General features: G+C 71.2%; 98 protein-coding genes and 1 riboswitch. Of the genes, 75 read left to right on the top strand and 23 right to left on the bottom strand.

The annotated features are described in order from the left end of the window. The 16 genes from VFL28_09285 to VFL28_09210 all read left to right on the top strand — a co-directional run. Positions 1 to 1,149: acetyl-CoA carboxylase biotin carboxylase subunit (locus VFL28_09285; GenBank protein ID HET7264853.1), on the top strand; the 1,149-nt coding region annotated here is incomplete at its 5' end. Further along, complete coding sequence (locus VFL28_09280; protein HET7264852.1) at positions 1,142 to 1,627, top strand: biotin/lipoyl-containing protein; 486 nt, start codon at positions 1,142 to 1,144, stop codon at positions 1,625 to 1,627. The genes VFL28_09285 and VFL28_09280, both read left to right, overlap by 8 nt. Beyond that, positions 1,624 to 2,610, top strand: coding sequence for a hydroxymethylglutaryl-CoA lyase (locus VFL28_09275; protein ID HET7264851.1), 987 nt, complete (start codon positions 1,624 to 1,626; stop codon positions 2,608 to 2,610). Before VFL28_09280 ends, VFL28_09275 begins: the two co-directional genes overlap by 4 nt. 2 nt (positions 2,611 to 2,612) lie before the next feature. Next, on the top strand, positions 2,613 to 3,620 hold the full coding sequence (locus VFL28_09270) for an LLM class flavin-dependent oxidoreductase (GenBank protein ID HET7264850.1): 1,008 nt from the start codon (positions 2,613 to 2,615) through the stop codon (positions 3,618 to 3,620). 7 nt (positions 3,621 to 3,627) lie between these two features. Further along, entirely contained in the window at positions 3,628 to 4,992 is a 1,365-nt protein-coding gene (gene pyrC, locus VFL28_09265; protein HET7264849.1) for a dihydroorotase, read from the top strand. 51 nt (positions 4,993 to 5,043) lie between these two features. After that, positions 5,044 to 5,886 (top strand): DUF6544 family protein, encoded by an 843-nt coding sequence (locus tag VFL28_09260; GenBank protein ID HET7264848.1) that lies wholly within the window; start codon positions 5,044 to 5,046, stop codon positions 5,884 to 5,886. A 166-nt stretch (positions 5,887 to 6,052) separates the two neighbouring features. Continuing rightward, on the top strand, positions 6,053 to 7,432 hold the full coding sequence (locus VFL28_09255) for an aminotransferase class III-fold pyridoxal phosphate-dependent enzyme (protein ID HET7264847.1): 1,380 nt from the start codon (positions 6,053 to 6,055) through the stop codon (positions 7,430 to 7,432). Next, the gene (locus VFL28_09250; GenBank protein HET7264846.1) at positions 7,432 to 8,502 is read left to right on the top strand and encodes a quinone-dependent dihydroorotate dehydrogenase; all 1,071 of its coding nucleotides are present in this window, start codon (positions 7,432 to 7,434) and stop codon (positions 8,500 to 8,502) included. Before VFL28_09255 ends, VFL28_09250 begins: the two co-directional genes overlap by 1 nt. A gap of 31 nt (positions 8,503 to 8,533) precedes the next feature. Next, entirely contained in the window at positions 8,534 to 9,745 is a 1,212-nt protein-coding gene (locus tag VFL28_09245; GenBank protein HET7264845.1) for an ArgE/DapE family deacylase, read from the top strand. Positions 9,746 to 9,764: 19 nt separating this feature from the next. Beyond that, positions 9,765 to 10,703 carry an LLM class F420-dependent oxidoreductase gene (locus VFL28_09240; protein ID HET7264844.1) on the top strand — a complete coding sequence of 313 codons (939 nt, stop codon included), beginning with the start codon at positions 9,765 to 9,767 and terminating at the stop codon, positions 10,701 to 10,703. Between the two features lie 13 nt (positions 10,704 to 10,716). After that, positions 10,717 to 11,247 carry a GNAT family N-acetyltransferase gene (locus tag VFL28_09235; protein HET7264843.1) on the top strand — a complete coding sequence of 177 codons (531 nt, stop codon included), beginning with the start codon at positions 10,717 to 10,719 and terminating at the stop codon, positions 11,245 to 11,247. Positions 11,248 to 11,342: 95 nt separating this feature from the next. After that, positions 11,343 to 12,317 (top strand): TGS domain-containing protein, encoded by a 975-nt coding sequence (locus tag VFL28_09230; protein ID HET7264842.1) that lies wholly within the window; start codon positions 11,343 to 11,345, stop codon positions 12,315 to 12,317. Further along, positions 12,310 to 13,065: an SDR family oxidoreductase gene (locus VFL28_09225; GenBank protein HET7264841.1), complete on the top strand. Its 756-nt coding sequence runs from the start codon at positions 12,310 to 12,312 to the stop codon at positions 13,063 to 13,065. Before VFL28_09230 ends, VFL28_09225 begins: the two co-directional genes overlap by 8 nt. Before the next feature lie 57 nt (positions 13,066 to 13,122). Then, a complete protein-coding gene (locus VFL28_09220; protein HET7264840.1) occupies positions 13,123 to 13,566 on the top strand; it encodes an SRPBCC family protein in 444 nt (147 codons plus the stop codon). A gap of 56 nt (positions 13,567 to 13,622) precedes the next feature. After that, positions 13,623 to 14,741 (top strand): DegT/DnrJ/EryC1/StrS family aminotransferase, encoded by a 1,119-nt coding sequence (locus VFL28_09215; protein ID HET7264839.1) that lies wholly within the window; start codon positions 13,623 to 13,625, stop codon positions 14,739 to 14,741. Positions 14,742 to 14,743: 2 nt separating this feature from the next. Beyond that, entirely contained in the window at positions 14,744 to 15,673 is a 930-nt protein-coding gene (locus VFL28_09210; protein ID HET7264838.1) for a Gfo/Idh/MocA family oxidoreductase, read from the top strand. A 1-nt stretch (position 15,674) separates the two neighbouring features. Here the strand turns inward: VFL28_09210 and VFL28_09205 are convergent, their stop codons facing one another. Continuing rightward, positions 15,675 to 15,911, bottom strand: a complete 237-nt coding sequence (locus VFL28_09205; GenBank protein HET7264837.1) for an Lrp/AsnC ligand binding domain-containing protein — start codon at positions 15,909 to 15,911, stop codon at positions 15,675 to 15,677. A 121-nt stretch (positions 15,912 to 16,032) separates the two neighbouring features. Here VFL28_09205 and VFL28_09200 point away from each other — a divergent pair, with 121 nt between their 5' ends. From VFL28_09200 to hslO, 14 genes are all read left to right on the top strand, one after another. Next, a complete protein-coding gene (locus tag VFL28_09200; GenBank protein HET7264836.1) occupies positions 16,033 to 17,040 on the top strand; it encodes an AIR synthase family protein in 1,008 nt (335 codons plus the stop codon). Continuing rightward, positions 17,037 to 17,351: a hypothetical protein gene (locus VFL28_09195; GenBank protein ID HET7264835.1), complete on the top strand. Its 315-nt coding sequence runs from the start codon at positions 17,037 to 17,039 to the stop codon at positions 17,349 to 17,351. Before VFL28_09200 ends, VFL28_09195 begins: the two co-directional genes overlap by 4 nt. A gap of 8 nt (positions 17,352 to 17,359) precedes the next feature. Beyond that, complete coding sequence (locus VFL28_09190; GenBank protein HET7264834.1) at positions 17,360 to 18,388, top strand: dipeptidase; 1,029 nt, start codon at positions 17,360 to 17,362, stop codon at positions 18,386 to 18,388. A gap of 74 nt (positions 18,389 to 18,462) precedes the next feature. Continuing rightward, a riboswitch (TPP riboswitch) is annotated at positions 18,463 to 18,582 on the top strand. Between the two features lie 54 nt (positions 18,583 to 18,636). Then, the gene (locus VFL28_09185) at positions 18,637 to 19,377 is read left to right on the top strand and encodes an ABC transporter ATP-binding protein (protein ID HET7264833.1); all 741 of its coding nucleotides are present in this window, start codon (positions 18,637 to 18,639) and stop codon (positions 19,375 to 19,377) included. Next, positions 19,374 to 20,231 (top strand): ABC transporter permease, encoded by an 858-nt coding sequence (locus VFL28_09180; protein HET7264832.1) that lies wholly within the window; start codon positions 19,374 to 19,376, stop codon positions 20,229 to 20,231. The genes VFL28_09185 and VFL28_09180 overlap by 4 nt, the downstream gene beginning before the upstream one ends. Next, entirely contained in the window at positions 20,228 to 21,199 is a 972-nt protein-coding gene (locus VFL28_09175) for an ABC transporter substrate-binding protein (GenBank protein ID HET7264831.1), read from the top strand. The genes VFL28_09180 and VFL28_09175 overlap by 4 nt, the downstream gene beginning before the upstream one ends. Beyond that, positions 21,196 to 22,653, top strand: a complete 1,458-nt coding sequence (locus tag VFL28_09170) for an acetylornithine deacetylase (protein HET7264830.1) — start codon at positions 21,196 to 21,198, stop codon at positions 22,651 to 22,653. The genes VFL28_09175 and VFL28_09170 overlap by 4 nt, the downstream gene beginning before the upstream one ends. Then, the gene (tenA, locus tag VFL28_09165) at positions 22,650 to 23,315 is read left to right on the top strand and encodes a thiaminase II (protein ID HET7264829.1); all 666 of its coding nucleotides are present in this window, start codon (positions 22,650 to 22,652) and stop codon (positions 23,313 to 23,315) included. Before VFL28_09170 ends, tenA begins: the two co-directional genes overlap by 4 nt. Continuing rightward, a complete protein-coding gene (gene thiW, locus VFL28_09160) occupies positions 23,312 to 23,818 on the top strand; it encodes an energy coupling factor transporter S component ThiW (GenBank protein ID HET7264828.1) in 507 nt (168 codons plus the stop codon). Before tenA ends, thiW begins: the two co-directional genes overlap by 4 nt. Beyond that, the gene (thiM, locus tag VFL28_09155) at positions 23,802 to 24,671 is read left to right on the top strand and encodes a hydroxyethylthiazole kinase (GenBank protein ID HET7264827.1); all 870 of its coding nucleotides are present in this window, start codon (positions 23,802 to 23,804) and stop codon (positions 24,669 to 24,671) included. Before thiW ends, thiM begins: the two co-directional genes overlap by 17 nt. Positions 24,672 to 24,673: 2 nt before the next feature. Then, positions 24,674 to 25,327, top strand: a complete 654-nt coding sequence (thiE, locus tag VFL28_09150) for a thiamine phosphate synthase (GenBank protein ID HET7264826.1) — start codon at positions 24,674 to 24,676, stop codon at positions 25,325 to 25,327. Next, positions 25,317 to 26,375, top strand: coding sequence for a thiamine-phosphate kinase (gene thiL / locus VFL28_09145; GenBank protein HET7264825.1), 1,059 nt, complete (start codon positions 25,317 to 25,319; stop codon positions 26,373 to 26,375). The genes thiE and thiL overlap by 11 nt, the downstream gene beginning before the upstream one ends. Before the next feature lie 14 nt (positions 26,376 to 26,389). After that, positions 26,390 to 27,181 carry a bifunctional hydroxymethylpyrimidine kinase/phosphomethylpyrimidine kinase gene (thiD, locus tag VFL28_09140; GenBank protein ID HET7264824.1) on the top strand — a complete coding sequence of 264 codons (792 nt, stop codon included), beginning with the start codon at positions 26,390 to 26,392 and terminating at the stop codon, positions 27,179 to 27,181. Between the two features lie 42 nt (positions 27,182 to 27,223). Continuing rightward, on the top strand, positions 27,224 to 28,141 hold the full coding sequence (gene hslO, locus VFL28_09135; GenBank protein HET7264823.1) for an Hsp33 family molecular chaperone HslO: 918 nt from the start codon (positions 27,224 to 27,226) through the stop codon (positions 28,139 to 28,141). 7 nt (positions 28,142 to 28,148) lie between these two features. On the opposite strand, the gene rpmB is transcribed toward hslO, so the two are convergent. After that, entirely contained in the window at positions 28,149 to 28,340 is a 192-nt protein-coding gene (gene rpmB, locus VFL28_09130; GenBank protein ID HET7264822.1) for a 50S ribosomal protein L28, read from the bottom strand. 162 nt (positions 28,341 to 28,502) lie between these two features. On the opposite strand from rpmB, the gene recG reads away from it, so the two are divergent. The 21 genes from recG (at position 28,503) to VFL28_09025 (ending at position 46,595) form a co-directional block, all read left to right on the top strand. After that, on the top strand, positions 28,503 to 30,644 hold the full coding sequence (gene recG / locus VFL28_09125) for an ATP-dependent DNA helicase RecG (protein HET7264821.1): 2,142 nt from the start codon (positions 28,503 to 28,505) through the stop codon (positions 30,642 to 30,644). Then, complete coding sequence (gene rsmD, locus VFL28_09120) at positions 30,641 to 31,243, top strand: 16S rRNA (guanine(966)-N(2))-methyltransferase RsmD (protein ID HET7264820.1); 603 nt, start codon at positions 30,641 to 30,643, stop codon at positions 31,241 to 31,243. Before recG ends, rsmD begins: the two co-directional genes overlap by 4 nt. Beyond that, entirely contained in the window at positions 31,240 to 31,746 is a 507-nt protein-coding gene (coaD, locus tag VFL28_09115; GenBank protein ID HET7264819.1) for a pantetheine-phosphate adenylyltransferase, read from the top strand. The genes rsmD and coaD overlap by 4 nt, the downstream gene beginning before the upstream one ends. 144 nt (positions 31,747 to 31,890) lie before the next feature. Further along, positions 31,891 to 32,421: a DUF177 domain-containing protein gene (locus VFL28_09110; GenBank protein HET7264818.1), complete on the top strand. Its 531-nt coding sequence runs from the start codon at positions 31,891 to 31,893 to the stop codon at positions 32,419 to 32,421. Between the two features lie 14 nt (positions 32,422 to 32,435). After that, positions 32,436 to 32,633, top strand: a complete 198-nt coding sequence (gene rpmF, locus VFL28_09105; protein ID HET7264817.1) for a 50S ribosomal protein L32 — start codon at positions 32,436 to 32,438, stop codon at positions 32,631 to 32,633. A gap of 28 nt (positions 32,634 to 32,661) precedes the next feature. After that, the gene (plsX, locus tag VFL28_09100; GenBank protein ID HET7264816.1) at positions 32,662 to 33,690 is read left to right on the top strand and encodes a phosphate acyltransferase PlsX; all 1,029 of its coding nucleotides are present in this window, start codon (positions 32,662 to 32,664) and stop codon (positions 33,688 to 33,690) included. A gap of 19 nt (positions 33,691 to 33,709) precedes the next feature. Next, positions 33,710 to 34,708, top strand: coding sequence for a beta-ketoacyl-ACP synthase III (locus tag VFL28_09095; protein HET7264815.1), 999 nt, complete (start codon positions 33,710 to 33,712; stop codon positions 34,706 to 34,708). Continuing rightward, positions 34,669 to 35,640: an ACP S-malonyltransferase gene (fabD, locus tag VFL28_09090; protein ID HET7264814.1), complete on the top strand. Its 972-nt coding sequence runs from the start codon at positions 34,669 to 34,671 to the stop codon at positions 35,638 to 35,640. Before VFL28_09095 ends, fabD begins: the two co-directional genes overlap by 40 nt. Then, complete coding sequence (gene fabG, locus VFL28_09085; GenBank protein ID HET7264813.1) at positions 35,637 to 36,383, top strand: 3-oxoacyl-[acyl-carrier-protein] reductase; 747 nt, start codon at positions 35,637 to 35,639, stop codon at positions 36,381 to 36,383. The genes fabD and fabG overlap by 4 nt, the downstream gene beginning before the upstream one ends. A 17-nt stretch (positions 36,384 to 36,400) precedes the next feature. Further along, positions 36,401 to 36,649: an acyl carrier protein gene (acpP, locus tag VFL28_09080; protein ID HET7264812.1), complete on the top strand. Its 249-nt coding sequence runs from the start codon at positions 36,401 to 36,403 to the stop codon at positions 36,647 to 36,649. A 17-nt stretch (positions 36,650 to 36,666) separates the two neighbouring features. Further along, the gene (fabF, locus tag VFL28_09075) at positions 36,667 to 37,908 is read left to right on the top strand and encodes a beta-ketoacyl-ACP synthase II (protein HET7264811.1); all 1,242 of its coding nucleotides are present in this window, start codon (positions 36,667 to 36,669) and stop codon (positions 37,906 to 37,908) included. Position 37,909: 1 nt separating this feature from the next. Continuing rightward, entirely contained in the window at positions 37,910 to 38,644 is a 735-nt protein-coding gene (gene rnc / locus VFL28_09070; GenBank protein HET7264810.1) for a ribonuclease III, read from the top strand. After that, positions 38,641 to 39,144: an HIT domain-containing protein gene (locus VFL28_09065; protein HET7264809.1), complete on the top strand. Its 504-nt coding sequence runs from the start codon at positions 38,641 to 38,643 to the stop codon at positions 39,142 to 39,144. The genes rnc and VFL28_09065 overlap by 4 nt, the downstream gene beginning before the upstream one ends. Before the next feature lie 86 nt (positions 39,145 to 39,230). Next, complete coding sequence (locus VFL28_09060) at positions 39,231 to 40,052, top strand: FtsX-like permease family protein (GenBank protein ID HET7264808.1); 822 nt, start codon at positions 39,231 to 39,233, stop codon at positions 40,050 to 40,052. A 4-nt stretch (positions 40,053 to 40,056) separates the two neighbouring features. Then, positions 40,057 to 41,283, top strand: a complete 1,227-nt coding sequence (locus tag VFL28_09055) for an ABC transporter permease (GenBank protein ID HET7264807.1) — start codon at positions 40,057 to 40,059, stop codon at positions 41,281 to 41,283. Then, on the top strand, positions 41,280 to 41,990 hold the full coding sequence (locus VFL28_09050; GenBank protein ID HET7264806.1) for an ABC transporter ATP-binding protein: 711 nt from the start codon (positions 41,280 to 41,282) through the stop codon (positions 41,988 to 41,990). Before VFL28_09055 ends, VFL28_09050 begins: the two co-directional genes overlap by 4 nt. Then, positions 41,987 to 43,501: a tocopherol cyclase family protein gene (locus VFL28_09045; GenBank protein ID HET7264805.1), complete on the top strand. Its 1,515-nt coding sequence runs from the start codon at positions 41,987 to 41,989 to the stop codon at positions 43,499 to 43,501. The genes VFL28_09050 and VFL28_09045 overlap by 4 nt, the downstream gene beginning before the upstream one ends. Further along, entirely contained in the window at positions 43,498 to 44,214 is a 717-nt protein-coding gene (locus VFL28_09040; protein ID HET7264804.1) for an HAD-IA family hydrolase, read from the top strand. Before VFL28_09045 ends, VFL28_09040 begins: the two co-directional genes overlap by 4 nt. After that, positions 44,211 to 44,858 carry a LysE family transporter gene (locus VFL28_09035; protein ID HET7264803.1) on the top strand — a complete coding sequence of 216 codons (648 nt, stop codon included), beginning with the start codon at positions 44,211 to 44,213 and terminating at the stop codon, positions 44,856 to 44,858. Before VFL28_09040 ends, VFL28_09035 begins: the two co-directional genes overlap by 4 nt. A gap of 38 nt (positions 44,859 to 44,896) precedes the next feature. Next, positions 44,897 to 45,805: an ABC transporter ATP-binding protein gene (locus tag VFL28_09030; protein HET7264802.1), complete on the top strand. Its 909-nt coding sequence runs from the start codon at positions 44,897 to 44,899 to the stop codon at positions 45,803 to 45,805. Continuing rightward, positions 45,795 to 46,595 carry an ABC transporter permease subunit gene (locus tag VFL28_09025; GenBank protein HET7264801.1) on the top strand — a complete coding sequence of 267 codons (801 nt, stop codon included), beginning with the start codon at positions 45,795 to 45,797 and terminating at the stop codon, positions 46,593 to 46,595. Before VFL28_09030 ends, VFL28_09025 begins: the two co-directional genes overlap by 11 nt. 92 nt (positions 46,596 to 46,687) lie before the next feature. Here the strand turns inward: VFL28_09025 and VFL28_09020 are convergent, their stop codons facing one another. The 3 genes from VFL28_09020 to VFL28_09010 are packed head-to-tail and all read right to left on the bottom strand — an operon-like array spanning position 46,688 to position 50,351. Beyond that, positions 46,688 to 47,941 carry a glutamate-5-semialdehyde dehydrogenase gene (locus VFL28_09020; protein HET7264800.1) on the bottom strand — a complete coding sequence of 418 codons (1,254 nt, stop codon included), beginning with the start codon at positions 47,939 to 47,941 and terminating at the stop codon, positions 46,688 to 46,690. After that, complete coding sequence (gene proB / locus VFL28_09015) at positions 47,938 to 49,092, bottom strand: glutamate 5-kinase (GenBank protein ID HET7264799.1); 1,155 nt, start codon at positions 49,090 to 49,092, stop codon at positions 47,938 to 47,940. Before proB ends, VFL28_09020 begins: the two co-directional genes overlap by 4 nt. Beyond that, positions 49,089 to 50,351, bottom strand: coding sequence for a hypothetical protein (locus VFL28_09010; protein ID HET7264798.1), 1,263 nt, complete (start codon positions 50,349 to 50,351; stop codon positions 49,089 to 49,091). The genes proB and VFL28_09010 overlap by 4 nt, the downstream gene beginning before the upstream one ends. A 149-nt stretch (positions 50,352 to 50,500) precedes the next feature. Here VFL28_09010 and VFL28_09005 point away from each other — a divergent pair, with 149 nt between their 5' ends. The 8 genes from VFL28_09005 (at position 50,501) to VFL28_08970 (ending at position 60,093) form a co-directional block, all read left to right on the top strand. Continuing rightward, on the top strand, positions 50,501 to 51,292 hold the full coding sequence (locus VFL28_09005; GenBank protein ID HET7264797.1) for an SDR family oxidoreductase: 792 nt from the start codon (positions 50,501 to 50,503) through the stop codon (positions 51,290 to 51,292). 12 nt (positions 51,293 to 51,304) lie between these two features. Next, positions 51,305 to 52,828, top strand: a complete 1,524-nt coding sequence (locus VFL28_09000; GenBank protein ID HET7264796.1) for an MFS transporter — start codon at positions 51,305 to 51,307, stop codon at positions 52,826 to 52,828. Continuing rightward, a complete protein-coding gene (locus VFL28_08995; protein ID HET7264795.1) occupies positions 52,821 to 53,399 on the top strand; it encodes an NAD(P)H-dependent oxidoreductase in 579 nt (192 codons plus the stop codon). The genes VFL28_09000 and VFL28_08995 overlap by 8 nt, the downstream gene beginning before the upstream one ends. 159 nt (positions 53,400 to 53,558) lie before the next feature. Next, positions 53,559 to 55,880 carry a glyceraldehyde dehydrogenase subunit alpha gene (gene cutA, locus VFL28_08990; protein HET7264794.1) on the top strand — a complete coding sequence of 774 codons (2,322 nt, stop codon included), beginning with the start codon at positions 53,559 to 53,561 and terminating at the stop codon, positions 55,878 to 55,880. Next, positions 55,877 to 56,215 (top strand): DinB family protein, encoded by a 339-nt coding sequence (locus VFL28_08985; protein ID HET7264793.1) that lies wholly within the window; start codon positions 55,877 to 55,879, stop codon positions 56,213 to 56,215. The genes cutA and VFL28_08985 overlap by 4 nt, the downstream gene beginning before the upstream one ends. A gap of 5 nt (positions 56,216 to 56,220) precedes the next feature. Continuing rightward, positions 56,221 to 56,382 (top strand): hypothetical protein, encoded by a 162-nt coding sequence (locus VFL28_08980; GenBank protein ID HET7264792.1) that lies wholly within the window; start codon positions 56,221 to 56,223, stop codon positions 56,380 to 56,382. A 290-nt stretch (positions 56,383 to 56,672) separates the two neighbouring features. Beyond that, positions 56,673 to 58,928 carry a DEAD/DEAH box helicase gene (locus VFL28_08975; protein HET7264791.1) on the top strand — a complete coding sequence of 752 codons (2,256 nt, stop codon included), beginning with the start codon at positions 56,673 to 56,675 and terminating at the stop codon, positions 58,926 to 58,928. Beyond that, a complete protein-coding gene (locus tag VFL28_08970) occupies positions 58,915 to 60,093 on the top strand; it encodes a ribonuclease H-like domain-containing protein (GenBank protein ID HET7264790.1) in 1,179 nt (392 codons plus the stop codon). The genes VFL28_08975 and VFL28_08970 overlap by 14 nt, the downstream gene beginning before the upstream one ends. A 44-nt stretch (positions 60,094 to 60,137) precedes the next feature. On the opposite strand, the gene nagZ is transcribed toward VFL28_08970, so the two are convergent. From nagZ to VFL28_08940, 6 genes are all read right to left on the bottom strand, one after another. After that, positions 60,138 to 61,652 (bottom strand): beta-N-acetylhexosaminidase, encoded by a 1,515-nt coding sequence (nagZ, locus tag VFL28_08965; protein ID HET7264789.1) that lies wholly within the window; start codon positions 61,650 to 61,652, stop codon positions 60,138 to 60,140. Between the two features lie 59 nt (positions 61,653 to 61,711). Further along, entirely contained in the window at positions 61,712 to 62,725 is a 1,014-nt protein-coding gene (locus VFL28_08960) for a GNAT family N-acetyltransferase (GenBank protein HET7264788.1), read from the bottom strand. Then, complete coding sequence (locus VFL28_08955; protein ID HET7264787.1) at positions 62,725 to 64,221, bottom strand: DUF4127 family protein; 1,497 nt, start codon at positions 64,219 to 64,221, stop codon at positions 62,725 to 62,727. Before VFL28_08955 ends, VFL28_08960 begins: the two co-directional genes overlap by 1 nt. Then, a complete protein-coding gene (locus VFL28_08950) occupies positions 64,218 to 65,009 on the bottom strand; it encodes a carbohydrate ABC transporter permease (GenBank protein HET7264786.1) in 792 nt (263 codons plus the stop codon). The genes VFL28_08955 and VFL28_08950 overlap by 4 nt, the downstream gene beginning before the upstream one ends. Before the next feature lie 55 nt (positions 65,010 to 65,064). Beyond that, positions 65,065 to 66,039, bottom strand: coding sequence for a sugar ABC transporter permease (locus VFL28_08945; GenBank protein HET7264785.1), 975 nt, complete (start codon positions 66,037 to 66,039; stop codon positions 65,065 to 65,067). 66 nt (positions 66,040 to 66,105) lie between these two features. After that, complete coding sequence (locus tag VFL28_08940; protein HET7264784.1) at positions 66,106 to 67,374, bottom strand: sugar ABC transporter substrate-binding protein; 1,269 nt, start codon at positions 67,372 to 67,374, stop codon at positions 66,106 to 66,108. 88 nt (positions 67,375 to 67,462) lie between these two features. On the opposite strand from VFL28_08940, the gene kduD reads away from it, so the two are divergent. The 3 genes from kduD to VFL28_08925 are packed head-to-tail and all read left to right on the top strand — an operon-like array spanning position 67,463 to position 70,589. After that, positions 67,463 to 68,224: a 2-dehydro-3-deoxy-D-gluconate 5-dehydrogenase KduD gene (gene kduD, locus VFL28_08935; GenBank protein ID HET7264783.1), complete on the top strand. Its 762-nt coding sequence runs from the start codon at positions 67,463 to 67,465 to the stop codon at positions 68,222 to 68,224. Beyond that, complete coding sequence (locus VFL28_08930; protein HET7264782.1) at positions 68,209 to 70,188, top strand: O-antigen ligase family protein; 1,980 nt, start codon at positions 68,209 to 68,211, stop codon at positions 70,186 to 70,188. The genes kduD and VFL28_08930 overlap by 16 nt, the downstream gene beginning before the upstream one ends. Positions 70,189 to 70,223: 35 nt before the next feature. Beyond that, positions 70,224 to 70,589 carry a VOC family protein gene (locus VFL28_08925; GenBank protein HET7264781.1) on the top strand — a complete coding sequence of 122 codons (366 nt, stop codon included), beginning with the start codon at positions 70,224 to 70,226 and terminating at the stop codon, positions 70,587 to 70,589. A gap of 117 nt (positions 70,590 to 70,706) precedes the next feature. On the opposite strand, the gene VFL28_08920 is transcribed toward VFL28_08925, so the two are convergent. Continuing rightward, positions 70,707 to 73,004 (bottom strand): xanthine dehydrogenase family protein molybdopterin-binding subunit, encoded by a 2,298-nt coding sequence (locus VFL28_08920; protein ID HET7264780.1) that lies wholly within the window; start codon positions 73,002 to 73,004, stop codon positions 70,707 to 70,709. After that, positions 73,004 to 73,537 (bottom strand): (2Fe-2S)-binding protein, encoded by a 534-nt coding sequence (locus VFL28_08915; protein HET7264779.1) that lies wholly within the window; start codon positions 73,535 to 73,537, stop codon positions 73,004 to 73,006. Before VFL28_08915 ends, VFL28_08920 begins: the two co-directional genes overlap by 1 nt. Positions 73,538 to 73,659: 122 nt before the next feature. Between VFL28_08915 and VFL28_08910 the strand changes: the two genes are divergently transcribed. Continuing rightward, on the top strand, positions 73,660 to 74,004 hold the full coding sequence (locus tag VFL28_08910; GenBank protein ID HET7264778.1) for a DUF971 domain-containing protein: 345 nt from the start codon (positions 73,660 to 73,662) through the stop codon (positions 74,002 to 74,004). A gap of 66 nt (positions 74,005 to 74,070) precedes the next feature. Here VFL28_08910 and VFL28_08905 read toward each other — a convergent pair whose 3' ends face one another. Further along, positions 74,071 to 75,207 (bottom strand): mandelate racemase/muconate lactonizing enzyme family protein, encoded by a 1,137-nt coding sequence (locus VFL28_08905; protein ID HET7264777.1) that lies wholly within the window; start codon positions 75,205 to 75,207, stop codon positions 74,071 to 74,073. 128 nt (positions 75,208 to 75,335) lie between these two features. Between VFL28_08905 and VFL28_08900 the strand changes: the two genes are divergently transcribed. Further along, positions 75,336 to 75,896: a thioredoxin family protein gene (locus VFL28_08900; GenBank protein HET7264776.1), complete on the top strand. Its 561-nt coding sequence runs from the start codon at positions 75,336 to 75,338 to the stop codon at positions 75,894 to 75,896. An 8-nt stretch (positions 75,897 to 75,904) separates the two neighbouring features. Here VFL28_08900 and VFL28_08895 read toward each other — a convergent pair whose 3' ends face one another. Further along, the gene (locus VFL28_08895) at positions 75,905 to 77,449 is read right to left on the bottom strand and encodes a hypothetical protein (protein HET7264775.1); all 1,545 of its coding nucleotides are present in this window, start codon (positions 77,447 to 77,449) and stop codon (positions 75,905 to 75,907) included. A 214-nt stretch (positions 77,450 to 77,663) separates the two neighbouring features. Here VFL28_08895 and paaA point away from each other — a divergent pair, with 214 nt between their 5' ends. The 4 genes from paaA to paaD are packed head-to-tail and all read left to right on the top strand — an operon-like array spanning position 77,664 to position 80,297. Further along, on the top strand, positions 77,664 to 78,608 hold the full coding sequence (gene paaA, locus VFL28_08890; GenBank protein HET7264774.1) for a 1,2-phenylacetyl-CoA epoxidase subunit PaaA: 945 nt from the start codon (positions 77,664 to 77,666) through the stop codon (positions 78,606 to 78,608). Then, positions 78,605 to 78,976 (top strand): 1,2-phenylacetyl-CoA epoxidase subunit B, encoded by a 372-nt coding sequence (locus tag VFL28_08885; GenBank protein ID HET7264773.1) that lies wholly within the window; start codon positions 78,605 to 78,607, stop codon positions 78,974 to 78,976. Before paaA ends, VFL28_08885 begins: the two co-directional genes overlap by 4 nt. Before the next feature lie 2 nt (positions 78,977 to 78,978). Continuing rightward, on the top strand, positions 78,979 to 79,818 hold the full coding sequence (paaC, locus tag VFL28_08880) for a 1,2-phenylacetyl-CoA epoxidase subunit PaaC (protein HET7264772.1): 840 nt from the start codon (positions 78,979 to 78,981) through the stop codon (positions 79,816 to 79,818). Then, on the top strand, positions 79,815 to 80,297 hold the full coding sequence (paaD, locus tag VFL28_08875) for a 1,2-phenylacetyl-CoA epoxidase subunit PaaD (GenBank protein ID HET7264771.1): 483 nt from the start codon (positions 79,815 to 79,817) through the stop codon (positions 80,295 to 80,297). The genes paaC and paaD overlap by 4 nt, the downstream gene beginning before the upstream one ends. On the opposite strand, the gene VFL28_08870 is transcribed toward paaD, so the two are convergent. Next, a complete protein-coding gene (locus VFL28_08870) occupies positions 80,294 to 81,400 on the bottom strand; it encodes a M20/M25/M40 family metallo-hydrolase (GenBank protein HET7264770.1) in 1,107 nt (368 codons plus the stop codon). The two genes, paaD and VFL28_08870, sit on opposite strands and share 4 nt — an antisense overlap. A gap of 22 nt (positions 81,401 to 81,422) precedes the next feature. Continuing rightward, positions 81,423 to 82,295, bottom strand: coding sequence for a dihydrofolate reductase family protein (locus VFL28_08865; protein HET7264769.1), 873 nt, complete (start codon positions 82,293 to 82,295; stop codon positions 81,423 to 81,425). A 122-nt stretch (positions 82,296 to 82,417) separates the two neighbouring features. On the opposite strand from VFL28_08865, the gene VFL28_08860 reads away from it, so the two are divergent. Genes VFL28_08860 through VFL28_08845 form a run of 4 tightly spaced genes read left to right on the top strand, consistent with a single transcriptional unit; the run spans position 82,418 to position 84,027 of the window. Beyond that, positions 82,418 to 82,657, top strand: coding sequence for an AbrB/MazE/SpoVT family DNA-binding domain-containing protein (locus VFL28_08860; GenBank protein ID HET7264768.1), 240 nt, complete (start codon positions 82,418 to 82,420; stop codon positions 82,655 to 82,657). After that, entirely contained in the window at positions 82,654 to 83,118 is a 465-nt protein-coding gene (locus VFL28_08855) for a type II toxin-antitoxin system VapC family toxin (GenBank protein ID HET7264767.1), read from the top strand. The genes VFL28_08860 and VFL28_08855 overlap by 4 nt, the downstream gene beginning before the upstream one ends. A 7-nt stretch (positions 83,119 to 83,125) precedes the next feature. Beyond that, the gene (locus tag VFL28_08850) at positions 83,126 to 83,638 is read left to right on the top strand and encodes a hypothetical protein (protein HET7264766.1); all 513 of its coding nucleotides are present in this window, start codon (positions 83,126 to 83,128) and stop codon (positions 83,636 to 83,638) included. A gap of 29 nt (positions 83,639 to 83,667) precedes the next feature. Then, positions 83,668 to 84,027 carry a hypothetical protein gene (locus tag VFL28_08845; protein HET7264765.1) on the top strand — a complete coding sequence of 120 codons (360 nt, stop codon included), beginning with the start codon at positions 83,668 to 83,670 and terminating at the stop codon, positions 84,025 to 84,027. Between the two features lie 74 nt (positions 84,028 to 84,101). Here VFL28_08845 and VFL28_08840 read toward each other — a convergent pair whose 3' ends face one another. From VFL28_08840 to VFL28_08825, 4 genes are all read right to left on the bottom strand, one after another. Continuing rightward, entirely contained in the window at positions 84,102 to 85,391 is a 1,290-nt protein-coding gene (locus VFL28_08840) for a DUF1501 domain-containing protein (protein HET7264764.1), read from the bottom strand. Between the two features lie 28 nt (positions 85,392 to 85,419). Beyond that, positions 85,420 to 86,823 (bottom strand): DUF1800 domain-containing protein, encoded by a 1,404-nt coding sequence (locus VFL28_08835; protein ID HET7264763.1) that lies wholly within the window; start codon positions 86,821 to 86,823, stop codon positions 85,420 to 85,422. A 62-nt stretch (positions 86,824 to 86,885) separates the two neighbouring features. After that, the gene (locus VFL28_08830) at positions 86,886 to 88,085 is read right to left on the bottom strand and encodes a M20 family metallopeptidase (GenBank protein HET7264762.1); all 1,200 of its coding nucleotides are present in this window, start codon (positions 88,083 to 88,085) and stop codon (positions 86,886 to 86,888) included. Positions 88,086 to 88,100: 15 nt separating this feature from the next. After that, complete coding sequence (locus tag VFL28_08825; protein HET7264761.1) at positions 88,101 to 89,090, bottom strand: tyrosine-type recombinase/integrase; 990 nt, start codon at positions 89,088 to 89,090, stop codon at positions 88,101 to 88,103. Between the two features lie 123 nt (positions 89,091 to 89,213). Between VFL28_08825 and VFL28_08820 the strand changes: the two genes are divergently transcribed. Beyond that, positions 89,214 to 89,462 carry a hypothetical protein gene (locus VFL28_08820; protein ID HET7264760.1) on the top strand — a complete coding sequence of 83 codons (249 nt, stop codon included), beginning with the start codon at positions 89,214 to 89,216 and terminating at the stop codon, positions 89,460 to 89,462. An 80-nt stretch (positions 89,463 to 89,542) separates the two neighbouring features. Here VFL28_08820 and VFL28_08815 read toward each other — a convergent pair whose 3' ends face one another. Next, positions 89,543 to 90,892, bottom strand: coding sequence for an aspartate aminotransferase family protein (locus tag VFL28_08815; protein HET7264759.1), 1,350 nt, complete (start codon positions 90,890 to 90,892; stop codon positions 89,543 to 89,545). Positions 90,893 to 91,062: 170 nt separating this feature from the next. After that, positions 91,063 to 92,226 carry a Xaa-Pro peptidase family protein gene (locus tag VFL28_08810; protein ID HET7264758.1) on the bottom strand — a complete coding sequence of 388 codons (1,164 nt, stop codon included), beginning with the start codon at positions 92,224 to 92,226 and terminating at the stop codon, positions 91,063 to 91,065. A gap of 254 nt (positions 92,227 to 92,480) precedes the next feature. Here VFL28_08810 and VFL28_08805 point away from each other — a divergent pair, with 254 nt between their 5' ends. Together VFL28_08805 and VFL28_08800 are read left to right on the top strand one after the other, a co-directional pair. After that, positions 92,481 to 94,157, top strand: coding sequence for a PAS domain-containing protein (locus VFL28_08805; protein HET7264757.1), 1,677 nt, complete (start codon positions 92,481 to 92,483; stop codon positions 94,155 to 94,157). Between the two features lie 104 nt (positions 94,158 to 94,261). Then, the coding region (locus VFL28_08800; protein ID HET7264756.1) for a histidine kinase dimerization/phospho-acceptor domain-containing protein at positions 94,262 to 94,973 on the top strand (712 nt) is incomplete at its 3' end.

Below are 94,973 nucleotides of genomic sequence, written 5' to 3'. Positions count from 1 at the left end.
GCCGAGAGCCACGGGGTGCCGGCCGTCCCCGGGTTCCGGCCCGATTCAGACGCCGTGGATGCGGCGACGTTCGCCGCGGCGGCGGACCGGCTCGGCTACCCGGTGCTGGTCAAGGCCGCGGCCGGCGGCGGCGGGCGCGGGATGCGGATCGTGCCGCGTGCGGAAGACCTGCGCGCGGCGCTCGGCGCCGCCGAGCGGGAGGCGCGCGCCGCCTTCGGCGACGGCCGGCTCTTCCTCGAACGGCGGCTCGCGGACGTGCGCCACGTCGAAGTCCAGATCCTCGCCGACGCGCACGGGCACACGGCGGCGCTCGGCGAGCGGGAGTGCAGCGTGCAGCGGCGGCATCAGAAACTGATCGAGGAATCACCGTCGCCGGGGGCCGATCCCGCCACCAGGGTGAAGCTCGCGGCCGCGGCCGTGGCCGTCGCGCGGGCCGCCGGCTACGTCAACGCGGGCACGGTCGAGTTTCTGCTGGCGCCCGGCGGGCGCTTCTACTTCCTCGAGGTCAACACCCGGCTGCAGGTCGAGCATCCCGTGACGGAGCTGGTCACGGGCGTGGACTTGGTCAAAGCGCAGCTCCGGATCGCCGCCGGCGAGACGCTCGCGCGCGCGGGAATTTCGGACGACGGCGCGGCGCCGCGGGGCCACGCGCTGGAGTGCCGCGTCTGCGCCGAGGATCCCGCGGAGGGGTTCCGGCCGTCGCCGGGGCCGATCCTCGTCCTCGACGAACCGGCCGGCCCCGGCATTCGGGTCGATTCCGGCATCCGGGAAGGATGGGAGGTACCCGCGGCCTACGACTCGCTCCTGGCCAAGGTGATCGTGTGGGAGCGCACGCGGGAGGCCGCCGTGGCGCGGATGGAGCAGGCGCTTCGCGGCTACGTGATTCTCGGCTGCGGCACCAATCTGAACTTCCTGCAAGACGTCCTCCGGCACGCGGCGTTCCGCCGCGGGGAGACGCCGACCGATTTCCTCGAGCGGCACTTCACGGGGTGGCGACCGGCGCCGTCGGAGCTCGCCCTCGGACTCGCCGCGGCCTTCGCCGAGGCCGAGACGCCGGGTCGGCGCGGCGGCGAGAACGGCGGACGGACCCGGGATTGGGATCCGTGGAACGTTGGATCCGGCTGGCGGCTCGGGGGCGGGCGTGACTGAGGACGGCACGACCCGCGTCGGCGGCCGGGCGATCCGGCTCCGCCTCGAGCGGCTGGACTCCACCACATGGTGCGTCACCGGCGAGGACGGCGTGTCGCACCTCGCGCGGGCCACGGCGCGGGCGGGGACTCGATGGATCCACCTCGACGGCCAAACGCTTGCCGTGCGGGCCGGGGACGCCGCGGCAGATGGAGGCACGGGGCGCCGCACCGGACGCCGCGCGGCGCACAAGGACACGCTGGAGGTCCCGATACCGGGCGCCGTGACGCGGGTCGCCGTACGCGAGGGCGACATCGTCGTCGCCGGACAACCCATCGTCGTCGTCGAGGCGATGAAGATGGAGCACGTGATCCGGGCGCCCCACGGCGGCCGCGTTGTCGCGCTGCGGGTGCGCCAGGGCGAGCAGGTAGACGCCGGCGCGGTCGTGGCGGAACTCCGGCCGGTGGAAACGCCGGGGGCGGACGGGGAGCGCGGATGAGCCGGCGCGTCCCACCGCGGGTGCGGGTCTTCGAAGTGGGACCTCGCGACGGCCTCCAGAACGAGACGGCCGTGCTCGCACTCGACGACAAGGTGGAGTTCGTGCGGCGTCTCGCCGCGTGCGGCCTGCCCCAGATCGAAGCGGGCGCGTTCGTTCGGGAGGATCGCGTCCCGCAGATGGCGGGCACGGACGCGCTCGTTCGCCGGCTCACGCGGGGCGACACGGGGCGGCCCGCGATGGCCGCCGGTGACCGGCCCGTGTTGTCCGCGCTGGTGCCGAACCGCCGCGGCATGGAGCGCGCGCTCGCCGCCGGCGTCCGCGAAGTCGCGGTGTTCACCGCGGCGTCCGACGCGTTCGCGCGGCACAACATCAACATGACCGTGGCCGAGTCGCTGGCGCGGTTCCGCGACGTGGTGGCCATGGCGCGCGGCGCCGCGATGCGAGCGCGCGCCTACGTCTCGACGGCGTGGTGGTGTCCGTACAGCGGCCGGGTGCCGCCTGCCGCGGCCCGGCGCGTCGCATCCGCGCTCGCCGAGATGGGCTGCTACGAGATCGCGCTCAGCGACACGATCGGCGCGGCGACGCCGGGCGAAGTCGCCGCGCTCGTCGAGCAGGTGGCGGGGGACATCTCGATCGCGCGCGTCGCCGTCCACCTGCACGACACGCGCGGGACCGCGCTCGCCAACGTGCTCGCGGCGCTCGAGGCCGGCGTCACGACGGTCGACGCGGCCGCGGGCGGGCTCGGCGGCTGCCCCTACGCGCCCGGCGCCTCCGGCAACCTGGCCACGGAGGACCTCCTGTACATGCTGCGCGGCATGGGCGTGGAGACCGGCGTGGATCTCGACGCCGTCGCCGCCGCGTCGCGCTGGCTCGCCGGCCGGATCGGCCGTTCGCTCCCGAGCCGCTACCTCGCCGCCGGACCGGTCGTCCCCGAAGGCGGCCCCGCAGCGGAGGCCGGACGCGCGGCGGACGCGAAGTCGTAGCCGTGCGCGTTGGATTGATGCTCGTCAATCAGCACCCGCCGGCCGACTCGCTCGCCGACCGGTGGGGCGAGGTGCTGACGCAGGTCCGGCTCGCGCGCGGCCTCGGCTTCGACTTGATCGTTTTCGGCCAGCACTTCCTCGTCAACGAGTTCGCGATGCCGCAACCCGCCGTCTCGGTTGCGCGCGCGGCCGCCGAGGCGGGGACGATGCGCCTCGGCGTCTCCATCTACCTGCTGCCGCTCCTCAATCCGGTCCAGGTCGCGGAGGAAACCGCGAGCCTGGACGTCATCACCGGCGGCCGGTTCATCTTCGGCGTTGGGCTCGGCTACCGGGAGGTCGAGGATAACGCCTTCGGCGTCGGCAAGGGCCAGCGCGTCCGGCGCCTGCGGGACAACCTCCGCGTGATCCGGCAGTTGTGGGCGGGCGAGCCGGCCACGCTCGACACCTCGTACTGCCGCCTGGACGGCGTCCGCATCGGCCTGCGGCCGCTGCAGTGTCCCGGCCCGCCGGTGTGGATGGCGGCGAACAACGACCGCGCGGTCGAGCGCGCGGCGGAGCTCGGCGACACCTGGGTCATCAACCCGCACGCGACGCTCGCGACGATCGCGCGGCAGACCGGCATCTACCGGGCGGCGCTGGCGCGCGCCGGCAAACCGTTCCCCGCGGAGCTGCCGATGCGCCGCGAGCTGTTCGTCGCCGAGACCCCCGCGCGCGCGATCGAGTTGGCCCGCCCGTACGTGGAGAAAAAGTACGCGGCGTACGTGGCGTGGGGCCAGCACCGCGCGCTGCCCGAGGACGACGACATGACGCAGGCGTTCGAGGGCCTCGCGCAGGACCGGTTCATCCTCGGGGACCCGCCGCGCTGCGCCGACGAGGTCAACCGATGCGCCGAGCTCACCGGCGCCACCACGATGATCTTCCGCGTGAACTTCCCCGGCATGCCGCACGAGATCGTCACCGGCGCGATGCGCCTGCTCGCCGAGCAGGTGCGGCCGCGCCTGCGTCCGTAAGGGCCGCATGCCGGTAGACCTCATCGTCAAGAACGGCACGATCGTGAGTCCCGCCGCGAGCCGGCGCGGGCATCTGTTGATCCAAGACGGCAAGATCCTCGCGATCAGCGTCCGCGATGATCTGCCGGATGCGAAGCGTACGATCGACGCCTCCGGTCTCCACGTCCTGCCCGGACTGATCGACCCGCACGTGCATTTCCGCGTCCCGGGGCTCGAGTACAAGGAAGATTTCAACACCGGCTCGCAGGCCGCCGCCGCGGGCGGCATCACCACCGTCATCGACATGCCGAATGTGGTCCCGCTCACGTCCTCGGTGGCGGGCTTTCAGGCCAAGGCGGCCGCCGTCCAGGGGACTTCGTACGTCGACTTCGGCGTGTACGCCGTGATCGTCGAAGGCAGTCTCCGGGAGATCCTGCCCCTCGCGGAGGCCGGCGTCGTCGGCTACAAGATCTTCCTCGGCGAGACCGTGGGCAACATCCCGGCGCCGCCGGACGGTGAGATCATCGCGGCCTGGCGCCTCGTCGCGGAGACCGGGCTTCGCTGCGGCGTGCACGCCGAGGACAACGGGATCATTCACTACCTGCGCAAGCAGCTGCAGGACGCGGGCCGGACGGACCCGCTGGCGCACCTCGAGTCGCGGCCGTCCGTCGCCGAAGCCGAGGCCATCTCGCGCGCGATCCTCTTCGCGCGCGAAGCGCGCAGCAAGCTGATGATCTTCCACATGAGCGCGGCCGAGGGCGTCGACCTGCTGCGCCGCGGCAAGGACGGCGGCGTCGACGTGATGGGAGAGACGGGCCCCAACTATCTCCTCATGGAAGGCGAGGACATGGTGCGAATGCGGCTCGGCTCGCTCTTGAAGATCAATCCGCCGGTACGCTCGCGGGAGCACGCCGACGCGCTGTGGCGCGGCCTGCTCGACGGCACGATCGAAGTGCTCGGCACCGATCACTCGCCACACACGCGCGAGGAGAAGATGCTCGACAACCCGATGGGCGACATCTGGAAGGCGGCCGCCGGCTGGCCGGGGGTCGAGACGAACGTGCCGCTGATGCTGACGCAGGTCAACGCCGGACGGCTGACGCTCAACCACTACGTCAGGGTGCAGGCCGAAGGCCCGGCGCGTGCGTGGAACCTGTGGCCGCGCAAGGGCCACCTCGGCCTCGGCGCCGACGCCGACGTCACGATCGTGGACCTGCGCAGGGAAAGCACGATCGATCAGGAGCGGCTCCACAGCAAGAACAAGTTCACGCCGTTCCACGGCTTCCGCGTGACGGGCCTGCCGGTCTACACGATCGTCCGGGGGCGGGTCGTCATGGAGGGCGGCGAGATCGTCGGACGGCCGGAGGGACGGCTGCAGACGCCGATCGTCTAGCCGGCCGCCTCTCGTACTACGGCAGGCTCAACGCCGCTGAGGTTGTGGCGTATGCTTCTAACCGTCGTCGGGCCGGGCATCGTCATCGCCCTGGCGCTGCTCTATGGCGCTTGGCGCCGGCAATCCGCAACCCGAGCATTGGTCCGGCGCCTGGAGGCCGCGCGCGTCGCCGTCCACCCGGCGCGCTACAATTCACAGGAACTGGCCGGGCTGCCCTTGCCCGTGCAGCGGTATTTCCGCGCGGTGCTGAAAGACGGCCAGCCGCTCGTGTCGGCGGTCAACTTGACACAAACGGGCACGTTCAACACGAGCGAGAGCGGGGAACGGTGGAGGTCGTTCAGCTCGGCCCAGCGCGTCGTCACGAAGCGCCCGGGGTTTCTCTGGGATGCGCACGTCGCCGTGATTCCGGGTATCGCGGTGCGCGTACACGACGCCTACGTAGCCGGGCAAGGCGTCCTGCACGCCACCTTGTTCGGGCTGGTGAAGTTGGCCGACATGCGCGGCACGGGGAAAGTTGCCCAGGGAGAACTGATGCGTTTCATCGCGGAGGCGGCGTGGTACCCCACGGCGTTCCTGCCGAGCCAGGGCGTACAGTGGGAAGCGGTCGACGATGCGTCGGCGAAGGCGACGCTGCGGGACGGCGATATCACGGTGACCCTGCTGTTTCGATTCAATCGCGCCGACCTGATCGAGTCGGTGCGTGCCGAAGCCCGTGGCCGCAGCATAAAGAGCAGCGTGGTGCCCACGCCCTGGGAGGGGCGCTGGTGTAACTACGAACTCCGCGAGGGTATGCGAATACCGCTTGAAGGCGAAGTTGCCTGGCTGCTTGCCGAGGGGCCCAGGCCTTATTGGCGGGGCCGTCTCACCCGCGTGACATATGAATTCGCCCGATAAGGCACTTGTCGCCGCCGGCCGTCTCACACGGACGACCGGACAAAATCGAGTAAGATGGATTAGTGTCATGATTGTCGGCTTCAATTTCATCTAGCGGGCCGCGGGGGTCGGCGCGCGGTCCGGCGCCGGACGGTCCGCCGGCGGGAAGAGGAACGGAGGGGGATGAATGGCGGACAGCTTCGTGGACCGGGTGAGGAGCCGCACGCAGAGGTCGCGGGCGGTGTACGAGGAGGCGCGGCTCGTGATGCCGGGCGGGGTGGCCGCAAACACGAAGGCCATCTCACCGTACCCCCTCTACTTCGACAAGGCGCAGGGCGCCTATCTCACCGACATCGACGGGAACACGTACATCGATCTCGTGATGGGCTTGGGCATCCACATCCTGGGCCACGCCCCGGCGTCGGTCATGACGGCGGTCCGCGAACGCCTGTCCTCGGGTACGCTGCCGGGCATGGCGACGGAACTCGAAGTCGAGCTCGCGCGCAAGGTGCGGCGGCACATGCCCTACGCCGAGATGGTCCGCTTCGTCAACTCCGGGACCGAAGCCACGCTGATGGCGCTCCGGGTCGCGCGCGCGTACCGGAAGCGAGACAAGATCGGGAAGTTCGAAGGGAACTACGACGGACAGCACGACCTCGTCCAGGTCAGCACTAATACGGTCGCCGGCCCGGTCGACGCTCCCGAGCCGTCGCTCAACCACATCGGCGTGGCGCGGAGCACGCTGCGGGACCTCGTGATCCTGCCTTACAACGATCCGGATCGGGCTGCGGCGCTCATCACCGCGCACGCCGATGAGCTGGCCGGCGTCATCATGGAGCCCGTGGCCGGGTTCGGGATGGGCTGCGTGCCCGCCACACGCGAGTTTCTGGGCGCGATCCGCGAGGTGACCGCCGAACACGGCATCCCGCTCATTCTCGACGAGGTGGTGACCAACTTCCGGCTCGGCCTCGGCGGGGCGGGCGAGTACTACGGCGTCAAACCCGACCTCGTGACGCTCGGCAAGATCCTCGGCGGCGGCTTCCCGATCGGCGGGTACGGCGGCCGGCGCGACCTGATGGAGCGGTTTGTGACGCTCACCGGCAGGCCGTCCGACCGTTCTGAAAAGATCAGCCAGTCCGGCACCTTCTCCGGCAACGCCGTGTCCATGGCCGCCGGCCTCGCGACGATCACGGTACTCGAGGAGGGCGCGGCGGCATTCTACGCCCGCCTCGACGCGCTGACCGAACGACTGACGGGCGGCTTGAAGAAGCTTGCCGGGGGCCAAGGGATCGCGCTGGCGATCACAGGCGCCAGGTCGATGTTCCAGCTGCATTTCGGCCTGGAGCGCCTGACGAGCCTCCGCGAACGCGGCGGCGAGGACGCGGCCCGCGCGACCGAGTTCTCGCACGGCCTGCTCGCGGGCGGCGTCTTCGCCGTCCCGCGCCCCTGGTTCATGTCCGCGGCTCACACCGAGCGCGACGTCGACAAAATCTTGGAAATCGCGGACGTCGTGCTCGCGGAGATCAAGCGCGCGAAGCCGGCGGGAGTCGCGGGCGGACAAACCTGATCTACGAGCGGATCGTCAAGCCGCTCCTCTTCCGGCTCGACCCCGAGCGGAGCCACGAGCTCACATTGTCCTGCCTCGCCGCCGCGGGCGGGGTCCGGGCGAGGCTCTCCGCCGCGGCGGCGGCCGCGGACCCGAGGCTTGCGGTCGACGTGTGCGGGCTCCGGTTTCCGTCGCCGCTCGGCCTCGCCGCGGGATGCGACAAAGCGGCGCGCGCGCTGTGGGCCTGGCCGTATCTGGGATTCGGCTTCGTCGAGGTCGGGACGGTCACGCCGCGGCCTCAGCCCGGGAACCCGAAACCGCGCGTCTTCCGTCTGCCCGAGGACGGCGCGCTGATCAACCGCCTCGGCTTCAACTCGCCGGGCGCCGGCGTCGTCGCCGAACGCATGGCCGCCGCGCGGCGGACGGGCCGCTACCCGATCCTGCTTGGGGCCAACATCGGCAAGAACAAAGACACGCCGCTCGAGGATGCCGCCTCGGACTACCTCCGCACGCTCGAACGGCTTCATCCGCACGCCGACTTTCTGGTCGTGAACCTGTCCTCGCCCAACACGCCCGGCCTGCGGTCGCTGCAGGCACCCGACGCCGCGGTGCCGCTGCTCGCGGCGCTGGCCGCGCGCAACCGCGCGCTCGGCGAGAAACCGCTCTTGGTCAAGGTGGCGCCGGACATGACGGAGGGCGAACTCGAGGCGGTGGCGGACGCGGCGGCCGGCCGCGCCCACGGTCTCGTGGCGACGAACACGACCGTCCGGCGCGAGGGCCTGCGGAGCCCGCTCGCGCGGGAGGAGGGCGGGCTCAGCGGCGCGCCGCTTCGGGTGCTGGCGACGGACGCGGTGCGCATCCTGTACCGGGCGACGGGCGGCCGCCTCCCGATCATCGGCGTCGGCGGGATCATGAGCGCGGAGGACGCATACGAAAAGATCAAGGCCGGCGCCGCGCTCCTGGAAGTGTACACGGGATTCATCTATGGCGGTCCGGGGATGCCGCGCCGGGTTGCGCGCGGCCTGCGCGGGTTGTTGGACCGCGACGGCTTTCGGCATCTGCGCGACGCGGTCGGCTGCAGCGCCGGCTGATGCACTACCGGCAGAGCGCCGGAGGTAGGGCATGAGTACCGTAGACGGTCCGCGGGACCCATCGTCCTTCGTCGACCGGGAGTTCATCATCCGCCAGCTGGAGGCGCTTGTGCGCATCCCGTCCGTCAACCCGGACCTCGTGCCGGGCGCCGCCGGCGAGACCGCGATCGCGCGGTACCTCGCGAACGCCTGCGAAGAACTCGGGATGCGCGCCAAGATCGAGTTGGCCGCGCCGGGCCGGCCCAACGTCATCGCCGTACTGCCGGGCGCCGGCCCCGCGCGCGGACGCAGCCTGCTGATCAACGGGCACACCGATACGGTCGGCGACGCGGGGATGGAGGCGCCGTTCGAGCCGCGCCGCGAGGGCGACCGGCTCTACGGCCGAGGCAGCAGCGACATGAAAGCCGGGCTGGTCGCGATGCTCGCCGCCGTGGCGGCGGTGCGGGCGGCCGGCCTGCGGCTGCTCGGCGACGTCACCCTGGCGTTCGTCGCGGATGAAGAGTATCTCAGCGTCGGGACCGAAGCCGTCGCCGAAACCTACCGGGCGGACGCCGCGATCATCACCGAGCCGTCCGGCCTCCGGCTTCGCATCGCCCACAAAGGGTTCGTGTGGGCAAAGATTCGCGCCGAGGGACGGGCCGCGCACGGCAGCGACGTTCGCGCCGGGATCGATGCGATCTTCCATATGGGGCGCGTGCTGGCCGCGATCGAGCGCCTCGAGAAAGAGGTGTTCCCGCGGCGGCAGCACCCGCTCCTCGGCCGCCCGTCGGTCCACGCGGCGTTCATCGAAGGCGGCGAAGGGCTGAGCACGTACCCGCCGTCATGCACGCTGCAGATCGAACGGCGCACACTGCCGGGCGAGACCGGCGCGACGGTGCGGGCCGAGATCGAGGAGATCCTGGCACAGCTCTCGCAACAGGACTCGTCGTTCCACGGCACGGTCGAGCTGATCGGCGCGCGGGAGCCGCTGCAGGTCGACCCGAACGCGGAGATCATCCGCGCGATCGACGCGGCCGCCGAGACCGTCCTCGGCGCCCGGCCGGACCACGTGGGCGGGGCGGGCTGGACCGACGCGGCGCTGCTGGCCGCGGCGGGCATCCCGACGGTTATCTACGGACCCGCGGGAGCCGGCGGACACTCCGCCGTGGAGTACGTCGAGATCCCGTCCATCGTCGACTGCACCAGGGTCTTGGCGCGCACGATCGCCGCGTTCTGCGGAACCGCCGAACAGGCGGCGCGGTAGGGGCGAACAGGAGGGCCAAATGCGCGTTGGCTTGAGCGTAGCGAATTTCGCGATACCGGGCGGCCCGGCGAGGTTCGGTCCGGAGCTCGCCGCCATGGCGCGTCGCGCCGAGGCGGCCGGGTTCGAGGCTCTGTGGGTCTGGGATCACTTCTTCTGGGACGAGCAGCCGGTCGCCCCGGGCGTCACGGACCGCCCGATGCTGGAGGCCTATGCGATCCTGGCATTTATTGCCGGCGTGACGAGCCGGATCAAGCTGGGCACGCTGGTGACCTCCGCGACCTACCGCCACCCAGGTCCGCTCGTCAAACAGGTGACGAGCCTCGACGTGCTGTCGGGCGGCCGGGCGATCTTCGGCATCGGCGCCGGGTGGTTCGAGGAAGAGCACCGCGCGCTCGGCATCCCCTTCCCGGAGCGCGCGCAGCGCTTCGAACGGCTCGAGGAGACGGTGCAGATCGCGCTGCAGATGTGGGCCGACGGAGGCGCGTACGACCGCGCGACGCCGTTCCGGGGCCGGCACTATCAGCTCGAGCGGACGCTCAACGTGCCGCAGGCGCTGCAGCGGCCGCATCCCCCGATCATGATCGGCGGGGCGGGCGAGCGGAAGACGCTCCGCATGGTGGCACGGTACGCCGACGCCTGCAACTTCATGGACCGCCTAACCGCGGACGAGCTGGCGCACAAGCTGGCCGTCCTCCGCGAGCACTGCGCGAACGCCCACCGGCCCTACGAGGCCATCGAGAAAACCGTATACGTGCCCCGGCGCGCGACCCCGAACGACCGTGTCTCGATTCCCGAGGCGATCGACTACTGCCGCGGGCTGGCGGGCGCGGGCATCGACACGGCGATCCTCGGATCGGAAACGGCTGAGGTCTACGATCCCGCGGTGCTCGAGCGCTGGGGCGCCGATCTCGTGCCGGTGTTGCGGGCGCTCCCGGTCGCGGGGCGAGGATGCGCGTGAGGATGCCCCGGGCGTGACGTCGCCGCGCGCCTATTTTCTAAAGAGCGCCCGGCTGGGGTTTGGCCATTGGGCGCCCGGCGATCTGCCGCTCGTCCTGGCGTTGTGGGGCGATCCCGACGTGACGCGGCTCATCGGCGGGCCGCTGTCGGCCGAGGCGGCGGAGGCGCGGCTTGAGGCCGAGATCGCGATGATGCGCGACCGCGGCGTCCAATACTGGCCGATCTTTCTGCTCGGAAACGACGCCCACGCCGGATGCGCCGGACTGCGGCCGTACCGTCTGGACGGACGGATCTACGAGATCGGTTTTCATCTCCTGCCCGCCTACTGGGGCCGCGGCCTCGCCACGGAAGCGGCCCGGGCGGTGATCGGCTACGCCTTTGAGACGATCGAGGCGCGAGCACTCTTCGCCGGCCATCACCCGGCCAATGCCGCATCCCGCCGCGTGCTCGAGAAGCTCGGCTTTCGATGGACCCACGAAGAACTGTACCCGCCGACGGGCCTCCGGCATCCGTCATACTTGCTGTCTCCCTCGTGCGGGGACTAGGCTGCGGGATGCGCAGGCGCCGCCCGGGATAGCGTCGCGGTGAACGCGCGGCGGCAGGTCGAATCGGATTCTCTGTTACAATACATTCGGTCGCTATGCCCGCCAATCTGACACCGCAGTATCTTGAAGCCGAACGCCGCTTCCGGCAGGCCACGACGCCTGACGAGCAACTCGAGGCGCTGGAAGCGATGATGGCCACGATCCCCAAGCACAAGGGGACCGAGCACATGCGTGCGGATATCCGCCGCCGCATGGCCAAGGTCCGGACCGAGGCTCAGCGGGCCAAAAAATCCACGGGCAAGGGGCCGACGTGGCATCACGTGCCGCGGGAGGGTGCCGGCCAAGTCGTGCTCGTCGGCGCGCCGAACGCGGGAAAGTCGCAGGTGCTCGCCGCGCTGACGAACGCGAATCCGGTCGTCGCGCCGTATCCCTTCTCCACGCGCGCGCCGCTGCCGGGGATGGTGCCCTACGAGGACATCAACATTCAGCTGGTCGATCTGCCGCCGATCGCGCCGGAGACGGCGGAGCCGTGGCTGTTCGCGCTGATCCGGCAGGCCGACGGCGCGCTGCTCGTCGCGGATCTCGCCGACGATGATCTGCTCGCCTCGATGGATGCCGTGCTGGCGCTCACGACGGAGGGCCGGGTCGAGTTTGCCAGAGAGCGCGGCCGGGAAGGGGCCACGGCGGCGCTCCTGGTCGCGACAAAGCTCGACGCGCCGGATGCCGCCGTCCGTCTTGAACTGCTCCGCGAGGCGTACGGCGCCCGACTGGAGATCCTGCCCGTGTCGGCCGAGGCCGGCACGGGCCTCGAAACATTGAGGCAGGAGCTGTTTCGGATGCTCGGCGTGATCCGCGTGTATACGAAGGCGCCCGGCCGGCGCGCCGACAAGTCGGTGCCCTATGTCTTTCGCCGGGGCATCACGGTCGAAGAAGTCGCCGCGGTGGTGCACAAAGACTTCGCCGAGCGGCTCAAATACGCTCGGGTCTGGGGCAGCCGCACGTACGAGGGCCAGATGGTGCAGCGCGAGCACGTCCTCGACGACGGCGACGTGCTCGAACTCCATGCCTGAGGCCGCGGGCACGGTCGTGGTGACGGGCGGCAGCCGCGGCATCGGCGCAGCGGCGGCGAAGCTTGCGGGCGCGCGCGGCTACGCCGTCGCGGTCAACTACGTCCGGGACGAGGCGGCCGCGCGCGGCGTGGTGCGCGAGATCGAGCGGGCGGACGGGCACGCCGTCGCGATTCAGGGCGACGTCGCGAACGAAGAGGACGCCGTGCGGCTGTTCGATGAGGCGGTGCGGGCCCTCGGCCCGCTGACCGCGCTCGTCAACAACGCCGGCGTGTCGGGGCGTCCCGGACGCCTGGAGGATCTCACCGGGGCCGCCTTGTCGCGGGTGCTCGCCGTGAACGTGGCCGGCACGATTCTCTGCGCGCGGGAGGCGGTGCGGCGGATGTCGCGGCGCCGCGGCGGCTCAGGCGGCGCGATCGTAAACGTCTCATCGGCCGCGGCGCGGCTCGGGGGCCCGAACGAGTGGGTGCACTACGCGGCGTCGAAAGGCGCGGTGGACACGTTCACGGTGGGCCTGGCCAGGGAGGTGGCCGAGGACGGGATCCGCGTAAACGCGGTGCGGCCCGGCCTCGTCGCCACGGACATTCACGTCGCCGCCGGGGACCCGGACCGGCCCGCGCGCCTCGCGCCGACGATTCCCCTGAAACGGGCGGGAACCGCCGGCGAAGTTGCGGAAGCGATTCTCTGGCTGCTGTCGCCGGCCGCGTCCTACACGACCGGCGCCATTCTCGACGTCAGCGGCGGGCGATAGCGCCCGCCCGCGGACCGGGGTGGCGTGCGCGCCGGCGACCGTGATGAGGGGGAGAGCATGCCGCAAGTACGCGCGTCGATCCTGATCCGCGCGCCGCTCGACGCCGTCTACGCGAGCGCGCAGCGCGTGGAAGATTTCCCGAAGTTCATGCCGGACCTCGAACGGGTGACCGTCCTCGAACGGAGTGGGGACGTGCCGGCGCTGTCGGAATGGGTCGGCATCGTCGAAGGCCGCCGCATCCGCTGGGTGGAGGAAGACACGTGGGACGACACCGCCCACCGCTGCCGGTTCCGGCAGCGGGAAGGGGACTTCGACATCTATGAGGGCACCTGGGAATTTGCGGCCGACGGGGACGGCACGCGGACGACCATCACGGTGGATTTCGAGTTCGGGATTCCGCTGATCGGCCGGCTGCTGAGCGGCCTGCTGCGCGTGAAAATGCAGGAGAACATCGACGGCATGTTGGCGGCGCTACAGCGGCAGATCGAGGGCAGGAAATGATCTCGAAGTGCAGAACAACCGTTCGAACGGGAGGTAGCCCGGCCACGTCCTGAATCATGCCGACGACCTCGCGCCACCTCATCCCGATCGCCCAACCTCTGATCTCCGACGAGGATAAGCGCCGCGTCCTCGAAGTCCTCGATTCCGGCCATTTTGTGGCCGGTCCGCGTGTGGCCGACTTCGAGCGCGCCTTCGCGGCCTATCTCGCGGTTCCGCACGCCGTCGCGGCCAGTTCCGGGACGACGGCGCTCATGGCGGCGCTCAAGGCCGCCGGTATCGGGCCCGGAGACCGAGTCATTACGACCACGTTCTCCTACGGAGCGACCGCGGGGACGATCTTGTCGTGCGGCGCTGAGCCGGTTTTCGCGGACATTGATCCGGACACATATAACCTCGACCCGGAGTCCGCGGCGGAAGCGCTGCACCGGACCCCCGGGGCGGGGGCCATTCTCCTCGTGCATCTGTACGGGCTGCCGTGCGCCGTCGACCGGTTCGAGGCGCTCGCGGCATCGCACGGGCTCACCCTGATAGAAGATGCCGCCCAGGCGCACGGGGCGATGTTCCGAGGCCGCCCCGCCGGGGCCCTCGGCCGCGCGGCGGCCTTCAGTTTCTATCCATCGAAGAACATGACCACCGGCGAGGGCGGGATGGTGACGACCACGGACCCGGCGGTCGCCGACCGCGCGCGGCTCTTCGTTCGCGGCGGTGAGCGCCAGCAGTACCTCTATGAAGCCGAGGGTTACAACTATCGGATGACCGAGATGGCGGCGGCGATTGGGATCGGGCAGCTCGCGCGGCTCGACGGCTGGAACGCCCGGCGGCGTCATAACGCGGCGCGGCTCTCTCGAGGCCTCGCGGGCCTCGAGTGGCTCACGTGCCCGGTCGAACCCGAGGGGTGCACGCACGTCTTCCATCAATACACCGTGCGCGCGACGCGCAACCGCGACGGCCTCCGCCGGCACCTCGAGGAAGAGGGGATCGGGACCCGCGTCTACTACCCGTCGCCCATTCACACGACCCCCTACTATCGAGGCCGGTTCGGAGACAGCCGCTGCCCCGAGGCGGCGCGCGCGGCCGAGCAGGTCCTCAGCCTGCCGGTGCATCCCGGGGTCTCCGACGCGGACATCGACCGGATCGTCGACGCCGTGCGCGGGTTCGACCCGGGGGGACCTTGACCGTGGCCGAGCCCATCCGCATCGGAGTCGTGGGGCTGGGACAGTGGGGGCAGCACCACGTCCGCATCTATCACCAGATGCCGGGGACGGCGCTGGCCGGCGTCGTCGATACGGCGTCGCGGGAAGCCGGCAACTTCGCGCGGCGCTACAGCACGACGGGGTTCGGCGACTACCGGCAGCTCTTCGGCCGCGTCGACGCGGTCAGCCTCGTGGTCCCGACCGCGCTGCACTACGAGATCGCGCGCGACTTCCTCGAGCACGGCATTCATGTGCTGGTCGAGAAGCCGATCACGACGAGCGTAGACCAGGCGGCCGAGCTCGTGGACCTGGCGCAGCGGCGCGGATTGGTGCTGCTGGTCGGCCACGTGGAGCGGTTCAAACCGGCCGTGCAGCGCCTGCGCGACCTGGTGCGCGACCCGCTGTTCATTCAGGTCCGCCGCGTGCGGCCCTGGAACCCGCGCCGCATAATGGACGTCGGGGTCGTGCTCGACCTCATGATCCACGACCTCGACATCGTCCTGCACCTGATGCGGGCGCCGGTCGCCAAGGTGAGCGCGGTCGGCGCGGCCATTCACGGCGAGGACGAGGATCTCGCGGTGGCGCACCTGACGCTGCGCAGCGGATGCATGGCGAACTTCGTCGCGAGCCGCGTTTCGCCGGTCAAGGTGGCGGAGCTCGAGATCACGTTGCCGGACGGCTTCGTCCACCTCAACTATCTCGGGCAGCAGCTGACGGTCCGGCGGGACGGCGAGGAACGGCGGCTCACGGTACCGGCGGGCGAGCCGCTGCGCGCCGAGCTGACGCATTTCGTCCAGTGCGTGCGCGGCGAAGCCTCACCGCTCGTGTCGGGCGAAGACGGGCTGCGGGCCCTCGAGGTGGCCCTCGAGATCCTGCAGAAGATGACGGTGATCACGCCGCGCGTGGCGGTGTAGCCTACGTCCGTACCGCGACGCAGGTCACGATCTTTGCCACACCCTCGATGGTCCGAATGTGCTCGTCCACGAGCGTCGAAATCTCCCGTGTGACGTCCGCGTGAATGACGGCCAGCACGTCGTAGTCGCCCATCACGGCGTGCGCCTGCGCCACGCCCGGCAGCGCGCGGACGAGGCGCGCCACTTCCGCCGGGGTGCTGCGGTTGAGGTTGATGAGAACGAACGCGGTCTCAGGCATCGCCCGCGGTGATTCGGCGCGACCGCTGGGGTTCCCCGCACGAGCGGCATAAGCCGCCGGAAATGCCACGGCGCCGCCCCACGGAATCGGGACTAGGCGCCAAGATGCGACGGCGTCGCCGATGACGGGGGATGCCGGACGCCGCGTCCCCGTCGGAAAGGTTCCGCCGCAACTCCTCGACGAGGCAGTGTACCGAAACCTCGGCGTCCGGCGCGCCGACGTGCTCGTGCACTCCGCGTTCGGCGAGGACTGCGCCGTCGTCGATTTCGGCGAGGGCCTCGCCGCGGTGACCACCGACCCGATCACCGGCGCGGGCGAGGACCTCGGGTGGTACGCGCTCCTCATCGGTACCAACGATCTCGCGGCGGCCGGTGCGGAGCCGGTCGCCGTCGTGCTGACGATTCTGCTCGCGCCGGACCGGGCCGCGGAGGACCTCGCGCGCATCATGCGGGACGCCGGGACGGCGGCGGGCTCGCTCGGCGTGGAAATCGCGGGCGGCCACAGCGAGGTAGTCGGCGGGCTCGCGCGCACGATCGTGGTCGTCACCGCGTTTGGGCGCGTGCCGCGCGGCCGCCTGATTCGAAGCGGCGGCGGGCGGCAGGGCGACGCCGTGCTGCTGACCAAGGCTGCCGGCATCGAGGGGACGGCGATCCTGGCCGACGTCCGCGGCGCGGAGTTGGCCGGTGCCATCGGCGAGACCGGCCTCGCACGGGCCCGCGCATTTCGCGAACGTCTCAGCGTGCTCCCGGAAGCGCGCGCCGCGGCGACCGCCGGAGCGCGCGCGATGCACGACGTGACGGAGGGCGGGGTGCTCGGGGCGGTCTACGAGATGGCCGCGGCGTCGGGGCTCGGGGTCCTGCTCGACGCCGACCGGGTGCCGGTGCTTCCGGAGACCCGGGCGATCTGCGACGCCGTCGGCGCGGACCCGCTCGCGCTCATCGGCAGCGGCGCGCTCCTCGTCGTCACCCCCGACCCGGGACAGACCGCGCGCGCAATCCAAGGCGCAGGCGTCGCGGCGACGGTGATCGCGACGCTTGAGGCGGGGGCACGGCGGGTGCGCCGCGCCGGGCGGGAGGCCGCCCTCGAACCGCCCGCCCGCGACGAGTTGTGGCGGGTCCTCGGACGATGAAGAAGCGGCGCGCCAAGCGCGCGCGCGCGCCTCGAAAGGCGCGGGGGGTTCGGAAGCCGGCCGCCGGCGACAAGAAGCCGAAGCGCGCCGTCCCGGCCAAACCCGTCCAGATCGAACGCCCACGGAACGAGGGTTCGGAAGCCGGCCCGCCCGGACCGACGCTGCGGTCGCAGTCGCAACTCGAGATCCCGCGGGGGCACCGCGCACGGCCGCTGACCGCGATCGAGCAGGCGGCCAGGCTCGCGAGCGCGCGCATGGAGCGGCGGATCGGGCGCCTCCTGTCGCGTCGCGTCAAGTTGAAGTTCCGCTAGGAGGGGAGATGGCGACAGCCGCTTCGTACCCGCCGATTTTCGACGGCCACAACGACACGATCCTCAGCCTGACGCGGACCGGTCGTTCGTTCTTCGAACGGTCGAGCGAAGGGCACATCGATCTGCCGCGGGCGGTCGAGGGACGTCTCGGAGGCGGATTCTACGCGATGTACGTGCCGCCGGCGCAGAGCGCGGATCCGCCGCAGGTCCCCCCCGGTCCGGATCTCGGGCCCGCGCAGAACCAGCTGCTGACGATCTTCGGACGTCTGCTCGAGATCGCGCAGGCCTCGAACGAACGGGTGAAGGTGGTGCGCACCGCCGCGGAGATCCAGGGGTGCTTGGACCACGGCACGCACGCGATGCTGCTGCACCTCGAGGGCGCCGAGCCGCTCGATCCCGACGGCCACGCGCTGGAAGTCTACCACGCCGCGGGACTGCGGTCCGTCGGCCTGACGCACGCCCGGCGCAACGCGTTCGCCACGGGCGTGCCGACGCGCACCTTTCCGAGCGCCCCGGACATCGGTCCCGGGCTGACTGATGCCGGCAGGGCGCTCGTCCGGCGGCTCAACGCACGGAAGGTGATGATCGACCTCTCGCACATCAACGAGCGGGGCTTCTGGGATGTCGCGGCGATCACGGACGCGCCGCTCGTGGCGACGCACTCCAACGCGCACGCGCGCTGCCAAAACCCGCGCAACCTGACCGACCGGCAGCTCGACGCGGTGCGCGACAGTCGCGGTGTAGTGGGCCTCAATTTCGCGATCGGGTTCCTGCGCGAGGACGGCGCGCGCAATCCCGACACGCCGATCGCCGTGATGGCCGAGCACATCGGCTACATGGTTGAGCGGATGGGAATCGACTGCGTTGCGTTGGGCTCGGACTTCGACGGCACGACCGTGCCGGCGGAGTTGAAGGACGCGGCCGGGCTGCCGAAGCTCGTCGCGGCGATCCGGGCGCGCGGCCATACGGACGGAGATTTGAAGAAGCTCCTGCACGGCAACTGGATCCGCGTGCTGCGCGAGACTTGGGGGGAGTAGCCGCTTGAACCAAGCACGCCACCCGCCTTCCCGCCCGTTGGTTGCAGTGGTATACTAGCGGTCGTCGACAACCGAATAGCATGTGGGGGAGCTTGGGACAACCAGGCTGAGAGGATGGCTACGACAGACCCTGCCATCGACCCCGGAACCTGATCTGGGTAATGCCAGCGGAGGGAGACGTGGTGGCGCGCCGCCCGGGTTCCGGTCGCGGCGCGCGTTGCTTTTGGGGAGGAATCCGGGCGGACGGCATGGCGGCGTTGGAGATCAGAGGTCTCAGGAAGCGGTTCCGCCACGACGGCGAATGGCTCGACGTGCTGGCCGGCGTGTCGCTCGGCGTCGGGCCGCGGGAGTTCGTGACGCTGCTCGGACCGAGCGGGTGCGGCAAGAGCACGGTGTGCAACGTCGTGGCCGGACTCGTCCGCCCGGACGCCGGGACCGTCACCGTCGCCGGCCCGGTCGCCTACATGCAGCAGAAGGACCTGCTGCTGCCCTGGCGCACCGTCCTCGACAACGCGGTCCTCGGCCTCGAGATTCAAGGAACGCCGCGCCCCGCCGCGCACGAGCAAGCGCACGCGATGCTGCGGCGGTTCGGATTGGAGAGATTCGAACGTGCGTATCCCGCGACGCTCTCCGGCGGGATGCGCCAGCGTGTCGCGCTTGTCCGGACGCTGCTGTGCCGGCGCGATCTGCTGGTGCTCGACGAGCCGTTCGGCGCGCTCGACGCGATGACCCGAACGGCAATGCAGGGCTTCCTGCTCCGCCTGCGCGACGAGTTCGGACGCACGGTGCTGTTCATCACCCACGACGTCGAAGAGGCCGTGCTGCTCTCCGACCGCCTCTACGTCATGACCGCGCGGCCGGGCCGCATCCGGGCGGAGCGGCGGCTCGAGCTGCCGCGCCCGAGACGCGCCACCGATCCGGGCGTGGTCGCCGAAAAGGCGGCCGTTCTCGACCTGCTGCACGCCGACATGGCGGAAGCCTTCTCATGAGCGTACTGAGGGCGGCTGCGGCCGCGGCGTCGCCGCTGGACCAGCCCGCCGGGCCGGCGTCCGCACGGCGCCTGCGCGCCGCCGTCGCGCGCATCCTCCCGCCGCTGGCCCTATTCGCGGTCGTCCTGGCCGGCTGGGAGATCGCGGTGCGGGCATTCGGCATCCCGTTCTATATTCTGCCGGCCCCGAGCCGAATCGCCGGCGTGCTCGTCGCCGACCGCGCGCTGCTGCTTGGAGAGGCGGCGGTGACACTCGGCGAGGTGATGGTCGGCTTCGCGATCGCGTTCATCGTCGGGGTGATGCTCGCGCTCGCGATCTTCTCGTCGCGCACCGTCGAGCGCGCGGTCTACCCGCTCGTGATCGCGAGCCAGACCGTGCCCGTGTTCGCGATCGCGCCGCTGCTCGTCGTCTGGTTCGGATACGGGATGCTGTCCAAGGTCGTCATGGCGGCGCTCATCGTGTTCTTCCCGATCGTCGTCAACACCGTGGACGGCCTGCGGGCCGCCGATCCGGACATCGTCAACCTCCTGAAGGTCCTGGGCGCCCGTCCGGCGCAGATCGTGCGGCGGGTCCGCGTGCCGGCCGCGCTCCCCTTCGTCTTCTCCGGCACGCGCATCGCGATCGCGACGAGCGTGATCGGCGCGATCATCGGTGAATGGGTCGGCTCGACCCGCGGGTTGGGCTATCTCATGATCCACGCCAACGCGCAACTGCACGTTGACCTGGTCTTTGCGGTGATCGTGTATCTGAGCGTCATGGCCACGGCCCTGTTTTGGACGGTCTCGCTCGTCGAGTGGACGGCGCTGCCGTGGCGGCGGGCGGGCCTCGCCCAGGAGCAGTGGGAGGAAGCGTGAGATTCGGGCGCCGGCGGTTCATCGCGGGGGGTGCCGTGGCCCTCGCCCGCGCGTTCGGCGCGGGGAAGGGCGCGGCGGGTGCCGTGCCGGCGCGGGTGACGTTCATGCTGGACTGGTTCCCGAACCCGGACCACGTCCCGCTCTACGCGGCGATGGGCGCGGGGTACTTCAAGGAGGCCGGCCTCGACGTCACCCTCGAGGTCCCCGCCAACGCGGACGACCCCCTGAAGCTCGTCGCGGCGCGGAAGGTCGACGTCGCGGTCAACTACGAATCGGGTGTGATCTTTGCGCGCTCGCAAGGCCTGCCCGTGCGCAGCGTCGGGCTCCTCGTCGCGCAGCCGCTGACGACCGTCATGTTCCTGAAGAGCTCCGGCATCCGCCGGCCGCGCGACCTCGCCGGCCGGCGCGTCGGCTTCGCGGTCTCGGGCCTCGAGGAGGCGCTGATCGACCAGATTCTCAACGCCGACGGAATCACCAAGGCCAACGTCACTCTGGTCAACGTCGGCTTCGACATCGTACCGGCGCTCTTGTCCCGGAGGGTCGACGCGGTGTTCGGCGCGTACCGCAACGTCGAGCGCATCCAGATCGAGATGCAGGGCCAGGCGGTCGGCATGTTCGAGCCGGAGCGCTACGGCGTGCCGCCGTTCTACGAACTCGTCCTGATCGCCAATGACGCGGCGGTCCAATCGCGCCGCGACCCGCTTGCCGGGTTCGTTCGAGCAGTCGGGCGCGGGCTGGCGCTGACGACCGCCCACCCGGACCAGGCGTTCAAGTACTACGTCGGGCTCAACCCGAAGCTCGACGATACCTTCAACCGCCGGTCGTTCGAGGCGACGCTGCCCGCCTACGCCCGCAGCCAGCACCAGGCGCGCGGGCGCTGGGCCGCCTATGCGGGCTGGATGGCCGCGCGCAGGCTAATTCCGTCGGCCGTGCCGGCCGACCAGCTCTACACGAACCTCGCTCCGTGACGGCAGGAGGCCGCGACGGCGACCGGGTGGTCGGCGCAGATGGAGAAACCGCCGTGGAGATGAAGCCGGTGTGGCCTTGGGCGCGCGACGTCGACGCGGCACTCGACCGCCGCCGGGAGGAGCTGTTCGCGCTCACCGAGCGGCTGATCGCGTTTGAGACACCGTGCCCGCCGGGCCGCAACACCACGGCGATCCAGGAGTTTTTGGCGGAGCGGCTCCGCGCGCTCGATGCCGAGGTCGCCATGTACCCTTTGTATCCCGGCGATCCGCAGCTCGTCGCGCGGCTGGCCGGGCGCGGGGGCGCGAATGTCATCGTGGCCGGCGAGTCGGACGCCGGCCGGTCCGCCGGCCGACGGTCACTGTTGATCAACGGGCACGTCGACGTCGCCGCCACGGCGCGGGACGAACCCTGGACGTCGCCGCCGTTCCGCCCTGTCCGGCGGGACGGCCGAATCTACGGGCGCGGCGCGACCGACATGAAGGGCGGCATCGCGGCGGCGATCGTCGCCCTCGAGACGGTCGTGGCGGCGGTCGGACGGCCGCGCGGCGACATCGTTGTCCAGTTCGTGACGGGCGAGGAGATGGGGGAAGCCGGCACGCTCACGGCCCTCGACCACAGTCCGCGGACGGATCTCGCACTCGTCGTGGAGCCGAGCAGCGGTGAGATCTCGCTCGGCCAGGGCGGCGTGGTCACCGGATGGATCACGATCCAGAGCCCGGAGACGTTTCACGACGCACTGCGCCGGCGGATGATCCATGCCGGCGGCGGTGTGCGCGGCGCGAGCGCGATCGAGAAGATGATGGTCGTGCTCGAGGCGCTGCAGACGCTCGAACGGCACTGGGCGGTGGTGAAGTCGCACCCGGGCTTCCCGCCGGGTACGACGACGATCAACCCGGCGGCGATCGAGGGCGGCCGCCACCCCGCGTTCATCGCCGACCGGTGCGCGCTGTGGATTACGGTGCACTTCTATCCCGGCGAGACGATGGCGGGCGTGACGCGCGAAATCGAGGCCGCGGTGCGGGCCGCGGCCGCGGCGGACCCGTGGCTGCGCGACCATCCGCCGGTGTTTCGCTGGGGAGGGCGGTCGATGATCGAAGATCGCGGCGAGGTGTTTCCGGCGTTCGAGACGCCGCCGGACCATCCCGGCGCCGTCCTGCTGGCGGCGGCCCACGCGGATGTCCGCGGCGAGCGGCCGGGCCGCCGGACCTCCGGCGGCGTATGCGACGCGGGCTGGCTCGCGGCGCGCGGCACCCCGGCCGTCGTTTACGGACCGGGCGGGTGGGGACAGGCGCACGCGGTGAACGAATACGTGGCCCTCGACGATCTCGTGCGGTGCGCGCGGGTGTACTCCCGGTTCATCGCGGCATGGTGCGGAATCGACGACACCGCGTGCGTAAACTCGCGGACGGCCGCCGGAGATCCGCGCGCGGGTGGGGTTGCGACCGGCGCATGAGCCTGTTCGCGCGCCTGCAAGAGGACGCCGCGCCGATCCGCGAGCGGATTCTGGCGCACCCGTTCGTCCGCGGCCTCGGGGACGGCACGCTGCCCGGCGACCAGTACCAGTACTATCTGCGGCAAGACTACCTTTTTCTTATCGAGTACTGCCGCGTGCTCGCGCTGGCCGCGGCGCGCGCGGACGAGGTCGCGATCGCGGGGCGCTTCTCCGATCTGCTCAACCAGACGCTCAACGTGGAGATGGATCTGCACCGGGAGACCTGCTGGGCGTGCGGCATTTCGCCCGAGACCCTCGAGGACACGCGGCCGTCGGCGACGACGCTCGGCTACACCAACCACCTCCGCCTGGTCGCGGAGACCAAGGCCCTAGTCTCGATCGTCACCGCGATTCTGCCCTGCGCGCACGGCTATTGGGAGATCGCCTCGGCCCTTCGCGCCCGCGGGCTCCCCCGCGTCCCCGCCTATGAAAATTGGATCAAGGCCTACACCGCAGACGAGTACGCGGCGGCGGCGCACTGGCTGGCCGGCCTGCTCGACCGCCTCGGCGAGGAGATCTCCATCCACGACGAGGCGGCGCTCCGCGAGATCTTCCTGACGAGCGTCCGATACGAGTACCTGTTCTGGGAGACGGCACAGCGAATGGAGGAGTGGCCGGTATGACGAACCAAAGCCTGCATCTCCGGCGTCTTGTCCTCGCGGCGATGTTCGCGGCGATGGCGACGGTGCTCGGGCCGCTGAGCATTCCCGTCGGGCCGACGCGCGTCGCGCCCCTGCAGCACACTGTGAACGTCGTCGCCGCGGTGATGATCGGGCCGTGGTACGCGGCCGGCGCCGCGCTCGTCACGGCGATCTTACGGTACAACTTACACTGGGGCTCGATCTTCGCGTTCCCCGGCAGCCCGTTCGGCGCGCTCGTCGTCGGATACGCCTACCGGTGGTGGCGCAACGATCTCGCGGCACTGACCGAGCCGATCGGCACGGGACCGATCGGGGCGACACTGGCCGCGCTGGCCTTCCAGCCGCTGGTCGGCTCGCATCACACGATCTGGTGGTTCCAGGCCGCCTTCCTCTCGAGCAGCATCCCGGGCGCGGTCCTGGGGTACATCGTGGTGCGCCTGTTGCGTCCGGCGATCGGGATGGCGCGCGTTGACGCCAGGGTCTAACCTCGATCCGGAGGCGGCGGCGGCGCTGCTGGCGCGCGTCCGGGACGTCCGGCCGCTCGTTCACCACATCACCAATACGGTCACGCAGAACGATGTTGCCAATATCACCCTCGCGGTCGGCGCGGCGCCGGTGATGGCGCACGCGCCGGAAGAGGTCGAGGCCATGGTGGCCCAGGCGCGGGCGCTCGTCTTGAACCTGGGCACGTTGAGTCTCGCCGGCGTGGACGCGATGCTGCTGGCCGCCCGGCGCGCCAACCGCAGAGGGATTCCCGTCGTGCTCGACCCGGTCGGCGTCGGGGCGACCCCGTTTCGCACCGCCCAGGCCGAGCGCCTGGTCGCGGAGGTGCGGTTGGCCTGTGTGCGCGGCAACGGCGGTGAGATCGCGGCGCTCGCGGGCAGGCCGGGCGGCGTGCGCGGCGTGGACGCGGTGCCGGAGCCGGACGAGGCCCGAGTCAGCCGCGACGTGCGCGTGGGGGTGGCGGCGGGGCTCGCCCTCCGGTTTGGCTGCGCGGTCGCGGCGACCGGCCAAGCTGACGTGGTGACCGACGGCGCGCGTCTCGTGCGCCTCGCGCACGGCCATCCCTGGTTGGCCCGGATCACCGGCAGCGGCTGCATGGCGACGGCGTGCATCGGCGCGTTCGCCGCGGTGGAGACGGACGCGCTCGCCGCCGCCGTGGCCGGACTCGCCTGCTTCGAGATCGCGGCCGAAGAGGCGGCGCGGGCCGCGGCGGGGCCCGGCTCGTTCCGGGTGGGCCTCTTCGACGCGCTGGCCGCCCTCGAACCAGACTCGGTGGCCCGCGGCCGCTGGACCGTGGAACGCGTCGCCGCCGCCGGCGGCAGGACGCCGTCGTGACCCTGCGGTCGCCCGGCGGCCGCGGCGACTGGCGGGTGTACGTAATTACCGCCGATCCCGCGCAGGCCCGCGGACGCTCGCACATCGAGATTGCGGAGGCCGCGATCCGCGGAGGGGCAACCGCGGTGCAGCTCCGGATGAAGAACGCGCCGGCGCGCACCGTGCTCGAGACCGCCCGGCGCATCGCCGCGCGCTGCCGCGACGCGGGGGTGGCGTTCATCGTCAACGATCGTGTGGACGTCGCGCTCGCCGCGGAAGCCGGCGGCGTGCACGTCGGCCAGGACGACCTGCCGGCGGCGGCGACGCGGGCCCTGCTCGGCGCGGCGCCGTACCTCGGCGTGTCGGCGGCGACGCGGGAGGAGGCGGACGCGGCGTCGCGGGACGGCGCCGATTACCTCGGGGTCGGCGCGGTCTACGCGACGGCCACCAAACCCGACGCGGGGGAGGCGGTGGGGATCGCGCGCGTCCGCGAGGTCGCGGCGTCTTGCGACCTGCCCGTCGTCGGGATCGGCGGCATTACGATTGAGAACGCGGCCCCGGTCATCCGCGCCGGGGCGGCGGGTGTCGCCGTGATCACCGCGGTCACGATGGCGGACGACATGGCCGCCGCCACGCGGCGCCTGCGGGAGGAGGTCGATCGGGCGCGTGCCGGCTGAGATCTCATCGTGGCCGGCGAGTGGCGCCTGGCAGCGGCCGGGCCCGGCGCTCGGCGAGTTCGAGCTGATCGAACGCCTCCGGTCGCTCGTGCCCGGGGTCGGCGCCGGCGTGGTGCGGGGCATCGGTGACGACACGGCGGTCCTCCGGCCGGGTGCCACGGTGCTCGCCACCTGTGACGTGCAGGTGGAGGGCGTCCACTTCACCCGCGAGCTGTGCACGCCGGCGGACGTCGGGTGGCGGGCGCTCGCGGTGAACCTCAGCGACATCGCGGCGATGGGCGGTATCCCGAAGCACGCGCTCGTGTCGCTGCTGCTGCCGGCCTCGGCGGGCTCCGCCGCGGTCGAGGACCTGTACTGCGGCATGGCCGAAATCGCGCGGCTCCACGGCGTCGCCGTCGTCGGCGGGAACGTCTCCTTCACGCCCGGCCCGCTTGTCGTCGACGTGACGCTGCTCGGCGAAGCGGAACACCCGGTGTTGCGGCGCGGCGCGCGGCCCGGCGACGGTGTGTGGATGACGGGCTCGGCGGGGAAGTCCGCGGCCGGACGCTTTCTCTTGGAGCACGGCGACGTCGCCGTAACGGAACGCAGGACGCTGGAGGCGGCGTACAGGCGCCCCGTCCCCCGCGTCGCGGCGGGGCAGGTGCTCGGAGCGCTCGCCCGATCGGGGCTCGTCACGGCGATGATCGACACGAGCGACGGCACGGCGAGCGACCTGCTGCACCTTGCGGAGGCATCGCAGGTCGGGGCGCGCCTGGACGCGGCGTTGGTGCCGGTGCCGCGCGGGCTGGCGGACGCCGCCCGCGCGGCCGGACTGTCCTCGGACGCCTGGACGCTCGGGGGCGGCGAAGACTACGAACTGCTCTTTACCGCGGCGAAGGAGTTTGCGGGGCGCGCCGCCGAGGTCGCCGCGGCGGCCGGCGTCGCGCTCGCGCGGATCGGCGAGGTGCTGCCGGAGCGCGACGGACGGGTACTCGTCACGTCCGCGGGCGCGGTACCGCTCCGGCCGGCGGGCTGGGATCACCTGGCCCCCCGCCGCGCGTTTAGGTAGGAAGGGGACGTGGTATGCCGATCGCACGGGCACTGACGATCGCGGGGTCCGACTCCGGGGGCGGGGCGGGCATGCAGGCCGACCTGAAGACGTTTTCCGCTCTGGGGGTCTTCGGGCTCACCGCGGTCACCGCGATTACGGCGCAGAACACCCGGGACGTCGCGGGGATCGTCGAGATCGCGCCGGAGATGGTGGCGCGGCAAGTCGACGCGGTCGTCTCGGACATCGGCGTCGACGCCGCCAAGACCGGCATGCTCAGCAGCGCGGGCATCATCGAGACGGTCGCCGAACGGATCCGGCACCACCGCCTCGACCGGCTCGTCGTCGATCCGGTGATGATCGCGAAGGGTGGCGCGGCGCTCCTGCGACCCGACGCGGTAGACGCCCTGCGGCGGCATATCTTGCCGCTGGCGCTCGTGGTGACGCCGAACCTGCCGGAAGCCGAGGCGCTGTGCGGGATGCGGATCGGGACGCGGGCGCAGATGGACGACGCCGCGCGGCGGATCGCGGACCTCGGCCCGCGCTGGGTCGTGGTGAAGGGCGGCCACCTCGACGGCGCCGCGGTGGACGCGGTCTACGACGGCGCGCGGCTCGAGCACCTCGAAGCGCCGCGGATCGCGACGCGCAACACGCACGGCACAGGCTGCGTGTTCTCGGCGGCGATCACCGCGGGGCTGGCGCGCGGCCAGGAGGTGCCCGCGGCGATCCGCGCCGCGAAAACCTTCATCACGGGCGCGATTGCAGGCGCGCTCGCGATCGGCGGCGGGCACGGCCCGGTCAATCCGATGTGGCGCTCGGGCGCATAGGGCGGGGCGCCGACAACAGAGCGACGGGAGGATTTCACACCGATGGGTGACTATATGGTCCGCGCGACGGCGGCCGGTGATAGGGTGCGCGCCGTGGCGACGGTCACGACGGACATGGTCGAGGACGCCCGCATCCGGCATACGACGTCGGCGACGGCGACCGCGGCGCTCGGCCGGACGCTGACGGCCGCGGCGCTCTTGTCGGCGGGGCTCAAGGACGGCCAGCTGGTCACGCTGCGCGTGCTCGGCGACGGCCCGGCGGGCGGCATCATTACGCAGGCAGACGCATCCGGCCGAGTGCGTGGCTACGTCATGAACCCACAGGCCGACCTGCCGGCGACGCCGGCCCGCAAGCTCGACGTCGGCGGCCTCGTCGGCCGCAACGGGACGCTGCACGTAACGCGCGACCTCGGGATGCGCACGCCGTACCACGGTTCGGCGCCGCTCGTCTCCGGCGAGATCGGGGAGGACCTCGCGTCGTATTTCGCCCGGTCCGAGCAGGTGCCGTCGGCCGTGGCGCTCGGCGTGCTCGTCGGGCGCGACCTTCGCGTCCTCGCCGCGGGCGGGCTCTGCGTGCAGGCGTTGCCGGGCGCGGACCCCGAGGTCGTCGCGCGGATCGAGGAGCGGGTGCGAGCGCTGCCGCCGATCACGGATCTCGTCGCGGCGGGCCGGACGCCGGAGCAGCTGCTCGAGGCGGCGCTCGACGGCATGGCATCCGAGTCACCGAGCGCGGGCCCTGTCACGTTCGCGTGCCGCTGCACCCGCGAGCGTGTGCAAGGCATGCTGAGCGTGCTCGGCGCGGACGAGCTGGAGGCGCTGCTGGCGCAGGAAGGCCAGGCCGAGGTGACATGCCGGTTCTGCGGGGACCGCTACGTGCTGAGCGAGGACGAGGTGCGCGCGCTGATCGATGCGCTCCGGCGCGGGGCGCAGGACCCCGGCGCCGGAGGGCCCGTCGTCTAGACGCGGATCAGGCGACCCGCTTGACCTTGCCGGCTTTGAGGCAGGACGTGCAGACCGTCACGCGCTTGGCCGTGCCGCCGATCATCGCGCGGACCTTCTGCAAATTTGGATTGAACCGCCGCTTGGTCTTGTGATGCGAGTGGCTGACCCTGTTTCCCGTGCGCGGCTCCTTGCCGCACACGGCGCAACGTCGTGCCATGAGAAGAACCCCCTTATCGCCGCCGCGGGCGACGCCGGTAAGTCTAGCACACGAGCGCCGGGAGGGGCAACGCCTCAACCGTAGAACATGGACCGGACGCATCCCACGACCGCACACGTTCCAACAGACGACGCAGATCGGCGCAGGAGGGCAGGGGCGGCCATGGCGGGCGCTGGCAAGGCACCGGCTGGCGAGACCGCCGTGCCGTCCCTCGACACCCCGCTTCGCTATCTCCCCGGCGTCGGGCCGAAGCGCGCCGACCGTCTCGAGGAGGGACTCGGTCTCCGCACGGTCGGCGACCTGCTGTACCGGCCGCCCCGGCGCGTCGAAGACCGGCGCACGCTCCGCCAGGTCTACGACCTCGTGCACGGCGCCGTCGAGACGGTCGAGGGCACCGTCGGCAGCATCCGCGCGTTCCGCGTACGGCGGCGGCGAAACTTCGTCATCGTCAAGGCTGCGATCACCGACGGCTCCGGCGTGCTCCACGCCGTCTGGTACAACCAGGGCTACATCGTCCGGCAGCTGTCCGCCGGGGTGCGCGTCATCCTGCACGGACGCGTGCAGCGGCAGGGCGGCGAGATTCAGATGGTCGCGCCGGAGTTCGAAACCTTGGAACCCGGCGAGGACACGCTGCACGCCGGACGCATCGTCCCGGTCTACGGCGCCACCGAGGGCGTCACCCAGCGCATCCTCCGCACGATGGTCATGCGGGCGCTCGACGAGCACGCGCCCGCCGTCAGGGAATGGCTGCCCGACGCCCTCCGGAACCGGTACGCGTTTCCGCCCCTCGCCGTCGCGCTCCGCAGCCTGCATTTTCCGGAGACGGAAGACGATCAGCGCGCCGCGCGGAACCGGCTGGCCTACGAGGAACTGCTGCTGTTTCAGACGCTCCTGCTCCAGCATAAGCAGCGGCGGCAGCGCGAGCCGAAGGGCATCCGCTACGGCGACGCGGCGCCGCTGCTCGAGCGCTTCGAAGCCCGCCTTCCGTACCGGCTGACGCGCGCGCAGCGGCGGGTCGTCAACGAGATCACGCACGACATGAGCGCCCCGCATCCGATGAACCGCCTCCTACAGGGCGACGTGGGGTCCGGCAAGACGGTCGTCGCGGCCGAGGCGCTGCTGCGATCCATCGGCGGAGGAGCGCAGGGTGCGCTGATGGCGCCGACCGAGATCCTGGCCGGGCAGCACTACCTGAGCCTCAAAGAACTGCTCGAGCCGATCGGCGTGACGGTCGTGCTGCTGATCGGCGGGCTGTCGCGCGCCGCGAGGGCGGAGGCGCTCGATCTGATCCGCACCGGCGGCGCGGATCTCGTCATCGGGACGCACGCGCTGATCGAGGAGGACGTCAGCTTCTCGCGGCTCGGGCTCGTCGTCGTGGACGAACAGCACCGGTTCGGCGTGGCGCAGCGGGCGGCACTGCGCGGTAAAGGCACCCATCCGGACGTGCTGGTCATGACCGCGACTCCGATCCCGCGGACGCTCGCGCTGTCGCTCTACGGCGATCTCGACGTCTCGATCCTCGACGAGATGCCGCCGGGACGGATGCCGATCAAGACCTACGTCCGGCCGGGCGCCCGCCGTCCGCAGATCTACGCGTGGGCCGCGGACCGGGTCCGCGAGGGCCGCCAGGCGTACGTGGTGTGTCCGCTCATCGAAGAGAGCGACAAGCTCCAGGTCGAGGCCGCCACCGGCCTCGCCGAGCGGCTTCGCACCGGACCGCTCGCCGGGCTGCGCGTCGAGGTGCTGCACGGCCGGATGAAGGTCGACGAGCGGGACAAGATCATGCACGCGCTCCGCGCGGGGGCGATCGACGTGCTGGTCGCCACGACCGTCATCGAGGTCGGCATCGACGTGCCGAACGCCACCGTCATGGTGATCGAAGACGCCGACCGCTTCGGGCTTTCCCAGCTCCATCAGCTGCGCGGACGCGTCGGCCGCGGCCGCCACGCCTCGTACTGTGTGCTGGTCGGCGATCCGAAGACCGAGGACGGCGGGTTCCGTCTCGAGGCGATGAAGCTGACGACCGACGGCTTCGAAATCGCGCAGCGGGACCTCGAGCTGCGCGGCATCGGCGAGCTGCTCGGCGAGGCCGGCCGCGAGGCGCTGCGGCAGCACGGCGTGCGCGGCGACCTCAAGATCGCCGATCTGGTGCGCGACCGCGAGTGGCTCGAGCGGGCGCGGACGGACGCCGCCGCGATCCTCGTCAAGGATCCGGCGCTCCGGCAACCGGCGCACCGGACGGTGGCCGAAGCGCTGCGGGCGCGCTTCGGCCAGGCGCCCGTCGAGAACGTGCGGGTGGGATGATGCGCGTCACCTCCGGCAGGGCCAAAGGCGCGCACCTTCGGACGCCCGGCGCGGGCGTGCGCCCGACCTCGAACCGCGTCAAAGAGGCGCTCTTCAACGCGCTCGCCCCGCGGCTCGAAGACGCGCGCGTCCTCGACCTCTTCGCCGGTACGGGCGCGCTCGGCATCGAGGCGCTGAGCCGCGGCGCGGCACGGGCCGTGTTCGTCGAGCGCGATCCACGCGCGGTCGGCGCGATTCGCCGCAACATCGCCGCGGCGCAGGTCGACGATCGCACGGAAGTCCGGCGCGGCGCGGTGCCGGGCGCGCTCGACGGGCTCGAGCGGGAGGGCGCGGGCTTCGACCTGATCGTGCTCGATCCTCCGTACGGCCAGGATCTGCCGGCGCGCACGCTGCGGCGTCTCGCGGCCTCGCCGCTTCTGGCTCCAGGCGGTATCATCGCCGCGGAAGGGCACTGGCGCGACGACCCGGGCGAGATCCCGGGACTTCGCCGGATTCGCGACGCGCGCTACGGCGAGACGGGCCTTTGGTTCTACGTGAGACAGGAGGCTGCGGATGCAGCCGAAGGTCCTGCGAAGACAGGGGAAGGTGGTGGCGCATGACAAAGGCGGACGGTGTCACCGCGGTCTACCCCGGCAGCTTCGATCCGGTCCACAACGGCCACATCGACATCATCGTCCGGGCGCGGCGCGTCTTCGGCCGCGTGGTCGTGGCGGTGGCCAACAACCTCGGCAAGCAGCCGATGTTTTCGACCGACGATCGCGTCGAGATGCTGCGGGCGGCGATGGCGGGGCAGGAGGGCATCGAGGTGCGGGCGTTCGAGGGCCTCACGGTCGAGTTCGCGGCCTCGATCCATGCCGGGGTGATCGTCCGGGGCCTGCGCGCCAACGAGGACTTCGAATTCGAGCTCAAGATGGCCGCTATGAACAAGCGGTTACATCCGGAGATCGAGACCGTCTTTATGATGACGAGTCCCGAATACGCCTATCTAAGCTCGACGCTCATTCGGGAGGTGACGTCGTTCGGCGGTTCCGTCGCGGGATTGATTCCCGCAGCGGCAGGAGAGCGCCTCGCGCGCGCCCCAAAGCCGCGCCGGCCCGCGTAACTCAAGACACGTGCCATCGATTCCCGAGGTCGCCTGCTCTGCCTTGACAATGGAAACCGGCGATCCGTATAATGAACGGGTGTTCGTGTGCCCGGCGAGATCCGCCGGGCACTGTGTTGTTAGGGTGGTGTAGCGAACGTGCGCGTGAGCGTGAGTGAGCTGCTGGCGGACCGCGACGGCGTCCGGGTGCTCGCGTTCGCGGAACCGCTGCCCGCGCCGAGCGAAGACATCGCCTTCGTCGGGCCGGTCGCCGGCGAAATTCGGCTGACCGGGACGGCCGGGGGCGTGTCGCTTCGGGGCCGCGTCCGGGCGGCCGCCACGTGCACCTGCGGCGCCTGCCTCCGGCGTTTTGACCTGCCGTTGACCGTGGAGGTCGCCGAGGACTACGGGCCGCGGACGGGGCAACCCGAGGAAGCCGACGCGGAGCGGGAGCTGACCGCCCGCGATTTTCTGGTCCCGGTGGAGCAGGGCGACACGATCGACGTTGCGGAGGTGGTCCGGCAGCACGTGCTGCTGGCTCTGCCGCTCGCGCCGCGCTGCCGGGACGATTGCCCCGGCCTCTGTCCCCGCTGCGGGGCGGACCTCAACAACGGGCCGTGCGGGTGCGCGGCCGACAACGTGGATCCGAGACTGGAGGTCCTGCGGCGCTGGCGCGCCGGAGACGGCGAGGCGTAAGGGAGCGTGACGAGATGGGACTGACCAAACGGCGATTCAGCAAGGCCCGCACCGCGTCCCGCCGCGCCGTATTCAAGGCGCGCGCGGTGACGCTCGTCGACTGCCCGCAGTGCCACGCGCGGATGGTGCCGCACCGCGTCTGCCCCGCCTGCGGCTACTACGGCGGGCGTCAGGCGATCCAGATCAAGACGAAGGAAGACAAGAGCGCCTAGTGATCCTCCGCGTGGGGCCGCGCGTGTGATGCGGGTCGCGCTCGACGCGATGGGAGGCGACCACGCGCCGCACGAGATCGTCGCCGGCGCCGCGGACGCGGTCCGGGACCTCGACGTCGAAGTCGTGCTCGTCGGTCCCGCCGACCGCCTAAAGGATGAACTGCGCCACTTCCCGGACCAGGGGCGCCTGCGGATCGTCGACGCCCCCGAGGTCATCGGCATGGCCGAAGCGCCCGCGATGGCCCTCCGCCGGAAGCGTCGCTCGTCGATCGCGGTCGCGCTCGATCTCGTGCGGCGCGGCGAGGCCGACGCCATGGTCAGCGCGGGCAACACCGGCGCGGTGATGGCCGCGGCGCTCTTGACGCTGCGGCCGATCGAGGGGATCGACCGCCCGGCGATCGCGGCGGTGCTGCCCACGCGCCGCGAGCGCGGCCGCGTGATCATGCTCGACGCCGGCGCCAACGTGGACTGCCGCCCCAAGCATCTGCTGCAGTTCGGCGTGATGGGCAGCGTCTACGCCGCGCGCGTCCTCGGCGTCGAGTCGCCGCGCGTCGGCCTCCTCAGCAACGGCGAAGAGGACACGAAGGGCAACGAGCTCGTGATCCGCTCGGCGGAGCTGCTCCGGCGGTCCGGCCTCCGGTTCATCGGCAACGTGGAAGGCCGCGGGGTCTTCGCGGGCGACGCGGACGTCGTGGTCTGCGACGGTTTCGTCGGCAACGTCGTTCTCAAGTTCGGCGAAGGTCTGGCCCTCGGCATCTTCAGCCTGCTACGCGAGGAGCTGAGCCGCGGGCTTTTCGTCCGGCTCGGCGTGGCGCTCGCCCGCCCGCGCCTGCGCGCGCTGGCCCTCCGGCTCGACCACACCGAGTACGGCGGCGCCCCGCTCCTCGGCGTCGACGGCATCTGCATCGTGAGCCACGGCAGCTCGAAGGCGAGAGCCGTCCGCAACGCTGTCGGCCTGGCCGCCGAATCGGTGCGCGCGCGCATGGTCGAGGCGATCCGGGCCGACGTCGCGCATCTCGCGGAACTGGCGCTCGCGCAGGGATTCTCCGCGGTCTGACTTCACCAGGAGGCGACGCGTGCGAAGCGGATCCACGATCGTGGGGATGGGCCGGTGCGTGCCCGAGCGCGTGCTGACCAACGCGGAGCTCGCGGCGACGGTCGAGACCACGCCCGCGTGGATCGAATCGCACACCGGTATCCAGGAGCGCCACATCGCGGGGCCCGAGACGGCCACCTCGGACCTGGCTTACGGCGCTGCGGTCGAGGCGCTCCGGGCGGCCGGCGTCGCGCCCGCGGACGTGGACCTGATCGTTGTCGGCACGACGACGCCCGACATGGTCTTCCCGAGTGTGGCGTGCCTCCTTCAGCAGCGGCTCGGCACGCGCACCGTCGGCTGCCTCGACGTCTCCGCGGCGTGTTCGAGCTTCATGTACGCGCTGAGCGTCGCCCACGCCGCCGTCGTCGCCGATCAGGCCGAGACCGTCCTGGTCGTCGGGGCCGAGACACTCTCGCGGATCACGAACTGGCGGGACCGCGCGACCTGTATTCTGTTCGGAGACGCGGCGGGCGCCGCGGTCGTGCGTCCCGCGCGCGAGGGCTACGGCTTTCTCTCGTTCGCGCTCGGCGGAGACGGCCGGGCGGGTGCCGCGCAGCTGTACCTGCCGGCGGGGGGCAGCCGGAAACCCGCGTCGTTCGAAACGGTGGAGCACCAGGAGCACACCATCCGCATGGCCGGCCCCGAAGTCTACAAGTTCGCGGTCCGGACGATCCCGCGCGCCGCGCTGGAGGCGATCGCCAAAGCCGGCCTCGCGCCCGCGGATATCGACTTCGTGATTCCGCATCAGGCGAATCTACGCATCATCCAGTCGGCGGCGCACTGGATGCGCGTGCCGATCGAAAAATTCTACGTCAACGTCCAGCACTACGGCAACACGTCGGCCGCGTCGGTGCCCGTGGCGCTCTACGAAGCGGTCGCGACGGAGCGCGTGCGCGAGGGCGCCATCGGCGTCATGGTGGCGTTCGGCGGCGGGTACACGTGGGGCGCCTGCGCGATCCGGTGGGGCGGGGCGGCGTGACGACCGCGGCCGTCTTTCCCGGCCAGGGCGCGCAGCACGTCGGAATGGGCCGCGAGCTCGCGGAGCGGCATCCCGAGGCGCGCGAGATCTTCCGCCGGGCGAGCGCCGCGGCCGGCGTAGACCTCTACCGGATGTGCGCCGAAGGCCCGGAAGAGGCGCTGCGGCAGACCGAGAACACGCAGCCGGCGCTCCTGACCGCAAGCCTCGCCTGTCTCGCGACGGTGCCGCTCGCGCCGGCCTGCGCGGCCGGCCTCAGCCTCGGCGAGTACACGGCGCTCGTGTGTGCGGGCGCCCTGGCGCTCGAAGACGCGGTGCGGCTCGTGCGGCTGCGCGGACGGTACATGCAGGAGGCCTGTCTGGGACGCGACACGATGATGGCCGCGCTGATGGGGCTCGACGGCGACCGGGTGCGCGCGGTGTGCGAGGCGCAGGCCCACCTCGGCGTGGTGGAGCCGTCGAACTTCAACAGTCCCGGGCAGGTCGTCGTCGGTGGAGAGGCGGCCGCGGTCCGCGCCGTGCTCGAGGCCGCGAAGGCCGCCGGCGCGCGGCGGGCGATGCCCCTGGCCGTGAGCGCGCCGTTCCATACGCGGCTCATGGCCCCGGCCGCGGAGCGGCTCGCCGGCGATCTCGAGGCGCTGCCGCTGCGGGATGCCCGCATTCCGGTCTTTGCAAACGTCTCCGCCGCGCCGGTGCGGATCGCGGACGAGATCCGCCGGGCGCTGCTGGCGCAGGTCGCCTCCCCCGTTCGCTGGGAAGAGTCCGTGCGGGCAATGCGCCGGGACGGGGTCGATCTCTTTGTCGAGATCGGTCCGGGCACCACGGTGAGCGGCATGATCCGCCGGACCGTCGACGCGGCGACCTGCCACGTCGAGGACGCCGCCTCCCGCGACGAGGCGCTCACGCTGCTGACGGCGCCGGGAGTGGCGACCTGATCGCCGCGGGGCGCGTCGCGCTCGTCACCGGCGCATCGGGCGGCATCGGAGGCGCGATCGCCGCGCGCCTGGCCCGGGAAGGCGCGGCCGTGATCGTCCATTACGGCCGCAACGCCCAGGGGGCCGAGGAGACGCTGCGGGAGATCACCGCCGCGGGCGGCGAGGGAACGATCCTCCAGGCCGACCTAACCGACGTCGAGGCCTGCCGGCAGTGCGCCGACGCGGCGCACGCGTGGCGCGGGCGGCTCGACATCGTCGTCAACAACGCCGGGCTCACGCGCGACGGCCTCTTGGTGCGGATGCGCGACGAGGACTGGCACGAAATCATGGCGATCAACCTGCACGCGACGTTCTACTTGACCCGCGCCGTGCTGCGTGAGATGCTCCGGCACCGATGGGGCCGGGTCGTGAACATCTCGTCCGTCGTGGCGGAGGTCGGGAACCCGGGGCAGGCGAACTACATCGCGGCCAAGGCCGGCGTGATCGGCTTCACGAAGGCGGTCGCGCGGGAAGTAGCCACGCGCGGAATCACGGTCAACGCGGTGTCGCCGGGGTACATCGACACCGGGCTGACGGGCAAGCTCACGGACGCCCAGCGCGCGCGCTTCGTCGAACAGATCCCGGTGGGGCGGACCGGCCGGCCGGATGAGGTCGCCGCCGCGGTCGCGTTTTTCGCGGCCGATGACGCGTCGTACGTCACCGGGCAGGTCCTGAACGTCGACGGCGGACTGGTCATGCGGTAATCACGGGAGGTGCACGAATGGCATCGGCATTTGACCGGGTGAAGGCGATCGTGGTGGAGCAGCTCGGCGTGGACGCCGCCCAGGTGACGCCGCAGTCGAAGTTCGTCGAAGACCTGGGCGCGGATTCGCTCGACGTCGTCGAGCTCGTCATGGCCCTCGAGGAAGAGTTCGACATCGAGATCCCGGACGAGGACGCGGAGAAGATCGCGACCGTCGGCGAGGCGGTCAAGTACATCGAGGGCCACGTCGAGGCGCCCGCGGAATAACCGGGCGCGTCCTGCAAATGACCGAACACCGGGTGGCCGTGACCGGCCTGGGCGTCGTCAGTCCGATCGGCACGACCACCGAAACATTCTGGAACGCCTTGATGGAGGGCCGCTCCGGCGTCCGCCGGATCACGGCGTTCGATCCGTCGCCGTACGCCTGCCAGATCGCGGCGGAAGTCGTCGACTTCGACCCCGCCGCGTACCTCGACCGCAAAGAAGTCCGGCGCAACGACCGCAACGTGCACTTGGCCGTCGCGGCCGCGCGCCAGGCGCTCGACGACGCCGGCCTGCGGATCACCCCGCAGCTTCGCGACGACGTCGGCATCATCATCGGCACCGGCACCGGCGGCGCCATCACCTGGGAAGGGCAGCACCAACTGCTGCTCGAGCGCGGGCCCGGCCGCGTCAGCCCGTTCTTCGTCCCGATGATGATGCACAACAGCGCTTCCGCCATCGTCGGCATGCTGACGGGCGCACGCGGCCCCAACTTCTCCGTGGCCTCCGCCTGCGCTACCGGCGGCCACGCGATCGGCGAGGCGATGCGCAAGATCCAGCGCGGCGACGCGGTCGCGATGATCTGCGGCGGCGCCGAAGCCGCGATCACGCCGCTGAGCCTCGCCGGGTTCACGGCCGAAAAAGCGCTCAGCACCCGCAACGACGCCCCGGCGAAGGCCGTCCGGCCTTTCGACCTTCACCGGGACGGCTTCGTGATGGGCGAGGGGGCCGGCGTGGTGGTGATCGAGGCGTGGGAGCACGCCGAGCGCCGCGGCGCCCGCGTCCACGCGGAGCTCGTCGGCTACGGGGCCAGCGCGGACGCCTTCCACATCACGCAGCCCGACCCGGAGGGCGACGGCGCCGCGCTGGCGATGCGGCGGGCCCTGCGGGACGCGAAGCTCGAACCGCATGAGATCGGCTACATCAACGCGCACGGCACGAGCACCGAGTACAACGACAAGTTCGAGACCTTCGCCATCAAACGGGTCTTCGGCGAGGCTGCGAAGCGCGTGCCGGTCAGTTCGACGAAGTCGATGACCGGGCACCTGCTCGGTGCGGCCGGCGGCGTGGAGCTGATCGCCGCCATCCTCGCCGTCGCCCGCGGCATGCTGCCGCCCACGATCAACTACGAGACGCCCGATCCGGAGTGCGACCTCGACTACGTGCCGAACAGGGCGCGGCCGGCGAAGATTACCGCCGCGATGTCGAACGGCTTCGGCTTCGGCGGCCACAACTCGATCCTGATCGTGAAGAGCCCGTCCTAGTATGGTCGAGGTGATCGAGCCGCTCGCTCCGGACCGCGACGCGCAGCTCGCGGAGCTGGAACGGCGGCTCGACGTGCACTTCCGCGACCGGACGCTGCTGCACACCGCGCTCGTGCACGGCTCGGTCGGCGCGGAAGCTCGCAGCCGGCACGGCGACAACTACGAGCGGCTGGAATTTCTCGGCGACGCGGTCCTCAACCTCGTGGTCGCCGATCACCTCTACCGGCTCTTTCCCACGCGGCTCGAAGGCGACCTCGCGCGCTTGCGCGCGTCGGTCGTCAGCGAAGGCCCGCTCGCCCAGATCGCCCGCGCGATGGACCTCGGCCGCTACATGCTGCTGGGACGGGGGGAGGAGAAGGGCGGGGGACGGTCGCGCGCGTCGCTGCTCGCCGATGCGCTCGAAGCGGTCGTCGGCGCGGTGTATGTCGACGCGGGCTACGGCGTCGCGCACCACTGCGTGACGCGGTGGTTTGCGGAGGACCTGTCCCGGCTCGAGGAGCCGGGCGGCAGCGACTACAAGAGCCTGCTTCAAGAACTCGTGCAGCAGCGCGAGCGCCGCCTGCCGCGATACCGCATCACCGGCCAGGAAGGCCCGGAGCACAACCGGGCGTTCGTGGCGGTGGTGGAGGTGAGCGGCCGGGTGATCGGCGAGGGACGGGGCAAGAGCAAGAAAGAAGCCGAGCAGGCCGCGGCGCAGCAGGCCCTCGAGCACCTCCGGCGGAGCCGGGCGGGTTGAAGCATCTCTGGGCCCCCTGGCGGCTGCACTACATTAAAGGACCGCCGATGCCGGACTGCATCTTCTGCACGTTTCCCCGCGAGGGACGCGACCGTGAGCGCGGTATCCTGATCCAGGGCCGGCTCGCCTTCGTCATCCTGAACCTGTACCCGTACAACTCGGGCCACCTCATGGTGGTACCGCACCGCCACGTCGCCGACCCGGCCGACCTCACGAACGACGAGCAGCTCGAGATGCAGCAGTTCGTGGTCGCCTCCATGCGCGCGCTGCGCGAGGTCTACCGGCCGGAGGGGTTCAACATCGGCATGAACGTCGGCCACGCGGCCGGCGCCGGCATCGCCGACCACCTGCACACTCACGTCGTCCCGCGCTGGGTGGGCGACACGAACTTCATGCCGGTCCTCGGCGAGACCAAAGTGCTGCCCGAGGAGCTGACCGTGACCTACGACCGGCTCGCGGCGGTGCTCCGCGCGGGCTCCGCGGCCGGCCCGCAGTCCTGACGCTCCGGCGTTTTCAAGCCGCCGGCACCGCCGCGGCGGTCCTGCTCGCCGCGGCCGCGGCTCTCCGGGCGTTCGCGCCGGCGGTAATGACATCGTTGCCGGCGAGTCCGGCGGCAGCCGGTCCGCCGGCGGCCGGCGGCGGTGCGGCGGCCGTCGACATCGCCCTGAGCGACCGGACGGCGCGCGCCCTCGGCGTGGCGGCCGGTGACGTGATCGAGATCGCGCCGACCGCGGCCGGTCCGTGGCGGCGCGTCCGGATCGCGCACCTCTACCGGCCGTTGCTGTACCCCACCGAAGTCGCCGATCGCGACGCGGACGTCCGGTTGCACCTTCCCGACCTGCAGGCCCTCACCGGTTCGGGCGACGCGGTCGACAGCATCGTCATACGGCTCCGCGACTCGTCCCGGGCGCCCGGCGTGGCGTCGGAGCTGACGGCGATGGGCCTCGGCGTCCACGCGTACACGTCCGTCGAGCTCGCCCGCCGCAGTTCGAGTTCGTTCGAAGTGATCGCGCGCTTCCACCGCGCGATCGGCGCGGTCGCGGTCCTCGCGGGCAGCGTCTTCCTCGTGACGATCATGACGCTGCGCGGCGAGGAGATGCGGCGCGAAGTCGGTATGATGCGCCTCATGGGTCTGGGCTCGCGCACCGTGGCGTCCGCGGTCCTGCTCGTCGCGGCCGCGGTGGCGGTCGCCGGCAGCCTCGCCGGCGCGGGACTGGCATATGCGATCTCGTTCGCGATCAACGCGTACTATCGGCGGCTGTTCGACACCGACATTCTCTTTTCGCGCGTGACGTGGCGGCTGGTCGCGGACGCCGCGGCTCTTTCGGTCGTACTCGGCCTGGCCGCCGGGGCGCTCACGGCCTGGCGGCTGCTGCGCCGGCGCCCGCTCGACCAGATCGGACGCTAGCGGCGTGGCATCCCTCGTCTTTCTCGCCGGCCGGATGCTCGGGCGCAATCGCGTGCGCAGCGCGCTCGTCCTCCTCGGCCTCGCGGTGACCGGCGCGCTCCTCCTCGACATGACCATGCTCGCGCACGGCCTCGAGACGAGCCTGGGCACCGTGCTCGGCCGGATCGGCTTCGCGATCCGCGTGCTGCCGAAGGGCGCGCTGCCGTTTGCGGGGGAAGAAGAGGTCGGCGGCGCGGACCGCCTCGCCGGAGCGATCGCGCGGCAGGCCGGGGTGGCCGAGGCGGTGCCCGTCGCCGCCACCAACGTGTACGCGCAGCACGATGGGAGACGGTTCCCGACGTTCGTCCTCGCGGTGCCGGGCGGCGGCACGGGCGCCTACGCGCTCCTCGAAGGCCGCGACCTGCCGCCGGCGGACCGGCTCGCGCCGGACCGCGCGCCGGGCGGAGCGCCGGCCGCGATCATCAACCCGACCATGGCCCGGCGCGACGGGGTGCGGATCGGCGACACGGTGGTGCTCTCGGCGGTGCCGTCGCGGGGGCTCGCGCCGCTCGCGGCGTCGCGCGCGTTCCGGGTTTCCGGCATCGCCGACTTCTACGTCGACCTCGCCTCGCAGCGGTCGATCTCCATTCCCACGGCCGATCTGCGCGCGCTCCAGGGCCGGCCGGCCGGGGCGGCGTCCATGATTCTCGTGCGCCTCAACGACCCGGCGCGCGCCCCGGCGCTGGTGCGGTGGATCGAGGCGCAGGACCCGCGGGTCGACGCGCTCAGCAACGCGGACTTCCTCGCGCGCCTCGCGACGCGGCTCACGTATTTCAATCAGTTCTCGCTGATCCTCGGCTCGCTCAGCGTCGCCGTCTCGTTCCTCCTGATCACGGCGATCGTGACGCTGTCCGTCGGCGAGCGACTCGGCGAGATCGCGACGCTTCGCGCGATCGGCTTTACCCGCGCGCGCATCGCGTCGCTCGTCCTGCTGGAGGGCGCGGCGCTCGGCGTGGCGAGCCTGCCGGGCACGTTTCTCCTCGGACTTGTCATCGCGCGCTACCTCGACGGGATCCTCAGGCAGGCGCCGGGGCTCCCGGTCGACCTCCACTTCTTCGTGCTGACCCCCGCGGCGGCGACGCGCACGATCGCGCTGCTCGCGGCCACCGGCGCCGCGGCGGGCGTGTACCCGGCGGCGGTCGCCTCGAAAACCGCGGTCGCCGCCACGCTGCACGCCGAGGTGCAATCGTGAGCGCCCGTGCCGACGCGGCCGCGGCGTTCGGCACGCCGGACGCCGCGGCCGTCACAGCGGATGCGGTGGTCAAGGAGTACCGTACGGCGGGCGGCACGGTGCGCGCGCTGCGCGGCGTGAGTTTGAGCGTCGAACGGGGACGAATGGTGTCGATCGTCGGCCCGAGCGGCTGCGGCAAGTCGACCCTGCTGCACCTGCTGGGCGGCGTGGACGTGCCGACGGAGGGCGCCGTCACCCTGCTCGGGCAGGACACCCGCGCGCTCCCCGACGCGCGGCTCGCAAAACTGCGCCTCGCACACGTCGGCTTCGTCTTCCAGCGGTTTTTTCTGCTGCCGATGCTCACGGCCGAGGAGAACGTGACACTGCCGATGCTGGAGGCGGGAGTCCCCGCGTCCGCGCGTCGGGCGCGGGCGGCGGCGCTCCTCGAGCGGGTGGGGCTCGCCGGCCGGGCGGGGCACCGGCCCGGACAGCTGAGCGGCGGCGAGATGCAGCGGGTGGCCATCGCGCGCGCCCTCGCCAATCGCCCCGCGCTGCTTCTCGCCGACGAGCCGACCGGCGAGCTCGACGACGCCACGGGCCGCGAGATCATCCGGCTGCTGCGCGACGCGACGCGCGACGGGTGCGCCGTCGTGGTCGTGACCCACAACGCCGAACTCGCATCGCTTGCCGACCGGCAGCTCCGCATGCGGAACGGAACCGTCGTATGACGCCGGCGGCCCGGTTGGTCGCGCGGCGGGCGCTGCTCGACCGGCCCTGGCGCTCGACGCTGCTGCTGCTCGGCTACGGCGTCGGCGTGGCGATCATGATCGCGCTGCTCTCGGTCGGCGACGCGCTGCTGCTCGAGGCGAAGGACCGGAACCTCGTGGCCGGCGGCGACGTGGTGGTGCTGCCGGAGGGTATCGATCCCGCGGTCATCAAGGTGAACGGCGTAACCGGTATGTTCCTCACCGTGCCGAACGCCGGGTTTCTCGTGCGCGACGTCCTCGAGGGCCCGCGCTTCCGCCGCGACGTCGCCGCGGCCGCGCCGCAGATCTCCTCGAGGCTGCTCTACGTGCGAGCGCACGGCCGCGTGGTGACGGCGAGCGCCTCGGCCGGCATCCCGTCGCTGGACCGCGCCGCCCGCGCCGCCCGCGCCGTGACGGACGGGAGCGACAGCGCGGCGGACGAGGCGTGGCTGCATCCAGCGCCGGCAGCGCTGGCCCACGTCCTCGACCGCTTCCACGTAGTGCCGGCCGCGCCCGCGCGATCTCGTTCCCGCGCCGCCGCGCGGTCTCCGTGGGTGGAGTGGGACTACTTCAACGTCTTCGATCCTGCAACGCACGCGTACGCGTACCTCACGCTTATCACCGGAGCCCAGCCGGCCGGCGCGGTGCTGGCCCGCGTCAAAGTGCCCGGCGCGCCCGTTCGGGACGTGGTTATCCCAAGCGTGCTCCTGCCGGGCGATATCTCGACGGAGACGGCCGAGCAGCACCTCGGCCCCGCGCGGCTCACCGCCGGCCCGCGCGGCTACCGCCTCACCGTCGACGATTCGCGGCTGCGGGTCGATCTCACGATTCGGCCGGACGCCGGTTTCGTACTGCCGGCGACCGAGGTGCGGCTCGGACCAGCGGTGAGTGGCTACGTGGTCCCGGTGGCGCGCGGACGGGCGGACGGCACGATTCGAACCGGCGGCCGGACGCTTGCGTTTGCGGGCGCGCCGGCCTACCACGACCACAATTGGGGCACGTGGGCGGGCGTCACGTGGGAGTGGGGGCAGGCGTCGAGCGACGTCGGCGCGCTTGTCTATGCGAGCGTGCACCTGCCGAACCCAGACGTGCCGGACGGGGGACGAACCCGGGCCACGCTCTTTGTGTGGCGGCGGGCCCGGCCGGGGGCCGCGCCCGCGCAGGACTCCGGAGGTCTCGTCGCCGCGCTGCCGGTGACCGGCGTGACGTACAGCGGATGGCGGCCCGGGCCGGTGGTCGACGGCCACCGCGTGGCGGCGCCGTCCGAGGTCACGGTCCACGCCGAGAACGGACCCGACACGGTCACGGTCCGAATCGTCGTGCAGGACGCGCTCGGCAGCCGGCCCCTCGGGACGCCGGCCGGCGCCGAGGCGGCCGGCCGGGTCCCGGTCTTTCTGCAGCTGCGCGGGGACGCCGCCCTCCTGGGCACGATCGGCGGCACGGAGATCTCGTGGCACGGGCCGGCCGCCTCGGAGACGTTCGTGCGGCCGTGAGCGTACGCGGATACGGAGGATCCCGGGTCCGGGCCGTCATCTTCGACCTCGACGGACTCATCGTAGATACGGAGACGCCGGAATATCTGGCGTGGCAGGCTGTGCACGCCCAGCACGGCTGGCCGTTTCCGATCGAGTCGTGGCGCCTCAACATCGGACGCGCCGACAGTCCGTTCGATCCACTCGGGCGCTTCCGCGAGCCGGACAGCCCGATGGCGCCGGAGGCGGCGCGGGCGGTGTGGCAGGATCACCACGACCGCCTGCAGCGGGAATTCCTGAAACCGCTGCCGGGGGTGGCGGCCTTGCTGGAAGGCGTGCGCGCGCACCGGCTCCGGACCGCGGTGGCTTCGTCTTCGCGGATTGCGCGGGTGCGGGAGCGCCTCCGGGAGATCGGCCTGACGGCTCAATTCGACGCGGTCGCCGGCGGCGACGAAGTGCGGCGGGCAAAGCCCGCGCCGGACGTCTATCGCTTGGCGGCGCAGCGGATCGGGGTGGCGGAACGAGCCTGCGTCGCGCTCGAAGACAGCGAGTCGGGGGTGCAGGCCGCGAAGGCCGCCGGGATGTGGTGCGTCGCGGTGCCGTCGGCGCTGACGCGCGGGATGGATTTCTCGGCGGCCGACCTCGTAGTGGGGAGCCTGCTTTACGTCACGGTGGAGACCCTCACCTCGCTGCCCGGGCGGGCCGGCGACGCGGGGCGCAGCGCCCCGTCGTGACGGCGCCGCTCTTCTGGACCGCGTTCGTGCTCGGGATCGTGTTCTGCGCGCCTCCCGGCGTCGTGCTCGCGGAGGCCCTGCGACGCGGCATGCGTCGGGGATTTGCGGGCGCGCTGCTGACCGAATTCGGGTCGCTCGTCGGCGACGCGACCTGGGCGGCGCTCGCGCTGTCCGGCGTCGCCTACCTCACGGTCTACCGGCCGGCCGCCGCCGTGCTCGGCGCGCTCGGCGTCGCGCTTCTCTTCTCGGTCGCCTGGAGGGCGCTTCGGGATGCCCGCGCCGGCGCGGTCCCGCACGCCGCGGAGCCCCGGGCCACGGCGTCCCGCGGCGACTTCGCGGCCGGCGCCGCCCTGTCGCTTTCCAATCCGCAGAACATCACGTTCTGGCTCGGCGTCGGGGGCGGGGCGGTGGCCGCGCTCGGCGCGAACCGTCAAGACGTACTCCCCGTGTTTTTCGGCGGATTCATGCTGGCGTGCGTGGCGTGGTGCTTTCTGATGGCCGCGGTGATCGCATGGGGCCGCCGATTTCTGTCCCGTACGCTTTATCGGGGTATCAACCTTGTGTGCGGCATCGCCATGGCGTACTTCGGCGTCAGGTTGCTGCTGGTGCTGACGTCGAACGGCGGCCCGGCGCGAATACACTAGTAGGGCGGGGTATTGCGTCCATGGGAGAGCCAGCAGCCGTGAACGATCCTGATGCCGTTATCAACGCCCTCGGCCTGACCAAACGTTATGGACGGAGACGCGCCATCGAAGATGTGACTTTTTCCGTGCAGGAGGGCGAGATCTTTGGATTCTTGGGGCCGAACGGAGCCGGGAAGACAACCACAATCCGCGCCCTGCTCGGACTGGTGCGCCTCCAGCATGGTCGGGCCACGATGTTCGGAGAACCGGCCGGCCGGGCGGATCGCAGCCGTCTGGGGTTTGTTCCAGGAGAGCTGAGCCTGTTTGAAAGTATGACGGGGGGCCAGGTCCTAGACTACCTGGGGGCGCTGACACGTCGACCGGCGCTGCGACGCACGCAACTGCTGGAACGGTTTGCGCTCAGTCGGCAAGATCTGGGCCGTCCGATTCGGCATTATTCGCGCGGCATGAAGCAGAAGCTCGGGATAGTACAGGCGCTCCAACACGATCCCGTCCTCCTCGTGATGGATGAGCCCGCCGAAGGTTTGGATCCTCTCATGCAGCAGGCGTTCTATCAGTTGCTCGACGAGTTGCGCGCGCGGGGCAGGACGGTGTTTATCTCCTCGCATCTCCTCTGGGAAGTCGAGCGGATCTGCGACCGCGTGGCCATCATCCGCGAGGGGCGGCTTGTCGCGACCGAACGCATCGACTCGCTGCGGCAGCGCAGCCCCCGTCGAGTCGAAGTCCAGTTCTCGCGGGCCGCCGACGCGACCGCCTTCCGGCCTGCCGCCGGGGTCGCCGTGGACCGCGTGGACGGCGCGCGGCTCACGATGCGGGTGCCGGTGGAAAGAACGGCCTCGATGCTGGACGCCCTCGCGCCGTGGGACGTCGCGGACTTGGTGTGGGAGCGGCCCTCCCTGGAGGACATCTTTCTCGGCTATTATCGCGGGCATCCGGATGCGTCCTGAAATCTCCCGGCGGCTCCGCTTCAGTCTTCGCGCACTGGGAGTCTACTCCGCGGGCCTCGTCCTCTTTGAATACCTGCTCGCGGTCGTCTACGGGACATTAGGAGGGCCGAACCTGGGGGCAATGGTGCAATTGCTCCCGCCGGGCATCCAGGCGCTCCTCGGCAACGAAGTTGGCCGGCTGCTGACGCCGCAGGGATTTCTCGCGTTCATATTCGTCCATCCCTTCGTGTTGGTACTGATGAGCGCATTTCCGATCGCGTTTGCATCCGGCGCCCTGGCCGGCGAGGTCGAACGCCGCACGATCGCGCTCGTCCTCACGCGCCCTATCAGCCGTCGCCAGGTGGTGACCAGTATCGCGTTGGTGATGGTGGCCGGCATCGTCGCAATGTGCGCCGCGCTGTGGATGGGGCTCGTTCTCGTCACCCGGCTTCGCGGTCTTGGCCCTGTCGATGTGACGGCGCTCGGCTGGGCCGCCGCCTCGGGAACGGTGGCGTTCTGGGTAATCGGCGGCGTGACACTGCTGAGTTCCGCGGCGGCCAGCGAGGCGGGCCGGGCGGGCGCGGTCGGCACGGCGTTTGCCCTGGTGTCGTATGTCGCGGACTACGTCGCCAACCTCGCTCCGGCGTGGAGATGGCTCAAGCGGTACTCCGTGTTTGCATACTGGGACCCGCAGGGTGTCGTGGCCCGTGGTGGGCTGATTTGGTCCGACGTGGCCGTCCTGGTAGGCGTTGCGGCGCTCACCACCGTCCTTGCGGTGGTCGTCTTCGAGCGGCGCGACGTCGTCGTCTGAACGCGGCAGCCCCGCTCAAAACCAAAGGAGTGGGGGAGCCCTCACTTCCCAACCGGCGACGCCGTGGTCCGGTGGCCCGCGGGCGGGCCGTTCTACGTCCGAATCTGTCCGGAGCCCCAGATGATCCACTTCGTCGTCGTCAGGTCCGCGAGGCCCATCGGCCCGCGCGCGTGGAGACGGTTGGTGCTGATCCCGACCTCGGCGCCGAGACCGAACTCCCCGCCGTCGACGAGCCGCGTGGACGCGTTGACCAGCACCGCGGCGCTGTCGACCTCGCGGACGAACCGCTCCGCGCGCGCGCGGTCGTTCGTGACGATCGCGTCGGCGAGCGCGGTGCCGTGCCGCCGGATGTGGTCGACGGCCGCGTCGAGGCCGTCGACCACGCGGACCGCGAGCACGAGGTCGAGATACTCGGCGTCCCAGTCATCGTCCGTCGCCGGCGCCGCCTCCGGCGCCAGCCGGCGCGTCTCCGCATCGCCGCGCACCTCGACGCCCGCCGCCCGCAGCGCGGAGACCAGCGGCGGAATGATCCGCGGCGCCGCCGGCGCGTCGACGAGCGCCTTTTCGAGCGCGTTGCACGTGCTCGGGCGGTTCGTCTTGGCGTTGAGGATCAGCCGCACCGCCATCTCGAGATCGGCGTCCCGGTCGACGAAGACGTGGGTCACGCCCCGGTCGTGCTTCAGGACCGGCACGCGGGCGTGCTCGGTGACGAGCCGGATCAACGCGGGCCCGCCCCGCGGGATGACCAGGTCGACGAGACCATCGAGGCGCACCAGCTCCCGGATCGCGTCGTAGTCCCGCCGCGCGAGCAGCGTGACCGCGGCCTCCGGGAGGCCCGCCGCGCGAAGACCCGCCGCAATCGCCGCGCCGAGCGCCTCGTCGGAGTGCCGCGACTCCGCGCCGCCGCGCAGGATCACCGCGTTCCCGGACCGCAGGCAGAGGCCCGCCGCGTCCACCGTCACGTTGGGGCGGGACTCGTAGATCATCGCCACCACGCCGATCGGCACGCGCACCCGGCGGACCTCCATGCCGTTCGGACGGACGCGGACCTCGACCGCGGCGCCCAGCGGATCGGGCATCGCGGCGATTTCCTCGAGCGCACGGGCGAGCTGCCCGACGCGCGCCGTGGTGAGGGTGAGGCGGTCGCGAAACGCCGCCGGGCGGTCGCCGAGCGACGCGAGGTCCCGGCCGTTGGCGTCCAGGATCGCCGCGGCGTCCGAGCGGACCGCCGCGGCGATCGCGCCGAGGACCGCGCGGCGTGCCTCGTCGGGGGCGTAATGCAGCGTCTGCGCCGCCGCGCGCGCGGCGCGGGCCTGCGTTTCGACGCCGACAACCGCGGAGCTCACCGGCCGATCCGGTCTCGGCCGCCCTCGCGGCCGTTCGGCAGTCCTGCCGTTACCACCAGGTTGTCGCGGTGAACGACTTCATCGTGGGTCTTGTCGCCGAGGAGGCGCGCGATCTCGGAGCTCCGGCGGCCCTGGATTCTGGCGAGATTCGCGCTCGAGTAGTTGACGAGTCCTCGGGCCAGCTCCTGCCCGCGGCCGTCGGCGATCGTCACTGCCTCGCCCGCGTCGAACGTGCCGCCGATTCCGACGATCCCGGCCGGGAGAAGGCTCTTGCCGCGGCGCAGCGCGGCCGAGGCGCCGTCGTCCACGACGAGGGTGCCTCGGGCGACCAGGCCGAACGCGAGCCAGCGCCCGCGGCCGGAGAAGCGACCCGCTGGCAGAAACAGTGTTCCGAGGCGCTCCCCGCTCAGGAGCCGCGCGAGAGGGCGCTGCACCGCGCCGCCCGTGACCACGGTCGCCACCCCGGATTCGGTGGCGATGCGGGCGGCTTCCACCTTGGTCGCCATGCCCCCGACGCCCTGCGCGGTCACGGTGCGCCGCGCCGCGCTGACGATCCGCGCATCGATACGCTCCACGGTCGGGATCAGGCGCGCCCCCCGCTGGCGCCGGGGATCGGCCGTCATGAGACCCTCGACGTCCGACAGCACGACGAGCAGACTCGCCGCGACGAGGCTCGCCACGAGCGCCGAGAGCGTGTCGTTGTCGCCGATCTGGATCTCGTCGGTGGCGATCGTGTCGTTCTCGTTGATCACGGGCACGACGCCCTCGGCGAGCAGCGCGAGCAGCGTTTGCCGCGCGTTGACATAGCGCCGGCGGTCTTCGAAATCCTGGCGCGTCAGCAGGATCTGCGCAACGCGCAGCCCGAGCCGGTCGAACGCCGCGCTGTACCGCTGCATCAACACCGGCTGCCCGACCGCGGCGAACGCCTGCTTGTCAATGAGGCGCCGCGGCCGGCGGCGGCCGAGGAGCCCCGCGCCGGTCACGATGGCGCCGGAGGAGACCAGCAGCACCTCGCGCCGCCGCCCGACGGCGGCCGCGATGTCCTCCGCGACGGCGGTAATCCGCGCGGGGTCGACGACCGGAGCACCGCCGGTCAGCGTGGTCGTACCGACCTTGAGGACGATCCGGGTCGCCGCCGCGAGCGGCGTCACGGAGCGCCGAGCGTAAGACGCACGGGGTAGTTCGAGCCGCTTTCGGGCACGGTGAGGATCCGGATCATCCGGCGCGTCTGCGGGCGGAGAGGAAAGCTCGTCACGGTCTGCGGCGCGTTCGGCTGGACGAGCTGACTCTCGACGATCTGGTCGCCGATCACGAACGTACCACGGGCCTGCCCGCCGTCGGCGTGCAGGACGAGCTGCGCGACCGCGGACGCCGCGGTCGGGTTCGAAACGTCGACGTCGAACCGATAAACGACGCCGTAGTTGCCCTGGAGCGGCGCGCCCGTCTGGCCCTCGTGCAGCAGGTCGGGGTCCGCGGCGAGCACCATGATCGCGGGCGGACCGCCCACCGTGTAACGCATCGTGCGGCCGATCTGCGGACGGATGAACGCGCCGCGCTGATGGACGCGATCGAAATCCGGCGCGAAGCTCATCACCGACGGATCCGGCTCGCTCGCGAGCCGCGCCACGACCTGCACGTTCACCCGGTCGCCGTCGAGCAGGCTGAACTGCGCGATGCCGCTCGTGACCGCGAGGGGCGGCAGATCTTCAACGTAGAGCGGCACCGTCGAGTTACCCGGCAGCCGCACGAGAAAGCCGGCGTGGTGGGCGTATTCGTCGAGGAACACGCGGGCCGCGTCGTGCCCGGGCGTCACCTCCTCCTGCGACGGACCGCCGACCGCCCCCTGGACCCACATCGAGACGGGCTCGCGCCCGGGGTTGCTGAGCGTCACCGCGATGAACATGTGCTGGCTCTTCGACCCGTTCTGGTGGTGGAAGAGCAGCCGCACCGTCTGCGCGGACGACAGGGCCCCGGTGTAGAGGATCTTCCCGAACGGGATCGTCTCCGGACTGTTGCTGACCAGCAGAATCTCCGCGTCGTTCCAGGGAATGATGGTGTTCGTCAGCGCGAACCGGGCCAGCCGGAGCGCGGGCGGCATGCCGGGCGCCTGCACGGTCAGGCCGGCAACCACCGTCTCGTCCGCCGAGGCGTCGAGCGGCACGAGGGGCGGCTGGGTCTGGGCGAGCCGGACGAGCGACGACGGCTGCACCCCGAGCGCAAGCCGCGCCGCGGTCGTGATCGCGAGTCGCAACGTGTCGAGGGTCGCGGGCCCGCCGGTCACCGAGACCGGCACCGGCGGACCCGGGGGGGGCGGCGGAGCGGGCTGCGCCGCGCCGGGAACGAAGGGGGCCGCGGAGAGCAGCGCGGCCAGCGCGACGGCGGCACAGCGTGGGACGGCGGGAAGCTTCATCGATCGTCGCACATCAGGTATCTACGGACGCGCACACGTGAGGTGTTTCCCGTGTACGCCCGCCGATCCTCCAGCGCCGCGCGGCGCCCGGAGGAAGCGGTGCGCGGCGAGGCCGAAGAATCACGCAGGCTGACGAAGGAGGAAACCGCATGCAGGTGGATCTGTCAGGCCGGGTCGCGGTCGTATCGGGCGCGAGCGCCGGGATCGGGCGCGCGATCGCGCACGGCTTCGCGGAGGCCGGCGCCGACGTTGTGATCGGCAGCCGCCGGGAGGACGCCGTCACCCGAGCGGCGGACGAGATCGCCGGGGCGACGCGCCGGACCGCGGTGCCCGTCGTCGCCGACGTCGCCACCCCCGCGGGCGTGGAACGGCTCCTCGGCGCCGCCCGGGAGCGGTTCCGCCGGCTCGACGTCCTCGTCGCCAACGCCGGCGGGCCGCCGGCCGGATCCGGCCTCACGTTGACCGACGCGCAGTGGGAGCAGGCCTACAACCAGAACCTCATGAGCGCCGTACGCCTGATTCGCGGCGCGGTGCCGCTGATGCGGGCGAACGGCTGGGGCCGCATCCTCACCGTGATCACCTCGGGCGTCAAGGTCCCGATTCCGCAACTGGTCCTGAGCAACGTCTTCCGGTCGGGCGTGGTGGCGTTTACGAAGACCCTGTCGTTCGAGCTCGCGCCCCACAACATCCTCGTCAACAATCTGGCGCCGGGCCGGATCGACACGGACCGGGTGCGCTGGCTCGACGGTGTGCGCGCCAAGGAGACGGGCAAACCGGTCGAAGCGATCGTCAAGGAAAGCGAAGCCGGCATCCCGCTCGGCCGCTACGGGGAGCCGCGGGAGTTCGCCGCGCTGGCGGTCTTCCTCGCGTCCGAGGCCGCCAGCTACATTACCGGCCAGACGATCTGCATCGACGGCGGACAAATGCGCTCGATGATGTAGCGGCCCCCGCGCATGCATCCGAGAGTCAGGGCCGCGCTGCTGGTCGCGGCCGCCGCGTCGTTTCTCAATCCCTACATGGTCAGCGCGCTCACCGTCGCGCTCCCGGCGGTCGGCCGGGAGTTCCACACCGACGCCGCGACGCTGAGCTGGATTACGACCGCCTACCTGCTGGCGAGCGTCGTCTGCTTCGTGCCGTTCGGGCGCCTCGCGGACCTGTACGGCCGCCGGCGGCTGTTCACGATCGGGGTCGTGTGGTTCGTGCTGGCGTCGGTGGCCTGCGCGCTGGCCCCGTCCACGGCCGTGCTGCTCGTCTGCCGCGTCCTCCAGGGCGTGGCCTCGGCGATGATCTTCAGCAACGGGGTCGCGATGCTGACCGCGGTCGCGCCGCCCGAGCTGCGCGGCCGGCTGCTGGGGGTCACCGTCGCGTGCGTGTACACCGGGCTGTCGCTCGGCCCGATCATCGGCGGCGTGCTGACGCAGGTCTTCGGCTGGCGGTCGGTGTTCCTCGGTACGGTCCCGCTGGGTTTCGCCACGTTTGTCCTCGCCGCGTGGTACCTGCCGGGCGGCGCCGACGCGCCTCGTGCCGAAACCGGGGCCGCCGAGCGCGCGGACGGCATCGACGCCGTAAGCGTCGCGCTCTACGCGGCGATGTTCATCGGGTTCGCGATCGGGCTGTCGCTCGTGCCCGCTCCGCCCTCGCCGTGGCTGATCGCCGCCGGACTGGCCGCGGGCGCGGCGTTCGCGTTCCGGTCGTTGCGCGTCCGGTCGCCCGTCCTGGACGTCCGCCTGTTCCAGACCAACCGCGTCTTCACGCTGTCCAGCCTCGCGGCGCTGCTCAACTACGCCGCGGGGTCGCCGAGCGCGTTCCTCGTCAGCCTGTCCCTACAGTATCTGAAGGGCATGACGCCGGTGCACGCGGGCGCGGTGCTGATCGCGCAGCCGGCCACGCAGGCCGTGATTTCGCCCGCGGCCGGCTGGCTCTCCGAGCGGATCGAACCCCGCACCGTCGCCTCCATCGGAATGGCGATGACGGCCGGAGGGCTGGCCGCGCTTGCCGCCGCGCCGCCCGGAGCACCGGTCTCGTACGTCGCCGCGGCACTCATCGTGATGGGCGCCGGCTTCGGGTTGTTCTCCTCGCCGAACACCAACGCGATCATGAGCAGCGTCCCGCCGCGCATCTACGGGGTTGCCGCGGGCGTCACCAGCACTGTGCGGATCGCGGGACAACTGCTGAGCTTCGCCGCGATCACGATGATCTTCAACGCTTTCCTCGGCTCAGCGCCGGTAACGGCCGAGAACCTGCTCCGCTTCCGCGCCGCCGCCCGCCTCGGGTTTGCCGTCTTCGCGGCCGCGTGCGCGACCGGTGTGCTGGCGTCGCTCGCCCGCGGCAATGTGCATGCCGGGACCGGTCCGCCGACCTCCGCGCCCGTCCGCATGCTCGAATCTCCGGCGCCCCTCGTCCTGTCTTCGCAGGGCCCCCGACCGCGGTCGCGGCCTCCCGGCGGCGCCTTCAGGAAGGAGCCGACAGATGCCTGAGCCGCTCTCCGTCGCCGTGTTCTCCGGCAGCCTGCGCGCGGTGTCGTACAACCGCGCGCTCGCACGCGCGGTGCGCGACCTCGCGCCGCCCTTCCTCGCCGTCCGGATCGAGGAGATCGACGCGATCCCGCTCTACAATTTCGATCTGGAGAGGGCGGCGTTTCCCGAGGCGGTCACGCGCCTCAAGCACGCGCTGCGCGCCGCGGACGGCACGCTGATCATCACGCCCGAACACAACTTCTCGATGTCCGGGGTGCTCAAGAACGTGATCGACTGGATCAGCCGGCCGCCGGGAGACTCCGCGCTCCGCGGCAAGCCGGTCGGCATCCTCGGCGCCACGACCGGGCAGGCCGGGACGGCGCGGGCGCAGATGCATCTGCGCGACGTGCTCGTCAACCTCAACGCCATCGTCATGCCGCAGCCGGCCGTGCTGATCGCGCGCGCCGGCGACAAATTCGACGCGGACGGCCGGCTCACCGACGAGGAAACGGCGAACCACGTGCGCGCGTTCCTGGCCGCCTTCGCGCGGTGGATCGGGTTGATTGCCCGAAAGCCGGTGCCGGAGGACTAGCCGGAGTGCGTGGACAGGTCGGGTACCCGGACGGGCGCCCCGCGCGGCCTGCGCGGGCCGAATCCGGCCCCGGGGCAGGGTGCGGTCGCGGAGCGGTCGAAAACGTCGAGCAGTTCCGCACGGCGCGGCCGTTGGATTCCCTCAGAGGCGGTGGTGCAGGTGGCGGTCTCCCGGTATGTCGGCGCTCGGGTGAGGCGCATCGAGGACCCCAAGCTCATCCGCGGCGAGGGTCAGTTCGTCGACGATCTGACGCTGCCGAGCATGCTGCACGCCGCCTTCGTGCGCAGCCCGCACGCCCACGCGCGGATCGTGCGGATCGATCTCGGCGCGGCGCGCGCAATGCCGGGCGTGACCGCGGCCTTTGCCGCATCGGACCTCCCGGAGATCCAGAAGCCGCTTCCGATCCTGACCGTCGCCGACATGCAGAGCGCTGCGCACCGTCCGCTCGCCTCCGGCGAGGTGCACTATGCCGGGCAGCCGGTCGCCGTGGTTGTGGCCGACGACGCGTACCGCGCCCGGGACGCCGCGGAGCGCGTGACCGTGGAATACGCGCCGCTGCCGGCCGTGATCGACCTGGAGCGGGCGGCGGCCGGGGCACCGTACGTCCATGAATCGCTCGGCACGAACGTGGCGTACCGGCAGGTGCTCGACGAGGGGGACGTGGAGGCGGCTTTCCGCGGGGCGCCGGTCGTCGTACGCCGGCGCATGATCAACCAGCGCCTCGCGCCCGTATCGCTCGAGCCCCGGGGCACCGTCGCGATGTACGACGGCAGCACGGGGCAGGGCATCCTGACCGTCTGGAACTCCACGCAGGAAGCGCACGCGCTTCGAGACGGGATCGCGCAGACGCTCGGGCTCGAGACCGGGCGGATCCGGGTGATCACACCGGACGTCGGCGGGGGGTTCGGGGCGAAGCTCAACACGTATCCGGAGGACGTCGTCGTCGCGCAGGTGGCGCGTCGCCTCGGCCGCGCGGTGAAATGGATCGAGACGCGGCGGGAAAACATGCTCACCACGACCCACGGTCGCGCGCAGGTGGCCGACCTCGAGGCCGCCGCTGAGCGCGACGGCCGTCTGCGGGGGCTGCGCATGCGCGTGCTCGCCGACCTCGGCGGTGAGCTGATCTACCTGACGGCGATCATCCCGACGCTCACGCCGCTCATGATCCAGGGGCCCTACAAGATCCCGGCGATCCGCAGCGAGTTGCTCGCGCTCTACACGAACACGTGCCCGACCGGCGCCTACCGTGGCGCGGGCCGGCCGGAAGCGACCTACTACCTCGAGCGGATTATGGATCTCGTGGCGCGCGAGGCCGGCGTGGACCCGGCGGAAGTCCGGCGGCGCAACTTCATCCCGCCCGCGGAGTTTCCGTACAAAACCCTCACCGGCGCGACGTACGACTCCGGCGAGTACGCGAAGCCCCTCGACGAGGCGCTGCGGCTCTCCGATTATGCCGCCCTGCGGCGGCGGCAGGAAGAGGCGCGGCGGGAGGGCCGCCTCCTCGGTATCGGCCTTTCCAGTTACGTCGAGATCTGCGGCTTCGGCCCGTGGGAACTCGGCACCGTTCGAATGAACCCCGACGCCACGGTGACCGTGATCACCGGGACGTCACCCCACGGGCAGGGCGGCGCCACCGGGCTGGCCCAGATCGTCTCCGACGCGCTCGGGATTTCGCCTGAGCAGGTGACGGTGGTGCACGGCGACACCCTGATGGTCCAGTACGGCGGCGGCACGAGCGGAAGTCGCAGCATGTCGCTCGGCGGCTCCGCCGTGTACCTGGCCTCGATGGAGGTGCGGGAGCAGATACTCGGCATCGCCGCCGTGATGCTCGAAGCCGCTAAGACCGACCTCGTGCTCGAGGACGGCGGTGTGACGGTGCGCGGCGCGCCGGGACGGGGTGTTGCGCTCGCCGAGATCGCGAAGGCGGCCTATGCCGGCCGGCATCTCCCCGAGAACCAGAGCCCGGGCCTCGAGGCGACGAGCCGGTTCAAGTCGGAGGGGACCACGTTTCCCTTCGGCACCCACGTCTGCGTCGCGGAGGTCGACGCCGACACCGGCAGTGTGCGCCTCGAACGCTACGTCTGCGTGGACGACTGCGGCCGCGTCATCAATCCGCTGCTCGTCGACGGACAGATCCACGGCGGCATCGCGCAGGGCGCCGCGCAGGCGCTGCTCGAGTATGCGGCCTACGACGAGCAGGGCCAGTTGCTCACCGCCGCCCTGTCCGAGTACGCCGTCCCGAAGGCCCACCACATGCCGCGCGTCGAGCGCGGCCGGTCGGTCACGCCGACCCCGCGCAACCCGCTCGGGGCCAAAGGGATCGGCGAGGCCGCGACGATCGGCTCGACGCCGTGCGTCGTGAACGCGGTCGTGGACGCCCTCGCGCACCTGGGCGTCCGGCACCTCGACATGCCGCTCTCTCCCGAGCGCGTGCGGGCCGCGATCGCAGAGGCGCAGGATACGCGGGGGAGGCCCCGATGAGCCGGCCCGACACGCTGAGGCTCCACGATCTCGTAGTCGACCACGTCTACACACTGCCGGAGAAAGAGGGATGGCAGTGGCAGCCGCCCCTGACCCACGCGCTGTCCAGCCTGTCCGCGGCGCAGGCGGCGTGGAAGCCGTCGCCGGACCGGCACTCGATTTGGCAAATCGTCCGCCACCTGACCCTGTGGAAGGGCGGCGTGGTCGACGCCTGGAACGGCAATCCGGCCGACGGACGGCAGCTCCTCGCTTGCGATCGGCGAGAGGCCGGGGGCGGCGAGCAAGAGTGGACGCGCGACCGGCAGATGCTGCTCCGATCTCGCTCGAACTGTTGAGTCGCGTGCACGCACTCGACGACGCGGGCCTCTCGCGCGCGATCGACTGGTACCAGGGCCGGCACCGGCAGGCGATCGCGATGCGCATCGTCCGGACCATCACGCACGACGCGTACCACACGGGCCAGATCCAGTACCTGCGGGCGCTCCAGGGCGTCCCGCGCTGACGATGTAACGGCCGCGAAACGGCGGACGGTGCCGGTGACAAGCATCAGGGAACGCGCCAGGGCGACGGCGGCGATCCGCAGGTCCGGTTCCGACAAGGCGATGCCGCTACGCTCGAAAGCCGCGCGCAACCGGTCATAGACGACCCCGCGTCCCGATCACACGGCAGCACGATCACGGCGCCCGCGACACTCTCATGTCGCGCCGCGACAGGAAAGAGGCCACTATTGGCGAACGTCAGTTCGGGGGACGATCGACCCCGCCCGAGCGCCGTTGACGCAGGAGCTGCCGCATGACATTGGACCAGATCATCGAAGCGCTGCGCGCGCGTCCGCGCTTTTCGTCGCATTTCACGGCCTGGCACACCATTCCCGAGCGCACGGCCCAATACGAACCCTTTCCCTCCGGGATCGACGTGCGGCTCGCCGAGGCGCTCGGCCGCACGGGGATCACCCGGTTGTATTCGCATCAAGCCGAGGCGTACAGCCGCGTCCGTTCAGGTTCGGATATCGTCGTTGTCACCCCGACTGCGTCCGGCAAGACGCTCTGCTACAACCTGCCGGTGCTCGATACCGCCCTTCGCGACCACCAGGCCCGCGCGCTGTACCTCTTTCCGACGAAGGCGCTCGGCGCCGATCAGGTGGACGAGCTGCAGACGCTGATTCACCTGCTCGGCGCCGATGTGCGCGCGTTCACGTACGACGGCGACACGCCGGCGGACGCGCGCCGCACGATCCGGGCGGCGGGACACGTCGTCGTGACCAACCCCGACATGCTGCACACCGCGATCCTGCCGCACCACACGAAGTGGCTGCGATTGTTCGAGAACCTCCGGTACGTCGTGCTCGACGAATTGCATCACTACCGCGGCGTGTTCGGCTCCCACCTCGCAAACGTGCTGCGGCGGCTCGCGCGGATCTGCGCGTTCTACGGCAGCACGCCGCAGTTCATCTGCTGCTCGGCCACCATCGGGAACCCGAAAGAGCACGCCGAGCGCCTCACCGGCCGCACGATGGCGCTGATCGACCGCAACGGCGCGCCCTCCGGCGAGCGCGTGGTTGGCTTCTACAATCCGCCGGTCGTCAACGAACAACTCGGCATCCGCATCGACGCAGTGCGCGAGTCCGTGACGCTGGCCGGCGAGTTGCTGGGCGGCCGGATTCAGACGATCTTCTTCGCCCGATCCCGCCTCGCCGCGGAGTTGCTCACCACGTACCTGCGCGCGGCCGCCGAGCGACGCTCGCTGTCCGCCGACGCGATCTGCGGCTACCGCGCAGGCTACCTGCCCTCGGAGCGGCGGAAAATCGAGGCGGGGCTGCGGAGCGGCGCGGTGCGGGCGGTGGCCGCCACCAACGCGCTCGAGCTGGGCATCGACATCGGGCAGCTGAGCGCCGCGGTGCTGGTCGGCTATCCCGGCACGATCGCCAGCACCTGGCAGCAGATGGGCCGGGCCGGCCGGCGGCGCGAGCGGGCGCTCGCGGTCCTGGTCGCAACCAGCGCGGCGCTCGATCAGTTCATCGTCCGCCATCCCGACTATCTGCTGCGCCAGGGCGCCGAAGAAGCCCGCACCAACCCCGACAACCTGCTGGTGCTGGCGAGCCACCTCAAGTGCGCGGCGTTCGAACTCCCCCTGCGCGACGGCGAAACCTTCGGGCCCAACACGCTGCCGGAGATCCTCGCGTACCTCGAGGAGGCCGGCGTCCTGCACCACGAGGACGACGCCTGGCACTACATCGCGGAGGCGTACCCGGCGGAGGACGTCAGCCTGCGCAGCGCGAGCCAGGAGAACGTCGTGATCATCGACACGACCGACCCGCGCCCGCGCGTAATCGGCGAGATCGACCTCGCGTCGGCGCCCGCGTTCGTCCACGAGGACGCGATCTATATCCACCTCGGCCAGCAGTACCACGTCGACCGGCTCGATTGGGAGGAACGGAAGGCCTACGTCAGGCGGGTCGACGTCGATTACTACACCGACGCCCAGATCGCGACCGACCTGCGCGTGATGGCCGAGTTCGCCAAGGCGGACGACGCGGCGCACGGCGAAGTCACGGTGACGTTCCGGCCGACGATCTTCAAGAAACTGACCCTCTCCAACCACGAGAACGTCGGCTTCGGCACGATCCACCTGCCGGAGACGACGCTGCACACGACCGGCGCCTGGTGGGTGTTCCCGCGGTCTCGCGTCGCCGACCTCGACAACGACACGCTGCAGGGCGCGCTGCTCGGGGTGGCCAACGCGCTGCACAACGTCGCGCCGCTCTATCTGATGTGCGATCCCCGCGACCTCGGCGCGCTCGCCGAGACGCGCTCGCCGCACACCGGCGAGCCGACGGTGACGGTCTACGAGCAGATCCCGGGCGGGGTGGGGCAGGCGGAGCGGCTGTTCGCGCTGCGGCGCGACCTGTTGGACACCGCCGCCTCGCTGATCGAAGGTTGCGGCTGCGACGCCGGCTGCCCGTCCTGCGTCGGTCCCGTCCTCGGCCTCGGTCCGGACCCGAAACGCCGGACGCTGCGCCTGCTGCGCGACGTCTGTGTCCCTGCCTGAGACCGCGGTCGACGCGCTTCGCGAGCGGCTCCGCCGGTACGGGGCGGGCCTCGCGCCGAGGGACAAGACAGGTCGTTCGGTACCGGCGCCGGCCCACCGGCCCGCGGCGACCGCCGCCGGCGGCGACGGCGTCGAAGTGGTCCGCGCGCGCTATGCCCTCGGCCACCGCCACGGGCGCGTCGAGATCGGCGCCAGCATCGGCTGGGTCGCCGAAGAGCACGCGGGGGCGGCCGCCGGCATGGTCTGGCTCGACACCGAAACGACCGGGCTCGCCGGCGGAACCGGAACGTACGCGTTTCTGATCGGGCTGGCCTACGTGGACGGCGACGTGCTCGTCACGGAGCAGTTTCTGCTGCGGCGCCTCCGGTCGGAGGCGCATCTCCTCGGCGCGGTCGGCGAACGGCTCGCGGGACGGCCGCACCTCGTCACGTTCAACGGCCGGCGGTTCGACTGGCCGATCCTCGAGGCGCGGTTCGTCCTCGCGCGCCAGCGCCCGGCCTCGCCGGAGGTCCACACCGATCTCATCACGCCCGCGCGCCGCCTCTGGCACCGCGTCTTCGGCACGTACCGGCTGAGCACGCTGGAGGCGGAGATCGTCGGCGCACCGCGGCACAACGACGTTCCCGGGTGGCTGATCCCCGGCATCTACGTCGAGTATCTGCGATCGGGCGACCGCGCCGCGCTCGATCCGGTGATCGCCCACAACCGCGCCGATCTGCTGGCGATGGTCGCGCTGCACGGCGAGGTGCTCCGGACGCTCCACGATCTGGAGGCCTCGCGGGTGCGGTTCGACTGGGAAGGCGCGGGGATGCTGCTCCTCCGACGCGGCGATTGCGGGCGGGCGGCGGCGTGCTTCGACCGCGCGGTCGACGCGGCGGCGGCACCCCGCGATCGCTGGCGCGCGCTGCGGCGGCTCAGCCGCGCGTACCGGCTCACGGGGGCGGAGCCGGCGCGGCGCCGGCGCCTCGAAGCCGAGGTGGCATCCTGGCAGGCGGCCGATCTCTACCGGGCGCACGTGCTGGAGGAAGTCGCCAAGATCCGCGCGCGCGCAGGGGATGTCGCCGCGGCGCGGGGCGCCGCGGGCGAAGCGCTGGAGATCGCATCGCGCCTCGGCCTCGCCGCGCCCGCGGCGCGGCTTGCAAAGCGGCTCGCCCGGCTCCGCTAACCGAACCGCGGCCTCAGTGCGCCGGCCCGCCGCCGCGGCGCGCCCTACGACAGCGAGACCGGCAACACGCCCTGCGCCGTAACCAGACCGGCGATCAGACGCGCCGCGGCGCGAAGCGACGCCGGGTCGTCACCGTAGGCGGCGACGCACGTCGCCCGCGGCGGCACCTCGGTGAGCACGTAGGGCGCGCCCGTAGCGACGGCGATGATCGGTCCCGCGGCCGCCGCGGCATGCGCGACGCGCGCCGCGGCGGCCCGCGTCTCCGGCGTATCGCGCCGGGCGTGTCCGACCGGCACCACGCGCACCCCGCCCGGGTCGGCCGGTCCGGCGAATGTCCCGGGGACCACGGCCGCCTCTCGGCCCGCCGCGCGAAATGCCTCCGCCAGACCGGCGGCGGCGCCCCGGCCCGCGGCGCCGTCCACGACCGCGAACGATCCGCTGCGCGCGGGCAGCAGTCCCTCCGGATCCCGGACGACCGTCACGGCGGCTTCGGCGACCCGGTCCGCGACGACGAGGTGGGCCGGGACGCCGACGCGCCGCGGCACGTCCTCGAGCGAGACCGTGGTCCGCTCCGCGAGCCTGAACCGCTCCTTGAGCGCGGCGACGCGCGCGGCGGCCTCGGCGATCCGCGGGGCCGGGATGCGTCCGCTCTCCGCCGCCGTGCGCACCGCGTCGAGCGCCTCGCGCTGCGCGTCGAGCTCGCCGCAGGCGAGCACGATGTCCGCCCCGGCCAGCACCGCCTGCACCGCGGCCTCGCCGCGCGGGGCGTACTCCGTGATCGCGTTCATCGCCATCGAGTCGGTGACCAGCACACCCCCGAAGCCCATTTGCTCGCGGAGGAACCCGAGAACGTCCGACGACACCGTCGCGGGGCGGTCGGGATCGAGCGCCCGGAAGACGATGTGGGCCGTCATGACCGCGGCGCAGCCCGCGGCGATCGCCTGGCGGTACGGCGCCAGCTCGACGCGGTCGAGCCGGCGCATGTCGTGGGCCACCAGCGGCAGGCCGAGATGCGAGTCGACGACGGTGTCGCCGTGGCCCGGGAAGTGTTTGACCGTCGCCGCCACGCCGGAGACCTCCATCGCGCGAACCGCGGCCGCCCCGAGTCGTCCAACGCGGTCCGGGTCCTCGCCGAAGGACCGCACGCCGATGACGGGATTGAGCGGGTTTGTGTTGACGTCGAGCACCGGCGCGAAGTTTATCTGCACGCCGACCGCGCGCAGCTCGCGGGCCGTGATGCCGGCCGCGGACGCGACAAGCGCTTCGCTGCCGGCCGCGCCGAACGCCATCGCGCTCGGGAAATGCGTCGCGCCGGCGCGGAGGCGCACGACCGGGCCGCCTTCCTGGTCCATGGCGACCAGCACGGGCGGGCGGCCGGCGTCCCTGGCGACCGCCTGCAGCGCGTTGGTCAACGCGGCGATCTGGACCGGCTCCGCCACATTCTTCTCGAAGAGGACGATCCCGCCGACACCCTCCCGGATCAACCGCTCGACCTCCGCGGACGGCGCGTGGCCGGTGAAATCAACCATGAACAGCTGTCCGACCTGATCCGCGGTCACGCGCGTGCCTCCGTTGTGGGCGTCATCACGACCTTGGCCGGCCGCGAGACCGGCCGGCGTCACAGCACCCGTTGGCCGTGCCGGTATCGCCGCCACGGCGCGAACCCGAGCGCGCCGTAGAAATCGAGCAAAATCGTCCAGTCGATCACCATCTCCCGCACGCCGAGCGTGGCGAGGTGCACCATCGCGCGGTCGAGCAGCACGTGGCCGAGCCCGCGACCGCGCAGTTCCGGCGCGAGCCCCATCGGGCCGAGGCCGCCTTCGGCCGGGCGGGCTCCGTCGGACGGCCCGGCCCAGGCGATGCTCGGGCCGATCCAGCAGGAGCGCGGGTGAAACAGCATCGCGAAGCCGGCGACCTCGCCGCCTTTGACGGCGCCCATGACATCGTCGACGGGGCCCCCGTGCTCCAGAAAGCGCGCGACGGTGTACCGCCAGCGACCGGGGAAGACCGCGTCGAGAAACCGGAGCAGCGCGGCCTCCTCGCCGGCCCTCAGCGGCCGCACCTCGACGCCGGAATTCGCCGCGCGCGCCGCCGTCACCGTCTCCGGCGTTCGATAGCCGTCAAGCGAGCGCCGCAAATCGTAGGCTTCGCCGCGCAGCGCGTAGCCGGCCGTCTGAAAGAACTCCGGGGCGCCGGACCCGTCCGGCACCCCGGGGAAGAAGTGCGCGGGATCGCCGCCGAGGACCGCGGTCGGGCGGTCGTGCGCCCGAAGAAACGCTTCCGCGGCGCGCACGAGCGCCGTGCCGATGCCGCGCCGCCGGTGCCCGGGGTGGACCGCGACAACGCTGAGCCAGCCGCGGTCGAGGCGCAGCCCGTCCGCGCCGAGCGGCTCGCGCGCCACCTTGGCGACCGCGCAACCGACGAGACGCCCGCCGCCCGTCGCGTCGCAGGCGAGCCAGGCGCCCGCGGGGTCGAAGTGCGGGTCGAGGAGCATGTTCTGCCGGAGGAGTACTTCGCGCAGCGGAAACGAGGGAGCGAAGGCGGCGTTCCACAGCGCAACAATGTCGCCGATCCGGCCCGCGTCGAAGGGCCGGAGATCGACGCCCGCCCGGCGGCGGCGCGCCGCGTCCATCAGCCGACACGGATCTCGAGGGCGACGTGGAACAACCGGTTCCAGGGAAACCCCGGGGTGCCGAGCCCGAGCGGCACCCCGAACGACCGGGCGATCGGCGGCACACAGGTCTCCTGCAGCCACCGCTGCGCCGCCCCGGCACAGGCCTCGTACGCCGCGCCGATGTCCGGCGCCGCCGCGCCCGGGAAACGCGGCAGCACCTCGCGCGCGAGCCGCTGGCGGACGATTGCCTGGTAGCCCCAGTCGTCGAGCAACCGCAGGATCGTGAAGTCACGGTTGGCGTCCCGCGACGCGCCGGGCTCGGAGGACAGGAGAGCCTGCGCGAGCGCCATCCCGAGCGTGTTGCTCATCGTGTTCCATCCGCCGTAGGCGGAGACGCCGAACGCGCGCGGCGCGCCGAGCAGCCGCTCCACGAGCGTCCGGTCGGCACCGTTGCTGTAGCGGACGTCGGCCAGCGCGCAGGGGATGTTGTCGGCGGCGGCGCGGCCGAGCGCGCCGAACAGTTCGTCGAGTTCCGCGGCCGGATACGGCTCCTGATCCGGCGCTTCCAACTGGTCGCCCGGCGAGTTGTGGACGAAGAGCGCGAGGTCCGGCCGATCGCGCTCCACGCGGCGGCATCCCGCGGTGACGATGTGCGACGTGACGGTCAAATCGAGCGCCTGTCCCTCGTACCGGGGGATCAGGCCGCGGCCGGCGGGCGCCGAGTAGGTGACGCGAACCGCGGGGGGCCTACCGCGGCCGGTCACGACGGCGCGCGCCAGCAGGCGCGCCGTCAGCTCGTCCGTGCCGTAGGTAACCCACGCCCACGCGCCGGCGCGCCGTTCTTCGACCGCGGCGGCGACGGCTCGTAGATCGCGGCGGGTCCACCCGTATTCGGCGGCGTCGTCCTGCCCGATGAGCAAACCGTCGAAGACCTCCGCGCCGGCGAGGTCGACCAGCCGGAGGAGGACCGCGAGATTTCGAGCCCGCCGCCACCGCACATCCGCGAGCACGGCGGCCGGCACGGCCGCGGCCGCCTGCGCTGCGCGCTCCCGCGAGGCGGCGTCCCCGGTCGCTTCGTAGCGGTCCGCGTGGAAGCTCAGCGCGAAGATCTGCGGGCCGTACTCGGTCCAGTAGTCGGGCTCCTCGGTGGCATCCGCGCTGTTGGGAAGCCGCAGGTTGCTCGCAGACAGATACAGCCGCCTGTCCGGCGCCGCGCGGCGTAGGTCCCGCCATCTCGATGCGAGCGCGAGGCACCGATCGAGCGGCTCGCGCCCCACCCGCGACGGCACGAGGCCGCCGTAAATCAACAGCTCCGCGGACGCGATGACGACGTCCGCGGCCGCGCCCGGCCCCTCGAGCCAAGCCCACAGCGCGTCGACGTCTGCAGGACGCTTCAGGCTCCCCAGTTGGCCGCGGGCCGGCGTCACGACCTCCGCGCCGGCGACCGCCGCGAGCTTGAGAAACGCGTCGCGCGTAACGGGCCGCTCGTCGAGCGGCAGGAAGGCGGCCCTCACTTGACGGCGCCGAGCATGATCCCGCGCAAGAAATACCGCTGCAGCGCGACGAACACAACGATCACCGGCACCGTCATCAGGACGGCGCCGGCGGCGACGTAGCGGGTGTTGTGCGCGAAGAGACCGGAGAGATAAAGCAGCCCAACGGCCAGCGGATACCGGTCCGGCGACTTCAACACAATGAGCGGCCAGAGAAACGAGTTCCAGTAGCCGGAGAACTCCACGATCGCGAGCGTCGCGAGCGCCGGCGCGACAAGCGGCAGCATCACCTGCCACCACAGCCGCAGCTCGCCGGCGCCGTCGATGCGCGCGGCGTCTTCGATCTCCGCGGGCACCACGAGGTACGCCTGCCGCAGCAGGAAGATCCCGAAGATGCTCGCGAGGCTCGGCAGATAGACCGCGGCGTAGGTGTCCACAAGATGCAGGCGCATCATCGTGACGAAGTTCAGGATCAACCCGACGTGCTGCGGCAGCATGAGGCTGCCGACGATCGCGTAGAAGATCAGGTCGCGGCCGGGGAAGCGCATCCGGGCCAGCGGGTAGCCCGCCAGCGCGCTGACCAGCAGCGTCAGCACGATCCCCACACCGGTGATGTACACCGTGTTCACGAAAAACCGGCCCACCGGCATCGTCTGCCAGACGCCGGCGAAGTTGGCGAGCGTGGGCGGGTTGGGAATCAGCGCCGGCGGAAAAGCGAAGACGGCGCCGCGCGAGCCGAGCGCGGTCGCGAGCAGCCAGAGGAACGGAAACACCGTCACGACCGCGAGCGCGCTCAGCAGGGCGTACATTCCCGCCGCCTCCGCCGTGCGACGGGCGGCGCGGGCCCGGGGAGGCCGGGCGGGGCTAGTAATAGGAGAGCCCTCCCCGACGCATCAGGCGGAAGTTCAGCGCGGAGAACACCATGGTGATCGCCGCCAGCACCACGCCGATCGCCGCGGCGTAGCCCAGGTGCAGCGAATTGAACGCCTGGTCGAACATATAATAGAAAATCGTGTACGTTGAGAAGATCGGGCCGCCCCCCGTCATGACGTAGACTTCTTCGAAGACCCGCAGCGCCGCCAGGATCGAAATGGTGCTGGCGAGCAGAATGCTCGGGCGCAGCAGCGGGATCGTGACGTGGAACAGACGCGCCGCGGGGCCGGCGCCGTCGAGCGCCGCCGCCTCATCGTAGTACGACGGGATCGCTTCGAGCCCGGCGAGGTAGATCACCATGTAATAGCCGACGCCCTTCCACCACGTCACCAGCATTACCGAGTACAATGCGAGGCCGGGGTCGCTGAGCCAGTGGATCGGCGCGTGGATCAGGCCAATGCGCAGCAGCGCATAGTTGAGCAGGCCGGCCTCGTCGTACAGCCACCGCCACATCAACCCGACGACGACGATCGACGTGACCACCGGGACGTAGTAGGCCACCCGGAACCAGGCGATGCCGCGCAGCGGCCGCCGTACCCAGAGCGCCAGCACGATCGCGGAGAGCTGCAGGGCCGGCACGACGGCGAGGTAGATCGCGCTGTTACGCAGCGCCGTCCAGAAGTACCGGTCCTGCCACAGCGCGGCGAACTGGCTCAGGCCGACGTACTGCGGCGGCGAAATCACATTGTAGTCAAAGAGGCTGAGCGCCGTCCCGAAAATGACCGGATAGAACGTGAACACCGCGAGCAGCACGAGCGCCGGCGCGAGGAAGAGATACGCGATCGCCGTGCGCGCCAGCGCCTGCCGCCGCCCGCGGAGCGCCCGGGCGCGGGAGAGCGGCCGCGTGCCGACCGCCTGCGCGGGGCTTGGTGACGCGGTGGCCGGCGAGTCCGGCTGTCCTGTCATGGTATCGGCGAGTCCGGCTGCAATGTGACCGTTCCGGCGACTCCGGCGTCAGCCGGTCCGCCGGCATCAGAGCCGGCGATTCCACTCGCGGACGGCCCACTCGAGAGCCTGCCCCGCGCTCATTTTGCCGTAGAACGCGCTTTCGATCGCCTCGCGGAAGACGCGGTACAGCTCATCGCTGTGCGGCACGACGACGGTGAGATCCTTCGCCTGGCCGAGCTCGCGAACCGCGACGAGCCTCGCCCGGTCTTCGGGCGTCGATCCACCGCGGGTAAAGTACGGATCCGCGGCCGCGGCCTTCGTCGACGGAAAGATCACGACCTGTTTGCAGAAGGCGAGCTGATTCGCGTCGTTCGTAACGTAGAGGGCGAACGCGACCGCCTCGTTGCGATGGCGGCTCGCCACGGGGACCGCCAGGTCCATCGTCGGCAGGTCGAGCACCCCGCCGCGGCCCATCGGGGCCGGGGCGACCGCGGTGTCCCTGTAGACGTCGGGGTTGTCGCTGCGGACGCGCAGCAGAAACTGCGGCCCGGTCGTCAGCATCGCCAGCTGGCCGTCCCCGAAGCGCTCGGTGGCGCCGAGGTAGCCGCGCCGCAGCGTATCGTCAGGAAACTGATCGTGCTTGTAAAGGTCGACGTACCGGGCGAGCAGCGCGACGTGGGCGGCGCTGCCGAACGCGGCGTGCTTCCGGTCCGGGCCGAGCACCGGAAGGCCCTCCTCCTGGAACACCTTCAGAAACCGGATGCCGTCGACGTTCGGCATGAAGCCGTAGACCCCGGCCTTCTTCTTGATCACCGCGGCGGCGCGGATCCACTGCTCGGTGGTCGCGGGCGGCTTCGTGGGGTCGAGCCCGGCCTTGCGGAACAGCGCCTGGTTGTATGCGAGGACGTCCGGGGTAACGTACCACGGCACGCCGTAGGCATGTCCGTCGAGCCGCATCGAGCCCCAGATGTTCGGGAAGTAGCGGTCTCGCGCGGCGGGCGGCACCGCGGCGTCCATGTCGACCAGCGCCCTCGCCTCCGCGAGCCGCAGCGTCGTCTCGGTGTTGAGGTTGACGACGTCGGGCGGCACCCCGCCGGCAATCGCGGACAGGAGCTTCTGATCCAGCGCCTGGGGCTGGACGTCGATCCAGCGGATCCGGATGTCCGGGTGCGCGCGCTGGTAGTCGTCGATCATCCCCGTGATGAACTTGGTGAAGAACGGCTGCAGCGAAATCGTCCAAAACTCGATGGTGGTGGGGCCGGCGGCGCGGGCGGCGCCCGGCCCCGGCAGCAGCGTCCCGGCGAGGGCGAGCACGGCGGCGAGGGCGGCGACGCGGACGAACCGGCGCGGCATGCGAAAACTCCTCTGTCGCATCTACCAGGATGGTACCATACTCGCCCGCGCGGAGGACCGCCGCAGATGGGTCCGAACCTTCTTACGCGTGAGCGGTGTCGATTGGTTCGACCTCCGCGGCCAGGTGGCCGTCGTCACCGGCGCGCGGCGCGGGATCGGGCGCGGCCTCGCGCTCGGGCTCGCGCAGGCGGGCGCCGACCTGGCGCTCGTCGGCCGCGCGGCCGCGGAAGACGTCACCGCGGAGATCGAGCGTCTCGGGCGTCGGTGCGTGCCGGTCGCGGCGGACCTGGCGTACCCCGCGCAGGTCGACCGCGTGATTCCCGAGGCGGTGCGCGCCCTCGGCCGCGTGGACATCCTTGTCAACAACGCCGGCACCGGCGTTCGCGGCCCGGCCGTCGACGTCACGCCCCAGGACTGGCACCGCGTCCTGCAGGTGAACCTCCACGCCGTGTTCAGCCTCTGCCAGCAGGCGGCCCGCGAGATGCTGCCGCGCGGCCGCGGGAAGATTATCAACATCGCCTCGATGATGAGCTTTCAGGGCGGCATCCTGATCGCCGCGTACACCGCGAGCAAAGGCGCGGTCGCCCAGCTCACGAAGCTGCTCGCCAACGAGTGGGGGCCGCACGGGATCAACGTCAACGCGATCGCGCCCGGCTACATTGAAACCGACCTCACGCGCCCGCTCCGGGACGATCCCGAGCGGAATCCGGCGATCCTGGCCCGCATTCCGGCGGGGCGGTGGGGACGGCCCGACGACCTGGCCGGCGCCGCGGTCTTCCTCGCGTCCCGGGCGTCCGATTACGTGCACGGCCACGTGCTGGCCGTGGACGGCGGATGGCTCGCGCGGTAGACGCGACTCCCGCTGAGGAGACCCGCAGGGACGGCGCCCCGCCCGCATTTCACGCCGCGGCGGGCGAGGTCCTGGACTGGGTCATCTTGCTGGGCGCCCTTGCGCTGCTCGGCTGGGCCGCCGGGTCGGGGCTCACGTTCATGCCGGCGGCCGGCTTTCTCGCGCACCGCGTCCCGCTGCTCGTCTTCGAGCAGGCGGCGCTGGCAGTCGGCGCGGCGGGCGGCCTCCGCCGCCTGCTCGGAGGACGGGCGCTGCCCGGCGCGGCGCTCGTCGGGCTTGGAGCGGTGGTCGCCTTGTGCCTGTTCTCGCTCGCGCACACGGCCAACCTCTACGCCACGCGGGAAGAGGTGTTTCTCGTCACCGCCGTCGCGGTGTTCGGTCTCGGCCTGTTGATGGTGCTGAACGACGGCATCAAGACGCACGTGTTTCTCGCGGGACTCGCGGGCCTCGCGTGCTGGGAAGCCGTCGAAGGCCTCCGCCAGTACGCGGCCGGCATTCCCACGCCGGCCTACTGGCTGAGCCCGTCGTTCGCCGACATCATTCACACCCGCGTCTACGGCACGCTCGGCAGCCCGAACGTGCTGGCGGGCTTTCTATTGTTCGGCATCGCCGCCGCCGCCGCGCTCGCCATGTCGCTGCCGGTCTTCCTCCGGCCGGTCGCGGCCGCGGCGCTGGTCGCGCAGACCCTGGCCATGATGCTGACCTACTCGCGCGGAGGGTACGCCGGGCTTGCGGCATTTGTCGCCGCCGACGCGGTCGCGCTCGTCCCGGTCCGCCGGCGGGCGTGGTGGGTGCTGCTGTTGATCGTGGTCGTCGCAGGCGTCGCGATCGCGCGGCTGCCCGCCGTTGGACTCCGCGCGCAGAGCCTGACGCCGGCGCAGGAGGACACGGTCACGAGCCGCCGGTTCATCTGGCGCGCGGCGCGGCGCGTGTGGGCCGAGCACCGCGTCTGGGGCACCGGGCTCGGGACGTTCAATGTCGTGTACTCGACGTACCGGCCGCCCGACGTGCTCGCGACGTACGCACTGCTGAACGTCCCCGGGTCGGCCCACGACGACTATCTTCAAGTACTGGCGGAGACCGGTGCCGCCGGCGCGGGCATCCTCTGCGCGGCCCTGCTGTGGGGCGTGTGGCGCGCGGCGGACCGCTACCGGACGGGCGGTGCGGAGGACAGGATCTGGCTCGGTACCGCGGCGGCCGCGGCCGCCGGCATCGGCGTCACGAGCATCGTCGACGAGAACCTCTATGTGATCACGAACCTGACTATGCTCGTCGCGCTGGCCGCCGTCGTGGCCGCCCACGCCGTGCGCGAGGAACGCGGCGGGCTCAGGTTGTGGCAGCGGCTGTTCGTGCTGCCGCTCGCCGTGATCTTCGCCGCGCTGCCGCCGCTCCTGGTGCCGCCGGTCGTCGCGACGGTGCTGCACGCGGAAGCGTCCGAGCAGGTGGCCGGGCTGCAGTTCACCGAGGCGGTGAAGACGTTTCGGGCCGCGCTGCCGCTCGACCCCCTCAACAGCGTCATCCCCGCGTACGTCGGCGACCTCGCCGCCGACCTATACCGCCGGCGGCTGAACACCGACCTCGGACCCTGGGCGTCGATGCGCGACGTCGCGGCCGCTTACTACAAGCAGGCGATCGCGGACAACGCCTGGGACGCCTATCCCCGTGCGGAGCTGGGCCGCCTGCTGCGGGACGAGCACCGCTATCCCGAAGCGGTGGCGGCGTTTCGGGACGCCGTCCGGCTCGACCCGTACGCGCCGCGCTACCGGCTGTGGCTCGGCGACGCGCTGAGACTCACCGGGGACAAGAGCGGCGCGCGGACCGCGTACGAAGAAGCCGCGCGGCTGTACCCCGTGGAGCTCGTGTTGATCGAGCACCACGAAGGGCAGGGCGACCGCTACGCCGTGTCGCAGGCCCAGCTCGGCGAGGTCGAGCGCGCGCTGCGAGACCTGAAAGCGTCCCCGTAAGGCGCCCGCGGACTGCCAAGGCGGAGGGACGGAAGATGGCGTCGATCAGATACATCGTCCGCGACGTGGACGCGGCGGTCGCGTTCTATACCGCACACCTCGGCTTCGTGCTGCTCCGGCAGTTCGGACCCAACATGGCCATTCTCGAGCGGGACGACCTGACGTTGTGGCTCGCGGGACCCAAGGCGTCGGCGTCCCGGCCGATGCCGGACGGCCGCCGGCCCGAGCCTGGCGGATGGAATCGGTTCGTCGTCCAGGTCGACGGTCTCGACGCGCTGGTCTCACGCCTCCGGCGTGCGGGGGTCCCGTTCAGAAACGAGATCCTCACCGGTCCGGGCGGGCGTCAGGTGCTGTGCGAGGACCCGTCGGGGAACGTGATCGAGTTGTTCCAGCCGGCCTGAGAATTCGCCGATCGATCTCCGTCTCGAGCGATGGCGGCTCCACGAACGTCAGCGGCAGCACGACCGGCGAGGCGCCCCCGCGGGCGCCTCGCGCCTTGCGCTCGGCGCTGCGCCGGTCTACGCGCGCAACGCGCGGACGATCTTGGCCGGGGTCACCGGCAGCGACACCACCCGTACGCCGACGGCGTTGGCGATCGCGTTCACGATCGCCGCGGCGGTCGGGATGATCGGCGGCTCGCCGACGCCCTTCACTCCAAGGTTGTTCGAGATCGGGTCCGGCCGGCCCACGGCGAGCGCTTCGATCTCCGGGATCATGGACTGCCGCGGCATCGCGTAGGTGTCGAAGCCGAGGTCCATCACCGTTCCGCTGTCGGCATCCGTGACATGATCCTCGTACAGCGCCATGCCGAGGCCCTGGATGACGCCGCCGTGGATCTGGCTCACGTACCCCATCGGATTGATGACGCGGCCCACGTCGTGGCACGCCGTGATCTTGACGACCCGCACCTCGCCGGTCTCCGGGTCGACCTCGACCTCCGCGATCTGCGCGCCCCACGTGCGGATCGTCACGCCGTCGGGGTTCGCACCGCGGAAGCCCCGGCCGGCGATCGTGAAGTTGTTCATCCGGCCGGTGAGCTCGTGCAAACCGATCTTGCGGTCGGGTACGCCGGCCACAGATAGACTGCCCGCGTCCAGCCGGATGTCAGAGGGAGCGGCTTCGAGCACCGACGCCGCGGTGTCGACGAGGTGCCGGCGCGCTTCCTCCGCGGCCATGCGAACGGCGGGGCCGCACGAGGCGATCGTCTGGCTGCCGGCGGAGAGCGGGCTGTACGGAAAGTCCGTGTCGCCGAGGCGCACGGTAATCTTTTGGATCGGCACCGTCAGCACTTCGGCGGCGATCTGCGCGAGCGCGGTCCGGGCGCCGGTGCCGATATCCTGGGTGCCGATACGGATGTCGACCGTCCCGTCGGGGTTGAGCCGGACCTCGGCGTAGGCGGGCGGAGACCCCGCGCCGCCCCAGATCTGCGATGCCATTCCGAACCCGCGGCGCGGCGCGCCCGACCGGACCGGCGACGGGGGGGTCGGAGCTCGGCGGGACCAGCCGGCCGCATCGGCCGCCAGCTTGTAGGCCTCGCGCAGGAATTTGCTGGAGTAGGGGCGGCCCAGGACCTGATCGGCCTCGGCGTAGTTGCGGAGGCGCATCTCCAGCGGATCGATGCCGAGACGGTCGGCCAGGGCCTCCATCGCGCAGTCCAGCGCGACGGTCCCTTCGACGTATCCCGGCGCGCGAAAAGCCGCGCTCGGGCCGGTGTTCGTGAAAACGTTCCAGACCTCCGTCCGTACGTTGGGACACGCGTACAACTCTTTCGCCGGGCCGGCAAGCGGCGTACCGATCGCCCGATAGGCGCCGAGGCCCGAGATGCCCCAGTAGTCGAGTGCGACGAGGCGTCCGTCGCGTGCCGCGCCCAGCCGGATGCGCTGCGCGCTCCGCGGCCGCTTGCCCGCGGCGATGCTCTCCTCGGTGCGGGTGAACATGATCTTCACCGGCCGGCCGAGGCGCCGCGCCGCGAGCGCGGCGAGGACCGTGTACTTCGAGGCCTGATTCTTACTGCCGAACCCGCCGCCCATGAACCGGCTGACGACCCGCACGTGGTCGAGCGGGACCTTCAGCGCGGCGGCGACCTGGCGGCGGACGCCGAAGATGTGCTGCGTCGAGTCGTAGATCGTGAGGCGCCCGCCCGTCCATTCACAGATGGAACCGTGGGTCTCCATACTGTGGTGGAGCACGTCCTGCGTTTCGGCGCGCAGCTCCACCGTCGCCGCGGCGGCGCCGAACCCGGCTTCGACGTCGCCGCGCGCGTACCGCTCGGCGTCACCGCCGAGGACGTTGCCCGCCGCGTGGATCCTGGGCGCATCCTTCGCGCGCGCCGCCTCCGGATCGACGACGTGGGGCAGCACCTCGTAGTCCACGTCGATAAGATCGAGCGCGTCGCGCGCCCACGCCGCGGTGTCCGCGAACACCGCGGCCACTTCCTCACCCGCGTACCGCAGCTCCGTGTCGAACAAGGTGCTCAGTCCGTTGTACCAGGGGATCCCCTTCGTGTTCAGGTGGGACAGGACGAGCCGCACCCCCGGCGCCCGCTCGGCGCGCGCGGTATCGAGGCGCTGGATCTTCGCGTGGGCGTGCGGCGAGCGCAGCAGCGCACCGAAGACCAGGCCGGCGGGAGTAAGGTCCGCGGTGTATTCCGCGGTGCCGGCCGCGCGCTCGGCGCCGTCGACCCGCGGCACGGGCGTCCCGACCACGCGCAGCGGCTGGTCCGCCGCCCAAATCGGGACGTCGTCGCCTTCGATGACGACCTCGCGCTCCTCGACGCGGCCCTCGAACTCGATCTTCTGCTTGACGATCTTCGGCATCAGCGGCTTCCCCCGTCGGGGACCGGCCGGCGGGATGCGCCGGCGGCGCCGGGGCCGGCGAGTTCGCGGGCGGCCTCCTGGATGCGCAGCTGGGTGCCGCACCGGCACACGTTGCCCTCCAACGCACGGCGGACCAGCTCTTCGGAGGGCCGGGGGGTCCGGCGCAGCAGCCCTTCGAGGGCCATGATCTGCCCCGGCGTGCAGAAGCCGCACTGCAGCGCGTCGTGGCGGACGAACGCGTCCTGGACGGGCGCCAGCGCCCCGTCGCGCGAGAGGGATTCGATCGTCTCCACGGCGCGGCCCTCCGCCTGCACCGCCAGCATGAGACATGAGAACACGGGCCGCCCGTCAAGCAGCACCGTGCACGCTCCGCAGGTCCCGACGCTGCAGCCTTCCTTGGTCCCGGTGAGATGCAGATCTTCCCGAAGCGCGTGCAGCAGGCTCCGGCGCGCCGGCACGCTCAGCGTCTCGCCCCTGCCGTTCACCGTCACGGTGACGGTCAGGGGACCATCCGGCGAGGCATGAGTCGGCATGAAACCCTCCTAGCGGGCGGGGATGCGCGTCCATTTCTGGCCGGTCCGCGCACGCTCCTTCGGAGGCGCGCCGGCGCCCGGCCGCGGCGTGCTACACTAACGGCGCGATGGCCCGCCGCGCGATGCCAGTCCCAACCGAGATCGGCGAGGACCATGCCGCGCGCGAGCTGCGCATTACGTGGAGCGACGGCCACGTGAGCCGCTACGGCTACAAGCGCCTCCGCCAAGCGTGTCCGTGCGCCATGTGCGTGCACGAGTGGACGGGCGAACGGCTTCTCGACCCGAAGCGTGTGCCCGAGAGCGTGCACCCGAAGGAGGTCGCCCGCGTAGGCGCCTACGCGCTGCGCTTTACCTGGTCGGACGGCCACATGACCGGCATATACACCTTTCCGCTGCTGCGCAACATCTGCGAGTGCGAGGACTGCACGAGGGCCCGCGCCGAGGCCCCCCGCGAACGCGGGGACTAGCCGTCGGTATGCGGCGACGTCGGAGCCTGCCGCGATAGGCCGTCCGCTCCGCGCGATACCCCGCGGCTAAGGTCTCACCGCAAACCGCGCGAGCTTCTCCGGATCGAGCTCGAGGCCCAGTCCCGGGCCGCCGGGCAGCGCGATCATGCCCTCCCGCGGAACGGGGAAGGGCGTGGTGAAGATCTCCCGCAGGGGATTCTCGACGTAGGCCGTCCCCATGTACTCGTACGTGAAGAAGTTGGGCGCCGCGGCCGCGAGGTGCAGCGACGCCAGGTGCGCGATTCCGCCGCTGAAACCGGTGTGCGGAGCGTAGGCAAGATTGTGGGCGTGGGCGAGCGCCCACAACCGGCGCGCCGGGGTAATACCGCCGATCCGCGCGACCTCCGGCTGCAGCACATCGACACAGCCCCGTGCGATCAAGTCGCGGAACCCGAACAGACCAAACTCCGTTTCACCCGCCGCAAGCGGCACGCGGACCGAACGGCGGAGGTGCGCGTACCCGTCGAGGTCGTCCGCCGGCACCGGCTCCTCGAGCCACGTCACGTCGAGCTCTTCGATCTGCCGGCCCACGCGCACCGCGGTGCCCGCGTCGTAGGCGCCGTTCGCGTCGAACATCAGCGCGACGGCGGGCCCGACCGCCGCGCGCACCGCGCGCGCCGTCTCGACGTCGGCCCGCTCCCCGCCGCGCGGGGCCGGCCATCCGAGCTGGACCTTCACCTGCGAGAAGCCGCGCGCCACCTGCGCGCGCGCCTCCTCCGCCATGCGGGGGATTTCGTCGAAGTACACCTTCGAGATGTAGCAGCGCACCCGCTCGCGGCCGGCGCCGCCGAGGAATTTGTACAGCGGGACACCGGCGGCGCGGGCCAGCAAGTCCCAGAGCGCCGTGTCGATTCCGCTCATGGCCTCGAGCACGAAGCCGCGTGAATGTCCCCAGCGGCGGAGGAGCGCGAGCATCTCGTCCCACAGCCCTTCGACATCCCACGGATCGCGGCCGAGCACGAGCGGCGCGAGCAGCCGGTCGACGATCGTCGTCACCACTTCAGGCGCGCGGCGCACGATGCACTCGCCCGCGCCGGCCAGGCCGTCGTCGGTGCGCACCTGCACGATCGCGGCGTAGAATGTCGGGAACGTGCCGATGGAAAACTCGACCGGGCGCGGGGTCCTCGCGGCGATCGGCGTGCACGTGACCGAGGCGATCTTCATTCGCGCTTTCTTCCTCCGCTCCGGCGGCAGACCCTCTCCCGGCGGCCGGCCGCGGCGGCGCGAGGGAATGACCTCCGGCGTGGGCAACGTTCGAATAGGGGACGAAGCGTTCCGACAGGGAGGCGCGCATGGACTGGAGCCGCGAGTTCGCGGAAGGACTGAGCTACGACGAGTTCTTGAAGCGCCACGGCACCGCGGAGCATCAGGCGCGGTGGAAGGGCGTCTACGACAAGGTCGCGCTCACCGGGGAGCAGCGTGAGCTGCTCGCCGGGTTCGTCCGGGAGATGCATGTGCTCGTCATCGCCGGCGCGTGGTGCGGCGACTGCGTCAACCAGTGTCCCGTCTTCGAGCACATCGCGCACCAGAACGCCAAGATCAGGGTGCGCTACGTCGACCGCGACGCGCACGCCGCGGCCCAAGAGGCCGTGATGATCAACCTCGGCAAGCGCGTGCCGGTCGTCGTTTTTCTGAGCGAGGACGATCAGGAGTGCGGCCGGTACGGCGACCGCGCCCTGGCCACCTACCGGCAGATGGCGGCGGACCGTCTCGGCCCGGCCTGCCCGACCGGCATCGTGCCGCCGGGGCCCGCGCTCCTCGGCGCCGTCACCGCGGAATGGGTGGAACAGTTCGAGCGGATCCAGCTGATGCTGAGGCTCTCGCGGCGGCTGCGCGAGAAGTACGGGGACTGAGCGGTGGGTTAGGTCGCGAGCGTCCGGACGTCCGCCGGGGTCCGGGGGCCGAGCACGAGCATCCCCTCCAGGCCGGCCATCAGGTCGGACGGCGTCGTGCCGTCTTCGGGAAACGAGACGACCCCGGCGCTCAGCGCGAGGCGGCTCACCATGAACAGGCGCGCCGCGACGTCGTCGCGCTCGAGCCGTGAGACGAGTTCCTGCGTCTGCTCGATCGCGCGAACCTTGGCCACGCGCGGCAGGAGCATCGCGAACCGGCCGGCGCCGTCGTAGGAGAGAATGTCCACTCGCCGCAGCGGCGCCCGCAGCAAGTTGACCGCGCGGCGCAGTGCGAGGTCGCGGTCCTGTGCCTCGGTCCGGGACGAGGCATAATCCTCGAGCTGCACCTCGGCGATCGAGAAAACGAGAACCAGCGAGCGGCAGCGGTCGATCTCGTCGCGCACCAGCTGCTCAAAGGTCGGCCACGGACAGAGCGCGCGGGTCGGGTCGGTCCGGATCATGCGCTGTACTTCCTCGTGCAGCCGGGCCGCCTCGACGGCCGCCACACTCTGGGTGGCGAGGCCTTGGACACGGCGGCGGACCGCGTCCGATAGGTCGAACGGTGTCTCCCGATAGGCGCTCAACCACGCCCGCGGCTGCCCGGAGCGGACGAGCGCGGATGAGCACCACCATCCGGCGGGCTGATCGGCCGGACCCCGCGCCTCGATCAGGACGTCGCTGCCGTCCGCGACCGCGGGCAGGATGAGGCCCTTGGTCTCCCGCGGCGGCGTGCCGTGCGAAACGGCCGCGTGGAGGGCCCCGGCTTCCGTCACCACATGGCCGACGCCATGCTCGGCGCCGACGAGCTTGCGAAAGGCCGCCAGCAGCGCGTCCATGACGCTCTCGAGGCGCAGTTCGCCGCTCAACTGCCGCGCGATCCCGTTGTACGTCTCGAGCTCGTCGACCCGCTCCTTCAGCTCGCGCGTCGCCTCCGCCAATCTGCGGTCCAGTTCGAGGGTCCAGCGGGCCCGCTGCAGGCTCGCCTTGTGCTCTTGGGCGACCATGCCGAGCACCAGCGCGAGCAGAAACGCACCGGCCATGAACGCGCCCAATTGAAAGCCGGCCGTCGTGAACGTCGCGGCCTGCCCGCCCGCCGTCCAGAGCAGCACGAGGAGACCGGCCGTCGCGATGGCGGCAGCCAGCGACTGGCGAAGGTCCAGCGTCACCGCCGCCTCCAAAATGGCGAGGTAGTACAGGTACAGGAACGGACTGTTGAGACTGCCCGAGAGCACGAGCAGCGCCGTAATGACCGTGAGGTCCAGTACGAGGATCAGATCGGGCCGCCGGAGGATCGGCACGCGTCTCTGCCCGACGCCGAGCACGACCACGTAGGCCGCGAGCACTCCGATCGTCGCGACGGCGCCGGCGGGAGGAACGGTGATGATGCCGAGCCACGTCGCCGGAATGAGGGTCGAGAGAATGAGGATTCGAACGAGCGTCGACCACATCGGGGCGCGACGGCGGCCGGACGTGGCGGCGTGGGTCGCGCCCTCGTCCGTAGGGCCGGCGGACATCGGGGGCTTAGCGGAGAATACCAGAGAATCGGCCATGTATCTCCCTAGTATGCCCGTACACTCGCGGAAAACGGACATCGATCCGGCCGAAAGTCGAGCGCGGCGCGACCACCGCACTCGCCTTGACAGCGCCCGCCGACGCTCCTAAGATCATTTGTGACGAATCTCCGCTTACGTTGGTGGAATGTCACGTAACGAAAAGGGAGCGTTCAGCGTGTCGACCGTCGCCCCTCTCCAAGAAGATCCGGAGCTCATCGCCCGCTTCAACGCCCGCATCGCCTCCGGCGATCAGATCGAGGCCGGGGAGTGGATGCCGCGGCAGTACTGTTTCGAGGCGCAGCGCCTGATTCAGATGCACGCCAACTCGGAGATCATGGGCGCGCTGCCGGAGCGCGAGTGGATACCTCGCGCTCCGACGCTCGCACGCAAGATGGCGCTCACCGCCAAGGTTCAGGACGAGGTGGGTCACGGCATGCTGCTGTACCGCGTCGCGGAAACGCTCGGGCGGCCGCGGGAGGAGATGTACGCGGAGCTCGTCGAGGGCAAGGCGCGGTTCCACAACGTCTTCCACTACCCGGCAGACACCTGGGCAGACGTGGCGATCATCCAGGTGTTCGTCGACGGGGCCGCGATGCAGACGCAGGGGGCGCTGCGCTCCTGCTCGTACGCACCGTACTCCCGCGTGCTGAAGCGGATCTGTTACGAGGAGGACTTCCACATCCAGCTGGGGCTGGACGTATGGCGCGTACTCGCCGAGGGCACTCCCGCGCAGCGCGCGATGCTGCAGGGCGCGCTCAACCGCTGGTGGACGCCGATCATGCACTTCTTCGGGATGCCGGACAAGGTGTCGCCGCACACCGAAACGATGCTGGCCTGGCGGCTCAAGGTGAAGTCCAACGAGGAGCTGCGGCAGCAGTTTCTGAGGCGGTTCATCCCGGTCATTCTCGAGTACGGGCTTCAAGTTCCCGACCCGGCGATGCGCTGGGTAGAACCCGAGCAGCGCTACGCGTACACGGAACCCGACTGGGAAGAACTGAAGCGTGTCGGCCGCAACGGAGGCCCGAAGAGCGCGGAGCGGCTGGCGCTGCGACAGTCGTTTTACCGCCAGCACGCATGGGTCCGCGAAGCGCTGGGCAAGTGGAGCTCCGCGGCCGCATGAGCGGTCCTCGGGCCCCGGCGCCGTCCAAACCGGCCGCATCGTGGGTGCGGACGCTGGGCGCGCCCGTGGACGTCTGGGCCGTCTTCATCCAGGCGCGCCGGCGGGATCCGCACGTGTACGCCGGCGACGTGCACGCGCCCGACGCCGAGATGGCGCTGCTGCTGGCCAAGGAGAACTACGCGCGGCGCGACCCCTGCGTCAGCCTGTGGGTCGTGCCGGCACGCGACATCCGCGCGACCGCGGAGGACGCCGCGGAGATGTTCGCGCCCGTCACGGACAAGAGCTACCGCTTCGGCGGGTCCTACCGGCAGCTGCAGCGGGCGTACCGGGGCGGATACCACATCGCGCCCACCGAGGACGAGCGGTAGCCGTGCCGGCACAGCTGGCGGCGATCACCGACCCGGCGGTCCGCGCGGCGTTCCGCGAGTGGCTGCTGCGGGTGGCGGACGACGAATTGGCCATCGGCCACCGCCACTCGGAGTGGACCGGTGTCGGCCCCGACATCGAGAGCGATGTCGCAATGAGCAGCATCGCCCAGGAAGAGATGGGCCACGCGCGGCTGTTCTACGAGCAGATCGCCGGCGACGAAGCCGGCGGCGCGGACCGGCTGGCGTTCGGACGCGCGCCGGCAGATTATCGCAACGCGGTCTTACTCGAGCAGCCGAACGGCGGATGGGAGTTCACGATCGTCCGCTTGGTCCTGTACGAAGCGTTCGAACAACAGCGCCTCGGCCTCCTGGCGAGGTCGGGGCAGGAGCCCGTCGCGGGACTCGCCGCGACGCTCGGGCGGGAGGAACGCTACCACGCGCTGTTCGCCGCAACGTGGCTTGAGCGGCTGGCGTGGGCGCCGGCTCCCCCTTCGGGGACCAGTCGGCGGGATGCGCCGGCATCGCCGGACGCGGTGTCGACGGAGGCACGGGCGCGCGTGCAGGCGGCGCTCGACTCGGCGTGGACGTTTGCGCTGGGGTTCTTCGAAAGCACCGAGGTGGACGGCGTTCTGCTGAAGGCCGGATTACTGGAAGAGCCGCCGGCCCGGCAGCGTGAAACGTGGGAGGCGGCCGTCCGCGCCGTCTTCGAGCCGCTCGGCCTCACGATTCCGAAGGGGGCCGCGGCCGAGGGAGGCCGGCGCGGGATCCACACGTCGGCGCTGACCCGGATGCACGCGGAGATGACGGAAGTCTGGCGGTCGGATCCAGAGGCGCACTGGTGACTGCCGTCACGTCGCTCGAGGAGGCGGCCTGGGACGTCCTTGCGACCGTCGAGGACCCGGAGCTTCCGATCGCGATCACCGACCTGGGCCTCGTCCGGGACGTCCGCGTGGAGGCCGGCGCCCGTGTGAGCGTCCGCCTCGTCCCGACGTGGACCGCGTGCCCGGCGCTCGCCGTGATCCGCGGCCGCATCCGCGACGGGCTGCTCGCCATCCCGGGCGTCCGCGACGTCTCGGTGGAGTATACCTACGACGAACCGTGGACGCTCGAACGGATGACGGCCCGAGGCCGCGAGCGCCTCGCCGCACACGGACTGTCCGTCCCGTCCTGCCGCTTCGCGGAGCCGCCGGTCTGCCCGTATTGCGGATCGCACGACGTCGAGGTCGCGAGTTTGTTCGGTCCGACCCTGTGCCGATCCACCTACGTCTGCCGGCACTGCCGCAATCCGTTCGAGCGCTTCAAGCCGCCCGCCGAGCCCTAGATCCCTTCGATCACGGCTTTCAACACGGTCGCCGCGGCCACCATCCCGGCGACCGTCGCGTGTTCGCCCGCATTGTGCGCCTGCCCCGACGAGCCGGGACCAAGGTTGACGAAGTCGCGGGTGCGCTCGGCGAAGATCGATAGATCCTGCCGTCCCTGCGAGAACTGCAGCGGCGCCTCGCCCTGGAGGCGGTCCAGGGCGGCGATCGCCACGGCGAGCGTGCGGCCCTTGCGGTCCGCGAGCGTCGGCAGACAGAGTTTCTCGATCTCGAGCTCGTGCGCGGTGCCGTCGATCGAGCCGCGCAGCTCGCCTTCGAACGTCCCGTAGTCCTCGCCCGGGGCGAGCCGCCGGTCCACGGTCAGCCGGAGCCGATCCGGAATGATGTTGGTGGCGATGCCCGCCCGCGCGGCGACCACCGAAAGGGACGGGACGCTCTGCACCCCGGGCGCGACCTCCACGCCCTTGTGGCGGGACGCCGTCTCGGCGATGCGCCTGATGACGTCCACGCCGCGGTAGATCGCGTTGTCTGCGCGCCGCCAGTCCGACGAGTGGCCGCTTCGGCCGATCACGACGAGATGCCCGATCGCGCGGCCCTGACAGCCGACGCCGATCGACAGGCGCTTCTTCGTCTCGTCGTACGACGGCTCGGTCGTGATCGCGTAGTCCGGAGAGACGCGGCCGATCAGCCGGCGCACGCCGTTGCGCGGCGTGACGGCGCCGCCTTCCTCGTTGTTCGTGAACGCGAACCACGTTCGCACCTTGGGCCGCACATGCTGAGCAAGCCACATCATGCACGCGAGCCCCGCCTTCATGTCGGACGCGCCGAGCCCGATGATCCGGCCGTTCTCCACCCGCGGGGAGAAGGGGTCCTGGGTCCAGCCGTCCACCGGCGGGACCGTGTCCATATGCCCGTTCACAACCAGCAGCCGGTCGCCGGACCCGACTTCGGCCGTGACGTTGCCCTCCGCGTCGCGCTCCACGCCGACGCCCGCGCGCGCGAGCGAGTCGTGGATGTACTGCGAGATCGCCGCTTCTTCTCCGGTCACGCTGCGGATCGCCACCAGGTCGCAGACGGTCCGTTCGAGGTACGTCGCCATCTCCATGCGAATCGATTGCCCCCCTTCGTCACACCCGCGGATACACGACACGAAACCGGTCGTACGCCTCGATCAGCGGCGCGCCCGTTTCCGGGTCTCGAAAGGCGTATTCGTGGCGGCTCCGGCGCGACAGCAGCAGCGGGCGGCCGCCGGCGGTGACGTGCGCCGCGACCGGCATCTGCGCCTTTGGCTCGCCGGTGACGAGCGGGCTCGTCGTCAGGAAGTAGTCGACAACGAGGCGCTCGCGCATGAGCGACGCGAGCACCCGCGGCCCGCCCTCCGTCAGCACGAGACGCGCGCCGCGCGCGCCGAGCGCGCCGACCGCCGCGCGCGTCCGCGGGCGCCCGTCCGGTCCCGCTTCGACGCGCAGCACTTCCACGCCGCGCGCTTCGAGCCGCCGGACCTGCTCCGGGCTGGGCCGGTCGCCGGTGATGATCAGCCGGTCGAAGCGCGGGTCGGTGAAAAACTTCTTGGCCAGCACGTCGTCGCTCCACGCGACGCCCGTGGCGACGAGCGCGGCCAGCAGGCGAGCGGGGCGTCCCGCCGCGGTCCGGCGCGCCAGGTCCCCTTCGGGCACGAGCGCCGAGAGGTCCTCGGCGAGCATCGTGCCGGCGCCGGAGAGCAGCACATCCGCCGACGTCCGCAGGCGGCCCAGGACGAACCGGTCCACCGGCGTGCCGATCGGCGCCGCCTTGCCGTCGATCGTCGCCTCGCCGTTCTGGGTCATCACCATGTTGGCGATGATGGGCGGGAGGCCGTCCGGCCCCGGCGGCACCTCGATGCGCCCGTAGAATTCGTCCAGCGGCACGTCGCGCGGAAACGGCTCCGAGGCGTGCCAGACCAGCCTGACCGAAGAGGGCAGAGAGAGGGTGCGCTTCCAGCCGGCGCCGCTCACGTTCACAGCGAGATGGGTTCCCGAACGGCGCGCGTTTTCCCCACCCGCCGCCGTAGACTGCGGACGATATCATGAACGCAATGCGGCATTACTCTTGACGCATTACCCGGTTTGCATTACAATTGCGGATGGTGACGCCGCCTGTGGCAACCGTGACGCGAAAGGGACAAATTACTCTGCCGAAAGCGGCAAGGGACGCCCTGGCCCTGGGGCCTGGGGCACAAGTGGATTTCGAAGTTCGGAGCGGCGCGATAATTCTACGGAAGCGCGTCACCGGCACGGCCCTTGATCGGTGGCGCGGGTTTCTAAAGCGCGGCGGCAAGGCAGCGAGGACGGATGTCGTCATCGAAACCCTGCGGGGCAAATGACAGTCGCCGTCGATTCGAACGTCTTGTTTGATCTGCTCCTCGACGATCCGGAGCACGCAGACGCGTCCCGCACAGCATTGCTGTCGGCCGCGCGAAGCGGCCCTGTTGTCATCTGCCCGGTCGTGTACGCGGAACTCACGGCGCACTTCGCGCACGCCGGCGACCTCGATCGGTTTCTCGGCGACGCCGGAGTCCAAATGACCGGCTTCGAACCGGAATCGCTGGTAAGCGCCGGCGACGCCTGGAAGCGTTACCGGCGGCGCGCCAAGGAGCAGCCCCGGGACCGGTGCCCTCATTGCCGCCGCGCGATCGTCCCGCGGCGCCGTGTGATCACCGACTTCCTCATCGGGGGCCACGCGATGGTTCAGGCGAGCCGGCTGCTGACCCGCGACCGAGGATACTACCGGACCTATTTCCCAAGGCTGGCTGTGGTCGATCCTGAAACGCGAACAGCGGATTAAGTCCAACATGGACGCGGACGCCATCGAATTCTGGAAGACTCTCGAGGTGCTCGAGGCTCGGGCACACGACCTCCGCCGGCTGTCCCAGTACGAACCGCTGAAGAAGGCGCGCCCCGACTATCCGCGCACCGGCGTCGGGCGTTCTTACGACGACGAGGTGCGCGCCGTCTTCGCCGACCTCGGCCGGACGTTCCGGGAGGCCCGCCGGCTGTTGCCGGCCGTCCTGCCGGACGGCGCCGCGCCGCCCGGCTCCGCGTCCGACGACGCGCCGTCCGCGCTGGCAGACCGGCTGGCCGCGCTCGAGAAGGCGGCGTCCGCGCTCACGCGAGAGGCCTTCGAACCGCTGCCGCCGCTGCCGCCGCACGCGCCGCCGTACCTCGTCACGCTGCCCGGCCACGACATCCCCGGCAGCAAAGCGCTGATTCTCGGCAACGGCATCCTCGAGATCGTGGGCGCACTCCGCAACGCGCTCGTCGCCGCGGCAAACGCGGCGGCGCGGTCGACCGCGCCGCCGGAATAACCGTCCCCCGTCGCGTTGCTGGGGTAGCGATGCCGCCTACGTTAGCCTGCGACTTGACCGTGTTCACGCCGGAGCAGCGCGAACGGCTCCGCGGCCTCGTGCGTCAGGTCTTCGACGCGTGCCGGCAGGCCGACGAACTGCCCGACGGCTTCCGCCTTCGGTTCCCCTCGGGATCCGCGACCGCGCCCGGCGCCCCCGGCGATGCCGCCCTGGCGCTTGCCGTCACCGAATGGATCACGCTCGAGCGCCTCTGCTGCCCGTGCATCACCTTTGCGGTCGAGTTCGAAGCCGCGCGGGGACCGCTCACCGTCCGCATGACGGGGCCGGACGGCATCAAGCCGTTTTTGCTCGCGGAGTTCACGGGGCGAATCGCGGAAAAACTGCCGTAGCCCCCGTACCTTCTTGGGTGCAGTGGCGCGTTGGATCAGCCGGTATGCGTACCCGTTTGATTTCGAGCAGAAGTTTACCCCCCGGCCGACACCGCGACGTGCGGCTTGATCACATCCACCGGGTTGAACTTGCCGCCGAGAATCGGGGCGCTCCGCACCCCCAGCCACTGCTCGAGCACCGTGCTATAGACGCTGCGGAAGTCGACCTGGTACTTCAGGTCCCCCTGGTCGAGGTCGGTCAGGCTCGGGTGCACGCCGTGCACGCCGGGTTTGACCTGGCTGCCGACGAGCAGCATCGGCGCGGCCGTGCCGTGGTCGGTGCCGCCGGAGGCGTTCTCCGCGACGCGTCGCCCGAACTCCGAAAAGGTCATGAGCAGCACTTGATCTTGGATACCCTTCGTCTTGAGGTCGCCGAGGAACGCGCCGAGCGCCGCGCCCATCGACTCGAGCAGCCGGTCGTGGCGCCCCGTCTGCGTCACATGCGTGTCGAAGCCGCCGAGCCCCACGTAGTAGACCCGCGTCGGCGAGCCGGCGGCGATCAACTCGGCGACAATCCGCAACTTCTGCGCGAACGGGTCCCGAGGATAGCCCGAGCCCGCGTCCTGCGCGAGCCGGCCGGCCAGCTTGTTGAGGTCGGCGGCGGCCAGCATCGCGTTCATCTCGGTGTGCGTGAGGAAGTCCACCAGCGGCTCCTCGCCGGGCACCGGCTGAATGAGGCGGCGAAAGGCGTCGGCTTCCGCGGCGCCGCCGCCCTGGACCGGGTGAAAGCCGAACCGCGAGATATCGTCGACGGCAACGACCTTGGACGTTTCGCCCTGCATCGCCAGCGGCATCTCCGCGGACAGTGTCATGCCGGCGTTCGAGCCGCAGTCGGGACATTCGCTGTCGAAGAGGCGGCCCAGCCAGCCGGTCTTCGGGCCGGTGCCGGCGGGATCGGCCGTCTGCCAGATCTCCATCGACCGAAAGTGGCTGCGGTTGGGGTTCGGGTAGCCGACGCCCTGCACGACCGCGACCCGCCCGTCGTCGTAGGCGCTCTTGATCGCCGCGAGCGCCGGGTGCAGGCCTACCTCGTCGGTCAGCCGGAGGACCTTCTGCTGCGGCACCGCGAGCTTGGGCCGTGCCCGGTAGTACTCGTCGTGCACGAACGGCACCACCGTGTTCAGGCCGTCGTTGCCCCCGCCGAGCTGGATCACCACCAGCGTCGGCCAGTCGGGCCGGCCGGCCGCGGCCGCCGTGAGGGCCAGGTCCCACGGGTCGTTGAGGGCGAGCGCCGTCCGCGTGAGGAACATCGGCGCGGTCGCGCCGGCAGCCAGAATCGTGAGGCCCTTCGTGAGGAACTCGCGCCGCGTGTTCATGGTTCGCATGATTCGTTTCTCCCTTTCTTCCCAGTCGTCAGGCGACGAAATACTCCGGCAGGCTCATCACGAGATGGACGGCCGTCCGGGACGGCCGTCCGTCCGTCGCGAGCGCGAGCGTGCCGTGCCGGTGGGGCGCGAGCGGCCGCGCCAACAACCTGGCAACGGTCGCGTCGAGCGTCGGGAACGCCGCGTCGTCGACCGGCCCGAGACGGCCGGAGATGAGACCCGCGGCCAGGTCGGTGCGGGCGAAGACCGTTCCGGCGTTGATCCACGCGGTGCCGCCGTGCCAGCCCGCCACGTTCGGCGGGAAGAAGAGGCGCTGTCCCATCACGCCCGCCGCCTGGAAGACGCGCACCCAGTCGGGCGCGTTGATGCCCAGGTGGCGGACCGCGCCGACCGCGAACTCGACCGGCCCCTTCACCTGCGTCAGCATCACGTCCGGCTGGTAGAACGCCCGCGACCGGAAGAGAGTCTTCAGCATCGGCGCCAGATCGTAGGCCGAGGCGCGCAGCCGGCGCCCCATGGCGTCCACGAGCGGCGGGTTGGGAGTGGGGGAGACGAAGAACGCCGCCAGTTTGCCGGCGATCCACCGCGGCGTGGCGTCCTGCGCGAGGATGATGCGCAGGATGTCGGTGCCGTCCCACGGCCCGGCCTGCCCGAGAAACATCTTCGATCCGTCGTCGTGCATCATCGGCTTGAACGCGAAGACGCGCCGGTCGTCGCCGGTGCGAAAGTCGCGTAGCGTCCAGCCCGTCCATGCCCGCGCGGATTCCTTCACGTCGTCCTCGGCGTAGTGGCCGATCCCCATCGTAAACAGCTCCATGAGCTCGCGCGCCCAGTTCTCGTTGGGGTGGCCTCTCCGGTTCACGTCGTTGTTGAGGTACCGCAGCATCGCCGGGTCGCGGGCCACGCCGTCGAGCAGCCGCGCGAAGTTGCCGGCGGCGTGGCGTCGGAACAGCTGGTTCTGGTTGAACATCGCGATCGCGTCGTGCACGTCGCCGAACGAACTGGTGAAGTGACCGTGCCAGAAGAGCACGAGCTTCTCCTGAAGCGGAGCGGGGGACGTCGCCATCCGGTTGAGCCACCAGCCGGCCAGCGTCACGACCGCGCGCCCGTGCTGGCGGCCGGCCTCCCGGTAGAGGTCACGAAGCTCGGGGTGGGTCTTGAGGTTGATCGGCTGCCTGGTCGCGCGCAGCGTCTCCAGCGCCGACTCCAGCTGCCGCTCGGCGCCGCGCACGTCGTCGAAGACGGCGGGCGGCGACGGCTCCGGGGGAAACGCGAAGAGCGCGTCAACGGTGCGGTCGCATCCGGCGGCCACGGCGCGGTCCACCTCCTCGGGCAGCGGACCGAACCCCGCGCGGCGCAGGAGATGCGCCGCCTTGCGCGCGTCCCACGGATCGCCGGCCGAGGGGACAAACGGGTCGAGAACCCCGGGCATCGCTAAACCTCCCCCTTCAAAGGGCCCCGCGCCGCCATGGCGCCTGCGGCACGGCTGCCTTCTTAAGCGCGGGGAGCGCGGCCCGAGTTCCCCAGGAAGTCGGCGCGCACCCGCTCGAGCGCGTCGGGCGAAGCCAGCAGGTCGATCGCCGACATCACCATGACCTTGGCGTCGTTCAGCATTCCGGCGAGACCGATCTCCGCCTTGCCCGCCTCCAGCGCCTCGCGCGTATGCATCCCGACGCCCGGGGGACACGTCGGCAGCGTGTAACTGACAGTGGGCACGGCCTGGCTCAGGTTGCCGAGATCCGTCGAGGCGCCGACGAAGCGTTCTTTCATCTCGAATCCCAGCGCCGCCGCGTTGTCGCGCACGACGCCGCCCAGCGCCGGGTTGTAACGGAGGGAATCGAAAAAGACCCCGCGGGACATGTCGACGCGGGCGCCGGTCGCCTCGGCCGCCGCGCGGGCGCACGCTTCCACACGCTCCGCGAGATCGCCGACGTATTCGCCGTCCGCGGCGCGCACGCCGAACTCCGCGGCGGCCCGCTCCGGAATGATGTTGACCGCCTGCCCGCCGTCCCGGATGATCCCGTGGATGCGCGCGTCCGGCCGCGTCTGCTGCCTGAGCGCCCCGATGCTGTTGAACAACAGGATCACGGCGTCCAGGGCATTGATCCCGTTCCACGGGCCGGCCGCGGCGTGCGAAGGCTTTCCCGTGAACCCGACGCGGATGCCCTGCACGGCGAGGCAGCCCGTGGCCACCGACACGTCGGCCCCGGCGTGATACTGGAGGGCGACGTCGAGGCCCTCAAAGGCTCCGCGCTCGAGCATCAGAACCTTGCCGCCGCCGCCTTCTTCGGCCGGCGTGCCGTAGTAGGCGACCGTCCCCGGCAGCTCCGGCAGGACCGTCCGCAGTGCGGCGGCCGCGGCCATCATCCCCGCGGCCATGAGGTTGTGGCCGCAGGCGTGGCCGAGCCCCGAGAGCGCGTCGTACTCGGCGATGAGTCCCACCGTCGGGCCAGGCCCGCGGCCTTCGGCGCGGGCCACGATCGCCGTCTCGATGTCGGCCACCCCGCGCTCGACGCGGTAGCCGTGGCGCTCCAGCGCTTCGCTCACCCACGCCGCCGCCTGACGCTCCTCGAAGCCGACCTCGGGATGCGCGTGGATCCGCAGCGCGAGCTCGCGCGCCTCCGCGGCGACGGCGTCGAGCGCGGCGAGCGCGCGCGTCTTCAGCGACTTGGCGTCGACCTGACTCACGCTCATCGTGTCCCTCCGCTCCTAGCGCCCCGGCCGCCGGGACCCCGCGACGGCCCGAGGGGGCGGGGTCGGCCCGCGGGATACGCGGGCATCGCCGTAGCGTAGACGGCGCGCCGCCTGCCTGAGGCGCGCGTCGCTGACTTCGTAGTAGACCTGCGTCGTCACCGGGCTCTCGTGACCGAGCAACCGCTGGGCCTCCTCAATGCCGAGGCCGACGTTCGCCATCTGCTGCCCGGCGGTGTGGCGGAGGTGGTGGAAGGCGATGCCCTCCGGAATCGGCACGCGCGCCTTCGCGGCGTAGTGCTTGAAGATCTTCTCCACGCTGGCGTAGTGGAGGCGCCCGCGCCGCGGCTGAAAGGGCATCCGGAAGAACAGCGCGGTCGTCGGCACGGTCGGACGCACGGCGATCCAGCGGGCCAGCGCGGCCCGCGCGTCGGCGGTGAGCGGCAGCACCTGCTCCTTGCCGCCCTTGCGCCACACCACAATCGCAGCGCGCTCCGGATCCGCAAGCGAGAGGACGCGCTCGATGTCGAGACGGGTTACCTCGCTGACACGCAACCCCATGAGACCGAGTTCCGCCATGGCGCGGTCGCGCAGCACCTTCGGCTGATCGCCGTCAAACGCCGCCCGGAACCGCGCGACCTGCTCCTCCGTCCACCAGCGATGCACGCGCTTTGTCCGGCGCGGCGGCCGCAGATCGAGGGCGACGGAAAACGGCTGCCGCCGACGGCGCCGCAGCCATTCGTAGAACTGTCGCAGCGCGGTGATCTTCCGCGCACGGGTCGCCGTGGACAGCCCGGCCTCGGTCATCCGGCGGGTAAAGCGCAGCAGATCGTCGGGCCGCGCGCCGTCGAGGCCGCCCTCCACGTACGCGGCAAACTCGGCGACGTCCCGGACGTACGCGAGACGTGTGTTGACGGACCGCCCGGCCCCCTCGAGATCGGTCCACCATTCGAGGAGCAGGGGGTGCGTCGACGGAACCGGAGACTTGAGCCGGCGGCGTGCGGGCATCGATAACCTCCGGGCGCGCTGCTGCGACTATTGTGACGATGCCGTCCGGTGCGTACGGCGAGACCAAAGCGATCGACGGGGGGTTCGCAGGTCCGGCGGGCTTCTCCTGTCGAAGGCCCCGGCATGGCTGAAACCGCGCAATGCGCGTCCTGTAGTAAGCCGCACAAGCCGGGCGCCAAGGGCTGGTTCGCACGCGTCGAAGGGGACATCGCGAGCGGCCGCACGGAGGGCCCGCTGCGCCGCATCCTGCTGTGCCCGCAGGACTACGCTAAACTCTCCCCGGCCGCCCGCATGGCGTGGCATGAGTACACGGGTCGGACACAGGGCCCCACGCGGGAGAAACGGCCCGGACGTCTCGGCGAATCGGCGTAGCGTCCACGCCGGACGGCGCGGAAAAATGACGCGGGGCCCGGAAATTCCCGGGCCCCGCGTGCCCCATATCGATCGATGGATCAGCGCGTCGCAGCGAGAATGGAGTCCCTGAGAATTCCCGGGATCCGGTCGATCGTCTCCTCCGGCGTCATGAGGGGCGGCGCGAGGCAGATCGTGTCGCCGGCGGCGGGATCGGCCGAGCCCGCCCGGATGCGGGCGATCAGGCCGCGGGAGCGGGCTTCGCGCACGACTTTACCGCCGAGTCCGAGGGCGGGTTTCTTCGTCTTCTTGTCCTCCACCAGTTCGACCGCGCACATCAGGCCGAGGCCGCGCACGTCGCCGACCGGCGCGAGATCGCGCAGCGTCTCAAGTCCGGCCAGCAGCCGCCGCCCGATCACGCCGGCGCGCTCGGGCAACTTTTCGCGCTCCATGATCTCGACGTTCGCGAGGCCGACGGCGCAGCACACCGGGTGCCCGGAGTACGTCGCGGCATGCATGAACTTCTGGTCGGCGGGCGCCTCGAGCAGCGTGCCGTGCACCCGCTCGGAAAGGATGATACCGCCGAGCGGCAGGTACGCGCTGGTGACACCCTTCGCGAAAGACACGATGTCCGGCTCGACGTTCCAGTGGCCGAGCGCGAACCACCGGCCGGTGCGTCCGAACCCGGTGATTACCTCGTCGGCGATCAACAGGACGTCGTACTTGGTGCAGATAGCACGGACCTTCTGGAAATAGCCGGGCGGCGGGGCGATAACGCCGCCGGCGCCCTGGACCGGTTCCGCAATTAAAGCGGCCACCGTCTCCGGCCCCTCGCGGACGATCGCCTGCTCGAGCGCGTCGGCGGCCTCCGCCGCGACGTCCCCACCGGTCGGCCACCGGTAGGCGTACGGCGCGGGAATCTGCACGAAGTTCGGCACGAGGGGTCCGAACATTTTATGGAAAACCGGCATCCCGGTCGCGCTCATCGCGGCCATCGTCACACCGTGGTAGCCGTGCACGCGGGAAATGATCTTGACCTTGTCCGGCTTGCCCCGCACTTTCCAGTAGTAGCGGGCCGTCTTGAACGCCGACTCGTTGGATTCGGCGCCCGCGGTCGTGAAGTAGACGCCCGACGAGCTCGGGTAGGCCAGGTGCACGAGCCGTTCGGCCAGCCTGACGGACGGGATGTTGGCGGCGCCGACATAGCTCGAGTTGAAGGCGAGCTTCCGCATTTGTTCCGACGCCGCCTCGGCGAGCTCCGGCCGCCCGTGGCCGATGTTCACGTTCCAGAGGCTGGACAACCCGTCGATGTACTCGCGGCCCTCCGCGTCCTTGAGCATTGCACCGCGGCCTTCCACGATGAGCACGGCATTCTGGTGGTCGCTCGGGTGGTGCAGCGGATGGATCAGGTGGCGCTGATCCTGCGCGATCAGTTCCCGTGTGGTGGCCATGCACGCTCCCTCTGCCGGCACCCCACTCCTCCGGCCGGCTCACGGCGTCCTTCGCCGGCGACATTCCTTCTCTGCGGGCCAAACGGTCCCTGTGTGGCGCGCGAACGGCGCGCGACCTGCGGTGATAACCCGCGTGAGGAGGTCTCTCCGCGGGCGCCGGCCCCCAAGCGTTAGGCGTCCGCCGCGACGCACCAGCCCCGGTCGACATCGCCGAGCCCCTCGCAGCCGGCCTCGGTGACGACGACGCTGTCTTCGAGCTTGATGTGCCCGACGTCGGGGTCGCGAAATTCGGTTTCGATCGACACGACCATCCCGGTTTCGAGCGGCCGCCGCTCGCCCTCGGCGACGACGGGGGGCTCGTGGCTCACGATGCCGAGCCCGTGGGCGAGGAAGCGGCCGCGTTCCGCGCTCGGTCCGGTCCGAATCGCCTCCGTCCCGACCCGCCAGACCTCAGCGCAGGCGACGCCGGGTCCAACCGCCGCGCGCGCCCGGGACTGCGCCGCCTTGCAGATCTCGAACAACGCCGCGGCCGCCTGCGGCGGCGCGCCGACTGATCCCATGCGCGCGACATCCGCGACGTACTCGTCCAGCTCGGCGCCCACATCGAGGTGCATCGGCCGTCCACGTCCCCAGGGCTCGGACGACGGGGCGCGGAGCAGTCCGGGCCCGACGTTGATCAGCGAGTAGAGAAAGCCGGCGCCGCGTTCGCCGACACGGCGCTGGATCTTCGTCGAGATCTCCCGCGTCGTGTCGGTCGCCGTGCTCTCCCGAAAGACCCGACGGATGACCTCCGCCGTGAGGCGGTGGATCTCGCGGAGACGTTCCAGTTCGCGCGGCTGCTTGACGGCGCGCAGCTCGCCGAGGAGCGGGGCGGCGTTGACGAACGTCGCCTCGGGCAGTTCGCGGCGCAGCGCGTCGTAGGCGTCGGCGGGGAGGAAGGAGGATTCGATCGCGATGGTGGCCGCCGCGTGGCCGCCTGCGCGCAGCGCGCGGGCGGCCACGCACGCCGCGTCCTGCGACATACTGGGCCCCCGCGGCACCCAGTGCCGCTCGTCGATCCAGAACGGTCCGAAGGCGTCGATGTAGTCCTGCTCGTTGAGAATCTGGTCGCGCCGGCCGACGTAGAACGCGGACTGCGGACTCGCCGCGGGCACGGCGACGAACGAGAGATACTGGCCGCCGCCGAAGCGCGACGCGCGCGCGAAGAAGTGAAGATAGTAGCCGCCGGTGAGGTACCGGACGTTGTGCCGCGTGCTCGCCAGGACGACGTCCACCCCTTGCCCGCGCGCGACGCGCGCCAGCCGCTCGAGATCAAACGGCGCCGCAGGGATCATGCGTCGTCGTTCGAGCGGACCGCGGGCGGGTCCTCCGGCGGGACGCCGCCGCACCGGGGGATACGCCCGTCCTTCGTCACGCCCTGTTTGACCCCACAGTTTCCGGTGTTTAGGCTCCGAGCGGCCTGGGAAACTACCAAAACTAGGGGCCTCGTTTCACCATGGGCCGCGCCGGGCGACACATGCCGAGGGCAAGGCAAACACGAGGACGCGGCCACCACGATCGAATCCACGACGACTGGGGGGAGACGCACGTGGAGCGTAAGCGGCAGTCCACGGAAGTCTTGTCCGGGACGCGTGCTTCCGAGCGCCTGGAAGGCGCCAGGGCGACGGGCGCGCTGGACGCCAACATCATCATCGGCAACGCGCCCGATCCCGTATTCGTGTCCGACCTCGAAGGCCGCATTCTCCAGACGAACGACGCGGTCTCCCAGCTTCTCGGGTTCCGCCGCGACGAAGTGATCGAGCAGTCGCTCTCCCGGTTCATCTCCCCCGAGGAAACGCGCGAGTTCCTCGCGGCGTTGCGCGAGGTCGTCGAGCGGGGCGTGACGCGCAACGTCCGCCTCAACCCGAAGAGCGCGACCGGGGAGATCATTCCGACCGCGCTCAACGCCTCGGCCCTCCGCGACTCCGACGGGAAAGCCATCGGCGCGATCGGCATCCTCCGCGACATGCGCGAGATCGGCAAGGCGCGCGCCTACGCGGAAGCCCTGATCAAGAACGCCCCGGACCCGGTGTTCGTCTCCGACCTCGAAGGCAAGATCATCGAATCGAACGACGCCGTCTCCCAGCTTCTCGGGTTCCGCCGCGACGAGGTGATCGAGCAGTCGCTCTCCCGGTTCATCTCCCCCGAGGAAACGCGCGAGTTCCTCGCGGTGCTGCGCGAGGTCGTCGAGCGGGGCGTGATCCGCAACGTCCGCCTCAACCCGAAGAGCGCGACCGGCGAGGGCATTCCGACCGCGCTCAACGCCTCGGCCCTCCGCGACTCCGACGGCCAGGCCATCGGCGCGATCGGCATCCTCCGCGACATGCGCGAGCTCGACAAAGCCCGCGCCTACGCGGAAAGCCTGATCAAGAACGCCCCGGACCCGGTGTTCGTCTCCGACCTCGAAGGCAAAATCTTAGAGTCCAACGACGCGGTCTCCCAGCTCCTCGGGTTCCGCCGCGACGAAGTGATCGAGCAGTCGCTCTCCCGGTTCATCTCCCCCGAGGAAACGCGCGAGTTCCTCGCGGCGTTGCGCGAGGTCGTCGAGCGCGGCGTGATCCGCAACGTCCGCCTCAACCCGCGGTCCGCGACCGGCGAAGTCATCCCGACCACGCTCAACGCCTCGGCCCTCCGCGACTCCGACGGGAAAGCCATCGGCGCGATCGGCATCCTCCGCGACATGCGCGAGCTCGACAAAGCGCGCGCCTACGCGGAAGCCCTGATCAAGAACGCCCCGGACCCGGTGTTCGTCTCCGACCTCGAAGGCAAGATCCTCCACACCAACGACGCGGTGTCCGAAGTGCTCGGCTTCCGCCGCGACGAAGTGATCGAGCAGTCGCTCTCCCGGTTCATCTCGCCTCAAGAGACCCGGGAGTTCCTCGCCGCGGTGCGCGAGGTCGTCGAGCGCGGCGTGATCCGCAACGTCCGCCTCAACCCGCGGTCCGCGACCGGCGAAGTCATCCCGACCACGCTCAACGCCTCGGCCCTCCGCGACTCCGACGGGAAAGCCATCGGCGTGATCGGCATCCTCCGCGACATGCGCGCCTATGAGCGCGTCGTGCGCGACCTCGAGAAATCGAAGCTCGAGCTTCAAGAGAAGATCCTCGAGCTCGAGAAGTTCGAGGAGGTCGTCGTCGGGCGCGAGATCAAGATGATCGCGCTCGAAAAAGAGGTCGAGCGGTGGCAGAGCGAAGTGGAGCGCCTGCGGGGCGAGTCGCAACAGTAGACGTGCAGAGGCGCCCTGGGCTTCCGGAAACACCTGCGGGGGCGCCCGCCGCGGGCGCCCCCGTCGGCGGGAATAACGGGAAGCCCGCCCGGCAGGCGCCGGCGGTGTCCCCGGCGGAGCACGTCCGCCTGCTCGAGCGGATCGCCGACCTGGAAGGCCGGCTCCGCCAGCGCGACGAGCAGCGCCGGGCGATGCTGCATATCATGGCGGACCTGCACGACGTGAACCGCCGCCTCGGCGACCAGCGCAAGGCCATGCTGCACATTCTCGTCGACTACGAGCAGGACCGCCGGCGGCTCGGCCTGCAGACGGAGCGGCTCGACAACTCCCGCCGCGCGCTGCTGCACATCCTCCAGGACTCGCACCGGTCCAACCTCCGCCTCGGGCAGGCGCGGCGCGCGATGATCCACATCATGAGCGACCTGCACGAGATGACGCTCGAGATGCAGCGGCGCGAGCAGGACCTGCGCGACAAACAAGAACAGCTCGTCCAGGCCGGCAAGCTCGCCACGCTCGGTGAGCTTACGGCCGGGGTCGCGCACGAGCTGAACAACCCGCTCAACAACATCGGCCTGTTCATCGGCAATGTCATCGACCAGATCCGGATCGGCGGCGTCGAGCGCGACGTCGATCTGGAGCGCGTCGCGCGAGACCTCGACCGGGCGACCGCGCAGGTACGCAAGGCTACGGAGATCATTTCGCACCTCCGCACCTTTGGGCGGACGGCCCCGGTCAGCCGCGAGCCGATTTCGGTCAATGAGATCATGACGCACGCGCTGTCGCTGATGCAGGAACAGCTGCGCCTGCGCGACATCG

This window comes from bacterium (genome assembly GCA_035691305.1).
Classification (GTDB): domain Bacteria; phylum Sysuimicrobiota; class Sysuimicrobiia; order Sysuimicrobiales; family Segetimicrobiaceae; genus DASSJF01.
The sequence above is the reverse complement of the archived record's forward strand: the minus strand, read 5'-3'. Positions and strand labels throughout refer to the sequence as shown.

Bases quoted from the DNA above. Each gene is read 5' to 3' on its own strand.
- fabF (HET7264811.1), top strand. From the start codon at position 36,667: ATGACCGAACACCGGGTGGCCGTGACCGGCCTGGGCGTCGTCAGTCCG.
- VFL28_09240 (HET7264844.1), top strand. From the start codon at position 9,765: ATGCGCGTTGGCTTGAGCGTAGCGAATTTCGCGATACCGGGCGGCCCG.
- VFL28_08985 (HET7264793.1), top strand. From the start codon at position 55,877: ATGAGCCGGCCCGACACGCTGAGGCTCCACGATCTCGTAGTCGACCAC.
- VFL28_09275 (HET7264851.1), top strand. From the start codon at position 1,624: ATGAGCCGGCGCGTCCCACCGCGGGTGCGGGTCTTCGAAGTGGGACCT.
- VFL28_09005 (HET7264797.1), top strand. From the start codon at position 50,501: ATGCAGGTGGATCTGTCAGGCCGGGTCGCGGTCGTATCGGGCGCGAGC.
- VFL28_09205 (HET7264837.1), bottom strand. From the start codon at position 15,911: ATGCCTGAGACCGCGTTCGTTCTCATCAACCTCAACCGCAGCACCCCG.
- VFL28_09010 (HET7264798.1), bottom strand. From the start codon at position 50,351: ATGAAGCTTCCCGCCGTCCCACGCTGTGCCGCCGTCGCGCTGGCCGCG.
- VFL28_08860 (HET7264768.1), top strand. From the start codon at position 82,418: ATGGTGACGCCGCCTGTGGCAACCGTGACGCGAAAGGGACAAATTACT.
- VFL28_08910 (HET7264778.1), top strand. From the start codon at position 73,660: ATGCCAGTCCCAACCGAGATCGGCGAGGACCATGCCGCGCGCGAGCTG.
- VFL28_09000 (HET7264796.1), top strand. From the start codon at position 51,305: ATGCATCCGAGAGTCAGGGCCGCGCTGCTGGTCGCGGCCGCCGCGTCG.
- VFL28_08945 (HET7264785.1), bottom strand. From the start codon at position 66,039: ATGACAGGACAGCCGGACTCGCCGGCCACCGCGTCACCAAGCCCCGCG.
- VFL28_08900 (HET7264776.1), top strand. From the start codon at position 75,336: ATGGACTGGAGCCGCGAGTTCGCGGAAGGACTGAGCTACGACGAGTTC.
- VFL28_08850 (HET7264766.1), top strand. From the start codon at position 83,126: ATGGACGCGGACGCCATCGAATTCTGGAAGACTCTCGAGGTGCTCGAG.
- thiD (HET7264824.1), top strand. From the start codon at position 26,390: ATGCCGATCGCACGGGCACTGACGATCGCGGGGTCCGACTCCGGGGGC.
- VFL28_08925 (HET7264781.1), top strand. From the start codon at position 70,224: ATGGCGTCGATCAGATACATCGTCCGCGACGTGGACGCGGCGGTCGCG.
- VFL28_08820 (HET7264760.1), top strand. From the start codon at position 89,214: ATGGCTGAAACCGCGCAATGCGCGTCCTGTAGTAAGCCGCACAAGCCG.
- VFL28_08915 (HET7264779.1), bottom strand. From the start codon at position 73,537: ATGCCGACTCATGCCTCGCCGGATGGTCCCCTGACCGTCACCGTGACG.
- rnc (HET7264810.1), top strand. From the start codon at position 37,910: ATGGTCGAGGTGATCGAGCCGCTCGCTCCGGACCGCGACGCGCAGCTC.
- VFL28_09245 (HET7264845.1), top strand. From the start codon at position 8,534: ATGAGTACCGTAGACGGTCCGCGGGACCCATCGTCCTTCGTCGACCGG.
- VFL28_08815 (HET7264759.1), bottom strand. From the start codon at position 90,892: ATGGCCACCACACGGGAACTGATCGCGCAGGATCAGCGCCACCTGATC.
- VFL28_09025 (HET7264801.1), top strand. From the start codon at position 45,795: ATGCGTCCTGAAATCTCCCGGCGGCTCCGCTTCAGTCTTCGCGCACTG.
- VFL28_08845 (HET7264765.1), top strand. From the start codon at position 83,668: ATGCCGCCTACGTTAGCCTGCGACTTGACCGTGTTCACGCCGGAGCAG.
- tenA (HET7264829.1), top strand. From the start codon at position 22,650: ATGAGCCTGTTCGCGCGCCTGCAAGAGGACGCCGCGCCGATCCGCGAG.
- recG (HET7264821.1), top strand. From the start codon at position 28,503: ATGGCGGGCGCTGGCAAGGCACCGGCTGGCGAGACCGCCGTGCCGTCC.
- VFL28_08905 (HET7264777.1), bottom strand. From the start codon at position 75,207: ATGAAGATCGCCTCGGTCACGTGCACGCCGATCGCCGCGAGGACCCCG.
- VFL28_09190 (HET7264834.1), top strand. From the start codon at position 17,360: ATGGCGACAGCCGCTTCGTACCCGCCGATTTTCGACGGCCACAACGAC.
- VFL28_09225 (HET7264841.1), top strand. From the start codon at position 12,310: ATGCCTGAGGCCGCGGGCACGGTCGTGGTGACGGGCGGCAGCCGCGGC.
- VFL28_08930 (HET7264782.1), top strand. From the start codon at position 68,209: ATGGCTCGCGCGGTAGACGCGACTCCCGCTGAGGAGACCCGCAGGGAC.
- VFL28_08855 (HET7264767.1), top strand. From the start codon at position 82,654: ATGACAGTCGCCGTCGATTCGAACGTCTTGTTTGATCTGCTCCTCGAC.
- VFL28_08950 (HET7264786.1), bottom strand. From the start codon at position 65,009: ATGTACGCCCTGCTGAGCGCGCTCGCGGTCGTGACGGTGTTTCCGTTC.
- VFL28_09215 (HET7264839.1), top strand. From the start codon at position 13,623: ATGCCGACGACCTCGCGCCACCTCATCCCGATCGCCCAACCTCTGATC.
- VFL28_08840 (HET7264764.1), bottom strand. From the start codon at position 85,391: ATGCGAACCATGAACACGCGGCGCGAGTTCCTCACGAAGGGCCTCACG.
- VFL28_08960 (HET7264788.1), bottom strand. From the start codon at position 62,725: ATGGACGCGGCGCGCCGCCGCCGGGCGGGCGTCGATCTCCGGCCCTTC.
- VFL28_08920 (HET7264780.1), bottom strand. From the start codon at position 73,004: ATGCCGAAGATCGTCAAGCAGAAGATCGAGTTCGAGGGCCGCGTCGAG.
- coaD (HET7264819.1), top strand. From the start codon at position 31,240: ATGACAAAGGCGGACGGTGTCACCGCGGTCTACCCCGGCAGCTTCGAT.
- VFL28_08870 (HET7264770.1), bottom strand. From the start codon at position 81,400: ATGGAGATGGCGACGTACCTCGAACGGACCGTCTGCGACCTGGTGGCG.
- VFL28_09255 (HET7264847.1), top strand. From the start codon at position 6,053: ATGGCGGACAGCTTCGTGGACCGGGTGAGGAGCCGCACGCAGAGGTCG.
- acpP (HET7264812.1), top strand. From the start codon at position 36,401: ATGGCATCGGCATTTGACCGGGTGAAGGCGATCGTGGTGGAGCAGCTC.
- VFL28_08810 (HET7264758.1), bottom strand. From the start codon at position 92,226: ATGATCCCTGCGGCGCCGTTTGATCTCGAGCGGCTGGCGCGCGTCGCG.
- VFL28_08975 (HET7264791.1), top strand. From the start codon at position 56,673: ATGACATTGGACCAGATCATCGAAGCGCTGCGCGCGCGTCCGCGCTTT.
- rpmB (HET7264822.1), bottom strand. From the start codon at position 28,340: ATGGCACGACGTTGCGCCGTGTGCGGCAAGGAGCCGCGCACGGGAAAC.
- VFL28_09185 (HET7264833.1), top strand. From the start codon at position 18,637: ATGGCGGCGTTGGAGATCAGAGGTCTCAGGAAGCGGTTCCGCCACGAC.
- rpmF (HET7264817.1), top strand. From the start codon at position 32,436: ATGGGACTGACCAAACGGCGATTCAGCAAGGCCCGCACCGCGTCCCGC.
- VFL28_09220 (HET7264840.1), top strand. From the start codon at position 13,123: ATGCCGCAAGTACGCGCGTCGATCCTGATCCGCGCGCCGCTCGACGCC.
- VFL28_09230 (HET7264842.1), top strand. From the start codon at position 11,343: ATGCCCGCCAATCTGACACCGCAGTATCTTGAAGCCGAACGCCGCTTC.
- VFL28_09180 (HET7264832.1), top strand. From the start codon at position 19,374: ATGAGCGTACTGAGGGCGGCTGCGGCCGCGGCGTCGCCGCTGGACCAG.
- VFL28_09200 (HET7264836.1), top strand. From the start codon at position 16,033: ATGACGGGGGATGCCGGACGCCGCGTCCCCGTCGGAAAGGTTCCGCCG.
- VFL28_09195 (HET7264835.1), top strand. From the start codon at position 17,037: ATGAAGAAGCGGCGCGCCAAGCGCGCGCGCGCGCCTCGAAAGGCGCGG.
- VFL28_09260 (HET7264848.1), top strand. From the start codon at position 5,044: ATGCTTCTAACCGTCGTCGGGCCGGGCATCGTCATCGCCCTGGCGCTG.
- VFL28_08995 (HET7264795.1), top strand. From the start codon at position 52,821: ATGCCTGAGCCGCTCTCCGTCGCCGTGTTCTCCGGCAGCCTGCGCGCG.
- VFL28_08895 (HET7264775.1), bottom strand. From the start codon at position 77,449: ATGTCCGCCGGCCCTACGGACGAGGGCGCGACCCACGCCGCCACGTCC.
- VFL28_08830 (HET7264762.1), bottom strand. From the start codon at position 88,085: ATGAGCGTGAGTCAGGTCGACGCCAAGTCGCTGAAGACGCGCGCGCTC.
- plsX (HET7264816.1), top strand. From the start codon at position 32,662: ATGCGGGTCGCGCTCGACGCGATGGGAGGCGACCACGCGCCGCACGAG.
- VFL28_08885 (HET7264773.1), top strand. From the start codon at position 78,605: ATGAGCGGTCCTCGGGCCCCGGCGCCGTCCAAACCGGCCGCATCGTGG.
- VFL28_08825 (HET7264761.1), bottom strand. From the start codon at position 89,090: ATGCCCGCACGCCGCCGGCTCAAGTCTCCGGTTCCGTCGACGCACCCC.
- VFL28_09045 (HET7264805.1), top strand. From the start codon at position 41,987: ATGACGCCGGCGGCCCGGTTGGTCGCGCGGCGGGCGCTGCTCGACCGG.
- thiW (HET7264828.1), top strand. From the start codon at position 23,312: ATGACGAACCAAAGCCTGCATCTCCGGCGTCTTGTCCTCGCGGCGATG.
- rsmD (HET7264820.1), top strand. From the start codon at position 30,641: ATGATGCGCGTCACCTCCGGCAGGGCCAAAGGCGCGCACCTTCGGACG.
- VFL28_08940 (HET7264784.1), bottom strand. From the start codon at position 67,374: ATGCCGCGCCGGTTCGTCCGCGTCGCCGCCCTCGCCGCCGTGCTCGCC.
- VFL28_08835 (HET7264763.1), bottom strand. From the start codon at position 86,823: ATGCCCGGGGTTCTCGACCCGTTTGTCCCCTCGGCCGGCGATCCGTGG.
- VFL28_09060 (HET7264808.1), top strand. From the start codon at position 39,231: ATGACATCGTTGCCGGCGAGTCCGGCGGCAGCCGGTCCGCCGGCGGCC.
- pyrC (HET7264849.1), top strand. From the start codon at position 3,628: ATGCCGGTAGACCTCATCGTCAAGAACGGCACGATCGTGAGTCCCGCC.
- hslO (HET7264823.1), top strand. From the start codon at position 27,224: ATGGGTGACTATATGGTCCGCGCGACGGCGGCCGGTGATAGGGTGCGC.